Source organism: Klebsiella sp. AqSCr (assembly GCF_008452795.1).
GTDB lineage: Bacteria > Pseudomonadota > Gammaproteobacteria > Enterobacterales > Enterobacteriaceae > Klebsiella > Klebsiella pneumoniae.
In genome coordinates this window covers 1,997,801-2,088,561 of record NZ_MJDM01000005.1, presented here as the reverse complement: position 1 = coordinate 2,088,561, position 90,761 = coordinate 1,997,801, and the positions used below count along the sequence as shown (strand labels likewise).

Genomic DNA, 90,761 nt, shown 5'->3' with positions numbered 1-90,761 from the left:
TCACTGGAAGCTGGTGCCCCAGCGGGTGGTGGCGGGGATCGGCTGTCGGCGCGACACCCCCTGCGCGCTGCTCAGTACGTTGCTGGATCGCCAGCTTGCCGCTCAGCGTCTTGACCCGCTGGCGCTGAAAGCGATCGGCAGCGTGAGCCTGAAGGCAAACGAGCCGGGGTTGCGCCAGCTGGCTCACCGCTGCCGGGTGCCGTTCGAAACCTTTAGCGCCGAGGCGCTGCGCGAGCACGAGCACCGCTTTCCGGCCTCGTCTTTTGTCCGGGAGACGGTCGGCGTCGGCAGCGTCTCCGGCCCGGTGGCCTGGCTGCTGAGTCAGGGAAACCTGTCAGGCGAAACCCTGCGTGAGCAGGGCGTGACCATTACTTTGGGAGTAACACACTGATGTTAAGCGTAATCGGAATTGGCCCTGGCTCGCAGGCGATGATGACCATGGAAGCCGTGGAGGCCCTGCAGGCGGCAGAGATCGTGGTGGGCTACAAGACCTACACCCACCTGGTGAAAGCCTTTACCGGCGACAAGCAGGTGATCAAAACCGGCATGTGCAAAGAGATTGAGCGCTGCCAGGCGGCCATCGAGCTGGCGCAGGCCGGGCACAACGTTGCGCTGATCAGCAGCGGCGACGCCGGCATCTACGGCATGGCGGGGCTGGTGCTGGAGCTGGTTAATAAGCAGCAGCTGGACATTGAGGTCCGTCTGATCCCAGGGATGACGGCCAGTATCGCCGCCGCCTCGCTGCTCGGCGCGCCGCTGATGCATGATTTCTGCCATATCAGCCTTAGCGATCTGCTGACGCCCTGGCCGGTGATTGAAAAACGCATAGTCGCCGCCGGGGAAGCGGACTTCGTTATCTGTTTCTACAACCCTCGCAGCCGCGGCCGCGAAGGACATCTGGCGCGCGCCTTTGCGCTGCTGGCGGCCAGTAAAAGCGCAGATACGCCGGTCGGCGTAGTCAAATCCGCCGGACGCAAAAAGCAGGAGAAATGGCTGACCACCCTCGGGGAGATGGATTTTGCCCCAGTGGATATGACCAGTCTGGTGATCGTTGGCAACAAAGCGACTTACATCGACAACGGCCTGATGATCACCCCGCGAGGCTACGCGCTGTGAATCACGGCGACGTGCTGGTTATCGGGGGCACCAGCGATGCGCGGGCGATCTGCCAGCAGCTGGACGCCGCCGACGTGCGCTACACCCTGTCGGTGGCAACCCCTACCGGCGAGCGGCTGGCCGGCGATATCCGCGGGCAGATACGCTGCGGGCGTATGGAGTGGCAGCAGATGGCGGAGTGGCTCAGAGCGCAGCGCACCCGCTGGGTGATCGATGCCTCTCACCCCTACGCCGAGGTGGTCAGCCAAAATATTGTGCGCGCCTGCGCCAGCGTCGGGGTTCTGCTCAGCCGCTATCAAAGGCCGGAGCAGCTGAGCGATCTGCGCCATCCGTTACTTCACGTGGTCGGCGATCTGAACGAGGCCTGCGCGGTGGCTCGTCGCCTCGGCGAGCGGATCCTGCTGACCACCGGCAGCAAAGATCTGGCGGCCTGGCGGGCGGGACTGGCGGAGAAAACGCTGCTCGCCCGGGTGCTGCCGGTGCCGGAGGTGGTTCAGCACTGTAGCGATCTGGGGTTTGGCGTCGGGGAGATCTTCGCCCTCTGCGGGCCGTTCAGCGCCGAATTTAACGCCGCCTTTTATCGCCAGTGCCGGGCCGATGTTGTGGTGACGAAAGCCTCGGGGGCGGAAGGAGGCTATCAGGAAAAAGTACAACCCTGTCTTGATGCGGGGATCCCCTGCATCGTCATTACCCGTCCGGCGCCGCTGGTGACGGGCGATGAACTACTGCAAAGCCAGGCCGATTTCACTGCGCGGCTGACGCGCTGGCTGTCGGCGACTTGAGGAAGAGGATATGAAAAAAGCACTTCTGGTGGTGAGCTTTGGCACCAGCTATCACGACACCCGCGAAAAGAACATCGCCGCCTGCGAGCGCGATCTGGCCGCCAGCTGCCCGGACCGCACGCTGTTCCGCGCCTTCACCTCGGGGATGATTATTCGCAAACTGCAGCAGCGCGATGGTATTCATATCGATACTCCGCTGCAGGCTCTGCAAAAGCTGGCCGAGCAGGGATACCAGGATGTGGCTATCCAGTCCCTGCACATTATCAACGGCGACGAGTACGAGAAGATCGTTCGCGAAGTGCAGAGTATGCGCCCGCGCTTTCAGCGTCTGACGCTGGGCGCGCCGCTGTTGAGCGGTCATGGCGATTATGTGCAGCTGATGCAGGCCCTGCGCCAGCAGATGCCGCCGCTGGCGGCGACGGAGCGAGTGGTGTTTATGGGGCACGGCGCCAGCCACCACGCCTTCGCGGCCTACGCCTGTCTGGATCATATGATGGCGGTGCAGGGTTTTCCGGCGCGGGTGGGGGCGGTGGAAAGCTATCCCGAAGTGGACATCGTCATTAACGAACTCTCCCGCCAGGGCGTGACCGGCGTGCATCTGATGCCGCTGATGCTGGTGGCCGGCGATCATGCCATTAATGATATGGCCTCCGACGAAGACGATTCGTGGAAAACCCGCTTCAATGCCGCCGGTATCCCCGCCACGCCGTGGCTTAACGGATTAGGGGAGAATCCGGCGGTGCGGGCGATGTTTGTCGCCCATCTGCAGCAGGCGCTGAACGACACGATGGAGAAAGCAGCATGAGCGGCAAACTATACGCCCTGAGCAGCGGGCCGGGGGCGGCCGATCTGATCACCGTGCGTGCGGCGCGGATCCTCGGCCAGCTGGATGTGCTGTATGCGCCAGCCGGCCGCAAAGGCGGCGACAGCCTGGCGCTCTCCATCGTACGCGAGTACCTGGGCGCACACACGGAGGTCCGCTGCTGCCATTTTCCGATGAGCGCCGACAGCGCGGAAAAAGAGGCGGTGTGGAACGACGTTGCCGCGGCGCTGGCCCAGGAGGTGGCGGCGGACAGGCAGGTCGGGTTTATCACCCTCGGCGACGCCATGTTGTTCAGCACCTGGGTCTTTCTGCTGCAGCGGATTGGCTGCCCGGACTGGCTGGAGATTGTCCCTGGCGTTACCTCCTTCGCCGCCATTGCCGCGCGGGCGAAAACCCCGCTGGCCATGGAGCAGCAGTCGCTGGCGGTGATCTCCTGCACCGCGCCGGAAGCGGACATTGCCGCGGCGCTGCGCCAGCATGACAGTCTGGTACTGATGAAAGTCTACGGCCGCTTCGCCCGCATTAAGGCGCTGCTGGCGCAGGCGGGGCTGCTGGATGCGGCGCTGATGATGTCAGAGGCCACCCTGCCGGGCGAGCAGTGCTGGCGCCGTCTGCGCGAGGTCAGCGATGACCAGCCGCTGCCCTATTTCTCGACCATTCTGGTTAACAAACAGTGGGAGGAGGCGTAATGAATCAGGTGAAATCGCTGAAGCAGCTTTCGTATGGGGGGCTGGCGGCCGCTGTTCTGCTGATCATCGTCCCGCAGGAGGCGTTCGCCATGCATATCATGGAGGGCTTTTTGCCGCCGATGTGGGCGCTGGCGTGGTGGCTGCTGTTTTTACCCTGCCTGTGGTACGGCCTGGTGCGCCTGCGGCGTATCGTCCAGGAAGAGAGCAATCAGAAGGTGCTGCTGGCCCTCTGCGGGGCGTTTATTTTTGTTCTTTCGGCGCTGAAGATCCCGTCGGTGACCGGCAGCTGCTCGCATCCGACCGGCGTCGGTCTGGCGGTGATCCTCTTCGGGCCGGGCGTGGTGGCGGTGCTGGGGGCGATCGTTCTGCTGTTCCAGGCGCTGCTGCTGGCGCATGGCGGCCTGACCACCCTTGGCGCCAACGGGATGTCGATGGCGGTGATCGGCCCGATGGTCGGCTATCTGGTGTGGAAGCTGGCCTGTCGGGCGGGGATCCGTCGCGATGTCGGGGTCTTTCTCTGCGCCATGCTGGCGGATCTGATGACCTACTTTGTCACCTCCGTCCAGCTCGGGGTGGCCTTTCCCGATCCGGCAACCGGGGCAGGCGGATCGATCGCCAAGTTTATGGGCATCTTCTGCCTGACGCAGATCCCGATCGCCATCGCGGAAGGCTTGCTCACCGTGATGATCTACGATCAGCTAACCAAACGGCGACTGATCGCCGCGGAGGGACATTAATATGAAAAAGACCCTGATCCTGTTGGCGATGGTGGCCGCCCTGATGATCCTGCCATTTTTTATTAACCACGGCGGCGAGTTTGGCGGCTCGGACGGCGAAGCGGAGAGCCAGATCCAGGTGGTGGCGCCGGATTATCAACCCTGGTTCCAGCCGCTATATGAACCGGCGAGCGGCGAGATTGAGAGCCTGCTGTTTACCCTGCAGGGCTCGCTGGGCGCGGCGGTGATTTTTTACATTCTCGGATATGCGAGGGGCAGACAGCGCCGTGATGACCGGGTTTGACCGACTCAGCTACCAGAGCCGCTGGTTGCAGGTGGCGCCAGAGCGTAAGTTTCTGCTCTGGCTACTGCTGATGGCGCTGGCCTTTACGCTGCCGGCGTGGGGCCAGGCGCTGACGCTGGCGCTGACCGCCGCGCTGACCTGCTGGCTGCTGCGGGTCTCATTCTGGCGCTGGTGCCGCTGGATGGCGCTACCCTTTGGCTTTTTGCTGGTCGGCGTGCTGACCATTGTGTTCAGCGTCAGCCGCGACCCGCAGATGCTGTTAGCCAGCATCCGACTGGGCGCTTTCTCGATAGGGATTTCCGCCCCGGGGCTGGCCGTGGCCGGGGAGACCTTCTGGCGCAGCCTGGCGGCGATGGCGGCCATGCTCTGGCTGGTGCTTAATCTGCCTTTCCCCCAGTTGATTATCTTGCTCAAGCGCGGTCGCGTACCGCGACTGTTGACGGAGCAGATCCTGCTGACCTGGCGCTTCATTTTTATTCTGTTAGACGAGGCGATGGCGATTCACCGCGCGCAAACTTTGCGTTTTGGCTATGGTAGCGTGCCGCAGGGCTATCGCTCGCTGGCGATGCTGGTGGGACTGCTGTTCACCCGCGTCCTCCTGCGCTATCAGCAGATGAGCACGGCGCTGGATATCAAATTGTACCAGGGTGATTTTCACCTCTAAGGATAAGTATGCTTGCCACAACCGATCTCTGGTTTCGCTATCAGGATGAGCCGGTACTTAAAGGGCTGACGCTGGATTTTTCCCGCCATGCGGTGACCGGCCTGGTGGGGGCCAACGGCTGCGGAAAGTCGACGCTGTTTATGAACCTGAGCGGCCTGCTGCGCCCGCAGCAGGGGGCGGTGCTGTGGCAGGGAGAGGCGCTGAATTACAGCAAGCGCGGTCTGCTGGCGCTGCGCCAGCAGGTGGCGACGGTATTTCAGGATCCGGACCAGCAAATATTCTATACCGATATCGACAGCGATATCGCTTTTAGTCTGCGTAACCTCGGGGTGGCGGAAGAGGAGATCGCCCGCCGGGTGGATGAGGCGTTGACCCTCGTCGATGCCCAGGGGTTTCGCCAGCAGCCGATCCAGTGCCTCAGCCATGGGCAGAAAAAACGGGTGGCAATCGCCGGGGCGCTGGTGCTGCAGGCGCGCTACCTGCTGCTTGACGAGCCCACCGCGGGCCTCGATCCACGCGGGCGGGCGCAGATGATCGCCATCATCCGCCGCATTGTCGGGCAGGGGCGGCGCGTGGTGATCTCCAGCCACGATATCGATCTGATCTATGAGGTGAGCGACGCCGTTTACGTGCTGCGTCACGGCGAAGTACTGGCCGCGGGGGATCCCGGCGAGGTATTTGCCTGCGCGGAGACGATGGACAGGGCGGGATTGACGCAGCCGTGGCTGGTGAAACTTCATAGCGAACTGGGGCTGCCGCTGTGTAAAACCGAGGCGGAGTTTTTTCAGCGGATGCACAACAACGCGATAGGCGCGATAAAGGAGGCGTCATGACGCTGGCAGTGATGTTGCAGGGCACGGCTTCCGACGTGGGGAAAAGCGTGCTGGTGGCGGGACTGTGCCGCATTTTTCATCAGGATGGGCTGCGTACCGCGCCGTTTAAATCACAGAATATGGCGCTGAACTCCGGCATTACGCCGGATGGCAAAGAGATGGGCCGGGCGCAGATTTTCCAGGCCGAAGCGGCCGGGATTGCGCCAGATGTCCGCATGAATCCGATTTTGCTCAAGCCCACCAGCGACCGTCAGGCGCAGGTGGTGCTGATGGGGCAGGTGGCGACCAGCATGGATGCGATGAGCTATCACCAGTACAAGCCGCGCCTGCGCGAGCAGATCCTCGCGGTCTACCAGAGCCTGGCCGGAGAGTATGAGGCGCTGGTGCTGGAAGGCGCCGGCAGTCCGGCGGAGATTAACCTGCGCGACCGCGATATCGTCAATATGGGCATGGCCGAGATGGCGCAATGCCCGGTGATCCTGGTGGCCGATATCGACCGCGGCGGGGTGTTTGCCGCGATTTACGGCACGCTGGCGCTGCTGCAGCCTCAGGAGCGGGCGCGGGTGAAAGGGGTGATCATCAATAAATTCCGCGGCGATGTGGCGCTCCTGCGCTCCGGGATAGAGCAAATCGAGGCGTTGACCGGGGTGCCGGTGCTGGGCGTTATGCCATGGCTTGACGTGGATCTCGAGGATGAGGACGGCGTCGCGCTGCAGGCCGGGAAATACCATCGCACCGACCGGCGCGATATCGACATCGCCGTGGTTCACCTGCCGCATATTGCCAATTTTACCGACTTTAACGCCCTGGCGGCACAGCCAGACGTCCGGGTGCGCTATGTCCGCGATCCGCAGGCGCTGGCCGACGCCGACCTGGTCATTCTTCCGGGCAGTAAAAATACCCTCGGCGATCTGTGCTGGCTGCGCGAGAGCGGCATGGCGCACGCGGTCGAGCAGGCCCGGCAGCGCAAGGTGCCGCTGCTGGGGATCTGCGGCGGCTATCAGATGCTGGGCGAAACCATTATCGATGAGGTGGAGTCTGGCCTTGGCGCCCAGCCCGGGCTGGGGGTGCTGAAGACCGTGACCCACTTCGCCCAGCACAAAACCACCACCCAGGTGCAGGCGACCCTGGGGTCTGCGCTCCCGGATTGGTTAGCCGACGCGGCGGGGCTGCGCGTCAGTGGCTATGAAATTCATATGGGCGAGACGCGCCGCGAGGCAGGCTGCCCGCCGCTGCTGCAGCTGCATAAAGCGGGGCAGGCAGTGGACGACGGGGCGATAAGCGACGACGGCCTGGCGTTCGGCACCTATCTCCATGGCCTGTTCGACAGCGATGCCTTTACCCGGGCGCTGCTCAACGGCCTGCGCCAGCGCAAAGGGCTGGCGCCGCTGGACAGCGCCCTGGAGTATGCCCGCTATAAAACCCGGCAGTTTGATCGGCTGGCCGAGGCCATGCGCGAACATATCGCCATCGATAAAATTTACGCCATCATGCGCCAACATCAGGAGCCCCTATGCTGACTCTGGTTACCGGCGGCGCGCGCAGCGGCAAAAGTCGCCATGCCGAGGCGCTGATTGCCGATGCGCCGCAGGTGTTATATATCGCCACCTCGCAAATCTTTGACGACGAGATGGCCGCAAGGATCCAGCATCATCGCGACGGCAGGCCCGCCCACTGGCGCACCGCCGAGCGCTGGCAGCAGCTTGATGAACTGATCACTCCGGCTATCGCCCCAGCGGAGGCGATTTTGCTGGAATGCATCACCACCATGGTCACCAACCTGCTGTTCGCGCTCGGCGGCGACAGCGACCCCGACGGCTGGGATTACGCCGCCATGGAACGGGCTATTGATGACGAAATTGGCGTGCTGATTGCCGCCTGTCAGCGCTGTCCGGCGCACGTCGTGCTGGTGACCAACGAGGTGGGGATGGGCATTGTGCCGGAGAACCGCCTGGCGCGGCATTTTCGCGATATTGCCGGGCGGGTTAATCAGCGCCTGGCGGCCGCGGCGGATGCGGTCTGGCTGGTGGTCTCCGGCATCGGCGTCAAAATCAAATAACTCAATCGCTGGCTGACCGGGCCAGCCCTGGCAGGGATTCTGTATGCAAAATTTAAACACGGTTCTGCGGGCGATCCCCGCGCCGGACACCGACGCCATGGCGCGGGCACAGCAACACATCGACGGCTTACTCAAGCCCCCCGGCAGCTTCGGGCGTCTGGAGGCGCTGGCGGTGCAGCTGGCGGGAATGCCCGGCCTGGGCGGCCAGCCGCAGGTGGCGAAAAAGGCCTTGCTGGTGATGTGCGCCGACCATGGAGTGTGGGACGAAGGGGTGGCGATTTCGCCGAAGGCGGTCACCGCCATCCAGGCGGCAAATATGACCCGCGGCACCACCGGCGTCTGCGTGCTCGCCGCCCAGGCCGGGGCGAAAGTGCATGTAATTGATGTCGGTATCGATAGCGAACCGCTCCCCGGCGTGGTGAATATGCGGGTGGCGCGGGGCTGCGGCAATATTGCCCGCGGTCCGGCGATGAGCCGTGAGCAGGGGCAGGAGCTGTTGCTGGAGGTGATGCGCTACACCCGCGCGCTGGCCCAGGAGGGCGTTACCCTGTTTGGCGTCGGCGAACTGGGGATGGCCAATACCACGCCGGCGGCAGCGATCGTCAGCGTTTTGACCGGCAGCGATGCGCAGGAGGTGGTCGGGATTGGCGCCAATCTGCCGCTGGCGAAGGTTGGCAACAAGGTGGAGGTGGTGCGGCGGGCTATCGCCGTCAATCAGCCCGACCCGAATGATGGCCTCGACGTACTGAGCAAAGTCGGTGGTTTCGATCTGCTGGGGATGACCGGTGTCATGCTGGGGGCGGCGTCCTGTGGGCTGCCGGTGGTGCTGGATGGCTTTCTCTCCTACGCGGCGGCGCTGGCGGCGTGTCAGATAGCGCCGGAGGTGAAACCGTATCTGATCCCGTCCCACTATTCGGCGGAGAAGGGGGCGCGTATCGCGTTGGCGCACCTGGGTCTCGAACCGTATCTCAATATGGGCATGCGTCTGGGAGAAGGCAGCGGCGCGGCGCTGGCGATGCCGATCGTCGAGGCGGCCTGCGCGATGTACCATCGCATGGGCATGCTGGCGGCAAGCAATATTGTGTTACCGAAGGGGTAAGCAGGAGATGGGGGCGGCAATGGCCGTTCCCGTTTTCGGCAGAGGTTTTGCTGGCGGCAGAAACAAAAAAACACCCTTGAGGGTGTTTGTAATGTTGGTTGCGGGGGCCGGATTTGAACCGACGACCTTCGGGTTATGAGCCCGACGAGCTACCAGGCTGCTCCACCCCGCGTCCGTGGAAGCGCACTATACTCCGCTAGCGAGATGATGCAACCTTTTTTCGACCAAATCGACATTTTTGTAAGAATTGGCTTATAAAACGCCACGTTGTGGTGTTTTTTTACACAAATCTGTGCCATCGATGAGATCGCGCATTTCAATAGCTCCGGCGCTTTGTTATCTTCAACACGCACTAAGGCTTCGCAGCAAAAGATGAGACACCATGAAAGGACGTTGGGCAAAATATGTAGCGACGGGGGCAATGCTGGCCATGCTCGCCGCCTGTTCCTCAAAACCGACCGACCGCGGTCAGCAATATAGCGATGGCAAGTTCACCCAGCCGTTTTCACTGGTAAACCAGCCGGATGCCGTCGGGGCGCCGATCAACGCCGGCGACTTCTCCGAGCAGGTTAATCAAATTCGTAACGCCTCGCCACGCCTCTATAATAGCCAGAGCAACGTCTATAACGCGCTGCAGGAGTGGCTGCGCGCCGGCGGCGACACCCGTACGCTGCGCCAGTTTGGCATCGACGCCTGGCAGATGCAGGGCGTCGACAACTATGGCAACGTCCAGTTTACCGGCTACTACACGCCGGTGGTGCAGGCGCGCCACACCCGTCAGGGCGAATTCCAGTACCCCATTTACCGTATGCCGCCAAAGCGCGGTAAGCTGCCTTCCCGCGCCAGCATCTATGCCGGCGCGCTGAGCGATAACTATGTGCTGGCGTACAGCAACTCGTTGATGGATAACTTCATCATGGACGTGCAGGGCAGCGGCTATATCGACTTTGGCGATGGTTCGCCGCTCAACTTCTTTAGCTATGCCGGGAAAAACGGCTGGCCCTATCGCAGCATCGGCAAAGTGCTAATCGACCGCGGGGAAGTGAAGAAAGAAGATATGTCGATGCAGGCGATCCGCGAGTGGGGTGAAAAGCACAGCGAAGCGGAAGTGCGCGAGCTGCTGGAGCAGAACCCGTCGTTCGTGTTCTTTAAACCGCAGTCTTTCGCGCCGGTGAAAGGGGCCAGCGCTGTGCCGCTGATCGGCCGCGCCTCGGTGGCCTCCGACCGGTCGATTATTCCGCCAGGAACCACCTTGCTGGCCGAGGTGCCTCTGCTGGATAATAACGGCAAGTTTAACGGCCAGTACGAACTGCGCCTGATGGTCGCCCTCGACGTCGGCGGGGCCATCAAAGGTCAGCATTTCGACATCTATCAGGGCATTGGGCCTGACGCGGGCCACCGTGCCGGCTGGTATAACCACTACGGCCGCGTATGGGTGCTGAAAAACGCCCCGGGCGCGGGGAATGTTTTTAGCGGCTAACCCCCCTGGCCGTGCCTGTTGACCAGGGCGCCCGGATGACGCCGCTTGCGGCGGCCTCCGGGCGCTGTCATTTTGTTCTGAGGTTCTATGTCTGTTGTAATCAGCGATGCCTGGCGCCAGCGTTTTGGCGGTACGGCACGTTTATATGGTGAAAAAGCGCTGCAATGTTTTGCCGACGCCCACGTCTGCGTGGTCGGGATCGGCGGGGTCGGCTCCTGGGCGGCGGAAGCGCTGGCGCGGACCGGCATCGGGGCGATCACCCTTATCGATATGGACGATGTCTGCGTCACCAACACCAATCGTCAGATCCACGCCCTCAGCGGCAACGTCGGGCTGGCGAAAGCGGAGGTGATGGCGGAGCGTATTCGTCTCATCAACCCGGAGTGTCGGGTGACGGTGGTGGATGATTTCGTGACCCCGGAAAACGTGGCGGAATATCTTGGCGTCGGCTTTAGCTATGTTATCGACGCGATCGATAGCGTCCGGCCGAAAGCGGCGCTTATCGCCTGGTGTCGCCGCTACAAGGTGCCGCTGGTGACTACCGGCGGGGCGGGTGGTCAGATTGACCCAACGCAGATCCAGGTCGCTGACCTGGCGAAGACCATCCAGGATCCGCTGGCGGCCAAACTGCGCGAGCGGCTGAAAAGCCAGTTTGGGGTGGTGAAAAACAGCAAAGGTAAGCTCGGTGTAGACTGCGTCTTCTCTACGGAAGCGCTGGTCTACCCGCAGGCGGACGGCAGCGTCTGCGCAATGAAGAGCACGGCGGAAGGGCCGAAGCGGATGGACTGCGCTTCCGGCTTTGGCGCGGCGACGATGGTGACCGCGACCTTCGGCTTCGTCGCGGTGTCGCATGCCCTGAAGAAGATGCTGGCGAAAGCGCAGCGTGACGCTGCGGCTGCCGGAAAGTAGTTTGCCCACCGGGCGCGGCGGCGGGAAAGCGAAATCGGGAGATTACCTTTCGCGGGCGGCGGCGAGCACCGCCTCGCTCAGGGCGCTGAGGCCCTGGCTGCGCGAGGCGCTGAGCTGGCCGCGCAGCCCCAGCTCGTCGAACAGCGCCAGCGGATCCTGCGCCAGGATCCCGGCGCGGGTTTTTCCTTCCACGGCGGTTAAAAGTACCGCCAGCAGACCGCGCACAATCCTTCCTTCGCTGTCGCCAAAGAAGTGCAGCCTGCCCTCGGCGTCCTCCTCATAGCCCAGCCAGACGCGGTTCTCACAGCCGGCAATCTCATGGGCCTGCGCTTTGCGCTCGTCGGTCAGCGTCGGCAGCTTTTTGCCCAATAAAATCAGCTGACGGTATTTATCCTCCCACTGGTTCAGCGGGGCGAAGATCTGGCGCAGCGTAGCGTCGGTAATGGTTGTGCCGAAGGGGTGCAGAGTTGTCATTAATCCACCAGAATTTCCAGGGCGCGATCCACCGCGTGGACCAGCGCCGCAACATCGTCTTGGGTATTGTAGGGGGCGAAAGAGGCCCGCAGGGTGCCGCTGACCCCTAAGGCCGCCAGCAGCGGCTGGGCGCAGTGTTGTCCGGCGCGCAGGGCAATGCCGGACTCCGCCAGCAGCGTCACCAGATCGCTGTGATGAATACCCTCAAATTCAAAGGCCAGCAGGCTTGACTGCTGGCAGCGGAAAGAGCGGAAGCCCGGCCGTTTCGCCAGTTCCTCTTCCGCCAGGCTCGCCAGACTGCGGCTCCAGTTTTCCGCCTGGCCGATATCGCTCTGCGCCAGCCACTCCAGCGCGGCGCTGAGGCCGATAACCCCGGCGACATTCGGCGTACCGGCCTCGAGGCCATAGGGGGCCGGCTGCGGCGTAAAGCCGTCAAAGCTGACCTCGGCGATCATTTTCCCGCCGCCGAGCCAGGGCGACATCGCTGCCAGCAGCTCGCTTTTGCCGTACAGGGCGCCGATCCCGGTCGGGCCATACAGCTTATGGCCGGAAAAGGCGTAAAAATCGATATCCAGCGCCTGCACGTCAGCGGGGAAATGCACCGCCCCCTGGGCGCCATCGACCATCACCACCATCCCGGCGGCGTGGGCAAGGCGGATAGCCTGGGCCAGGTCCGGGCAGCCGCCGGTGACGTTGGACATCTGGCCGATGGCCAGCACCCGGCTGCGCGGGGTAATCAGCGCGCTGAGGCTGGCGATATCCGGCAGACGGTCGGCGCCAAGCGGCAGTTTGACCACTCTGGCGCCGGTCTGCCCGGCCACCATCAGCCAGGGCACGAGGTTGGCATGATGCTCGGCTTCGCTAACGATAATTTCATCGCCAGGCTGCAGGCGCGGCCGGACGTAGCTCTGCGCCACCATATTGATGGCCTCGGTGGTCCCCCGCGTCCAGACGATATCTTTGCCGGACGGGGCGTTAAGCCACGCCGCCACGCGATCGCGGGCCGCCTCGTAGCGCTCGGTCAGCCGCTGGGCGGCGGCGAACTGGCTGCGATGGACATTGCCGGCGCTCAGGCGATAAAACTGGTCGCTGGCGTCGATCACCGCCAGCGGTTTGAGCGCTGTCGCCGCGCTGTCGAGATAGACGCCGGCATCGGCCAGAGCCGGAAACTGCGCGCGAAAGTGCGCCGGGTTGAATGCGTTCATGGAATTCCTCGTATCAATACCGCGATCGTCGCGCAATTTGCCGGGCGTGACAAGGTCTCTGCGTCCTGTGGAATTGTCCGAATGTGACTCCACGTCGGTCAAAGAGGGTTATGCTGAAAAGTGTTGGGTTTGTGTTTTAACCTATTACTTAACGAGTTACGAATAGTATAAATAGCCGTAAGGAGAGAAGAATGAAAATGACTAAGGCCGCTGCGATTATCTCTGCCTGTATGCTGACTTTAGGCCTGAGCGCCTGTTCCTCTAACTATGTGATGCATACCAACGATGGGCGGACCATCGTTACCGACGGGAAACCGCAAACCGATAATGACACTGGCATGATCTCGTATAAAGACGCGTGGGGCAACAAACAGCAGATCAATCGCTCTGACGTGAAACAACTGGGTGAACTGGACGAGTAAGGCAGTAAAAAGGCAAAAAAAAGCACCGCGCGTTGCGGTGCTACATTAAATCACTATGGACAGACAGGGTAAATGTACAGGAAGTGAAAAGGGGTAGCTTTGCTACCAGGGTCTGCAAAAACAGACCAATTGCAAACACAACAACACAACATCACAACCGTAAGCCAAAAGCTTGATGGAACACGCATTCCAAAAAAAGCTTCTCGTTCCGGCTCAGGAAGTGCCGCCACTATAGGTATTTGCTGGTAGAACCTCAACGGACAATTTATAATGGCTCAGATAAAAAAAACTAATAGGTTAATCATTGTTTCCTATTTGTTAAATTGAGTTAACATCTAAGCCAGAATAACCATGTCGAAGCGATTACCACCTCTGAATGCATTACGTGTTTTTGATGCAGCCGCACGTCATCTCAGCTTCACTCGGGCAGCCGATGAGCTTTTTGTGACGCAGGCCGCAGTCAGCCATCAAATCAAGTCTCTCGAGGATTTTCTGGGCCTTAAGCTGTTCCGTCGGCGCAATCGTTCGCTGCTGTTAACGGAAGAAGGGCAGAGCTATTTTCAGGATATTAAAGAGATTTTTTCGCAACTGACGGAAGCGACGCGTAAACTGCAGGCGCGCAGCGCCAAAGGGGCATTAACGGTCAGTTTATTGCCAAGTTTCGCCATTCAGTGGCTGGTGCCAAGACTCACAAGCTTTAACTCAGCTTATCCGGGAATCGACGTCAGGATCCAGGCGGTGGACCGTCAGGAGGATAAGCTGGCGGACGATGTCGATGTGGCGATTTTTTATGGTCGCGGCAACTGGCCGGGCCTGCGTGTGGAAAAATTGTACGCCGAGTATCTGCTGCCGGTCTGTTCCCCGCTCTTGCTCACCGGCGACAAAGCATTGAAAACGCCTGCCGATCTGGCGCAACATACCCTGCTTCACGATGCGTCCCGCCGCGACTGGCAAACTTATACCCGTCAGCTTGGTCTAAGCCATATTAATGTGCAGCAGGGGCCGATTTTCAGCCATAGCGCGATGGTGCTGCAGGCGGCCATTCACGGGCAGGGCGTGGCGCTGGCCAACAACGTCATGGCGCAGTCCGAAATTGAAGCCGGTCGTCTGGTGTGTCCGTTTAATGATGTTCTGGTCAGTAAGAATGCGTTTTACCTTGTTTGCCATGACAGTCAGGCAGAACTGGGTAAAATAGCCGCTTTCCGGCAGTGGATCCTGGCGAAAGCGGCAAGTGAACAAGAAAAATTCCGCTTTCGTTATGAACAATAATTACTTGTAGGGTAACAACATGACCAGCCGTTTTATGCTGATATTCGCCGCGATTAGCGGCTTTATCTTTGTGGCTCTGGGCGCCTTTGGCGCGCATGTCTTAAGTCAATCGCTCGGTGCGGCGGAGATGGCCTGGATCCATACCGGCCTGGAGTATCAGGCCTTCCATACCCTGGCGATTTTTGGTCTGGCGGTGGCGATGCAGCGTCGGATCAGTATCTGGTTCTACTGGAGCAGCGTATTTCTGGCGTTAGGGACCGTGCTGTTCAGCGGCAGCCTCTATTGTCTGGCGCTCTCTCATTTACGTCTGTGGGCGTTCGTGACCCCGGTGGGCGGCGTAAGCTTCCTCGCCGGTTGGGTTTTAATGTTAATTGGTGCAATTCGTCTGAAACGTAAGGGCGTTGTTCATGAATAAGGTTGTCCTCTATTGTCGCCCTGGTTTTGAGAAAGAGTGCGCAGCAGAAATTACCGATAAGGCAGCCCGCCTTGAGGTGTTTGGTTTTGCCCGGGTCAAAGAAGACTCTGGCTATGTAATTTTTGAAGGTTATCAGCAGGACGACGGCGAGAAGCTGGTGCGCGATCTGCCGTTCAGCTCGCTGATTTTCGCCCGTCAGATGTTTGTGGTCGGCGAACTGCTGCGCGACCTGCCGCCGGAGGATCGCATAACCCCGATCGTCGGCATGCTGCAGGGCGTGGTGGAGAAGGGTGGCGAGCTGCGTGTGGAAGTGGCGGATACCAACGAAAGCAAAGAGCTGATGAAGTTCTGCCGCAAGTTTACGGTGCCGTTACGCGCGGCGCTGCGCGAGGCGGGCGTGCTGACCAACTATGAAACGCCAAAGCGACCGGTGGTGCATGTGTTCTTTATCGCACCCGGCTGCTGCTATACCGGCTACTCATACAGCAACAACAACTCACCGTTCTATATGGGCATTCCGCGGCTGAAGTTTCCCTCCGACGCCCCGAGCCGTTCCACCCTCAAGCTGGAAGAGGCGTTCCACGTCTTTATTCCGGCGGACGAGTGGGACGAGCGTCTGGCGAACGGCATGTATGCCGTCGATCTCGGCGCCTGCCCGGGCGGCTGGACCTATCAGCTGGTGAAGCGCAACATGTGGGTCTCTTCGGTCGATAACGGCCCGATGGCCCAGAGCCTGATGGATACCGGCCAGGTGACCTGGCTGCGCGAAGACGGTTTCCGCTATCGTCCGAACCGCAACAACATCTCGTGGATGGTCTGCGATATGGTGGAGAAACCGGCGAAGGTGGCGGCGCTGATGGCGCAGTGGCTGGTCAACGGCTGGTGCCGGGAGACCATCTTCAACCTCAAGCTGCCGATGAAAAAGCGCTATGAAGAGGTGTCGCAGAATCTGGCCTATATTCAGGCCCAGCTGGACGAGCACGGCGTTAACGCCCAGATCCAGGCGCGTCAGCTGTATCACGATCGTGAAGAGGTGACCGTTCACGTGCGCCGCCTGTGGGCCGCCGTCGGCGGACGTCGCGACGAGCGTTAATCCTTCCCCCTCAGGCCGGAGACGCGTGCGCATCCTCCGGCCTTCCCCTTAAGGCTGCGGCGCATCCGACACAATATGCGTCACGTCATCCAGATGACCAATCCTCGCCTCGCCGGAGCGGTTGAACTTGCTTTTGTCGATCAGCAGCAGCGACTGCGCCGCCCGCTTAAGCAGGATCGATTTGAAGTCGGCATTGAACGCATTGGAGTCCCACAGCGCGCCCTGCGGGTCGATGCCTTCGCAGGAAAAAATAAACAGATCGATCTCCAGCGATTTCAGCTGGGAAATCAGCGCCGGGTTCACGTAGCAGCCATATTTCCGCTGCAGAGTGCCGCCGGAGCAGGTGAGCGTGATCTGGTCGCGTTTGGCCAGCTCCTGGCAGATGGGCTGGCTGTTGGTAAAGACGTGCAGCGGGCGGTCCGGCAGCTGGCGGGCGAGATACCAGCAGGTGGAGCTGGCATCGAGGGCGATCACCATCCCTTCGTCAATCCAGGCCAGCGCTTCGCGGGCGATGTCGGCTTTATGCGCGTAATGGCTTTTCAGGCGCATGTGGAAAGGATCGCCGCTGTCCTGGCTGCGCTGGTGGATCACTTTGGCCCGGCCGTGGTTACGCAGCACTTTGCCCTGCGCCTGCAGCTCGCTCAGATCGCGGCGAATAGTTTCCCTGCTGACGTTGAGCTGTTTTGACAACGTTTCGGTGGTCAGGCTGCTGTGGGTGATCAGGAGATCGACGATCGCCTGCTGGCGGGCTGCTTTCATTTATTCTCATCCCATCATTGATTGAGCGTCTGCATCAGGCAGACGCTCCGGCATGAGATTACGGCGTGACTCCTTTTTTTAAAAGGATATTTCCGTACTTAGCGCACTCTCCTGTGATAACGATCGCAAAGGCTTTTTGCGCCCGGTCGTAGAAGGCAAAGCGGTCAATCCGCACGATATCCGGGCAGGGGGCCTGCGCTGAGAGCGCCTGCCGATAGCGTTGTTCCACCGTCGGGTCGAGCGCATCGCCTTCGACGGCGGCCATCATCACCACCGGCGGCGCATAGCTGTCTAATTCGAACAGCGGGATAATCGCCTGCAGCAGATCGCTGACTCGCAGGCCATCGGCGCGGATCACCTGCGGCCCCATGCTGTGCGCCGGGAAATGGGCATCGGAAAAAATGATTTCATCCCCATGGCCCATTTCGGCCAGCACTTTCAGCAGTTCCGGCGATATCAGCGGGGAAATGGTTTTGAGCATCTCAGGCTTCCTCTATCAGTTCAGGTTCAGTTTGCGGCCAGAAATAGCGGTAGCGGTACGCGACCTGCGCTCTGGCCTGTTCTGGCGAAGAGAACTCGCCCACGCCATACCAGCCAAACATCGCCGCGCCGGCCACGGTGGTTTCGGCATCGTCGAGGACTTTGATCGGTATCCCGAGTCGGTTGGCCTTGATCTGGTTCCATAGCGCGTTGCGGCTGCCGCCGCCCACCAGCAGCAGCTCTTTCGCCCTGAAGCCGCCGATTTTTTCCAGGGTTTGCAGATGCTGCGCCAGCTGATCGCTTAACCCCTCCAGCGCGGCGCGGTAAAAATGGCCGCGGGTGGTGTTGAGCGTGACGCCCTGCCAGCCGGCGTGCTGGCTGGCGAGCAGGTCGCACTGCATCCTGACGCCCTGGGCGCCGGGCGGGATCCCCTGCGCTTCGTCAATCAGCGTCTGCCATGGGGTGTCAGCGCTCCACAGCAGTTTGCGCACCCACTCGAGCACGCCGGAGGCCAGCCACTGCATCCCCGGGTTATAGCGGCCCGGCTGGCTGTCCAGCTCGCAGGTGGAGCCGCTGTAGTCACAGAGCAGCGAGGTGTCGACCTGCGCGCTGCGTACCATCAGGATCTCCCAGGTCCCGGAGGAGAGCACCGGCTCATCCTGCCCGGCGCCGGCGCCAAACAGAGCGAACTGGGTGTCATGCCCGGCCGAGATAACCGGGATCCCGACGGGAAGGCCCAGCAGCGCAGCGGCCTCCGGCAGCAGGGCGCCGATCGGCTGGCCTGCTTCAACCAGCCGCGGGAACAGGCGGCGCGGCAGGCCGGTCGCCTGCAGGATCGGCGCGCTGAAATCGCGCTGCCGGAGATCGAGCATCTGGCTGGTGCCCGCCATGGTGAGGTCGGTGGTGAACTCCCCGGTCAGCCGATGGTTGATCAGCGATGAAATAAACAGCCAGGCATGGGCCTGCGCCAGCAGCTGCGGGTGGTTCTCTTTCAGCCACACCAGCTTATACAGGGTGTTGAATGCAAACGCGCCGACGCCGGCTATCTGCTGCAGCTGGCGCGCGGGCATATACTGGCTGATTTTCTCCATCACCGCCGCGGTGCGCGGGCATTTCCAGCTGATGATCGGATACAGCAGGGCACCCTTCTCATCTACCAGCGCGCCATCGACGCCAAAGGTCGTGACGGTAATGCCGCGCACCGTGCAGGAGGCCAGCTGGTCATGGATCTGCCGACAGCAGTCGGCAAAGCGCTGCATAATGGCCTCCAGCGACCACTGGTGCCAGTCGCTTTTTTCCGCCGCGATGTCGCTGGCGTTCGCCGTTGCGGCGCGGGCGATAATGTTCCCTTGTCGATCCACGGCCATCGCCCGCACGTTCGTGGCGCCGCAGTCGAGGACCAGGATAACGTCTTGCTTCATAGTGACTCCCGAAACAACATTGCCGGATGGCGCAGCGCTTATCCGGCCTACAGACCGCGCGCGTCTGTAGGCCAGGTAAGCCTGCGCCTCCGGGCGAAACCAACCTGTTAACGCTTATACAGCGGCCCGTAGTTCTGGCAGGCGCGGTAGTCCTGGCCCTCGATATCCATGCCGTGCGCGGCCCAGGCGGAAGGGCGATAGATTTTCGCCGCTTCCACGTTGTGCATGCAGACCGGAATGCGCAGCATGGCGGCGAGGGTAATGAAATCTGCGCCAACGTGGCCGATGGTCAGCACGCCGTGGTTGGCGCCCCAGTTGGCCATCACCGAGTACACATCGCTGAACGGGCCCTTGCCGGTCAGGCGTGGGGCAAACCAGGTGGTGGGCCAGGTGGAGTTGGTGCGGGCGTCGAGCTGGTCGTGCATCGCTTTGGGCAGCGCTACGCTCCAGCCTTCGGCAATTTGCAGCACCGGCCCCAGACCTTTGATGATGTTCACCCGGGTCATGGTGAACGGCACGCCGCCTTCGGTCAGGAAGCGGGAAGAGAAGCCGCCGCCGCGGAAGTATTCGTGGATCGCCGGGCACCATTCGGTCGCCGCGAGGCAGGCATCCGCCTCGCTCTGCTCAATCTCCCAGTGGGGTTTCATCGTCGGATTGCCCTGCGCGTCGCGCTGCTGGCAGGAGCCGTCCAGCGCCGCAGAGCCGGAGTTAATCAGGTGAATGATGCCGTGCTCCGCCCGCCCGGTGAGCGGCTGCCCGGTGACCCGTTCAACGGCATCCGGCGACCAGTAGGTGCGTACGTCGGCAAACACCTGGGCGGTGCCGGTGAGCTGATGGCCCATCAGCATGGCCACGCCGTTGAGGCTGTCGTTTTCGGTAGCGACGACAAACGGTTCGCGCACCCCGTTCCAGTCAAAAGAGCTGTTGAGCAGCGCTTCGGCGGTATCGCCATTGGGGTATTGATCGGTCCAGTGGCGCTGACCCTGGAAACCGGCGGCGATGGCGTTGTAGCCCAGCGACTCCTCCACCAGCCCTTTTTCTGCGAGCTTCGGGTTGCCCTGCATCATGTCGCGGATGCACATCGCCATCAGCAGGCTCTCTTTCAGCACCGCGCGGCTCTGCGTTTCATTGCGCTTATACTGCTCAGCGTTCTGATCTTCGCCGTAGCGGAAGTGTTTATCCGCCCACGCCAGCGCCATCTCCAGCTCGGTTTCATCATAGATTTTTTGATCGATTCGCCGGCGCAGCTCCGTCATGTCGACAGCCTGCACCTTCATGCCGAGCCAGGACTCAAAAAAGTTGTGGTCGACGATAGATCCGGCGATGCCCATTGAGACGCCGCCCAGCGACAGATAGCTTTTCCCTTTCATACTGGCGACAGCCAGGCCGGCGCGAGCGAAGCGCAACAGCTTTTCTTCGACATCCGCTGGGATCGACGTGTCATCGGCATCCTGCACGTCATGTCCGTAGATGGAGAACGCCGGGATCCCTTTCTGGCTATGGGCCGCCAGCGCCGCGGCCAGATAGACCGCCCCCGGACGCTCGGTGCCGTTAAAGCCCCAGATGGCCTTCGGGCGCAGCGGATCCATGTCGATGGTTTCGCTGCCGTAGCACCAGCAGGGGGTGACGGTGATGGTGACGCCGACGTTCTGGCTGCTGAATTTCTCTTCACAGGCGGCCGACTCGGCCATACCGGCGATGCAGGTATCGGCAATCACGCACTCCACCCGGGCGCCGCAGGCGTGGCGCAGTTTCTCGCTGATAAGCGCGGCGGTGGCTTTCGCCATGTTCATGGTTTGCGCTTCCAGCGACTCGCGGACCCCCATGCGACGACCATCGATTACCGGACGAATACCGATCTTCGGTAAGCTGATTTTTTTCATTACAGATCCCTCAGGTTATGCGGATAACAGGTTTAGTTCGTCGCCGCTTGTGAACGGAAACGGGCAAAAATAAAGATGATGGCGAAGCACAGCGCCGGGACCAGTTCGGCGGTCGGGATATTGCCGGCGGCGTCGCTGACAAAGCCCATCACCGGGGTAACTATCCCGCCGCCGATAATGGTCATGACGATAAATGACGAGCCATATTTGGTGTCCTGGCCCAGATGCTTAATCCCCAGCGAGAAGATGGTCGGGTACTGAATGGACATAAAGGCGCTGCACAGGGTCAGGGCCAGCAGACCGACGTGGCCGCCGCTGAAGGCGGAGAGCAAACAGAGCAGCATGGCGATAAACGCATAGATAGCGAGCACGTTGTGCGGCGCGAAGCGGCGGATAAGCCAGGTGCCGGTAAAACGGCCGATAAAGAAGCAGACCATGGTGGCGGTCAGGTAGTTGGCGGCGAAACCGGCCGTCATGCCCGGGATCTCTTCGATAGCGTAGCGAATCAGGTAGCTCCAGCAGGCGGTTTGCGCGCCGACGTAGCAGAACTGGGCCAGTACCGCCCAGCGCCAGTGGCGGATGCGCATCAGGCGCGTCAGCGAGGCGAAAAAAGTGCTCTGCGCGCTGTCGCTGTGGTCATCGCTTTGCAGGGAGGGGAAGCGGGTGCAGACGATCAGCAGGGCGACCAGCAGGACAATGGCCACGATAATCATATAGGGGGTTTGTACCGACAGGACCAGACTGTGCTTCCAGGCGCTGAGCTGTTCCGGCGTCATTTTATCCAGCACCTCCTGCGGCTGATGCGGGACGTTAGACAAAATAAGACTCTGGCCAAATACCACGGCAATAATGGCGCCGAATGAGTTAAAGGTCTGGGCCAGATTAAGGCGGAAGTGACCGCCGCTTTCCGGACCGAGGACGGTGACAAACGGGTTGGCCGCGGTTTCCAGACAGCCAAGCCCGGCAGCGATAATAAATAATCCAATGAGAAATAAGGTGTAATTCATCACTTCGGCGGCAGGCCAGAACAGCGCGGCGCCGCAGGCATATAAAAACAGACCCGTAAGGATGCCGGCTTTGTAGCTGAATTTTTTCATCAACATCCCGGCGGGGATGGGAATAATAAAATAGCCAAAGTAAAAGGCCGATTGAATTAATCCGGCCTGGAAGTTAGTCAGGGTAAAGGCCTGTTGAAATTGCGGCAATAAAATATCATTCAGATTATTAGCCACCGCCCACAGAAAAAAGAGGGAGCACAGCAGAGCGAAAGGAATAATGTAGCTCTTACTCTGCCCGCTCTCCATGGCGCGGTAACTTTGCGTTGGTATCGTTGTGTTTCCCATAGCGTCCTCATCAGTTCAGAAGCATTTACAACAGCATTCAGGGCGCAGTCTGGTGCTGCAGCAGACTGCAAAATTAAGTGAGCTCAGGTGACGCGCCGGTGAGTGAGATGAAAGTCACGGCGGAACTCATGGCTTCATTTTCAAATAAAAACCGTCTGTTAATATGATGATGGTCACACTTAACGTACTGTGGGCCATTTTATGTGATTATTGTCACTTTAATTTTTCAAAAACGCTGACCGTTTGAGAAAATAAATTCACAAAACCACAACGCTAATGACCGAATGAATATATATCGTGGAAAACGGGCAAATGTTACAAAGAAATAAAATGCCCGCTTGATGAAATATTATTAAGAACGGGCATTTTAATCTCTCTCGTAATGGGTATGGTTGCTTTATTCATGGCGGAATAATTGACGCGGCTCACAAAAAATAATCATGAAAATTCCCCTTTGAATATTCAGGTTGATGATGAAGACCATTATTCACCCTATCCCACGGTAGCCGACGATATTTCTGTTGCCCTGCCGTTGATGGATGATGAGTCACCAAAAGAGGAACGCAATGGAAAGAAACAGACTGGCCCGGCAGATTATCGATACCTGCCTGGAAATGACCCGCCTGGGGTTAAATCAGGGGACCGCCGGCAATGTCAGCGTGCGCTATCAGGGAGGAATGCTGATCACCCCTACCGGTATCCCATATGAAAAGCTGACGGAAGACAAGATCGTCTTTATTGATGCCGACGGCCAGCATGAGCAGGGAAAACTGCCCTCCAGCGAATGGCGTTTTCATCAGGCGGCCTACCAGACGCGACCCGATGCCCAGGCGGTGGTCCACAATCACGCTGTCCATTGTACGGCGGTGTCGATCCTCAACCGGCCCATCCCGGCCATCCACTATATGATCGCCGCGGCCGGCGGGAATTCGATCCCCTGCGCGCCCTATGCCACCTTCGGCACCCGCGAACTGTCTGAGCATGTCGCGGTGGCGCTGAAGCACCGCAAAGCCACGCTGCTGCAGCATCACGGCCTGATCGCCTGCGAGGCCAGCCTGGAGAAAGCGCTCTGGCTGGCGCATGAAGTGGAGGTCCTGGCCCAGCTCTACCTCAGTACGCTGGCGATTACCGACCCGGTCCCGGTGCTGGATGACGAGGCGATCGCCATCGTGCTGGAGAAGTTCAAAACCTACGGATTACGCATTGAAGAGTGATGCCGCAACGCTAACAGGAGAGCCACGATGGCAAACAGAATGATCCTCAATGAAACGGCATGGTTTGGCCGGGGGGCGATAAACGCATTAACCGATGAAGCGGTGCGGCGCGGCTATCGTAAAGCATTGATCGTCACCGACAGCACTCTCGCCCGCTGCGGCGTGGCGGCGAAAGTCACCGACAAACTGGATGCCGCCGGGCTGGCATGGGATATGTTCAGCGACGTGATCCCTAACCCGACCATCGCCGTGGTCCAGCAGGGGCTGCAGGCCTTTCAACGCAGCGGGGCGGATTACCTGATCGCCATCGGCGGCGGTTCGCCGCAGGATACCTGTAAGGCGATCGGTATTATTCAGCGTAACCCGGAATTCGCCGATGTCCGTAGCCTCGAGGGGCTGTCGCCCACCCGTCAGCCCAGCGTGCCGATCTTCGCGGTGCCGACCACCGCGGGTACCGCGGCGGAGGTGACGATTAACTATGTCATCACCGATGAAGAACAGCGGCGCAAATTCGTCTGTGTCGACCCGCACGATATTCCGCAGGTGGCCTTTATCGATGCCGATATGATGGACGCTATGCCGCCGGCGCTGAAGGCGGCTACCGGCGTGGACGCCCTGACGCATGCTATCGAAGGGTACCTCACTCGCGGCGCCTGGGCTTTGACCGATGCTCTGCACCTCAAGGCCATCGAGATCATCGCCGGCGCGCTGCGCGGCTCGGTTGCCGGCGACGCCGGCGCGGGGGAAGCTATGGCGCTCGGCCAGTATGTGGCGGGGATGGGATTTTCCAACGTTGGGCTTGGCCTGGTACACGGTATGGCGCATCCGCTCGGCGCTTTTTACAACACGCCGCACGGCGTGGCGAATGCCATCCTGCTGCCGCACGTGATGCGCTTTAATGCTGAGGCGACCGGGGAAAAATATCGCGACATCGCCCGGGCGATGGGCGTCAGGGTGGAAGCGTTAAGCCTGACCGCCGCGCGCGAGGCGGCAGTAGAGGCGGTCTGCCAGCTTAACCGCGATGTCGGTATTCCCGGCCATCTGCGCGAGGTGGGCGTCAGGAAAGAGGATATTCCGGCGCTGGCCCAGGCGGCGCTGGCGGATGTGTGTACCGGCGGCAACCCGCGCGAGGCGAGCCTGGCGGATATCGTCGGGTTATATCAGGCGGCCTGGTGATTGCCTGGCCCGGGTAAAGCAGGCAGTGCCGGAGGCAGTCACCCTGCACCGGCGCACCTCTTAACGATGGTCAGCGCGTCAGCCGCAGCTGTTGCAGATTGCCGTCCAGCTGGAGGTCGGTCTGCAGGCGGGCCACCTCCCGGCAGGTGAAGGCCATCTCCTGATGCGCGGCCAGCTTTTTACGCCACTTCTCCGGGACCTCGGCCAGGCGGGCGTACAGCCCCTCCAGGTCCTGAAACTCGTTCAGCAGCTGGGCGGCGCTTTTGGGTCCAATGCCCGCCACGCCCGGCACCTTCGAGCTGCTGATCCCCGCCAGCCCCCAGTAATCCGCCAGCTGCTCCGGGGTGACGCCGAACTCGCTGGCGATGAAGGGGGCGTCCAGCCAGCGCTTCTGAAAGTAGTCGCGGATGCGGATGGTGGGCGACAGCAGCTGGCAATAGCCTTTGTCGGTGGAGACGATGGTGGCCTGATGGCCCGCCTGGGCCACCTTTACCGCCAGGGTGGCGGCGAGATCGTCCGCTTCGCTGCCCGGCGAGGCCCAGCAGCGGATCCCCCGCTGTTCGAAGGCGGCCCGCAGCGCCGGCATCTCGGCTACCAGCGTCTCCGGCATCGGCGCGCGGCCGGCTTTGTACTCCGGCAGGCGCTGGTGGCGCCAGCCGTGGGCGCGATCCTCATCATCGAACACCGCCACCGCGTGGGTGGGCTGACTGTGGACAATCAGCTGCTCCAGGGCATGCAGGCAGGTATCGACGCAGGGTGAACCCTGCACCGCGTGGATGCGGCGGATCAGATTTAACGCGTCGACGATTAACAGATGAACAGCCACAGATACCCCCTTATTCTCAGCGTCTTTAGGGTAACATCGCCATCAGATCGAGGCTATCTGCGCCTGAACAATCAGGAAGATAACGCGCAAATTTCGCTAACTGACCGCCATCAGCGGTCTGATGACGTCCGGCGCGGGTTCGCCGTACCACACCGCTTCGCGCACCGGGACCGGTTTGGCGATAAGCCCGAGGGCGTAAAAGCGATCGGCGATGGTCTGCTGGGCGCGGATCACCGACAGATCCATCGGCCGCGGGCGATGGCTGCGGCGGGCGAGGGCCATGCTCAGCGACCGGGCGTCGATCCCCAGCTCTGCCGAGAGTAAGCGGGCCGCTTCGCCGCGATGCGAGTCGATAAACTGCCCGGTGTGGGTCAGCTCCGTCAGCAGGCGGCGCATGATATCGCCATGCTGAGCGAGGTAGTCCCGTCGCGAAAGATAAAACTGATGGTTGTTGACCCGGCCTTCGCCGCTGGCGACCACCCGCAGCTCGCCGGTGTGTTCGGCGTCGCTGAGCAGCGGATCCCACATCATCCAGGCGTCAACCGCCAGATAGTCGCTGGCGGTCAGCGGATATTTCGGCGGGGTATAGACCACCCGCACATCGTTCAGACCCAGGCCGGCGTCCTCGAGGATCTGCAGCAGCAGCCAGTGGACATTCGACCCTTTATTGAGGGCGATGCGTTTACCGCGCAGATCGCTGAGCTGGCGAATGTCGCTCTCCTGCGGGACGACCATCGCCACGCTGCGCGGCGCCGGCGGCTCCCACGCCACGTACATCAGTTCGCTATTGCTGGCCTGGGCAAACACCGGCGGCGCTTCTCCGGTGGTGCCGAAGTCGATCTCGTTGCAGGCGAGGGCGTGGAGGAGCTGCGGTCCGGCAGGAAACTCACTCCACAGCACGTTGACGCCGAGGCTGGCGAAGGCGGTTTCCAGGCTCTGACGGGCTTTCAGGATCCCGAGGCTGCCGAAGCGCTGGTAGCCAATGCGCAGTTCGCGATCGGCCCCGGCTGCGTTGGCGAACGCCCGCGGCGGCGCAGGCGGGCGGCGGCGGCTTTTGATCAGCCCGAGGTTAGCGAGCTGGGTGCGCAAGGTATGCCGGCTGATCCCCAACAGCGCGGCCGCCTGGCTCTGGTTATCGTCGCAATGTGCCATGGCGTGGCGAATCAGGGCGCTGGTCACTCGCTGCCACAGCGGCTCGCCGGGAAGCGCCAGCTGGTGGCGAATAAAGTCGTCCAGTTCATGATCGCTCGCCGGCCCCGGGGCGTCGTTGAGCGTCGCCAGGCGCAGCTGGGCAGGACTGATCTCCTCTTCTTTACTGAGCAGCACCGCGTTGTGCAGGGTGTTTTCCAGCTCGCGAATATTGCCCGGCCACGAATAGTCCATCAGCCGGGCCAGTGATTCCGGCGCCAGACGCAGGGTTGGCCGCCCGAGGCGCCGGGCGTAGAGTGATAAAAAGTGGTGCGCCAGCAGCGGGATATCCTGCCGACGCTGGCGCAGCGGCGGCAGCGGCACCACCGCGATATTCAGTCGATAGTAGAGATCCTCGCGAAAGCGGCGCTCGCGGATCGCCTGGGCCAGGTCAACGTGGGTGGCGGCAATCACCCGGACATTCACTTTAATCGCTTTGCGTGAGCCGACGCGGGTAATTTCACGCTCCTGCAGCACTCGCAGCAGCTTGACCTGCAGCGGCAGGCTTAATTCGCCGATCTCGTCCAGCAGCAGCGTCCCCCCTTCCGCGGCTTCAAACCAGCCGGGCTGTCCCTGCTGCGCGCCGGTGAAGGCGCCTTTCTCATGGCCGAACAGTTCAGCTTCGGCGAGGCTCTCGGTCAGCGCGCCGCAGTTAACGGCCAGAAACGGCTGCTGGCGACGGGCGCTGTGATGATGGAGATAGCGGGCCACCACCTCCTTGCCGGTGCCGGTTTCGCCCACGATCAGCACGGTCGCCTCCGTTGGCGCGAGTTTGTCCAGCAGGCTCTGGAAGGCCTTCGACGCCGGGTCGATCAGCGCGGGAGCGGTGGAAGGGGATTCTGGGTTCAGCATAGCGGGCCTCCGATCGTTGACGCTCTGAACTTATCCTGCGGCGGCCGCAGAAACCAGAGGGGGAAGGCCCGCGGCTGTTGCAAATGCGCCAGCGGATGCGCGGCGGCTGCGCGATTTGCAACAGCGCGGCGCGGCGAAGCCGTTTTCAGTGCATTGATTTTAAAAGATTAATTTTTTATTCACCATTGGCATGATTATCGCTAACACTCATATAACCAAATTAAAACATCTCTTCGATAAATATCGGATATGGTTATATAGGAAATAGATAATGACGCAGCAAGCTCCCGACAAGATCAATGTCTTCTGGTTCTTACCTACCCATGGCGATGGCCGTTATCTGGGTACCACCGAGGGTGGACGCCCGGTCGATTTACCTTATCTGCAGCAGGTGGCGCTGGCAGCCGACAGCCTGGGCTACTACGGCGTGCTGATCCCCACCGGTAAAAGCTGTGAAGATTCGTGGCTGGTGGCCTCGGCGCTGGCGCCGTTGACCCGCCGTCTGCGCTATCTGGTGGCGGTCAGGCCGGGCCTGCAGCCGCCAACCCTGGCGGCGCGGATGGCGGCCACCCTCGACCGTTTATCGGAAGGTCGGCTGCTGATCAACGTCGTTACCGGCGGCGACCCGGTGGAAAACAAAGGCGACGGTATCTTCCTCAGCCACAGCGAGCGCTATCAGGTGACCCGCGAATTTCTTGAGGTTTACACCCGCCTGCTGCGCGGGGAAAAAGTGGATTATCACGGCGAGCATATTCACGTGGAAGGCGCTGAGGTGTTGTTCCCGCCGGTGCAGGAGAATGGCCCGCCGCTCTATTTCGGCGGCTCTTCTGATGCGGCCATTGATGTGGCGGCCGAGCAGATCGACAGCTATCTGACGTGGGGCGAACCCCCGGAACTGGTGGCGGAGAAGCTGGCGGTGGTGCGCGAGCGCGCCGCGGCCCGCGGACGCACCCTGCAGTACGGCATTCGTCTGCACGTCATTGTGCGCGAAACGGAAGAAGAGGCATGGGCCGCCGCCGACCGGCTGATCGCCCATCTTGACGACGATACCATTGCCCAGGCGCAAAAGATCTTCGCCCGCATGGACTCGGCCGGCCAGGCGCGGATGAGCGCCCTGCATCAGGGATCGCGCGATAATCTGCGCATTGCGCCTAATCTGTGGGCCGGCGTCGGACTGGTGCGCGGCGGCGCGGGTACCGCGCTGGTAGGTAATCCGCAGCAGGTAGCGGAACGCATCCGCGAATATCAGGCGCTCGGCATCAGCAACTTTATCTTCTCCGGCTACCCACATCTGGAAGAAGCGCACCGCTTTGCTGAGCTGGTGATGCCTCTGCTGCCGCTGGAAAACGCGGCCTCGTCGAAGGCGCGCAGCGTGAACACCGGTCCGTTTGGCGAAACCATCGGCGGCGATAAGCGCCCGGTGCGCCAGGCCAGCGCCAGCTGATGGCCAGGAGCGCGACCATGAGACAGCATACCGGAGGAGGGCAGCGATGAGTGCAGAACCGCATATCGTGATTATCGGCGGCGGCTTTAGCGGCGCGGCGGTGGCGATTGAGCTGCTGCGCCTGGCGCCGAACGGGGTGCGCGTGACGCTGCTGGAGCCGCGCCAGTCCCCCGGGGCCGGGGTGGCCTACTCCACCGCGGAGCCGACGCACCGGATTAACGTTCCGGCCGCTCGCATGCAGCTGGCCGGCGACGAAGAGGGCGCCTTCGATCATTGGTACCGCCATCAGCCTGCCTTTACCGTCGATGTGCAGGCGCTGCGCCCGGACGGTTCCGTCTACCCTCAGCGCGGCCAGTTTGGTCGCTATGTGGCGCAGCGTTTTGCCGACGCCGCGGCGTCCAGCGGCGGACGGCTTCGCCACCTGCGCGATCGGGCGCTCGCTTTTCATCAGGGGATGGTGACCACCGACGGCGGCCTGCAGCTTAAGGCCGATCTGCTGGTGCTGGCGATCAGTCATCCACCGCCTGCGCTGCCGGCACAGGCCGAAGCCTGGCGTCATCATCCGGCGCTGATTGCCAACCCGTGGCAGCCAGGCGCGCTCGATGCCATCGCCCCGCACGCCCGGGTGGCGGTGATGGGCACCGGATTAACCATGGCCGATACGGTCGCGACGCTGGACCGGCTGGGCCACCGCGGCAGTATCGTCGCCTTTTCGCGCCATGGCCTGCTGTCGCGCGGCAACCTTAGCGGCGCAGGGGCAACCTGGCCTGGCGACTATCAGCAGGGCAGCCTGCGCCAGCGCCTGCGCCAGATCCGCCTCGACGTCGCGTATGCGGCGCAGCAGGGCCTGAGCTGGCAGGGGGTGCTGGATGCGGTTCGTCAGCAGGGGCAACGGATCTGGCAGGCGCTCAGCGTCGCCGATCGCCAGCGTTTTCTGCGCCATCTGCGCCATTACTGGGATGTCCACCGCTACCGCGTGGCGCCGCAGGTCGCCGAGGTGCTGGAGGCGCGCCAGCGCACGGGCAGTCTGCAGGTGCAGGCGGCCAGGCTACTGTCGATAAGCGGTGAAGGCGAAACGCTGCGTCTGACGCTGGCGCGGCGCGGCGGCGGCGTGCAGACGCTGAGCGTCGATCACCTGATCCTGACCACCGGACCCGCACACCGCGCCCTGACCGACAGCCAGCCATTTTTACAGGACCTCGCCCGCCGCGGCCTGATTCGCGCCGATGCCCTCGGCATGGGCCTGGAGGTGGACAGCCGTTCCCGGGCAGTGGCTGAGCCGCACGTTGAGGCGCTGCCGGTGCTGGTGGCCGGTCCGGCCGCCCGCGGGCGTTTTGGCGAACTGATGGGCCTGCCGCAGGTAGCCGACCATGCCGCTGACGTGGCGGCGCAAGCGTTACTCACGCTCGGGATCCCGCAGGACTCCCGATGTCCTGCGTACTGAATACCTCTCTTTCTTTTCCCTGATTCATTTTGCCGCGTGCGCCCCGGCGACGGGCCGCGCTATGGAGATTGCTATGTCATCACAACGTGAAATTCGTCTTAACGCTTTCGATATGAACTGCGTCGGCCATCAGTCGCCGGGCCTGTGGGCGCATCCCCGGGATCGCTCCTGGCAGTATAAAGATCTGGAGTACTGGGTGGATCTGGCGCGGCTGCTGGAGCGCGGCAAGTTCGACGGGCTGTTTATCGCCGACGTGCTGGGGATCTATGACGTGCTGAACGGCAGCGGCGATGCGGCGATCCGCCAGGCGACGCAGGTTCCGGTCAACGATCCGCTGGCTCTGATCACCCCAATGGCGCTGGTGACGGAGCATCTGGGCTTCGGCCTGACCGCCTCGCTGTCGTTTGAGCATCCTTACCCCTTCGCTCGTCGTCTGTCGACGCTCGATCATCTGACCAAAGGGCGGGTGGGCTGGAATATCGTCACCTCCTATCTGGAGAGCGGGGCGCGCAATATCGGCCAGCAGACCCAGACCGACCATGACACCCGCTATGACTATGCCGATGAGTATTTGCAGGTGATCTACAAACTGCTGGAGGGAAGCTGGGAGGATGGGGCGGTGCTGCGCGACAGAGAGCGGAAGATCTTCAGCGATCCGCGGAAAATCCATCCCATTAACCATCAGGGACAGTTCTTTTCCGTGCCGGGGATCCACCTCTGCGAGCCATCCCCGCAGCGCACGCCGGTGCTGTATCAGGCGGGGGCGTCCAGCCGCGGCAAACAGTTCGCCGCCGGCCATGCCGAATGCGTCTTCGTCGCAGCGCCGTCGAAGGTGCTGCTGAAGAAGACGGTGGCGGATATTCGCCGCCGGGCAGCTGAGGCGGGGCGCGATCCGCACAGCATCCTGATCTTCAACCTGCAGACGGTGATTGTCGGCGACACCGACCGCGAGGCACAGGCGAAGTGGCAGGAATATAAGCAGTACGTCAGCTATGAAGGCGCGCTGGCGCTGCTCTCCGGCTGGACGGGGATCGATTTCGGCCAGTATCAGCCGGATCAGGTGCTGAAGTATCTGCACACCAACGCTATTCAGTCGGCGGTGGAGGCCTTTTCGACCGCTGATCCGAACCGCCAGTGGACGGTGCAGGCCCTGGCCGATTGGGCGGGGATCGGCGGCTTCGGTCCGCTGGTGGTTGGCAGCGCGCAAACCGTGGCGGACGAACTGCAGTCCTGGGTCGAAGAGACGGACGTCGATGGCTTTAACCTCGCCTATGCCGTCACTCACGAAACCTTCCGCGACGTCGTCGAGCTGCTGGTGCCTGAGCTGCAAAAGCGCGGCGTCTTTAAGCAGGAGTACCGCGAGGGGACCCTGCGCGAAAAACTGTTCGGCGCCGGCCCGCGTCTGGCCGCGCCTCACCCGGGCGCCAGCTACCGCCGCGATGCGCGCACGGCGGCATCGGTAGAGGAGAAGGTGACATGATCGCTATTGATGACCTGCATAAAAGTTACCGCACGGCGGATGGCCGGCTCAGCGCGGTGCTGAAAGGGCTGTCGCTGCAGGTGCCTGAGCGCTCCATCACCGCGGTGGTGGGGCCGAGCGGCGCCGGTAAATCAACCCTGGCGCGCTGCATCAGCCTGCTGGAGCAACCGGACAGCGGCAGCATTCGTATCAATGGCCAGGATCTGTCGGCGCTGTCCGGCGAGGCGCTGCGCCGGGAACGGCGGGCGATTGGCACCGTTTTCCAGTCTTCGGCGCTGTTGAGCCGCAGGACCGCCTGGGAGAATGTCGCCCTGCCGCTGGCGTGGCTTGGTGTGGTGGAGCGCGATATCAAGGCGCGGGTTGGCGAGCTGCTGGAGAGCGTCGGCCTGAGCCACAAAGCGGATGCCTGGCCGGCCCAGCTCTCAGGCGGCCAGCGCCAGCGGATCGGCATTGCCCGCGCGCTGGCGCTGCGCCCGTCCGTTCTGCTGGCGGATGAAGCCACCTCCGGCCTCGATCCTCAGGCCACGGCCTCGGTGCTGGCTCTGCTCAAGCGGCTGCGTGATGAGTACCAGCTGGCGATCGTCCTGATTACCCATGAAATGGACGCGGTGCGCACGGCGGCGGATGCGGTGGCGGAGATCCGCGACGGGACGATCGTCCAGTACGGGCGGATCGAAGATCTGCTGGCGCGTCCCGATTCTCTGCTCGGCCAGCAGCTGTTGCCGCTGACGCCGGCGGCAGCTACCCACAGCGATCTGCTGCTGCGTCTGAGCTACCGCTGGGATGTGCCGGTGGCCACCGACTGGATCAGCCGCCTGAGCCAGCAGTGGGCGCTGCAGATCGATCTCCTTGGCGGTCACGTCGAGGTGATTAATGGTCGGCTGGCCGGTCGCCTGCAGGCCGGAGTGCGCTTTCAGGGCGAAAGCCTGTCGCCCGCGCGACTGCAGGGCCTGCTGGCGCAGCTCGGCATAACGGCGGAGATCCTCGACAGCGCGCCGTTGCTCAGGGAGGCGGTATGAAACCGACAGTCATCAGTCAGGATACCCCCTGGGGCGAAATCCCTTCGCTGCTGCTCCCCGCCTATGGCGAAACCTGGCTGATGGTGGCCATTGTGATGCTGTTTGTCGTCACGCTGGGAGGGCTGGTGGGGGTGGTGTTGTTTAATGCCTCGCCGCGGGGCTTATTTCCGCACGCACTGCTGTACCGGCTGCTGAACTGGGTGGTCAATATGGGACGTTCGCTGCCGTTTCTGGTGCTGATGGCCGCCATTATCCCGTTCACTTACTGGCTGACCGGCACCACGATTGGCATCCCCGCCGCGGTAGTGCCGATGATCGCCGCCGGCGTCCCGTTCTTTGGCCGTCTGGTGGAGAACGCGCTGCGCGAGTTGCCGGCGGAGGTCACCGCGGTGGGGGTCGTCTGCGGCGGGTCGCGCTGGCAAATCATTTCCAGCGCGCAGCTCAGTGAAGCCATGCCCGCGCTGGTGGCGGCGGTGACGCTAAACCTGGTCTCGATGATCGAGTATTCGGCTATCGCCGGGACCATCGGCGCCGGCGGCATCGGCTACCTGGCCGTGGTGTACGGCTATCAGCGCTTCGACAACCACATCATGATCGCGACGATCGTTGCCCTGATCGCCACGATCCAGTTGATTCAATTTTTGGGTGACCGTCTGGTCAACCGTTTACGCCACACGCAGGGGAACCTTGTATGACAACAGAGCAATTTGAGTTACGTAAAGCGCGGCGCTGGCCCTGGCTGGCGGCGCTGGCGGTGATTATCCTGCTCGCCATCGCCTTCTGGTGGTGGCGGGGACATACCCAAAGCCAGCAGGTGGTCTTCGGCAGCACGTTAAAAATTCACTACGAGCCGGCGATGGCCGGCGAGCAGCGGATCATTGAGTATATTAATCAGCATATTGCGCCCGATTACGGTCTGAAACTGGAGGCGGTGGGGGTGCAGGATCCGGTCCAGGCTGACCGCGCGGTAGCGGAAGGTCAGTATGCCGGGACGATCTATCAGCATCAGTGGTGGCTTAAACAGGTGGTGGACGCTAACGGCTTTGCGCTGTCGACCACGGTGCCGGTGTTCCAGTGGGCGTTTGGCATCTATTCCGACCGCTACTCGTCGGTACAGGCGTTGCCCAACGGCGCGACCATTGTCGTGCCTGACGATGGCGCCAATCAGGGGCAGGCCCTGTGGCTGCTCCAGCGCATTGGGTTGATCTCGCTCGACCCGGCGGTGGAGCCGCGCACGGCGAAGCTGAAAAATATTGTCGGTAACCCGCATCAGTTTGTCTTTAAAGAGCTGGATCTGCTGACCATGCCGCGGGCGTTAAATTCGGTGGATGCCGCCATCGGCTATGTCTCGCAATTTGACGCCGGGAAAGTGCCGCGTGAGAAAGGCATATTATTCCCGCCGGCGCCGCGCACCTTTGCTTCGCAATTAGTGATTGGTACACCGTATTTATCGCAGGAAAATATCGTCAAATTAAAACAGGCTTTTTCTGATCCGCGGATCCAGACGTGGTTAAAAACCACCGATGACCCGCTGGTAAAAGACGTATTAGTTCCAGTGTCCGCGGAATAAGCGTCCTGCACGACGTCTATTTTCGTTGTTATTTATTTCCCTTGAGGATGCGTGAAAGCGCGTCCTTTTTGTGCTGGTGATATTTATTAACTTATTGATTATATTGATTTTTATAGAATGATTTGTTGTTTTGATTCTCGTCGCGCGCGGTCTATAACCGCTGATGACCTGCACAAAATAATAAGGTGAAAAAATGAGTACATTACCAGTGGATAATCCCGGTATCGCTTCGGTACCGGTCAGTAGCGTCGGGGATGTGGCGCGGCTAATTAATTCCGGCAAGGAACAAGCGAAATATGCGCGGATGATTGTCTTCCTCGCGCTGGGGGGCGTTTTTCTCGACGCATATGACTTAACCACGCTCTCCTACGGTATTGATGACGTTGTACGTGAATTTCAGCTCTCACCGCTGCTGACCGGCCTGGTGACTTCGTCCATTATGGTCGGGACTATCGTCGGCAATATTATCGGCGGCTGGCTGACCGATAAATATGGTCGCTATTCGGTTTTTATGGCCGATATGTTCTTTTTCGTGATTTCGGCTATCGCCGCCGGGCTGGCGCCGAACGTCTGGGTGTTGATTGGCGCCCGTTTCCTGATGGGCATCGGCGTTGGCATCGACCTGCCGGTAGCGATGTCCTATCTGGCCGAGTTTTCCCGCTTTGCCGGCAAAGGCAACAAAGCGGCTCGCCTCGCGGCGTGGTGCCCGATGTGGTACGCCGCCTCAACCGTCTGCTTTCTCATTATCTTCGGCCTCTATTTCCTGCTGCCGCAGGAGCATCTTGACTGGCTGTGGCGCGCCTCCCTGCTGTTCGGCGCCGTGCCGGCACTGCTGATTATTGCCGTCCGCAGTCGATTTATGAATGAATCCCCGCTGTGGGCGGCGAACCAGGGCGATCTGACCTCTGCAGTGCGTATTTTACGCGACTCCTGGGGGATCCATGCCCATGAGGTCCCGGCGGCGAAGCCCGCGCCAGCGCCGAAAGTGAGCTTCCGCGTGCTGTTCGAAAAACCCTACCGCGAGCGGACTATCGTCGCCGGGGTGATGAATATCTGTATCTCCTTCGAGTACACGGCGATTGCCTTTTTCCTGCCGTCAATTCTTGCCCAGTTCCTCGGGGCTGGCGTCTTCGAAACTATTTCGGCATCGCTGGGGCTGAACGCCCTGTTTGCTTTTACCGGTGGGCTGCTCGGTATGCATCTGGCGTGGAAATATCCTTCGCGTCATGTGGCGATAGCCGGCTTCGCCCTGCAGTTTGTGGCGCTGATTGTGCTGGCGCTGGTGGGGCAACCGCACGCGACGGCAGGTATCGTGCTGGCTATCGCGATGCTGGGGCTGTGGCTGTTCGCCGAAGGGTTTGGCCCGGGGGCGCAGCTGATGATCTACCCGGCGCTCTCCTATCCTACTGCCATTCGCGCCACCGGGGTCGGTTTCAGCCGGGCACTCTCCGGGATCGGCAGCGCGCTGGCGTTGTTTATTCTGCCGCTGCTGCAGGCCTCCCTCGGCACGCAGATGTTCTGGGTGGTCTCGCTTGCCGCCATTATTCCCATTTTCTTCCTGCTGGCGGTCCGTCATGAACCGACGCGAGAAGATATCGACGCACTTCATGAATAAGGAACTGACAATGACCCTGCTCTCCACTGGCACCGATTATGACGCGCTGGCGGCCGCCTTCCGCCCGATATTCACCCGTATCGCCCAGGGCGCTGCGGAGCGCGAACAGCAGCGCATTCTGCCCGATGAGCCGATCCGCTGGCTGAAAGAAGCGGGCTTCGGCACGCTGCGTATCCCGCGCGAGAAGGGCGGCTGGGGCGCTTCGCTGCCGCAGCTCAGCGCGCTGCTGATCGAGCTGGCGCAAGCGGACTCTAACCTGCCGCAGGCCCTGCGCGCGCACTTTGCCTTTGTGGAAGATCAGCTGAATCAGCCGGATTCCGCCGGGCGCGACCGCTGGTTTCGTCGCTTCCTCGACGGTGAGCTGGTGGGCAGCGGCTGGACGGAGATCGGCGCGGTTAAGCTGGGAGAGGTGAACACCAGAGTGACGCCGACAGAGGGCGGCTGGCGACTCGACGGCGAGAAGTTTTACAGCACCGGCGCGCTGTACGCCGACTGGATCGATGTGTTTGCCCGGCGCAGTGATACCGCCAGCGATGTGATAGCCCTGGTCAGCACCCAGCAGACCGGTGTGGTGCGGGAAGATGACTGGGATGGCTTTGGCCAGCGGTTGACCGGCAGCGGGACCACCCGCTTTACCGGCGCTCGGGTGGAAACCGAACATGTCTATGATTTTGCCCAGCGCTTTCGCTATCAGACCGCCTTCTACCAGCATGTGCTGCTGGCGACCCTCGCGGGCATTGGCCTGGCGGTTGAGCGGGATGCCGCGCAGGGCGTCAAACATCGCTCCCGGATGTACAGCCACGGCAACGCCGCCGTGCCGCGCGATGACGCCCAGGTTCTGCAGGTCGTTGGGCAGATCAGCAGCTGGGCATGGGCGACCCGGGCCGCGGTCCTGCAGGCCGCGGAATCGCTGCAGCAGGCCTATGTGGCGCACGTCAGCGACGACGAAGCATTGATTGCCCGGCGTAACCAGCTGGCGGAAGTGGAAGCGGCGCAGGCGCAGGTGATCGCCAGCGACTGGATCCCGCGGGCGGCGACGGAGCTGTTTAATGCCCTCGGGGCGTCGGATACGCGAACTCGCCTTGCGCTGGATCGCCACTGGCGCAATGCGCGGACGGTTGCCTCGCATAATCCGGTGATTTATAAGGCACGTAATATCGGTAACTGGCTGGTGAACGGTGAAGCGCCCACCTTTATCTGGCAGATAGGCAATGGTGAGAAAACGGCGGGGTAAGCCTGTCGGCGACGGGAGGCGCAGTGCTTCCCGTCGTCAGGAAAATCAAGGTTTATCCAGCGACCAGGTGGCGCTGCGCACGTCGACTTTCACCGGCAGCAGGCCGATGCGCGTAAAGGTATCCGCCAGCGCCTGCTGTTCGTTATACACCGCCGGGGTCATGCGTTCGGCACCGTAGGGCAGGCGGGCCAGGGTCTTCAGCCAGATGGCTTTATCCAGTCCGGTTGAGGTCGACAGCAGCCCGGCGGCCTCGTCCTGATGGCTGTTCGCCCACGCGCTGAGTTTACCCAGCTCATCCACCACCTGCTTTGCTGTCTCCGGGTAGGTATCTGCAAACTTGCGGCTGGCGAGATAGAAGGTGTAGTGCGGCACCAGCCCCTCGGCATTGCGGATCTGTCGGGCTTTCGCGTTGGTTTCCACTTCTGCGAGGAACGGATCCCAGATCACCCACGCATCAATCGCCCCGCGCTGGAAAGCGGCGCGGGCGTCCGCCGGCGGCAGATAGACCGGGGTGATGTCTTTATAGCTGAGGCCCGCTTTTTCCAGTGCGGCAACCAGCAGGTAGTTGACGTCAGACCCCTTGTTCAACCCCACGCGCTTGCCCTTCAGGTCGGCCACGCTGTGGATTGCCGACTGTTCAGGCACCACAATCGCTTCCGTTTTCGGGTTAGCGGGGGAGTGGGCAAGGTAGACCAGATCGGCTTGCGCCGCCTGGGCAAAGGCCGGAGGCGCATCGCCGGTCGCGGCCAGATCGATACTACCGACGTTCAGCCCCTCCAGCATTTGCGGCCCGGCGGGGAATTCGACCCAGCGTACGGCAATGCCCTGTTTTTTCAGGCTCTCATCCAGCGTGCCGCGGTACTTCAGCAGCGCGAAGATATTCGCCTTTTGATAGCCGATGTTGACGGTTTCCGGCGCTTTGGCCAGCGCGGAGGTAGAGAGGGCGGCGAGGACCAGCAGCCAGGCGGGGCGGAATCGGTTGGACATTGTCTGTTCTCCTTAGCGGTTTTGCGTAAGGTAACAAACAGCGCTTATAACCATTAAATAACTAAAATTTTATTGATATAACAAAAAGAGTTATGCAGGACGATGGCCCGACACGCCGACGCGTGGCGGGCCAGCAGGTTAATCGCAGGCAACAATCTTCATCGCCAGACCACCGCGGGAGGTTTCCCGGTACTTGGCGTTCATGTCTTTGCCGGTTTCGTACATGGTCTCGATCACTTTATCGAGACACACGCGCGGCTCGCTGGTCCGGCGCAGCGCCATTCGCGCGGCGTTGACCGCTTTCACGGCAGCGATAGCGTTGCGTTCGATGCACGGCACCTGCACCTGGCCGGCGACCGGGTCGCAGGTCAGGCCGAGGTTATGCTCCATAGCGATCTCTGCCGCGATGCACACCTGACCCGGGCTGCCGCCCAGCAGTTCCGCCAGACCGGCCGCCGCCATCGAGCAGGCGACCCCCACTTCACCCTGGCAGCCGACTTCGGCGCCGGAGATGGAGGCGTTCATCTTATACAGCGAACCAATCGCGCTGGCGACCAGCATATAGCGGGCCAGGGAGTTGCTGTTCACCTTGCGGATAAACTTGTCGTAGTAGGCCAGCACCGCCGGCACGATACCGCAGGCGCCGTTGGTTGGCGCGGTCACCACCCGGCCGCCGGCGGCGTTCTCTTCGTTCACCGCCAGGGCGAACATATTGATCCAGTCGACCACCGCCATCGGATCGCTGTTGGTGGTGTCCTGGCTCACCAGCATGCGGCGCAGCGCGGCGGCGCGGCGCGGGACGCGCAGTTTGCCCGGCAGGACGCCTTCGGTGGTGATGCCGCGCTCGATACCGGCGCTCATCACTTCCCACACCGCGGCGAAGTGTTGCTCAAGGGCTTCTTTGCTGTGCAGCGCCAGTTCGTTCTGCATCATCAGGCCGGAGAGCGACAGCCCGGTTTCACGGCAGTGACGCTGCAGGTCGGCGGCGTTTTTGTAAGGGTAAGGAACGGCAACCGGCGCCTCGGTAGTCTGGCCGAAGTGCTCCTCATCAACGATAAAGCCGCCGCCGATAGAGTAATACGTCTGGCTGTAGAGCACCTTGTCGCCGGCCAGGGCTGTGATGCGCATGCCGTTCTCATGCAGCGACAGGTTGTCGGCATGGAAATTCATGCACTGATCCACCGGGAAGTCCACTTCGTGCTGACCGTTGGCCAGCATCAGGCGGCCATGGGTATTAACATCCTGAATAAAGCCCGGAATGGCGTCGATGTCGACGGTGTCCGGCAGGTTGCCGGCGAGTCCCATGATAATCGCGATATCGGTATGGTGGCCTTTACCGGTCAGGGAGAGGGAGCCGTAGACGTCGACGACGACTTTGCTCACCTCGGCCAGCAGGCCGCGCGCGATCAGGTCGTCAGTGAATTGTTTGCCCGCTTTCATCGGTCCAACGGTATGGGAGCTGGAAGGGCCAATGCCGATTTTAAAGATATCGAATACGCTGATCATATGTATTCCCGTGCTGTCGGAAAGCGCGCCGCCGTAAAGCGGCGCGGGGGGAGGCGTTGAATGAATTAGCTGAACAGAGAGTAGAAGATCGCGGAGATGGCAATCAGGCCCATAATCACCACGAAGACGTTGCTGATATGGCCGCTGTATTTACGCATCGCCGGGACTTTCTGAATCGCGTACATCGGCATCAGGAACAGGATCATCGCGATAATCGGGCCGCCAAGGGTCTCGATCATACCGAGGATGCTCGGGTTCAGGGTTGCCACAATCCAGGTGGTGATCAGCATGAACAGCGCGGTCAGCTTGTTCAGTTTGTTGATTTCAATCGATTTGCCTTTACTGCGCAGGGATTTAATCACCATGCCGTTAAAGCCTTCGCGAGCGCCCAGATAGTGGCCAAGGAAGGATTTGGTGATAGCGATCATCGCGATGATCGGCGCCATCCAGGCAATGATTGGCGCGTTAAAGTGGTTCGCCAGGTAAGACAGAATCGAGATGTTCTGCTCTTTCGCCGCCGCCAGGTCTGCCGGAGAGAGGCTCAGAACGCAGCTGAAGACGAAGAACATCACGGTCAGCACCATCATGATGTGGGCGCGCGCGAGGATACTGGAGCATTTCTTCTCAGCGCCTTCGCCGTACTCTTCACGTTTGGCTACCGCGAAGGAAGAGATGATCGGCGAGTGGTTGAAGGAGAAGACCATCACCGGGATCGCCAGCCACAGGGTCATCAGCAGGCCGTTGCCGGTAACGGAAGCGCCGCTCAGGGAGAGCGTCTCCAGCGCCGCGCCGTTCCACTGCGGGATCAGATACAGAGCCAGCACCATCAGCGCGATAACGAACGGGAACACCAGCACACTCATTGCCTTAACGATCATCTGCTCGCCGAAACGCACAATGGTCATCATGCCGACAATCAGGATCAGCGACAGAATGGCGCGCGGCGGCGGCGTCATGTGCAGCTGGTGCGCCATGAAGGTTTCGACGGTGTTAGTGATCGCCACGCTGTAAACCAGCAGGATCGGGTAGATAGCGAAGAAATAAAGCAGGGTAATCAGCTTACCTGCGCCTACGCCGAAGTGTTCTTCCACTACTTCGGTGATGTCTTCGCCCGGGTTTTTCCCGGAGAGCACGAAGCGGGTCATGCCGCGGTGGGCGAAGAAAGTCATCGGGAAGGCCAGAATCGCCATGATGATCAGGGGGATCATGCCGCCAACGCCGGCGTTGATCGGCAGGAACAAGACGCCCGCGCCAATCGCTGTACCGTACAGGCCCAGCATCCACATGGTGTCGGTTTTACGCCATCCGCTGCGGGTTTCGCCCGAAACGATGGTGCTGGTTTGAGTGGTTTCCATCTGTATCTCCTGGAGGAATCAACAAAATCTAATGAATAAATACAATTGCGTAACATGAAATTCGTTTAATTACGGTTTTTTTAGAAATTTTCTCCGTAATAATTGGGCCGGAAAGATACATTTATATGGTTTATGCATCAGTGATCGCGATCTCAAATGCAATAATCCACTTTCAATGTGCGTATTTTTAGTCCAACAGCCTGTTTCTGGTGATCAGCCAGCGATTTGTGGCGCGAAGGCTACCATTTGCAGCATATGAGATAAAAGCGGAGCGGCGTAATAACGAGGGATTTACTGTAAAAAAGAGAACTAGTCGACGTTTTTGCGCTTAAAACCATTTTTTGCAGTGATAATTGTCGCAGTTTTTACCAACGCAAACGTTTGGCTATGTAGAAATAATTCAGGTGATTGATTAGTAACAGAAAGGTTTTTAGCGCGTTCTGGAAGTCAGAGGAAGAGAGCCCGCCGGGGGCAGGCGTCAGGCGATGCCCCGGCGGGAGAGTGGGAAATCAGGCGATGATTTCGTAGCAAGGAATATAGGCGGTGCCGCCCGGAAGCTTCATGCGGTGCTGGGCGACGAAGCCCTGCAGCAGATCGTCCATACGGCGCATCATCTCCGGATCGCCGTGCAGTTTGTAAGGACCGTACTGCTCAATGGCCTGGATGCCCACCTCTTTGACGTTCCCCGCGACAATCCCGGAGAAGGCGCGACGCAGGTCGGCGGCCAGCACTTCCACCGGCTGATCCGGGGAGAGTTTGAGGTTGGCCATGTTCTCGTGGGTCGGATCAAACGGCATCTGCAGGTCCGGCGAGATGCGAATCGACCAGTTAAAGCTATAGGCGTCATCGGTCTCGCGACGGCTCTCTTTCACCAGCGGCATCGCTTTTTTCATCTGCCGCGCCACTTCCGCGGGGTCGTCAATGATGATCCGGTAGTGGCGACGGGCCGATTCGCCCAGGGTATGGGTGATAAACTCGTCCAGTACGCGGAAGTAGTCGGCGCTCTCCTTCGGCCCGGTGAGGATCAGCGGCAGCACCTGCGCTTTGTTGTCGGGGTGCATCAGAATACCCAGCAGGTAGAGCAGCTCTTCGGCAGTGCCGACGCCGCCCGGGAAAATAATGATCCCGTGGGCGATACGTACGAAGGCCTCCAGACGCTTTTCGATATCCGGCATGATGATCAGTTCATTGACCAGCGGGTTCGGTGGTTCCGCAGCGATAATGGATGGTTCGGTCATGCCGATAAAGCGGCTGTCTTTGTAGCGCTGCTGCGCATGGCCGACGGCGGCGCCTTTCATCGGCGCCTCCATTGCGCCAGGCCCGCAGCCGGTGCAGATATTCAGTTCCCGCAGGCCCAGCTGCGTACCGACGCGGCGGGCGTAGAGATATTCGTTTTCGTTGATGGAGTGGCCGCCCCAGCAGACGATCATGTTCGGCGCCTCGCCGACGTGCAGCGCGCGGGCGTTGCGCAGGATCGAGAACACCAGGTTAGTGATATGAACCGAACTTTCGAGATCGAGGTTCGGGAAGCGAACGGTATTGTGGATCTGGCCGTAAACGAACAGGATATCGCGCAGCACGGCGAACAGGTTGGCCTGCAGGGAGCGGATAATCCGCCCGTCAACGAAGGCGTCTTCCGGCGGGTTGATCAGTTCCAGCTTCACGCCGCGTTCGCGCCGCAGCACGTTAATCTCGAAATTTTCGAAACGGGACAGGAGCTCCTTGCTGTTATCGGTCAGGCTCCCCGAATTGAGCACAGCAAGCGAGCAGTTGCGAAAGAGTTGGTACAGGTCGCTGCTGGCGGTGCGCTTAAGCATATCCACTTCCAGCTGCGACAGCATATCCATTGAACCAAGCGGGCTAACATGTGTAATCAAGTGAACTCCTTACAGGACGCTTATGGTCTTCCTGTGATTACAATAGCCCTGCGAACGGCGTTTCCACAACCTTGCGCGCGCCTAAACGCACGCAAATTGTGAAATTGTTTATTATTGACGGGCGAGGCGGCCGGTGGCGGGGGAAAAGTCGCCATTGCTGCGCCAGGGGTTGATATCCAGACCGCCGCGTCGCGTATAGCGGGCGTAAACGGAAAGCGATTCCGGCTGGCAGAAACGGAGAATATCGTTAAAGATACGTTCGACGCACTGCTCATGGAATTCGTTATGGTGGCGGAACGAAACCAGATAGCGCAGGAGCTGCTCGCGGTCGATTTTCGCCCCCCGATACTGGATCTGCACCGAGCCCCAGTCCGGCTGATGAGTGATAAGGCAATTGGACTTCAGCAGGTGGCTGACCAGCGTCTCCTCCACGATTTTGCCGCTGGCGGCGCCCTGCAGGTAATCGGCGCTGAACTGATAGTTATCGATCTCGATATCCTGATCGTCGATGCAGGTGCCGTGCAGGCGGGCAATCGGCTGGCCTTCCAGTTCATCCAGGCGGTAGAGCGATACCTTAACCTTCCCCTGCGCGCAGGCGCTGAGATCGCGAGTCAGCGTCTCTGCAACGTCCTGCCAGCTAGCGAAACGGGTCTGGTTAAAGCTGTTGAGATAGAGCTTAAAGCTTTTCGACTCCACCAGATTGAGGCTGGTATCGGGCAGCTCGACGTGGCCGACAGCCACCTGCGGCAGACCTTTGCCGTTCAGCCAGGAGAGTTCGTACAGCGTCCAGATATCGGCGCCGTGAAACGGCAGATTATCGGCATGCAGGCCCAGCGGGTCGCGGTTTAAACTGCGCGGCACGCCCTGCAGCAGCGAGGCGTCATAGGTATCGCGGTAATCGGTTGATTTACCGAGCGTCAGGCCGGCCAGCGCCTGATGATTATCGTAAGAAGACATGTTTCACCATAGTAAAGCGGGTACACTATTGCTCCAGTGTATCCTGTCTAACGTGAAGAGAGAAACCGGTGGACCATCAGACAGCAGAAGCGCTACGCGCTTTTACCCAACGATATTGCGCCGTCTGGCAGCAGCAGCGCCACAGCCTGCCGCGCAGTGAAGAGCTTTACGGCGTCCCGTCGCCTTGCGTTGTCGACACCCAGGGCGAGGCCGTTTTCTGGCAGCCGCAGCCGTTTTCGCTGGCGCAAAATATCAGCGCGGTTGAACGCGCCCTCGACATTGTGGTACAACAGCCGCTTCATTCTTATTATACCACTCAGTTTGCCGGCGATATGTCCGGCCGGTTTGCCGGCGAAACCTTGACGCTGCTGCAGACCTGGAGTGAAGAGGATTTCCAGCGGGTGCAGGAAAATTTAATCGGGCACCTGGTGGTGCAGAAGCGGTTGAAGCTGTCGCCGACGCTGTTTATCGCCACCCTCGAGAGTGAACTGGATGTGATTTCCGTCTGTAATCTCAGCGGCGAGGTAGTCAAAGAGACCCTCGGCACCGCCAAACGCATTACGCTTTCTCCCTCACTTGCGGGTTTCCTCAACCACCTTGAGCCAGTTCTGTAATCCAGTCTGCCAGATCGTTTGTGAGAGATCTCTTACAAAACCTGTAAGAGATCGTCATCATTTAAGGTAAATTTAATCCATACTTTTTTATATAAGCTGTTGGTATTAAATAAGATCTTAATTTTTTCGTCCTTTTGAGTGGGGACTAATCTTAAGAGATTGTCTCAAGAAGGGTTGTAAGAAGGGGCAGAATCAGTGATCCTATGTCTGTCGACAGGACGTCGCGAAATGAAGCGAACATCAGGATGATGGCGCTTCTGCAGGACCCGCCAGGACGGCGTTGCAGGGACAGGCTTCAGGATGAAGCAAGGATAACGCAGGATCGCGTAATGGACACCTCCAGGATGGAGAACGAGAGCCGCTCAGAATGAACGGTGGATCAGGAAGATCGGGACAAACTTATGGATAAGTCATTTCGCATCGGGGTGGTGTGAAAGCAGGATGCACGTGTTTATGGATGAACATGGTCAGGAGACCTCAGGAAAAGTTTTCAAGGACGAGCAGGGAGCACCAATGTAGCGGGACTGCTGCAAAACGAACCGGGAGCACTGTTTATACAGTGCTCCCTTTTTTTATTTCTCCTGCGGATTTGCTATCCTGCGCCCGGTTTTTAACTCATCGAGGTTTCCCCATGACTCTTCACGATAGCGTGCGCGATCTCCTGCGCGCCATTGAAGCCCTGCTGCGCGAAACGGAGCACTGGCAGGAGACGGCGCCGGACAGCAGCGCCTTCGCCAGCGATAAGCCGTTTTGCCTGGATACCCTGGAGCCGCTGGAGTGGCTGCAGTGGGTCCTGATCCCGCGTATGCACCAGCTGCTGGAGAGCGGCCAGCCGCTGCCGCAAAATTTTGCCGTTGCGCCTTATTACGAGATGGCTCTGGATCAGGCCCACCCGGTCCGCGAATCCATGCTGGCGGAACTTCTGCTGTTAGACGCGCTGTTTGCCGGTGAGCAGGCCTGATGCTGGAGATTATCTACCAGGACGACTGGCTGGTGGCGGTCAACAAACCCTCGGGCTGGCTGGTGCATCGCAGCTGGCTCGATCGCGACGAGAAAGTGGTGGTGATGCAGACCGTGCGCGACCAGATCGGTCAGCACGTTTTTACCGCTCATCGTCTCGACCGGCCCACCTCCGGCGTGCTGCTGATGGGATTGTCGAGCGAGGCGGGCCGGCTGCTGGCGCAACAGTTCGAGCAGCACCAGATCCGGAAGCGCTACCATGCGATCGTCCGCGGCTGGCTGATGGAAGAGGCGCTGCTGGATTACCCGCTGGTGGAGGAGCTGGATAGAATCGCCGATAAGTTCGCCCGCGAAGATAAAGGGCCGCAGCCAGCGGTAACCCACTACCGCGGTCTGGCGACAGTGGAGATGCCAGTGGCGACTGGGCGCTATCCCACCTCGCGCTATGGGCTGGTGGAACTGGAGCCGAAAACCGGCCGCAAGCACCAGCTGCGCCGTCATCTGGCCCACCTCCGTCATCCGATCCTCGGCGACAGCAAGCACGGCGATCTGCGGCAAAACCGCAGCGCCGCGGAACATTTCGGCTGTCACCGCTTGATGCTGCACGCCAGCGAGCTGTCGTTAACCCATCCTTTTACCGGCGAGCCGCTGACCCTGCGCGCCGGTTTTGACGACGTCTGGATGCGCGCGCTGTCGCAGTTTGGCTGGCGCGGGCTTCTCCCGCTAAATGAAAGGGTTGAGTTTGCCGACGACAGCGGTCAGGATGAAGAGAATAAGGTCAATCCAGGGAGATAATAGCATGGCGGAAGTCGGAATTTTTGTCGGCACCATGTACGGCAACTCGCTGCTGGTCGCGGAAGAAGCGGAAGCGATCCTCAGCGGACTGGGACACAAGGCTACCGTGTATGAGGATCCGCAGGTCAACGACTGGGAATCCTACACGGGTAAGTATGTGCTGGTGGTCACCTCCACCACCGGGCAGGGCGATCTGCCGGACAGCATCGTCCCGCTGTATGAGGGCATCAAAGATATGTATCAGCCTCACCTGCGGTACGGCATTATCGCGCTCGGCGACAGCACCTATGCCAACTTTTGCGGCGGCGGCCTGAAGTTCGATCAGCTGCTGCAGGAGCAGGGCGCGAAGCGCATCGGCGAGATGCTGAAGATTGACGCCAGCGAAGACCCGGAGCCGGAGAGCGTCTCCAATCCGTGGGTTGAGCAGTGGGCCACCCTGCTCGCATAAAAGCGCTGCCCTCTCCCTACGCAGAGGGCGCTCTTTCAATACGTCGCGGCCAGATACGCGGACGTCAAAATAGTAGCGCTTTCCAGGCGCCACGCCTTTAGGCAAACGCCACAATATCCTTAGCAATATCATGGCTTAAGCCAGCCAGTTTCACCGGGTCAAGTGAGGTATTTCACACTCCGGCCCTTTTTGCTGCGCTATGCGGCGCCAGCGGCGCTGGCTTTTCATTTCCGTGAACTTCCCCCCATTCTTTCAGGCATTCGCCACAAACCACCTGCAATAGCGGCGTAAAAGCTGTGTGGATGCACGGTGAGCCGCGGTGTGCCTCTTCATATACTGCTCCAGCCAGTGATAAATGCAGTGCCAGATATAACGACAACTATCAAAACACGACCACGTCATTCTGATTACCCTACAGGTTGTGCTGTTCAGAATGAACGTAGCTAAACGCTATGATTCAGGAGTACAACAATGAGTTCATTAAGTCAGGCGGCGACGGCGGCTGAAAAGCGTACCAACGCCCGCTACTGGATAGTGGTGATGCTGTTTATCGTCACCTCTTTTAACTATGGCGACCGGGCGACGCTGTCGATCGCCGGTTCGGAAATGGCCAGGGATATCGGCCTTGATCCGGTGGGGATGGGGTATGTGTTCTCCGCCTTCTCATGGGCTTATGTCATCGGCCAGATCCCGGGCGGCTGGCTGCTCGACCGCTTCGGCTCGAAGCGCGTCTATTTCTGGTCGATCTTCATCTGGTCGATGTTTACCCTGCTGCAGGGCTTCGTCGATATCTTCAGCGGCTTTGGCATTATCGTTGCGCTGTTTACCCTGCGCTTCCTCGTCGGCCTTGCCGAGTCGCCGTCATTCCCCGGCAACAGCCGGATCGTCGCCGCCTGGTTCCCGGCGCAGGAGAGGGGGACAGCGGTATCGATTTTTAACTCCGCCCAGTACTTTGCCACCGTTATTTTCGCGCCGATCATGGGCTGGCTGACGCATGAGGTGGGTTGGTCGCATGTGTTCTTCTTTATGGGCGGGCTGGGGATTGTGATCAGCTTTGTGTGGCTGAAAGTGATCCACGATCCGAACAACCACCCGGGCGTGAACCAGAAAGAGCTGGACTATATCGCCGAAGGCGGGGCGCTGATCAACATGGATCAGAAGAGCAGCGCGCAGAAAGTGCCGTTTAGCGTCAAAATGGGGCAGATCAAGCAACTGATCGGCTCGCGGATGATGATCGGCATCTATATCGGTCAGTACTGCATCAACGCCTTAACCTACTTCTTTATCACCTGGTTCCCGGTTTATCTGGTGCAGGCGCGCGGCATGTCGATCCTCAAAGCCGGCTTTGTCGCCTCGATTCCGGCGGTGTGCGGCTTTGTCGGCGGGGTGCTGGGCGGGGTGATCTCCGACTGGTTAATGCGCCGCACCGGCTCGCTGAACATTGCGCGCAAAACGCCGATTGTGCTGGGGATGCTGCTCTCCATGACCATGCTGATGTGTAACTATGTCAACGTGGAGTGGATGGTGATCGGCTTTATGGCAATGGCCTTCTTCGGCAAAGGGATCGGCGCCCTGGGCTGGGCGGTGATGGCGGATACCGCGCCGAAAGAGATTAGCGGTCTCTCCGGCGGTCTGTTCAATATGTTCGGCAATATCTCCGGCATCGTCACCCCGATCGCCATCGGCTATATCGTCGGCACCACCGGCTCGTTCAACGGCGCGCTGATCTACGTCGGTATCCATGCCCTGGTGGCAGTGCTGAGCTATCTGGTGCTGGTGGGCGATATCAAACGTATCGAACTGAAACCTGTAGCGGGACGTTAATCATGACTACTCAATCCAGCCCGATTATCACAGAGATGAAGGTCATTCCGGTGGCCGGGCACGACAGCATGCTGCTGAACATCGGCGGAGCGCATAACGCCTGGTTTACCCGCAATATCGTGGTGTTAACCGATAACGCCGGCCATACCGGCGTCGGCGAAGCGCCAGGCGGAGAGGTCATCTACCAGACGCTGCTGGCGGCGATCCCGCAGGTGGTGGGCCAGGAGGTCGCCCGACTCAATCGCGTGGTGCAGCAGGTGCACAAAGGCAATCAGGCGGCGGATTTCGACACCTTCGGCAAAGGGGCGTGGACCTTCGAACTGAAGGTTAACGCGGTGGCGGCGCTGGAAGCGGCGCTGCTCGACCTGCTCGGCCAGGTGCTTAATGTGCCGGTCTGCGAGCTGCTGGGCCCGGGTAAGCAGCGTGATGCCGTCACCGTGCTGGGCTACCTGTTCTATATCGGCGATCGGCAGAAAACCGACCTTGGTTATCTGGACCATACGCCGGGCGATCACGAATGGTACCGCCTGCGCCACCAGCAGGCGTTGAGCAGCGAGGCGATAGTGCGTCTGGCGGAAGCCGCCCAGGATCGCTACGGTTTCAAAGACTTTAAGCTCAAAGGCGGCGTTCTGCCCGGCGAGCAGGAGATCGACACCGCGCGGGCGCTGAAAAAGCGTTTCCCGGATGCGCGCATCACCGTCGACCCTAATGGCGCCTGGCTGCTGGATGAGGCCATCGCGCTGTGTAAAGGGCTGCAGGATGTTCTGACCTACGCCGAAGATCCGTGCGGCGCCGAACAGGGTTTCTCCGGCCGGGAGGTGATGGCCGAGTTCCGCCGCGCCACCGGGCTGCCGGTCGCCACCAATATGATAGCCACTAACTGGCGCGAAATGGGCCATGCGGTGATGCTCAACGCCGTCGATATCCCGCTGGCGGACCCGCACTTCTGGACGCTCTCCGGCGCGGTGCGGGTGGCGCAGCTGTGCGACGACTGGGGGCTCACCTGGGGCTGCCATTCCAACAACCACTTTGATATTTCCCTGGCGATGTTTACCCACGTCGGCGCCGCCGCGCCGGGCAACCCCACCGCCATCGATACCCACTGGATCTGGCAGGAGGGCGACGCGCGCCTGACCAAAAATCCGCTGCAGATTATTAACGGCAGCATTGCCGTGCCAGACGCGCCGGGACTCGGCGTGGAACTTGACTGGGAGCAGGTGCGCAGAGCCCATGAGGCCTATAAAGCGCTGCCGGGCGGCGCGCGCAACGACGCGGGCCCGATGCAGTACCTGATCCCCGGCTGGACATTCGACCGCAAACGTCCCGTTTTCGGCCGCCACTAATTAAAAAGGATGATGCTATGACGACTTTCTCTTCAACGCCCGTTGTCACCACCATGCAGGTGATCCCGGTTGCCGGCCATGACAGCATGCTGATGAACCTGAGCGGCGCGCACGCCCCGTACTTCACCCGCAATATCGTAATTATCAAAGATAACGCCGGCCATACCGGCGTCGGTGAAATCCCGGGCGGTGAAAAAATTCGCCAGACCCTGGAGGATGCCATTCCGCTGGTGGTGGGCAAAACGCTGGGCGAGTATAAAAACGTGCTGGGCGCGGTGCGCAATCAGTTTGCCGACCGCGACGCCGGGGGCCGCGGCCTGCAGACCTTTGACCTGCGCACCACCATTCACGTGGTGACCGGCATCGAAGCGGCACTGCTGGATCTGCTGGGCCAGCACCTTGGGGTCAACGTCGCCTCGCTGCTAGGCGATGGCCAGCAGCGCAGCGAAGTCGAAATGCTGGGCTATCTGTTCTTTGTCGGTAATCGCCATGCGACGCCGCTGGCCTATCAGAGCCAGCCGGATGAGCAGTGCGAGTGGTATCGCCTGCGCCATGAAGAGGCGATGACGCCGGATGCGGTGGTCCGCCTGGCGGAAGCGGCGTATGAAAAATATGGTTTCAACGACTTTAAGCTGAAGGGCGGCGTGCTGGCCGGTTTTGAAGAAGCCGAAGCGATCAGCGCCCTGGCGAAGCGCTTCCCGAATGCTCGCGTCACTCTCGACCCGAATGGCGCCTGGCTGCTTGAGGAGGCCATTCAGATTGGTAAACAGCTGAAGGGCGTGCTGGCCTATGCGGAAGATCCGTGCGGCGCCGAACAGGGCTTCTCCGGCCGCGAAGTGATGGCCGAGTTCCGCCGCGCGACGGGCCTGCCGACCGCCACCAATATGATCGCCACCGACTGGCGGCAGATGGGCCATACGCTGTCGCTACAATCGGTGGATATCCCGCTGGCGGACCCGCACTTCTGGACCATGCAGGGGTCGGTGCGCGTAGCGCAGATGTGCCATGAGTTCGGTCTGACCTGGGGTTCGCACTCTAATAATCACTTCGACGTGTCGCTGGCGATGTTCACCCACGTCGCGGCAGCGGCGCCGGGCAAGATCACCGCTATCGATACCCACTGGATCTGGCAGGAGGGCAACCAGCGTCTGACCAAACAACCTTTTGAAATCAAAGGCGGCATGGTGCAGGTACCGAGTACCCCGGGCCTGGGGGTTGAGCTGGATATGGACCGCGTGATGCAGGCAAATGAGCTATATAAGAAACATGGTCTTGGCGCCCGCGACGATGCGATGGCGATGCAGTATCTGATCCCGGGCTGGACCTTTGACAACAAGCGTCCATGCATGGTGCGCTAAAAGTCCGCCGGCCTCTGCGGGGGGCCGGCATTGCGCGACAGCGCCAGGGGTTGGCTCAGAGTAAGGACAGCAGATGAAAATAGTGATCGCACCGGATTCCTGGAAGGAGAGCCTGAGCGCGCTGGAAGTGGCCAGTGCGATAGAGCAAGGCTTTCGCGAGATTTATCCTGACGCCGAGTACGTCAAGCTGCCGGTTGCCGATGGTGGGGAAGGGACGGTGGAAGCCATGGTGGCGGCGACCGGCGGGCTTCTGGTTCCGCTGACGGTCACCGGGCCGCTGGGCGAGCCGGTTGAGGCATTTTACGGGCTGTCCGGCGATCGCCAGTGCGCCTTTATCGAAATGGCGGCGGCCAGCGGCCTGGAGAGCGTCCCGCCGGCGCAGCGTAACCCGCTGCTGACCACTTCCTGGGGTACCGGGGAGCTTATCCGCCATGCGCTGGACGCCGGGGTAAGACAGATCATTATTGGTATTGGCGGCAGTGCGACCAATGACGGCGGCGCCGGGATGGCGCAGGCGCTGGGGGCGAAACTGCTGACCGCCGAGGGCCAGCAAATTGCCTCCGGGGGCGGCGCGCTGGAGACGCTGGCGCGAATCGATCTCAGCGAACTCGATTCGCGGCTGGCAGATTGCCGGATTGACGTTGCCTGCGACGTCACCAACCCGTTGACCGGCCCGCAGGGCGCCAGCGCGGTGTTCGGCCCGCAAAAAGGGGCGACGGCGCAGATGATCGACCGGCTCGACAGCGGCCTGCGGCACTATGCCCGGATTATCGCCCGCGATTTAGATATCGACGTGCTGAGCCTTGAGGGCGGCGGCGCGGCGGGCGGCATGGGTGCGGCGCTGTATGCGTTCTGTGGTGCTCAGTTGCGTCCGGGCATTGAGATTGTCACCGATGCGCTACAGCTGGCTGAGCGGGTGGCGGATGCCGATTTAGTGATCACCGGCGAAGGGCGTATCGATAGCCAGACGATCCACGGCAAAGTGCCGGTGGGGGTGGCGAGGGTGGCGAAGCGTTTTAACGTCCCGGTGATCGGGATTGCCGGCAGTCTTACCGCCGATGTTGGCGTCGTGCATCAGCACGGGCTGGATGCGGTATTCAGCGTGTTGTATACCATCTGTACCCTTGATGAAGCGTTGGCCAATGCCGCCGCCAACCTGCGAATGACGGCGCGTAACGTAGCCGCGGTTTTGCAGATGGGCGACAGGCGGTAACCCGGCTGGCGCAGTGGTATTTGTAGTCCGGATAAGGTGCGTAGCACCGCGATCCGGGAACCATCCCCGGTGGCGCTTACGCTTACCGGGGCTACCAACCGAATACCGGACTGTAGGGCGTAGGCCGGATGAGGCGCGTAGCGCCGCTATCCGGGGTTTACACCCCCATCCGGCACGCTTCGCGGGCCACATTATCCATCTCATCTAACAGCTCAAGCAGCTCCGGCTCCAGATCCTCGGCGGCGGTGCCTGCCCGCAGCTGACTTTCCAGGGTATGGCACAGCTTTTTCAGCCGCGGCACGCCGCTATAGCTGCAGCTGCCGTGCAGTTTATGGATCAGATCCACCAGCCCTTCCGGCTGCTCGCCCACCAGCTGCTCCTCAACTTTGTTACGCACCTCCGGCATAAAGGCGATCAGCATTTGCAGCATCTCCCGCGCCAGGTCCGGCTTCATGGCCGCCTGGCGCAGCGCCAGCTGCCAGTCGAGCGTTTGATTATGATCGACGATCGGCTCTGCGGGCGGTAGCGACGCCGGAACGACGCTGTGCAGGCCGGGCTGATAGCGCAACAGCAGTGCGTGCAGTTTCTCTTCTTCGATTGGCTTCGCCAGATAGTCGTTCATGCCGGCGCTCAGTAATTTCTCACGCTGGCCCTCCAGGGCGTGCGCGGTGACCGCAATAACCGGGGTTTGCTGATGATGAGACAGGTGATGGATAAGCTCACAGGCGCGGATGCCGTCCATATCCGGCATCTGAATATCCATCAGGATCAGATCCATCTGCAGCTGCTTGGCCTTGTCCACCGCCTGCTGGCCGCTGTCGCAGAGGATCACCTGCTGCACAAGATCATCCAGCAGGGCGCCAATCAGCTTCAGGTTAGCCGGGTTGTCGTCGACGGCCATTACCGTCATTGGCAACTTATGACTGTCGATCTGCATCAGCGGCGCGGAGGCAAGCGCGTGGCTGGTAGCCACCAGCGCCGGTAGCAGACGGGTGGTGGTGAGCGGCTTTAACAGGCAGGCGGCAACGCCGTCGCGCTTCAGGGCTTCGGCGCTGACCTGGGCATGGCACGGCAGGGCCAGCAGTACGTTATCGGACATCGCGCAGGCTTTGGCTAATTTTTCCCGATGCGGCGACAAATCGCGCATTGAAACCGGGATACCGACCAGCAGAATGTCATACTGCGCTTCCGCCAGCGAGGAGAAGGTAGGGCTGTAGATAACCTCCAGCGGCGTAGCGGCCAGCATCTCCAGGGTACACTGCGCCGCCGTCGCGTTGGCTTCCACATAGGCCAGACGTTTGCCGACAAGCCCGTCGGTGTTCAGCGTATCCGGAATGGCGTTCGGGTTGAGATCGAGGCTGATATGGAACCAGAAGGTGGAGCCGCGGTTCGGCTGGCTGTGGAACGAAATATCCCCGCCCATCTCTTTGACCAGACGCTGAGTGATCACCAGCCCGAGCCCGGTGCCGCCGTGGCGGCGTGAAATACTGGCATCGGCCTGACGGAAGGCCTGGAATAGCCGGGACTGGTCGCGCTCGGGGATGCCGATGCCGGTATCGTGGATCTGAATTTCGATCTGTACCCGGGAATTACTGATGGCCCGCTGCTCCACCAGTACGTCGATATTGCCGTGCTCGGTAAATTTGATGGCGTTGCCCACGAGGTTGGTCACAATCTGCTGCAGACGCAGCGGGTCGCCGATAACGTTGTCCGGTACATTGTTCTTAATATTCAGCGTCAGCTCCAGCCCTTTATCGTGCGCGGAATGCGCCAGCAGGGTGACCACTTCATCAAGCGAAGTGCGCAGCAGGAACGGAATACTCTCCAGGATCAGCTTCCCGGCTTCCAGTTTGGAAAAGTCGAGCACGTCATTGATGATCGCCAGCAGATTGTTGGCCGAACGTTCGATGGTGGTCAGGTGGTCGCGCTGCGTAGCGTTGAGATCGGTTTTCAGCGTCAGGCGGGTAAAGCCGATCACCCCATTGAGCGGGGTGCGCAGCTCGTGAGACATATTGGCCAGGAACTCAGACTTAATGCGCGCCGCCTCCTGGGCGCGCTTTTTCGCCAGGTCCAGCTCGACGTTCTGGATCTCCATCTGCTCAAGCGTTTCCCGTAGATCGGAGGTCGCCTGGTCGACGTTGTGTTGCATCTCTTCGTGGTATGCCGCCAGCGACATGGCCATCGAGTTAATGCCATTTTTCAGCATATCCAGTTCGCCGAGCATAAAGCCTTCGACCCGGCTGTCCAGCTGTCCGCGGCGGATGCGGTCGACAGTGTTAACCATATTGCGGATTGGCCCAGTGACGTCGCGCATCAGTCTCCAGCCGAAGATTAACGCGATGCCGATACAGAACAGCATCATTACGCTGGAGATAAAAATCTCTTTGTACTGCTGGAGGCGAACCGATTTTAGATCCAGCTCCAGGGCGACGTAGCCCAGCATATTGCCCGGCATTTTAGCGTCAGATTCGGGTGATTCATCCGGAGAATAGCTTTCCGAGACAATAGGCGTGCGCAGGATCATCATGTCGCCATCGCGGATGACGCTGAGGTGACGGGGGAATGCCTCGCCTTTCGGGATCTGCAGTTCGCTGGGATTGAGCTGGTAATTGGAGGTGACAAATAAGCGGTTATGCGAATCGTACACCGAGATGGCCCGCACGATCTCCGAGTGGCGACGATGCAGAACGCTGATCAGCTGGCCGATGGATTCGCGGTTTTGCAAGTTCATGCCATATTCGCTGGAGACCGCCAGCGGTTCGATAATACTGGCGCCAGCGTCCTCCAGCTGGCGTTGCAGGTCGTTATAACGATGAGCGACAAAGAAAATACTGAGCAACAGTCCTATCAGGACGGTTGGCGCCAGAATCAGAATCATCATGCGAGCACGCAGGCTGTAGTTGGTCATGCGGTTCCATTATGGGAGAATATAGACATCATCGTTCTGTGCAGCGTCGCTGCGCCTCGCGGCGCTGCCGCTCTGAACGAGCTCGTTTTATTTGATTGAGACAACTCTCTACGATGGCGCAATTCTACTCTGCAAAACGGCGTGTGACGACGCGCCAGATCATAACCGTTACAGTCAACGACCTCGATCCCTTTGGTCAGGGTGTTGCCCGCCATCAGGGGAAGGCGCTGTTCGTGAGCGGCGTGCTGCCCCACGAGCAGGCCGAGGTGGTGCTGGTGGAAGATAAAAAACAGTACGCCCGCGCCGAGGTGAAACGCCGACTGACCGACAGCCCGCAGCGCCAGGCGCCGCGCTGCCCCCATTTTGGCGTCTGCGGCGGATGCCAACAACAACATGCCAGCGTTCCGCTTCAGCAGCAAAGTAAACGCGCCGCGCTGGGGCGACTGATGAAGCGCGAGGTAGATGACGTCATCGCCGGCGCGCCGTGGGGCTACCGCCGTCGCGCACGCTTGAGCTTGAATTATCAGCCGAAGACCCAACAATTGCAGATGGGTTTTCGCCAGGCCAACGCCAAAGCGATCGTCGATGTGGTGCAGTGCCCTGTTTTGGTGCCCCAACTTGAGGCATTGCTGCCCGCCGTGCGCGAGTGCTTAAGCGCGCTGAGCGCATTACGCCATCTCGGCCACGTCGAGCTGGTGCAGGCGGACAACGGTCCGCTGATGGTGCTGCGCCATACCGCAACCCTGCCGGCGACAGACAGGGAAAAACTGGAACGCTTTTCGCAAACTCACGGTCTTTCCCTGTACCTCGCGCCACAAAGCGAGATACTGGAGCATATTCATGGCGAAGCGCCATGGTATACCTCAGACGGACTACGCTTAGTGTTCAGCCCGCGGGATTTTATCCAGGTCAACGACGGCGTAAATCAGCAGATGGTGCGTACCGCACTGGAGTGGCTGGATCTGCGGCCAGAGGACCGGGTGCTGGATCTATTCTGCGGGATGGGCAACTTTACCCTGCCGCTGGCGACACGCGCCGCCCATGTGGTGGGCGTGGAAGGGGTGCCGGCGCTGGTGGAGAAGGGGCGGGAAAACGCCGCCCGCAATGGTTTATCAAATGTCACTTTCTTCCATGAAAATCTGGAAGAAGACGTCACCCGTCAGGCCTGGGCGAAGCACGGCTTTGATAAAGTGCTGCTGGACCCGGCCCGCGCCGGCGCGCCGGGCGTGATGCCGCATATAATAAAACTGGCACCGCGGCGGGTGGTGTATGTTTCCTGCAACCCGGCGACGCTGGCGCGAGACAGCGAAACCCTGTTGCAGGCTGGATATCAGATTCAACGCCTGGCGATGCTGGATATGTTCCCGCATACCGGCCATCTGGAATCAATGGTGTTGTTTGAGCGCAGGCTTACATAAGGTCATTCACAACGTCGCAGAAGAGCCACCCTGGCCATGAATGCTGACGCGACCTGCAGGATGACATGTAGAAAGTTGAGGCTTGCCGACTTCGGCAGGCCGGTCCCTTAAGGAGAGGACAATGGTTGCGGTAAGAAGTGCACATCTTAATAAAGCTGGTGAATTTGACCCGAAGAAATGGATCGCGAGTCTGGGAATTTCCAGCCAGCAGTCGTGTGAGCGCTTAGCCGAAACCTGGGATTATTGTCGCGAAAAAACGCAAGGACACCCGCAGGCGGACCTGCTGCTGTGGCGGGGCGTCGAAATGGTGGAGATCCTCTCCACCCTAAGTATGGACATCGATACGCTGCGCGCGGCGCTGCTGTTCCCGCTGGCCGACGGCGAAGTTGTCAGCGAAGAGGTGATGCAGGAGAGCGTAGGTAAATCGGTCGTGACCCTGATTCACGGGGTGCGGGACATGGCCGCTATCCGCCAGCTGAAAGCTACCCATACCGACTCGGTCTCTTCCGAGCAGGTGGATAACATTCGCCGTATGCTGCTGGCGATGGTTGACGATTTCCGCTGCGTGGTCATCAAACTTGCTGAGCGGATCGCGCATCTGCGCGAGGTCAAGGACGCGCCGGAAGATGAGCGCGTTCTTGCGGCGAAAGAGTGCACCAATATCTATGCTCCCCTGGCGAACCGCTTAGGTATCGGCCAGCTGAAGTGGGAGCTGGAAGATTACTGCTTCCGCTATCTGCACCCGGCGGAATACAAGCGCATTGCCAAACTGCTCCACGAGCGCCGTATCGACCGCGAGCATTACATCGAAGAGTTCGTCGGCCACCTGCGCTCGGAGATGAAAGCCGAAGGCGTCAAGGCGGAAGTCTATGGCCGGCCGAAGCATATCTACAGTATCTGGCGCAAAATGCAGAAAAAACACCTCGCTTTCGACGAGCTGTTTGACGTTCGCGCGGTGCGTATTGTGGCTGAGCGTTTGCAGGATTGCTATGCCGCGCTGGGGATCGTCCATACTCACTACCGCCATCTGCCGGATGAATTCGACGACTACGTGGCCAACCCGAAACCCAACGGTTACCAGTCTATCCATACCGTGGTGCTGGGGCCGAGCGGCAAGACGGTGGAGATTCAGATCCGCACCCGGCAGATGCATGAAGATGCCGAGCTGGGCGTGGCCGCACACTGGAAGTACAAAGAGGGCGCGGGAGCCGGCACCAGCGGCGGCCGCGGCTATGAAGACCGTATCGCCTGGCTGCGTAAGCTGATTGCCTGGCAGGAAGAGATGGCCGACTCCGGCGAGATGCTCGACGAAGTGCGCAGCCAGGTCTTCGACGACCGGGTGTATGTCTTTACGCCGAAAGGCGACGTGGTGGACCTGCCTGCGGGGTCGACGCCGCTCGACTTTGCCTATCATATTCACAGCGATGTCGGCCATCGCTGCATCGGCGCCAAAATTGGCGGCCGCATTGTGCCGTTCACCTATCAGCTGCAGATGGGCGATCAGATTGAGATAATCACCCAGAAGCAGCCGAACCCAAGCCGCGACTGGCTGAACCCGAACCTTGGCTACGTGACCACCAGCCGTGGACGCTCCAAAATTCACGCCTGGTTCCGTAAACAGGATCGCGATAAAAACATTCTCGCCGGGCGGCAGATCCTTGACGATGAGCTCGAGCATCTGGGCATCAGCCTGAAGGATGCCGAGAAACATCTGCTGCCGCGCTACAACTTTAATGAACTGGATGAACTGCTGGCGGCTATCGGCGGCGGCGATATTCGCCTTAACCAGATGGTCAACTTCCTGCAGGCGCAGTTCAATAAACCTAGCGCCGCCGAGCAGGATGCGGCCGCGCTGAAGCAACTGCAGCAGAAAACCTACACGCCGCAAAATCGCACCAAGGACAATGGCCGGGTAGTGGTGGAAGGGGTAGGCAACCTGATGCACCATATTGCCCGCTGCTGCCAGCCAATCCCGGGCGACGAGATCGTCGGCTTTATCACCCAGGGGCGCGGGATCTCCGTGCATCGCGCGGACTGCGATCAGCTGGCTGAACTGCAGTCGCATGCTCCGGAGCGCATCGTCGATGCGGTATGGGGCGAAAGCTACTCGGCGGGCTACTCGCTGGTGGTCAGGGTGGAGGCGAACGATCGCAGCGGTTTACTGCGCGATATCACTACCATCCTCGCCAATGAGAAGGTGAACGTGCTGGGCGTCGCCAGCCGCAGCGATACCCGTCAGCAGCTGGCAACCATCGATATGACCATCGAGATTTACAACCTGCAGGTGCTGGGCCGGGTGCTCGGTAAGCTCAACCAGGTGCCGGATGTGATCGACGCGCGCCGTCTGCACGGCGGTTAATTCGTCTGTAGGCCGGATAAGGCGAAGCCGCCATCCGGCAATTTCGCAACGTCGGATAAGGTCTAAACGCCTTATCCGGCCGACTATTTTTAAAATTTCCAGGATTGTCACATGACTCAAATTGACCGCTTGCTCGGCATCATGCGCCGCCTGCGCGACCCGGAAAACGGCTGCCCATGGGATAAAGAGCAGACCTTTGCCACCATCGCCCCTTACACCCTTGAGGAGACCTACGAGGTCCTCGATGCTATCCAGCGGGAAGATTTTGACGATCTGCGCGGTGAGCTGGGCGATCTGCTGTTCCAGGTGGTGTTCTATGCGCAAATGGCGCAGGAAGAGGGACGCTTTAACTTTGACGATATCTGCGCCGCCATCAGCGACAAGCTGGAGCGTCGCCACCCGCATATCTTCGGCGAGGCATCGGCGGGCAATAGCACGGAAGTCCTGGCCCGCTGGGAGCAAATCAAAAGCGCGGAGCGAGCGGAAAAAGCCCAGCATTCGGCCCTGGACGATATTCCCCATAGCCTGCCGGCGCTGATGCGCGCGCATAAAATCCAGCGCCGCTGCTCGGCAGTGGGTTTCGACTGGACCTCGCTGGGCCCGGTGCTCGACAAAGTGCATGAAGAAATTGATGAAGTGATGCATGAAGCGCAGCAGGCGGTGGTGGATGAAGCAAAACTGGAAGAGGAAGTGGGCGATCTGCTGTTTGCCACGGTGAATTTATCCCGTCATTTGGGCGTCAAAGCCGAGGTGGCGCTGCAGAAAGCAAACCTCAAATTTGAGCGTCGTTTCCGCGAGGTCGAGCGTATTGTCGCCGCCCGCGGCCTGGAAATGACCGGCGTCGACCTCGATACCATGGAAGAAGTGTGGCAGGAAGTAAAACGCCAGGAAACTGATCTCTAACGGATTTTCGTGATCAAGCGCGATTTGTGTGATTTTATAAATAACAAGCGCTTGATTTACGTCAAAAACATTTCGCCAAAAGCGTCTATTTTCTCTTTCCGTTATGTCGTTGAAACACCATGTAGCCTGCCTCTTCGAGTTGTTCGAGTCGCAACACAGGTGCAACTTGAAGAACGAAGGGGAGGGGAAGAATGAAAGTTTGTGGCGTCACGCATGTTCGGGTATACTACTTTCCCGTCCTGGTTATTCCATCGTTTTACCCTAACTTCTCAGGTTCAGCATGACAACGAACTATATTTTTGTGACCGGCGGGGTCGTATCCTCTCTGGGTAAAGGCATTGCCGCAGCCTCCCTGGCAGCCATTCTTGAAGCCCGTGGTCTCAACGTGACCATCATGAAACTGGATCCGTATATCAACGTCGATCCGGGCACCATGAGCCCAATCCAGCATGGGGAAGTGTTCGTTACTGAAGACGGCGCAGAAACCGATCTGGACCTGGGCCACTATGAGCGTTTTATCCGCACCAAGATGACGCGCCGCAATAACTTCACCACCGGCCGTATCTACTCCGACGTGCTGCGCAAAGAGCGCCGTGGCGACTACCTGGGCGCGACCGTTCAGGTTATCCCGCACATCACCAACGCTATCAAAGAGCGCGTACTGGCGGGCGGCGAAGGCCATGACGTCGTGCTGGTGGAAATCGGCGGTACCGTAGGCGATATCGAATCCCTGCCGTTCCTCGAAGCGATTCGTCAGATGGCGGTAGAGATCGGCCGCGAGCATACCCTGTTCATGCACCTGACTCTGGTGCCGTACATGGCCGCCGCGGGCGAAGTCAAAACCAAGCCGACCCAGCACTCCGTAAAAGAGCTGCTCTCCATCGGTATTCAGCCTGATATTCTGATCTGCCGCTCCGATCGCGCGGTTCCGGCCAACGAACGAGCCAAAATTGCTTTGTTCTGTAACGTTCCGGAAAAGGCTGTGATTTCTCTGAAAGACGTCGATTCCATTTATAAAATTCCGGGCCTGTTGAAATCTCAGGGGCTGGACGATTATATTTGTAAACGATTCAGCTTAACTTGTCCGGAAGCAAACCTGGCCGAATGGGAACAGGTAATCTATGAAGAAGCTAATCCGGCAGGCGAAGTCACCATCGGTATGGTCGGTAAGTACATTGAACTGCCGGATGCCTACAAGTCGGTGATTGAAGCGCTGAAACACGGCGGTCTGAAAAATCGCGTTACCGTCAACATCAAGCTGATCGATTCGCAGGATGTGGAAACGCGCGGCGTCGAAATCCTCAAGGATTTAGACGCTATCCTGATCCCGGGCGGCTTCGGCTACCGCGGCGTTGAAGGCAAGATCGCCACCGCGCGCTATGCGCGTGAAAACAATATTCCTTATCTGGGCATCTGCCTGGGTATGCAGGTTGCGCTGATTGAGTTCGCGCGTAACGTAGCGGGTATGGAAAACGCCAACTCGACGGAATTTGTGCCAGACTGTAAATACCCGGTCGTGGCCCTGATTACCGAATGGCGTGACGAAGATGGCAACGTTGAAGTCCGCTCTGAGAAGAGCGATCTGGGCGGCACCATGCGCCTGGGCGCGCAGCAGTGCCAGCTGAGTGATGATTCTCTGGTACGCCAGCTTTACGGCGAGCCGACCATCACCGAGCGTCATCGTCACCGCTACGAAGTCAACAACATGTTGTTGAAACCGATTGAAGCTGCCGGTCTGCGCGTTGCGGGCCGTTCCGGGGATGATCAGTTGGTCGAGATCATCGAAGTGCCGAACCATCCGTGGTTTGTGGCCTGCCAGTTCCACCCGGAGTTTACTTCGACGCCGCGTGATGGACACCCGCTGTTTGCCGGCTTTGTGAAAGCCGCGAGCGAGTACCAGAAACGCCAGGCGAAGTAAAAAGAGTTTGAACGGCAATGCACCCATCCGGGTGCATTGTTTGTCTGGAGTTTTAGTTTAACTTGTACTGAGGAAAACCTAATGTCCAAAATCGTTAAAGTCATCGGTCGTGAAATCATCGACTCCCGTGGTAACCCGACTGTTGAAGCCGAAGTACACCTGGAAGGTGGTTTCGTCGGTATGGCAGCTGCTCCGTCAGGTGCTTCTACTGGTTCCCGCGAAGCGCTGGAACTGCGCGATGGCGACAAATCCCGTTTCCTGGGTAAAGGCGTAACCAAAGCTGTTGCTGCGGTAAACGGCCCGATCGCTCAGGCAATCCTGGGCAAAGATGCTAAAGATCAGGCTGGCATCGACAAGATCATGATCGACCTGGACGGTACTGAAAACAAATCTAACTTCGGTGCGAACGCTATCCTGGCCGTTTCTCTGGCGAACGCCAAAGCAGCTGCTGCGTCCAAAGGCCTGCCGCTGTACGCGCACATCGCTGAACTGAACGGCACTCCGGGCAAATACTCCATGCCGGTTCCGATGATGAACATCATCAACGGCGGTGAGCACGCTGACAACAACGTCGACATCCAGGAATTCATGATTCAGCCGGTTGGCGCGCCGACCCTGAAAGAAGCAGTACGCATGGGTTCTGAAGTGTTCCATCACCTGGCGAAAGTGCTGAAGTCCAAAGGCATGAACACTGCCGTTGGTGACGAAGGCGGCTACGCGCCGAACCTGGGTTCCAACGCCGAAGCGCTGGCTGTTATCGCTGAAGCGGTTAAAGCTGCAGGCTACGAGCTGGGCAAAGACATCACCCTGGCGATGGACTGCGCGGCGTCTGAATTCTACAAAGATGGTAAATACGTTCTGGCTGGCGAAGGCAACAAAGCGTTCACCTCTGAAGAGTTCACTCACTTCCTGGAAGAGCTGACCAAACAGTACCCGATCGTCTCCATCGAAGATGGTCTGGACGAATCTGACTGGGAAGGTTTCGCTTACCAGACCAAAGTACTGGGCGACAAAATCCAGCTGGTTGGTGACGACCTGTTCGTAACCAACACCAAGATCCTGAAAGAAGGCATCGAAAAAGGCATCGCTAACTCCATCCTGATCAAGTTCAACCAGATCGGTTCTCTGACCGAAACTCTGGCTGCTATCAAGATGGCGAAAGACGCTGGCTACACCGCTGTTATCTCTCACCGTTCTGGCGAAACTGAAGACGCTACCATTGCCGACCTGGCTGTTGGTACCGCTGCAGGCCAGATCAAAACTGGTTCTATGAGCCGTTCTGACCGCGTTGCTAAATACAACCAGCTGATTCGTATCGAAGAAGCGCTGGGTGAGCAAGCGCCGTTCAACGGTCGTAAAGAGATCAAAGGTCAGGCTTAATCCTGTCCTTGTGAAATAATCATGCCAGCCTTCGGGCTGGCATTTTTTTTACGCCTGCGGCCATTATTTAAAGTCGACGGCCATTTGCTGAGGGATCGACAACCCGCGGGTGGTTTCCACGCAGCGGTCGATGTAATCGGTAAAGCGCGGCGGTTTTGGCATCCCCATGCTCAGCAGCTTGTCGTTACTAAAGCGCACGTTCAGGGTGGCGAATGCGCCGTATAAGCGCATGGCTTTCAGCATCAGCCGCTCATTGCATGGCCCAAATATCCCTTTCAGTTCGCGTCTCATTTTGACCAGCGTGTCATAGCTGACCTGGGCGTACTTATCCCCCACCGGCGCCTGCTCCAGGGCCTGAGCCATCGCCCGGTCGATTTCGGCAAACTTCACGCTGTTCTCTTCGCCAGCAGAGATATGCACCACCTCGCCGTGAGCCAGAGGCTGGTTAAGCAGCATTAGCAGGGCGTCGGCGCAGTAGTCCACCGGGATAACGTCAATTCGGTCCTCCATGGAGCACATGAATTTCTGCAGCATCAGCCCCATGCTGAACACCCAGAAAATACTGCTGGAAGGCCGGCAGCCGTGATGGGTATGACCCACCACGATAGAGGGGCGGGCAATTACCAGCGGTAGCGTAGGGCACTGCTGCTGCATCAGCTGCTCGATGGTCGACTTCGAGTGGGTATATTCCACCAGGTGCTCAGCGCGTTCCCGAAACTCCGCGCTTTCGGCGACCAGTGAATCCGGTTCAGGCGAACATGACATCGCCGTACCGACGTGCAGAAAGCGCTGCAGACCCGTCACCTGCGCCATACGTTGCGCCAGGCGCAGCGTGCCCTCAACGTTAACCTTCCAGATAAGCGGGTTGCTGCCAAATGAGGCGACAGCGGCGCAGTTGAGGACATGGGTGACCTGCTCAAGGCGCGGATCGTTAAGAAAATGCTCCGGAGAGGCGAGATCGCCCAGCAGGATATGCTGCTGGCGCAACATCGCCAGCTTCTCCTCGGCGATGTTGAACTTACGCATGTTCTCTTTAACCCGTTCGAGGCCAGCCTCGGGGCTATCAGCACGTACCAGCAGCAGCAGATCTAACCGGGTTTCCTGATGGAGTATTTTCTCTAACGCGGCACCGCCCAGAAACCCCGTAACGCCGGTAATTAATAATGTGGTCATAAACGCTATCTCATTATGGTTGGTCTGCGGGATTCTAGGCGGGCAAAAGTAAACGACAATTAAATAAAAAAGGGGCCCGATCAGGGCTTTATTAAGACCAGTTTAAGGTTATTATTACCGGGGGATAGAATTGGACTCGCAGATCGGCCAGATAATTCACTCTTTCATGTATCAGTTTGTACATTACTGTATTTTAAGGTTTTTTATTTTGGTTCTTGGACCTTTTATTTTATCCTGAATGACAGGAATAACATTTTTTGTTACATATTTCCCCCCGCGCGTCAGAATGCTATTTATTTTAATTCTTATCATGCTAATAAACTAAGCCAAAAGAAAAGATTGCCTTTTTAATCAATAATATTATTCCCGACACGGATATTGACGGAGGGGTAAAAAAGCGATCGCAGCGCAGGACAAGACCTGGGCAGCGAAATCTGCGATAATGAACGTTTATCACCCTAAACAGAGATGACTATGCAGTACCCGATTAACGAGATGTTCCAGACCCTGCAAGGCGAGGGTTACTTCACCGGCGTGCCTGCCATCTTTATTCGTCTGCAGGGATGCCCGGTAGGATGCGCGTGGTGTGACACCAAGCATACCTGGGACAAGCTGGCCGATCGGGAAGTGTCGTTGTTCAGCATCCTGGCGAAAACCAAAGAGAGCGACAAGTGGGGCCCGGCAAGCAGCGAGGATCTGCTGGCGATTATTGGGCGGCAGGGGTGGACTGCCCGCCACGTGGTCATTACCGGCGGTGAGCCCTGCATTCATGATTTAACGCAGTTAACCTCGCTTCTGGAACAAAACGGCTTTAGCTGTCAGATTGAAACCAGCGGCACCCATGAAGTACGCTGCAGCCCCAATACCTGGGTGACGGTTTCCCCGAAGGTCAACATGCGCGGTGGCTATGACGTGCTGTCTCAGGCCCTGCAGCGGGCGGATGAGATCAAGCATCCGGTAGGGCGCGTCCGCGACATAGAAGCGCTGGACGAACTGCTGGAAACGCTGAGCGATGACAAACCGCGGATCATCGCCCTGCAGCCGATCAGTCAGAAAGAAGATGCGACGCGCCTGTGTATCGACACCTGCATCGCCCGCAACTGGCGCCTGTCCATGCAGACGCACAAGTATCTGAATATTGCCTGATAAAAAAGCCCGGCAGCGTACTGACCGGGCTTTTTATCGCTTACTCGCCGCGATAGACGCAGCCGGCGGTGCAGGTCTCTTTGACCATCACGGCGCTCAGCAGCGGCACCCGCGGTTTCATCTCATCCCAGATCCATTTGGCCAGCACTTCGCTGGTGGGGTTTTCCAGACCAGGAATATCGTTCAGATAATAGTGGTCGAGGCGATCGTATGTCGGCTTAAAGGCGGCCTTCAGCTCGGCAAAATCCATGATCCACCCGGTATGGGGATCGACTTCACCGGTGATCTCCAGACGCACCATAAAGGAGTGGCCATGCAGGCGACCGCATTTGTGTCCTTCCGGGACGTGCGGCAGGTGGTGGGCGGCTTCGAAGGTGAAATCTTTAAACAGCGTGGTGGACATCATTGACTCTCAACAGGACGAAAAAAACCGCCGTAGGGTACCGGAAAGTACATTTTTTCGCATTAACTAAAACGGCCGTGAACAGAAAATGGACATGTTTATCTGCTTTATTTGATTTAATCTCTTATATTTCAATCTCTTATTTAATCGATTTTGTTGTTAATAACTACAACTAAAACAGGTTAGTCCATTTGGTTATTTATTATTTCCATCCCTTCTTTAATTGTTACTATGCCCGCCGTTAACCTTCTATTCTCTTCTGTTTTTGTCGCGCTGACAGGGTGCGAATAACAGCTTTGCTTACTGGAACAAACGACGCATGACGACACAGGCCCCACCTTCCAACTTGCTGCCGCTCAACCCGGAGCAACTGGCGCGCCTTCAGGCGGCCACCACTGACTTCACGCCCACTCAGCTCGCCTGGGTATCTGGCTATTTCTGGGGCGTGCTGAATCAGCAGTCCGGCACGGCGGTAGCCGCCCCCGCCCCGGCCGCCGAGGTACCGACGATCACGCTGATTTCCGCCTCGCAAACCGGCAACGCCCGCCGCGTCGCCGAAGCGCTGCGTGACGATCTGCTGGCGGCGAAGCTGAACGTGAAGCTGGTGAATGCAGGCGATTATAAATTCAAACAAATTGCTGCGGAAAAACTGCTGGTGGTTGTAACGTCCACCCAGGGGGAAGGAGAGCCGCCGGAAGAAGCGGTCGCATTGCATAAGTTCCTGTTCTCTAAGAAAGCGCCGAAGCTGGACGGGACCGCGTTCGCCGTCTTTGGTCTCGGCGATACCTCTTATGAATTTTTCTGCCAGTCCGGCAAAGATTTCGACAACAAGCTGGCCGAGCTCGGCGCGGAACGTCTGCTCGATCGCGTCGACGCCGACGTTGAATATCAGGCCGCGGCCGCTGAATGGCGCGCGCGAGTGGTTGAGGCGCTGAAGGCCCGTGCGCCGGTCGCTGCGCCCGCTCAGCTGGCCACCAGCGGCGCGGTGAACGATATTCACACCAGCCCATATACCAAAGAAGCGCCCCTGACGGCGACCCTGTCGGTCAATCAGAAAATCACCGGCCGCAATTCAGAAAAAGATGTGCGCCATATCGAAATAGACCTCGGTGATTCCGGTCTGCGCTATCAGCCGGGCGACGCCCTGGGCGTCTGGTACCAGAACGATCCTCAGCTGGTGAAAGAGCTGGTGGAGCTGCTGTGGCTGAAAGGCGACGAGCCGGTGACCGTTGAGGGTAAAACTCTGCCGTTGTCGGAAGCCCTGCAGTGGCACTTTGAGCTGACGGTTAACACCGCGACTATCGTTGAAAACTACGCCACCCTGACGCGCAGCGAATCGCTGCTGCCGCTGGTGGGCGATAAAGCTCAGTTGCAGCAGTATGCCGCCGCGACGCCGATCGTCGATATGGTCCGTTTCTCTCCGGCGCAGCTGGACGCTGAGGCGTTAATCGGTCTGCTGCGTCCGCTGACGCCGCGCCTGTATTCTATTGCTTCCTCACAGGCGGAAGTGGAGAGCGAGGTGCATGTCACCGTGGGCGTGGTGCGCTATGAAATTGAAGGCCGCGCCCGGGCTGGCGGCGCCTCCAGCTTCCTCGCCGACCGCGTGGAAGAGGATGGCGAAGTCCGTGTCTTTATCGAACACAACGACAACTTCCGTCTGCCAGCCAACCCGGAGACCCCGGTGATCATGATTGGCCCGGGCACCGGTATTGCGCCGTTCCGCGCCTTTATGCAGCAGCGCGCTGCGGACGGAGCGCAAGGCAAGAACTGGTTGTTCTTCGGCAACCCGCACTTCACCGAAGATTTCCTCTATCAGGTGGAGTGGCAGAGCTATGTGAAGGAAGGTCTGCTGACCCGTATCGATCTGGCCTGGTCCCGCGATCAACAACAAAAAATCTATGTGCAGGACAAACTGCGCGAGCAGGGGGCCGAGCTGTGGCGCTGGATCAATGACGGCGCCCACATTTATGTCTGCGGCGACGCCAATCGTATGGCGAAGGACGTGGAAAACACCTTACTGGAAGTGATTGCCGAATACGGCGCGATGGACGCCGAAGCGGCGGACGAATTTTTAAGTGAGCTGCGCGTTGAGCGCCGTTATCAGCGAGATGTCTACTAATGAGCGAAAAACATCCGGGGCCTTTAGTGGTCGAAGGTAAACTGAGCGATGCCGAGCGCATGAAGCTTGAGAGCAATTACCTGCGCGGCACCATTGCGGAAGATTTAAACGACGGTCTGACCGGCGGTTTTAAAGGCGATAACTTCCTGCTGATCCGTTTCCACGGCATGTACCAGCAGGACGATCGCGATATCCGCGCGGAACGCGCCGCCCAGAAGCTGGAGCCGCGCCATGCGATGCTGCTCCGCTGCCGTCTGCCGGGCGGAGTGATCACCACCACCCAGTGGAAGGCGATCGATAAGTTTGCCGCGGACAACACCATTTACGGCAGTATTCGCCTGACCAACCGGCAGACCTTTCAGTTCCACGGCATTCTGAAAAAGAACGTCAAGCCGGTGCATCAGATGCTGCACTCGGTGGGGCTGGACGCGCTGGCCACCGCCAACGATATGAACCGTAACGTGCTGTGCACCTCCAACCCCTACGAGTCGCAGCTGCACGCTGAGGCCTACGAGTGGGCGAAAAAGATCTCCGAGCATCTGCTGCCGCGTACCCGCGCTTATGCCGAGATCTGGCTGGATCAGAAAAAGGTCGCCACTACCGACGAAGAGCCGATCCTCGGCCAGACCTATCTGCCGCGTAAGTTTAAAACCACGGTGGTGATCCCGCCGCAGAACGATATCGATCTGCACGCCAACGACATGAACTTCGTGGCGATCGCCGAAAACGGCAAGCTGGTGGGCTTTAACCTGCTGGTGGGCGGCGGTCTCTCTATCGAACATGGTAACAAAAAAACCTACGCCCGCACGGCGAGCGAATTCGGTTATCTGCCGCTGGAGCATACTCTGGCGGTGGCGGAAGCGGTTGTGACCACCCAGCGCGACTGGGGCAACCGTACCGACCGTAAGAATGCGAAAACCAAGTACACCCTTGAGCGCGTCGGTGTCGAAACCTTCAAAGCGGAAGTGGAGCGCCGGGCAGGCATTAAGTTTGAGCCGATCCGCCCGTACGAATTTACCGGCCGCGGCGATCGCATCGGCTGGGTGAAGGGGATTGATGATAAGTGGCACCTGACGCTGTTTATTGAAAACGGCCGCATTCTCGATTATCCGGGTCGTCCGCTGAAGACTGGCCTGCTGGAGATTGCTAAGGTCCATCAAGGCGAATTCCGCATCACCGCTAACCAGAACCTGATTGTCGCCAGCGTACCGGAAGATCAGAAGGCGCGGATCGAGAAGCTCGCGCGGGATCATGGCCTGATGAATGCCGTCACCCCGCAGCGCGAAAACTCGATGGCCTGCGTCTCCTTCCCGACCTGTCCGCTGGCGATGGCGGAAGCCGAGCGTTTCCTGCCGTCGTTTATCGACAAGGTGGAAGGGGTGATGAGCAAGCACGGCGTGAGCGATGAGCATATCGTCACCCGCGTCACCGGCTGCCCGAACGGCTGCGGCCGCGCGATGCTGGCGGAAGTGGGACTGGTGGGCAAAGCGCCGGGCCGCTATAACCTGCACATCGGCGGTAACCGCAACGGCACCCGCATCCCGCGGATGTATCGGGAGAATATTACCGAGTCGGAAATTCTCGACTCGCTAGACGAACTGGTAGGGCGCTGGGCGAAAGAGCGCGAAGCGGGTGAAGGCTTCGGCGATTTTACGGTGCGTGCGGGCATCATTCGCCCGGTGCTCGACCCAGCCCGCGATTTCTGGGAATAACATCCTGGTGCCCGGTGGCGCGTAGCGATCCGGGCCAGCGAAACCCGTAGGCCGGACGAACGCAGTGTCGTCCGGCAAAACAGGCAAACGAGGTTCATATGTCCGTACTCGATCTAAACGCGCTTAATGCATTGCCGAAAGTGGAACGCATTCTGGCACTCGCGGAAACCAACGCCCAACTGGAAAAGCTTGACGCCGAAGGGCGTGTGGCGTGGGCGCTGGAAAATCTGCCGGGAAACTATGTGCTGTCGTCGAGCTTTGGCATTCAGGCGGCAGTCAGTTTGCATCTGGTGAATCAGATCCGCCCGGATATTCCGGTGATCCTCACCGATACCGGCTACCTGTTCCCGGAAACCTATCAGTTTATTGACGAGCTGACGGACAAGCTCAAGCTGAACCTGAAGGTGTACCGCGCGGCTGAAAGCGCAGCCTGGCAGGAGGCGCGCTACGGCAAGCTGTGGGAGCAGGGCGTTGAGGGCATTGAGAAATACAATGAGATCAACAAGGTTGAGCCGATGAACCGGGCGCTGAAAGAGCTCAACGCGCAGACGTGGTTTGCCGGTCTGCGCCGCGAGCAGTCGGGCAGCCGGGCTACGCTTCCGGTGCTGGCGGTCCAGCGCGGGGTGTTCAAGGTGCTACCGATTATCGACTGGGATAACCGCACGGTGTATCAGTACCTGCAAAAGCACGGGCTGAAGTACCACCCGCTGTGGGATCAGGGCTATCTCTCGGTAGGCGATACCCACACCACCCGCAAATGGGAGCCGGGCATGGCAGAAGAAGAGACCCGGTTCTTCGGGCTTAAACGCGAGTGCGGATTGCACGAGGGTTAAGCTGTTAGCTCTTCCTCTGAGTGATAATTCAAAAAGAACACGCGGGCGATACCGCGCGTTCTTTTGTGCGTATTAGCTTTTCTTCTCCACCTTCGCCAGCTCTTTCACCAGCGGCAGCATGACTTTCACTACCTCGCGTCCGCGGTGTTCGATGCGCCCCGGCAGCGCGTGGTCGATATACTGCTGATTATCCAGCTGGACGTCATGCCAACTGGTTCCCTGCGGGAAACTGGCCGATTTGCTCCGCTGCTGATAGCCATCTTTTTTGCCGAGTGACCAGTTAGTCGCCTCGACCGACAGCACCGGGATCCCGGCGTTGTCGAAGACGCTGGCGTCATTGCAGCAGCTGGTGCCTTTCGGATAAGCCGGGTTGAGTCCCGGGTTGGTGTAGGCGGCGATGCCCTTGCTGCGAGCGATAGCCAGCGCGCGGTCGCGGGTCAGCTTGCGCACCGAGGCCGGCGTGCTGCGGCCGCTGTTGAAATAAAGCTTATCGCCCACCACCAGATTATCGAGATTGATCACCAGCAGGGTATTTTTCTTTTCCGCTTCGCTCATCCGCTGCAGCAGGTTTTGCGCGCCGAGACGGCCTTCCTCTTCACCGCTGGTGGCGATAAAGCGGATGCCATAGCGGGTAGGGACGTTCTTTAAATGCTCCGCCAGCTCCAGCAATACGCCAAGTCCCATCGCGTTGTCGTCGATGCCCTGCAGCGTCAGGCCGCCGAGGTTGTTCTCCACGTCTTTATCGCTCTGCGGCGCATAGGTGTCGAGGTGTGCCATGATAATAATCTGCTGGCGCACTTTACCTTCATGGGCGGCGATCACCGTACTGCCGGTGGCGTTATGCCAGTTCTTGCGCTGATTGCTGTCGGTATAGATATAGCGGGTATTGAAGCTTCGCACGTCGCTCTGATATCCCATCAGGGCGAACTGCTGGCGCAGATAGTCAGCTGAGAGCATTTCCGGCGGCGTTCCGGTCATTCGTCCCGGGAAGACGGTGGCGATATGGCGGGCCTGGCTACTGGCGGTGTCGCCCAGCGCGCTGAATGCGGGGGCGGCGGCAAAAACAAAACCGGTGCCGAGCGCCAGCGGAAGCAGACGGCGGCACAACGCGGAAAACATAAGGGGTCCTTACACGAACAAGACAATTTGACGCGTACAGTATGAAACTGTGACCGCGGTTAAACAATTTCAATTGCTCTTAAATAGCGGAAAAATAGCGCGTTAAGCACTTTTTGATATTTGTATTTCCGCCGCGTTATTCCTTTGTGTCACAACTCATTCCATTTCGTAATTTCATTTGCTCTAAGGCGCACCCTATAGTCGCAGTATCGCTGAATGTAAGAGAGTTGTTGCACCGTGGATTACTTGCCCCTTTTTGCCGAACTGAAACAAAGGCCCGTGCTGGTGATCGGCGGCGGCGAGATTGCTGAACGTAAGATCAAGTTCCTGCTGCGCGCCCAGGCGCAGGTGCAGGTGGTCGCTGAAACGCTGTCACCGGCGCTGGCCGATCTGGCTGCGCGCCAGGCACTCAGCTGGCGGGCGACGGAATTCAGCGACTCGCTGGTGGATGATGTCTTTCTGGTGATTGCGGCCACCGAGGATGAGGCGCTTAACCAGCGGGTATTTGCGGCAGCTAACGCGCGCTACCGGTTGGTCAACGTGGTGGATAACCAGGCGCTGTGCTCGTTTGTTTTCCCTTCTATCGTCGACCGTTCGCCGCTGCTGGTGGCGATCTCCTCCAGCGGTAAAGCGCCGGTGCTGTCGCGCATTCTGCGTGAAAAAATCGAAGCGCTGCTGCCGACGAATCTCGGTCGGCTGGCGGAATCAGCAAGCTACTGGCGCAACCATCTGAAAACCCGCCTGACGACTACCGAAGCGCGTCGCCGCTTCTGGGAGCGCGTCTTTACCGGCCGCTTCGCCAGCCTGATGGTGGCGGGCAACTCTGCGGAGGCGGAAAAGGCGCTGCAGGATGAGCTGGATAAGCCCGAACGAGAGACGGGAGAAATTATTCTGGTCGGCGCCGGGCCGGGCGATGCCGGGCTGCTGACCCTTCGCGGTCTGCAGGCGATCCAGCAGGCGGACGTGGTTTTCCACGACCATCTGGTGACTCAGCCGGTTCTCGAGCTGGTGCGCCGCGATGCCGAGCTGATCTGCGTTGGCAAACGCGCCGGCGAGCACTCGGTGCCGCAGCATGAAACCAATCAGCTGCTGGTGGAGGCGGCGAAGGCGGGGAAAACCGTCGTGCGCCTGAAGGGCGGCGATCCGTTTATTTTTGGCCGCGGCGCAGAAGAGCTGCAGGCTGCCGCCGAGGCGGGGATCCCGTTCCAGGTGGTGCCGGGCGTCACCGCAGCCGCCGGGGCGACGGCCTACGCCGGTATTCCGCTGACCCATCGCGATTATGCGCAAAGCGCCGTCTTTGTCACCGGCCACTATAAGCCGGACAGCGCCCCCTTCGACTGGTCGCTGCTGGCGAAGAGCCAACAGACGTTGGCGATCTACATGGGCACCATGAAGGCAGCGGAAATCAGCGCGCAGCTGATCGCCCACGGTCGCGACAGCGACACGCCGGTGGCGGTAATTTCCCGCGGCACCCGTGACGATCAGCAGACGATAACCGGCACATTGCAACAACTCGAACACCTGGCGAAAGACGCCCCGATGCCCGCCCTGCTGGTGGTAGGCGAAGTGGTGCAGCTGCATCAGCAGCTCGCCTGGTTTCAACATACATCATCCGCCGAGGGGTTTAACGCTTCGGTGGTCAATCTGGCTTAAGGAACGGTTATGGACCAAAAACGACTCACTCACCTGCGGCAACTGGAGGCGGAAAGCATCCATATTATTCGTGAGGTGGCCGCCGAATTTTCTAACCCGGTAATGATGTACTCCATCGGGAAAGATTCCAGCGTAATGCTGCATCTGGCGCGCAAAGCGTTTTATCCGGGAACCCTGCCGTTCCCGCTGCTGCACGTCGATACCGGCTGGAAATTCCGTGAGATGTATGAGTTCCGCGACCGGACCGCTAAAGCCTACGGCTGTGAACTGCTGGTGCATAAAAACCCGGAAGGGGTGGCGATGGGCATCAACCCGTTTGTCCACGGCAGCGCCAAGCATACCGATATCATGAAAACCGAAGGGCTGAAGCAGGCGCTGAACAAATACGGCTTTGACGCCGCGTTCGGCGGCGCGCGTCGCGACGAAGAGAAATCCCGCGCGAAAGAGCGCATCTACTCCTTCCGCGACCGCTTCCACCGCTGGGACCCGAAAAATCAGCGTCCGGAGCTGTGGCACAACTACAACGGCCAGATTAACAAAGGCGAAAGCATCCGCGTCTTCCCGCTCTCCAACTGGACCGAGCTGGATATCTGGCAGTACATCTATCTGGAAAATATTGAAATCGTGCCGCTGTATCTGGCCGCTGAGCGTCCGGTGCTGGAGCGCGACGGTATGCTGATGATGATCGATGACGACCGTATCGATCTGCAGCCGGGCGAGGTGATTGAAAAACGGATGGTGCGTTTCCGTACCCTCGGCTGCTGGCCGCTGACCGGCGCGGTGGAGTCTGAAGCGCAGACGCTACCCGAAATTATTGAAGAGATGCTGGTATCGACCACCAGCGAACGTCAGGGGCGCGTCATTGACCGCGACCAGGCCGGCTCGATGGAGCTGAAGAAACGTCAGGGGTATTTCTAAGGAGCCGCCATGAACACGACCATTGCCCAACAAATTGCCAACGAAGGCGGCGTAGAAGCTTACCTGCACGCGCAACAGCACAAGAGCCTGCTGCGTTTTTTGACCTGCGGCAGCGTCGATGACGGCAAAAGCACCTTAATTGGCCGCCTGCTGCACGATACGCGCCAGATCTATGAAGACCAGCTCTCTTCGCTGCACAACGACAGCAAGCGTCACGGCACCCAGGGCGAAAAGCTGGACCTGGCGCTGCTGGTGGACGGCCTGCAGGCCGAGCGCGAGCAGGGCATCACCATCGACGTGGCCTATCGCTACTTCTCAACCGAAAAACGCAAATTTATCATCGCCGACACCCCGGGGCACGAGCAGTACACGCGCAATATGGCCACCGGCGCGTCCACCTGCGACCTGGCGATCCTGCTGATCGATGCGCGCAAGGGCGTGCTCGACCAGACCCGCCGTCACAGCTTCATCTCGACGCTGCTGGGCATTAAACACCTGGTAGTGGCGGTCAACAAAATGGATCTCGTCGAGTTTAGCGAAGCGCGCTTCAACGAGATCCGGGAAGATTATCTGACCTTTGCCGAGCAGCTGCCGGGCAACCTTGATATCCGCTTTGTGCCGTTGTCAGCGCTGGAAGGCGATAATGTCGCCAGCCAGAGCGCGAATATGCCGTGGTACAGTGGCCCGACGCTGCTGGAAGTCCTCGAAACCGTGGAGATCCAGCGGGTGGTCGAGAGCCAGCCGCTGCGCTTCCCGGTGCAGTATGTTAACCGTCCGAACCTTGATTTCCGCGGCTTCTCCGGCACGGTCGCCTCCGGTACCGTGCAGGTTGGCCAGCGTCTGAAGGTGCTGCCGTCGGGCGTCGAATCGAGCGTAGCGCGTATCGTCACCTTCGACGGAGACCTGCAGGAAGCCGCCGCCGGCGAAGCCATTACCCTTGTGCTGAAAGATGAAATCGACATCAGTCGCGGCGACCTGCTGGTTGACGCGCAAGCCTCGCTGCCGGCGGTACAGAGCGCCAGCATCGACGTGGTGTGGATGGCCGAACAGCCGCTGACCCCGGGCCAGAGCTACGACATCAAAATCGCCGGCAAGAAGACCCGCGCTCGCGTCGACGCTATCCGCTACCAGGTCGATATTAACAACCTGACCCAGCGTGAAGTCGAGTCTCTGCCGCTGAACGGCATCGGCCTGGTGGAGCTGACCTTTGACGAACCTTTAGTGCTGGATCCGTATCAGCAAAACCCGGTGACCGGCGGGCTTATCTTTATCGATCGCCTGACCAACGTCACCGTCGGCGCCGGGATGGTCAACGAGCCGCACCTGCAGGCATCGACGTCGGCATCACAGTACAGCGCCTTCGAGCTGGAGCTGAACCAGCTGATCCGTAAACATTTCCCGCACTGGGACGCCCGCGACCTGCTGGGAGGCAAATAATGGCCCAGCATGACGAAAACGTCGTCTGGCATGCCCACCCTGTGACCCAACAGCAGCGGGAACAGCATCACGGCCATCGCGGCGTGGTGCTGTGGTTTACCGGCCTTTCGGGGTCGGGTAAATCCACCGTCGCCGGGGCGCTGGAGGAGGCCCTGCATGAGCGCGGCGTCAGCACCTATCTGCTGGACGGCGATAACGTGCGCCATGGCCTGTGCAGCGACCTGGGATTCAGCGATGAGGATCGCAAAGAGAACATTCGCCGCGTCGGGGAAGTGGCCAGGCTGATGGTCGATGCCGGGCTGGTGGTATTGACGGCATTTATATCTCCGCACCGTGCGGAACGGCAGATGGTGCGCGAGCGCCTCGGGGAAGGACGCTTTATCGAAGTGTTCGTCGATACCCCGCTGGCCATCTGCGAGGCGCGGGATCCGAAAGGATTGTATAAGAAAGCGCGGGCAGGGGAATTACGCAATTTCACCGGTATAGACTCGGTCTATGAGGCACCGGAAAAGGCGGAAATTCATCTGGATGGTGAACAATTGGTAACAAATTTGGTGCACCAACTATTAGACCTGCTGCAACAGAGCGATATTATCAGATCCTGAAACGGCAGCGGCATCGAGGGGTGCCGGTTGCCCGGTCTACAGGATTCGATATGCGCAATACCCAGAACCTCAGTATTATTCGTTCAGAACCGCCTCCGGCGATCGGCGACGAGACCACCTGGTCTTTGTCGGGCGCTGCCGTGGGCTTTATTTCGTGGCTGCTGGCGCTGGGTATTCCCTTCCTTCTCTATGGCAGTAATACACTCTTCTTTCTCCTCTACACCTGGCCATTCTTCCTTGCGTTGATGCCGGTGGCGGTGGTGGTCGGTATTGCGCTGCACTCTCTGCTCAATGGCAAACTGCTCTATAGCGTCAGCGCGACCATCCTGACCGTTGGGCTGATGTTTGCGCTACTCTTCCTCTGGCTGTTGGGATAACCCGTTGCTGGTATGAATCAAGCATGGGTATCGACAGCAAAAATATGGTACAGTCCCCGCGTTACGCGGCATCGTCCGCGCGCCCCGGTAGCGTACCCGGGCGAGTTTTGGGATGATGATGCCGTTTTTCAGGGGGCAGGATGGGTAAACTAACGCTGCTATTATTAGCTTTGCTGGTCTGGCTACAGTATTCGCTGTGGTTCGGTAAAAACGGCCTGCACGACTACACGCGGGTTAACGACGACGTCACCGCCCAGCAGGCGACTAACGCCAAATTAAAAGCACGCAACGATCAGCTGTTTGCCGAAATTGACGACCTCAACGGCGGGCAGGAAGCGATTGAGGAGCGTGCGCGCAATGAACTCAGCATGACCCGCCCGGGCGAAACCTTCTATCGTCTGGTACCGGATGCGTCTAAACGCAATCAGGCATCGGGGCAACAGCAGAACAATCGATAACCAGGCCCAGGATTACAACATGGCAGCCACTTTTCCGGGCGTTTGCGCCGTGGTGCCGGCAGCCGGTTTCGGCCGCCGCATGCAAACGGAATGCCCGAAACAATATCTCTCAATCGGTAACAAAACGATTCTCGAACACGCGGTCGCCGCGCTGCTGGCGGATGCGCGCGTCCAGCGGGTGGTGATTGCCGTCAGCCCCGGCGATCGCCGCTTCAGCCAGCTGCCGCTGGCGCAGCATCCGCAAATTACCGTGGTGGATGGCGGCGCCGAGCGCGCCGATTCGGTACTCGCCGGCCTGCAGGCGTTGCCGGAGGCACAGTGGGTGCTGGTGCATGACGCCGCGCGCCCCTGCCTGCATCAGGACGACCTCAGCCGCCTGCTGTCGCTGTGCGAAACCAGCCGCGTCGGCGGGATCCTTGCGGCGCCAGTGCGCGACACCATGAAGCGCGCCGAGCCGGGCAAAACCGCTATCGCCCATACCGTCGACCGCAATGACCTGTGGCATGCGCTCACCCCGCAATTTTTCCCTCGCGAGCTGCTGGTGGATTGCCTCACTCGCGCGCTAAACGAGGGAGCCACTATCACCGATGAAGCTTCGGCGCTGGAGTACTGCGGCTTCCATCCGCAGCTGGTCGCCGGACGCGCGGATAATATTAAAGTGACGCGCCCGGAAGACCTGGCGCTGGCTGAATTTTACCTCACCCGTTCCCGACACCAGGAGAAAGCTTAATGCGAATTGGACATGGTTTTGACGTACACGCTTTTGGCGGTGAAGGCCCAATCATCATTGGCGGGGTACGCATTCCTTATGAAAAAGGGCTGCTGGCCCACTCCGACGGCGACGTCGCGCTGCATGCGCTGACCGACGCGCTGCTTGGCGCCGCGGCGCTGGGCGATATCGGCAAGCTGTTCCCCGATACCGATCCGGCGTTTAAAGGCGCCGATAGCCGCGAACTGCTGCGCGAAGCATGGCGCCGCATTCAGGCCAAGGGCTATACGCTCGGCAACGTCGACGTCACGATTATTGCCCAGGCGCCGAAAATGCTGCCGCATATTCCGCAGATGCGCGTCTTTATCGCTGAGGATCTCGGCTGCCATATGGACGACGTCAACGTGAAAGCGACCACCACCGAGAAGCTCGGCTTCACCGGCCGCGGGGAAGGGATCGCCTGCGAAGCGGTTGCGCTGCTGCGTAAGGCCGACAAATGATCGCCTTTGACCAACTGACCTGGCTGCACGGCAAGCCGCAGAGCAGTGGGCTGCTGAAAGCCAATCCGGAAGATTTTCTGGTGGTGGAAGATCTGGGCTTTGCCCCGGACGGCGACGGCGAACACGTGCTGGTGCGGATCCTGAAAAACGGCTGCAATACGCGCTTTGTCGCCGACGCGCTGGCAAAATTCCTTAAGATCCACGCCCGTGAAGTGAGCTTCGCCGGGCAAAAGGATAAGCACGCGGTCACCGAGCAGTGGCTGTGCGCCCGGGTGCCCGGCAAAGAGATGCCGGACCTGAGCAAATTTCAGCTCGAGGGCTGCCAGGTACTGGAATATGCTCGCCATAAGCGTAAGCTGCGTTTAGGCGCGCTGAAAGGCAACCAGTTTACCGTGATCCTGCGCGAGATTAGCGATCGCCAGGACGTGGAGACGCGTCTGCAGGCCATCGCTGAACGGGGAGTGCCGAACTATTTCGGCGCGCAGCGCTTTGGCATTGGCGGCAGTAACCTGCAGGGCGCCCTGCGCTGGGCGGAGAGCGGCGCGCCAGTGCGCGATCGCAATAAGCGCAGTTTTTGGTTGTCGGCAGCCCGCAGCGCGTTGTTTAATCAGCAAGTGAGTATTAGATTAAAAAAAACGGAATTTAATCAGGTCGTTGATGGCGATGCGCTACAATTAGCGGGGCGCGGGAGCTGGTTTGTCGTCACACCGGAAGAACTCGAGGTTTCGCAGGCGCGGGTGCATAACCGCGAACTGATGATTACGGCCACGCTGCCGGGCAGCGGCGACTGGGGAAGCCAGCGCGACGCCCTGGCTTTCGAGCAGGCCGCGATCGCCGAGGAAACCGCGTTGCAGGCGCTGCTGGTACGGGAGAAAGTCGAGGCGGCGCGCCGGGCGATGCTTCTCTATCCACAGCAGCTCAGCTGGAACTGGTGGGATGACGTAACCGTTGAACTGCGTTTCTGGCTGCCGGCGGGCAGCTTCGCCACCAGCGTGGTCAGGGAGCTTATCAATACAACGGGTGACTATGCGAATATTGCTGAGTAACGATGACGGGATCCATGCGCCGGGGATACAGACCCTGGCGAAGGCCTTAAGGGAGTTTGCCGAGGTCCAGGTGGTTGCACCCGATCGTAACCGCAGCGGGGCCTCAAATTCGCTGACGCTGGAATCGTCCCTGCGTACGTTTACCTTTGAAAATGGCGACATCGCCGTCCAGATGGGCACCCCGACCGACTGTGTCTATCTCGGCGTGAACGCGCTGATGCGCCCGCGTCCGGACATCGTGGTTTCCGGTATTAATGCCGGCCCCAACCTGGGCGACGACGTCATCTATTCCGGCACCGTGGCCGCGGCGATGGAAGGCCGTCATCTGGGGTTCCCCGCGCTGGCCGTGTCGCTGAACGGCTATCAGCATTACGATACCGCCGCGGCGGTAACCTGCACCATTCTGCGCGCCCTAAGCCGCGAGCCGCTGCGTACCGGGCGGATCCTTAACATCAACGTGCCGGATCTCCCGCTCGATCAAATCAAGGGTATTCGCGTGACCCGCTGCGGCAACCGCCATCCGGCCGACCAGGTGATCCCGCAAAAAGATCCGCGCGGCAACACCCTGTACTGGATTGGTCCGCCGGGCGATAAGCGCGATGCCGGGCCGGGCACCGATTTTGCGGCAGTGGATGAAGGCTATGTTTCCGTGACGCCATTGCACGTCGATTTAACCGCCCATCAGGCGCATGAGGTGGTCACCGATTGGCTGGAACGTGTCGGGGTTGACAGGCAATGGTAAGTAAACGTGTTGAAAGTTTGTTGAATCAACTGCGCACGCAGGGCATCGTCGATGAACGTGTCCTCGAGGCGATCGCGCTGGTCCCGCGCGAAAAGTTTGTTGATGAAGCCTTTGAACATAAAGCGTGGGAAAACACCGCGCTGCCGATTGGCCAGGGGCAGACCATCTCCCAGCCGTATATGGTGGCGCGGATGACCGAGCTGCTGACGCTGACGCCGGAGTCGCGGGTGCTGGAGATCGGCACCGGTTCCGGCTACCAGACGGCCATCCTGGCGCATCTGGTGCATCACGTATGCTCGGTAGAGCGAATTAAGAGTTTACAGTGGCAGGCGCGTCGTCGCCTGAAACAACTTGATTTACATAATGTTTCAACCCGTCATGGCGATGGGTGGCAAGGTTGGCAGGCGCGGGCGCCGTTTGATGCCATTATTGTGACGGCGGCGCCACCGGAAATACCGACCGCGCTGCTGGCGCAGCTGGATGATGACGGCGTGCTGGTGCTGCCGGTCGGCGAAGAGCATCAGTTTCTCAAACGGATCCGTCGTCGGGGCAACGAATTTATCATTGATACCGTCGAGGCCGTTCGCTTTGTTCCCCTGGTGAAGGGGGAGCTGGCCTGAGACCCGGATTATTCCAGGTTTTTTTTGCCTGACTTTAGGCGTAGGGTGGACACATTTTTCAGTGTCCTGGCCGGGCGCCGCCCGGTAAGCAAGATATTGGCAGTTAACATATTCCTGGGGGATAAATGAGCGCGGGAAGCACCAAATTTACCGTCAGCCGTATTGCGGCTCTTTCACTGGTTTCACTCTGGCTGGCCGGGTGTACCAACACCAATAATCCGCCTGCGCCGGTTAGCTCTGCCGGCGGCGCCGCCTCTTCCAGCACCAACTCCGGCATGCTGATTACGCCGCCACCCTCCGGCGTCAAGTCCGCTCCTCAGGCGCAGCCGATTCAGCCGATGCAGACCCAGACCATTCAGCCGCAGCCGGCGCCGGTGGCGCAGGAGCCGGTACAGACGGTAAATGGCCGGATCGTTTACAACCGCAAATATGGCGATATTCCGAAAGGTAGCTATACCGGCGGCAGTACCTATACGGTAAAACGCGGCGACACGCTATTCTATATCGCCTGGGTCACCGGCAACGATTTCCGCGACCTGGCGCAACGCAACAACATCCCGGCCCCGTACGCGCTGAACGTGGGGCAGGTACTGCAGGTCGGTAACGCCTCAGGCCAGCCGATCACCGGCGAAAACGCCGTTTCTCAGGCCAGCGCAAGAGCGAGCGGCGGTGCGACGACCAGCACAACTTCTGCACAAAAATCGACCGCGGTGGTTGCTTCACAACCGACTATTACGTATTCTGAATCTTCAGGTGAACAGAGTGCTACCAAGATGTTGCCTAATAATAAACCAGCGACCACAACCACAACGGTTGTCGCGCCGGTGACGGCACCAACAACGGTGAGCACAACCCAGCCGACTGCAAGCAGTACGTCAACCAGTTCGCCGATCTCAGCATGGCGCTGGCCGACTGATGGCAAGGTTATCGAGAACTTTAGCGGCGCGGAAGGCGGCAATAAAGGTATCGATATTGCAGGCAGTAAGGGACAGGCTATTGTCGCGACCGCCGATGGGCGCGTCGTCTATGCCGGTAACGCACTGCGCGGCTACGGTAATCTTATTATCATCAAACACAACGATGATTACCTGAGTGCCTACGCTCATAACGATACCATGCTGGTTCGGGAGCAACAGGAAGTCAAAGCGGGGCAGAAAATCGCTACCATGGGTAGCACCGGAACCAGCTCAACAAGATTACATTTTGAAATTCGTTACAAGGGGAAATCCGTCAACCCGCTGCAGTACTTACCGCAGCGATAATTTGGCAAAGTACGGATAAGCGAAGCATCAGCTAACAGGCGCCAGGGCGGTGTCTACGTTCCTCTCGCAGAGAGGGCAGGGGAAATCGTCCAGGCGTCGTTTGTTGATGTGCCGTGGAAGGTGCTTTGCTCAGGGATCACGGGTAGGAGCCACCTTTATGAGTCAGAATACGCTGAAAGTTCATGATTTAAATGAAGACGCGGAATTTGATGAGAACGGAATTGAGGTTTTCGACGAGAAAGCCTTAGTAGAAGAGGAACCCAGTGATAGCGATCTGGCTGAGGAAGAGCTGCTGTCGCAAGGCGCAACCCAGCGCGTACTTGACGCCACTCAGCTTTATCTTGGAGAGATTGGTTATTCCCCACTGCTGACCGCGGAAGAGGAAGTCTATTTCGCGCGTCGCGCACTGCGTGGTGATGTCGCTTCACGCCGTCGCATGATTGAAAGTAACTTGCGTCTGGTGGTGAAGATTGCCCGTCGTTACAGCAATCGTGGTCTGGCGCTGCTGGATCTGATTGAAGAAGGTAACCTCGGCCTGATCCGCGCCGTTGAGAAGTTTGACCCGGAACGTGGGTTCCGTTTTTCGACCTACGCGACCTGGTGGATCCGCCAGACTATTGAACGGGCGATCATGAACCAAACCCGTACGATCCGTTTGCCGATCCATATTGTTAAAGAGCTGAACGTCTATCTGCGTACCGCGCGCGAGTTGTCCCATAAGCTGGACCACGAGCCTAGCGCGGAAGAGATCGCCGAACAGCTGGACAAACCGGTCGATGACGTCAGCCGTATGCTGCGTCTGAACGAGCGCATCACCTCCGTGGATACCCCGCTGGGTGGCGATTCAGAAAAAGCGCTGCTGGATATTCTGGCCGATGAGAAAGAGAACGGCCCGGAAGACACCACGCAGGACGATGATATGAAGCAAAGTATCGTCAAATGGCTGTTCGAACTGAACGCCAAGCAGCGTGAAGTTCTGGCACGTCGTTTTGGTCTGCTGGGTTATGAAGCTGCCACGCTGGAGGATGTGGGCCGTGAAATTGGCCTGACCCGCGAACGCGTGCGGCAGATCCAGGTGGAAGGTCTGCGTCGCCTGCGGGAAATTCTGCAGGGACAGGGGCTGAATATCGAAGCGCTCTTCCGCGAATAAGACGTTTTCTGTCAAAAAGGCCCCCTCGAAAGTCGGGGCCTTTTTCTTTGGGCTAGCCGAGGCGGGTTTCCTGTAGATGGCGCCAGACAATTTTCCCTTCCGCTTGCTGAAAAATCGCCGTCGACCAGCGAACGTTCTGGCTGCTATCCGCCAGCGTTTGGCTTTCACGATATAGCACTGCGGCGCCGTCGTGCCACTCGCTGATGATTTCCATCTGATCCACTACGATATCTAACCCCGGACGGCTGCCGCCGGCGTGGTGGAAAAAACGGCTCACCGTTGGGTAGTCCATCTTCTCACCGCTCAAGGGGATCATGGTAAAATCGGCGGCAAAACGCTTCATCAGCGCCTCAGCGCTTCCTTCGCCATGGCTTAACCAGCGTTCGATAAGGACATGGGCATCGAGGACTTCCTGCAGATAAGGATTCATGACTTCTCCAGAGTGGTGTGCAGGCGATGGATAATCGCCCGATTATTCAGCCGCAGGCAAAACAGCAGCGGCAACAGGGTAATGACGGCGGCGCTAATAAATACCCCCTGCCAGGCGTAGGCCGGCGGGAATACCCTCAGCAGCAGGGCGAGCAGGGCGCTGCCGGCAAAGAAGCTGAGCTGGCGGTTAAGATTCCATAGCGCGCTGGCGTCAGGCATCTCTTCGGCAGGCGTATGCAGGAAAGCGCTGCTTTGCGCGGTGCTGCTGCATAAGCTGCCTCCGCCGCCCATCAGCGTAAAGGCCAGAATCAACAGCGCCAGCGGGCTGTCCGCATCGATCTTCAGCAGCAGCATGATCCCCATCGCCTGAAGCAGGCAGCCGATGACGACCAGCGGCCGGGGCCCGAAGCGGTTGAAATATCTGCCGGTAAAGGTGATGGCGGCAAACGAGGCCAGCGACCAGGGCACCATCAGGGCACCGATTGCCCCCGGCGCCAACCCGGTGACGCGTTGCAGGTAGTACATCCCCACCACGTTGACGCCAATAAACATCCCCGGCACGCAGAGGTAGATCAGCATCGCGAAGCGCAGCAGGGGATCGGCCAGCAGCGACAGTGGAAGAAAGCGAGTCGGGCGAACCGGACCGGGGGTGTCGTTCAGCCATCGCACCGCCAGCACAAAGGTTAGCAGAGCGACAGGCAGGCTGGCGAAAAAGACCCAGCGCCAGCTGAACGCCTCGACTAACAGGCCGCCGATCGCCGGCGAGCAGGCGGGGGCCAGCAGGCCGACCAGCATCACCGCCGCCGACAGCTTCGCCCGCTCATGCGGCTGAAACAGCGGCCACGTCAGCGCCTGGCCGAGGGGGATTAACAGCCCGCCGCCCATCCCCTGCAGCGTCCGCCATAAAATCAGTTCGCTCAGGCTGTTGGCAAGCCCTGCCGCCAGCGCGCCGAGGCTGAACAGCCCCAGCGAGAGTAAAAACAGCCGTTTCGCCCCCCAGCGCTCGCTGAGCCAGGCGCTGAACGGCACAACGACCGTCAGACCGAGAATATAGGCATTACTGACCCACGCCAGCTGCGAGACGGAAACCGCCAGCGCGCGGCTGATTGCCGGAAAGGCGATGCTGGCGATAAACATATTGATCAAATCGAGAAAAAAACCGAACAGAAAAACGGTGGCAACGCGGTGGCGGTAGGTCATGGTTCACTCCCTCAGACAGGCGGCTACTGTAAACCTGCCGCAGCGAGGGATAAACGGGACTAATCGGGATATACTGTCTGAATATTTTTGACAATCATCCGGACGACGATGCTTAATCTTCAGCGCGTGACCATGTTTATCGCCGTGGTAGATGCCGGCAGTTTCACCCTGGCCGCAGCGGCGCTGGGGCAGACCAAGGCGGTGGTCAGCTTTAACGTACGGCAGCTGGAAAATGAGCTGGGGGTGACGCTGCTGCTGCGTTCGACGCGGCGTTTGCGGCTCACTGACGCCGGGGTGCTGTTCTATCAGCGCGGGGTAGCGCTCCTGAACGCGGCGGAAAATCTCCAGGATGAGGTGCGGGCCAGCCATAGCGGCTTAAGCGGGGAGCTACGGATCACCACCACGCCGGAGTATGGCGAGCAGGTTATCATTCCAGCGCTGGCCGCGTTCGCCCGTCGTCATCCGGCGCTGCGGGTGCGCCACGTCTCCTCCTCCCATCATGCCGACCTCATTTCAGAACGATTTGACGTGGCGATACGCCTCGGTACGCTGGCCGATTCCCGCTATCGGGCGACGCGGATAGCCAGTTTCGCGATCCTGCCCGTCGCCTCTCCGGCCTGGCTGGCGAGCCATCCGGTGCAGACGCTGTCCGATCTGGCGCAAGCTGAGTGGATTATTCACGAGCGCCTGCCGACGCCACTGCGCTGGCAGCTGCGCACGGATCACCAGACAGAGGTGGATTTCGCGATAGCCAGCGCGCCGCGGTTTTCTGCTGATAGCGCTACGGCGCTGATGAGCTTTGCTCTGGCGGGATGCGGCGTCGCCTTGCTGCCCGCATGGCTGGTAGCCAAAAAGGTGGCGCAGCGGGAGCTGGTGCCGCTCCTGCCGGAATACCATTTCCCACAGCAGGGCGTGTATGCCCTTTATCCCGACTCGCAGCATTTGCCGACCCGGGTGCGGGCATTTATTGACTTCCTGCGCGAGAAGGTCGGTTAAGCGCCCGTTCAGGGCGCCATCATTTTGTGCACCAGCCGGGAGAACTGCTCGCGCTCGTCATCGCTCAGGCGGCCGAGAAACTCGTCATCGACCTCATTGCCCTGCGGAATGGAACGGTTAAGCAACGCCTCGCCTTCGTCGGTCAGATAGACAAAACGGCGGCGTTTATCGGCCGGATCGTGCTCCCGGCGCACCAGGCCGCGCGCTTCCATTCGGCTGAGCATCTCCGCCAGCGTAGCCTTGGTGCTGACCGCCGCTTCAATCAGCGCCACCTGTTCGATCCCGGGGTGCTCCGCTACCGAGCGCATCACCGCATACTGAGGTTTAGTCAGGTCCGGCAACGCCTGCTGCCAGCGGGCGGTATGCTGTTGAAAAAGCTGGCGCAGCAGGTGGAATGCTTCGTTTCGTAACTCCATGAATACTCCGTAACAAAACTGTCACCTCTATGATAGCCGTTCGTACGCCTTTTTATACCCTTTCTGCGTTTTGATTAAAAATGCGCACGTATACGAACGATCTTGCCAATAAGGGCTGGAGGGGGTAGTTTAAATATAAAGTTCGTACACGAACAAAAGTAATGAGGTCTGGAATGAAACTGATTATTGGGATGACGGGGGCCACCGGGGCACCGCTTGGGGTGGCATTGCTGCAGGCGCTGCGCGATATGCCGGAGGTGGAAACCCATCTGGTGATGTCGAAATGGGCCAAAACCACCATCGAGCTGGAAACGCCCTGGACGGCGCGCGAAGTGGCCGCGCTGGCGGACTTTTCCCACAGCCCGGCAGACCAGGCCGCCACCATCTCATCCGGTTCATTTCGTACCGACGGCATGATCGTTATTCCCTGCAGTATGAAAACGCTTGCAGGCATTCGCGCGGGTTATGCCGAAGGGCTGGTGGGCCGCGCGGCGGACGTGGTGCTCAAAGAGGGGCGCAAGCTGGTGTTGGTCCCGCGGGAAATGCCGCTCAGCACGATCCATCTGGAGAACATGCTGGCGCTGTCCCGCATGGGCGTGGCGATGGTCCCGCCCATGCCAGCTTACTACAACCACCCGGAGACGGTTGACGATATCACCAATCATATCGTCACCCGGGTGCTGGATCAGTTTGGCCTCGACTATCACAAAGCGCGCCGCTGGAACGGCTTGCGCACGGCAGAACAATTTGCACAGGAGATCGAATAATGGCTTTTGATGATTTGCGCAGCTTTTTGCAGGCGCTGGATGACCAGGGACAACTGCTGAAAATCAGTGAAGAGGTGAACGCTGAGCCCGATCTGGCGGCGGCCGCCAATGCGACCGGACGCATCGGCGACGGTGCCCCGGCGCTGTGGTTCGATAATATTCGCGGCTTTAACGACGCTCGCGTGACGATGAACACCATCGGCTCGTGGCAGAACCATGCCATCTCGCTGGGCCTGCCGCCTAACACGCCGGTGAAAAAGCAGATTGATGAGTTCATTCGCCGCTGGGATAACTTCCCGGTGACGCCAGAGCGCCGCGCCAACCCGGCGTGGGCAGAAAATACTGTTGATGGCGATGATATCAACCTGTTCGATATTCTGCCGCTGTTCCGCCTCAACGATGGTGACGGCGGTTTCTACCTCGATAAAGCCTGTGTCGTTTCACGCGATCCGCTGGATAAAGATAACTTCGGTAAGCAAAACGTCGGTATCTACCGCATGGAAGTGAAAGGCAAGCGCAAGCTCGGCCTGCAGCCGGTACCGATGCACGATATCGCGCTGCATTTGCACAAAGCGGAAGAGCGTGGGGAAGATCTGCCAATCGCCATTACCCTCGGTAATGACCCGATTATTACCCTGATGGGCGCCACGCCGCTGAAATACGATCAGTCTGAATATGAGATGGCTGGCGCGCTGCGCGAGAGCCCGTATCCCATCGCTACCGCGCCGCTGACCGGCTTTGACGTGCCCTGGGGTTCGGAAGTGATCCTCGAAGGGGTCATTGAAGGGCGTAAGCGTGAGATCGAGGGGCCGTTCGGTGAATTTACCGGTCACTACTCCGGCGGTCGTAACATGACGGTAGTGCGTATCGACAAAGTCTCTTATCGCAGCAAACCGATTTTTGAATCGCTCTACCTCGGTATGCCGTGGACCGAGATTGACTATCTGATGGGCCCGGCGACCTGCGTACCGCTGTATCAGCAGCTGAAGGCCGAATTTCCGGAAGTGCAGGCGGTCAACGCCATGTACACCCATGGTCTGCTGGCGATCATCTCCACCAAAAAACGCTACGGCGGTTTTGCCCGCGCGGTGGGCCTGCGGGCGATGACCACTCCCCACGGCCTCGGCTATGTGAAGATGGTGATCATGGTTGATGAAGACGTCGACCCGTTCAACCTGCCGCAGGTGATGTGGGCGCTCTCCTCGAAGGTTAACCCGGCGGGAGACCTGGTGCAGTTGCCGAACATGTCGGTCCTTGAACTTGACCCAGGCTCCAGCCCGGCAGGCATTACCGACAAACTGATTATCGACGCCACCACCCCGGTTGCGCCGGACCTTCGCGGTCACTACAGCCAGCCGGTGCAGGATCTGCCGGAAACCAAAGCCTGGGCTGAAAAACTGACCGCTATGCTGGCCAACCGTAAATAAGGAGAAGAAGATGATTTGTCCACGTTGCGCCGATGAAAAGATTGAAGTCATGGCGACCTCGCCGGTGAAAGGGGTCTGGACCGTGTATCAGTGCCAGCACTGTCTTTACACCTGGCGAGATACCGAGCCGCTGCGCCGCACCAGCCGCGAACACTATCCGGAAGCGTTCCGCATGACGCAGAAAGATATCGATGAGGCGCCGCAGGTGCCGCACGTACCGCCGCTATTGCCGGAAGATAAGCGTTAATGAAAGGGGCCCGCTAAGTCGGGCCTTTTTTATATTTAGTACAATTATGGAAATTATTTTTTCATTAAATTAAAAAATTACGTGAAGGGTTAATATACCGGGATGACTTTGCGAGCCTGCATCCAGATTAATATAAAATTCGTCTGATTAATTCCTTGCAGATAAATTTCACGCCCTGACGAGTGTAGAATTGCGGCGGGTGCTTGAGGCTGTCTGGCCTTGAGCATTACCAGGACCCCAGACAGACGAAAGCCCCAGGAGATATTTCTATCAACTGAGGCTAGCGAATGAACATAGACAATTCAGATGTTAGTCTCTTCTTTGCAGGGAGGCAAGATATGCTGACAAAATATGCCCTTGTGGCAATCATCGTACTCTGTATTACGGTACTGGGATTTACGCTGTTGGTGCACAGCTCACTATGCGAGCTGAGTATTAAAGAGCGTAATATTGAGTTTAAAGCTGTTCTCGCTTACGAATCGAAGAAGTAGCATCCGCGCGGGGGCAACCCCGCGTATGGGTTGTCAGGACGCATCCTCTAGCACCCATTTTTTTGTTTACTAAAACGGCAGCGCTTCACAGCGCTGCCGTTTTTCACCTTAATGGGTGGCTAGACCAGTCTTTTCAGACGGTAGATCCACTCCAGCGCCTGACGCGGGGTCAGGGAGTCCGGATCAAGATTCTCCAGCGCCTCAACCGCAGGCGAGGTCTCTTCCGGGGCGGCGAGTAGCGACATCTGCGTGCCGTCGACCTGGGTCGCCGCCGCGTTGGGCGAGATACTCTCCAGCTCGCGCAGTTTCTGCCGCGCGCGCTTGATCACCTCTTTCGGCACCCCCGCCAGCGCGGCGACCGCCAGGCCATAGCTCTTGCTGGCCGCGCCGTCCTGCACGCTGTGCATAAAGGCGATGGTATCGCCGTGCTCCAGCGCGTCGAGGTGGACGTTGGCAACGCCTTCCATTTTCTCCGGCAGCTGAGTGAGCTCGAAGTAGTGGGTGGCGAACAGCGTCAGCGCCTTGATTTTGTTGGCCAGATTTTCCGCACAGGCCCACGCCAGCGATAGCCCGTCGTAGGTGGACGTGCCGCGGCCAATCTCATCCATCAGCACCAGGCTGTGTTCGGTAGCGTTGTGCAGGATATTGGCGGTTTCAGTCATCTCCACCATAAAGGTCGAGCGGCCGCTGGCCAGGTCATCCGCCGCGCCGACGCGGGTAAAGATGCGATCGATGGGCCCGATCTCCACCTTCTGCGCCGGGACGTAACTGCCGATATAGGCCAGCAGCGCAATCAGCGCGGTCTGGCGCATATAGGTACTTTTACCGCCCATATTCGGCCCGGTGATAATCAGCATCCGCCGCTGCGGCGCCAGCTGCAGCGGGTTGGCGATAAACGGCTCTTTCAGCACCTGCTCGACCACCGGATGGCGGCCTTCGCTGATGCGAATGCCCGGCTTATCGCTAAAGGTCGGGCAGCAGTAGTTCAGGGTTTCCGCGCGTTCCGCCAGGTTGACCAGCACGTCCAGCTCGGCCAGCGCGCTGGCGCTGGTTTGCAGGTCGGCGAGATGCGGCAGCAGCAGGTCGAACAGTTCGTCATAAAGCTGTTTTTCCAGCGCCAGCGCTTTGCCCTTGGAGGTCAGCACCTTATCTTCGTATTCCTTCAGCTCAGGAATAATGTAGCGTTCGGCGTTCTTCAGCGTCTGGCGGCGCACGTAGTGGATCGGCGCGAGGTGGCTCTGGCCGCGGCTGATCTGGATGTAGTAGCCGTGGACGGCGTTGTAGCCGACTTTCAGGGTATCGAGGCCCAGCCGCTCGCGCTCGCGGATCTCCAGTTTATCGAGATAATCGGTGGCGCCATCGGCCAGCGCCCGCCACTCGTCC

General features: G+C 59.6%; 86 protein-coding genes and 1 tRNA gene. 64 read left to right on the top strand and 23 right to left on the bottom strand.

All coding sequences use genetic code 11. The features are described 5' to 3' along the window. The 12 genes from BHE81_RS28770 to cobT form a co-directional block, all read left to right on the top strand. The coding region (locus tag BHE81_RS28770) for a cobalamin biosynthesis protein (protein WP_187439157.1) at window positions 1–391 on the top strand (391 nt) is incomplete at its 5' end. Beyond that, a complete protein-coding gene (locus tag BHE81_RS14145) occupies window positions 391–1,116 on the top strand; it encodes a precorrin-3B C(17)-methyltransferase (protein ID WP_004143930.1) in 726 nt (241 codons plus the stop codon). The genes BHE81_RS28770 and BHE81_RS14145, both read left to right, overlap by 1 nt. Beyond that, window positions 1,113–1,898 carry a cobalt-precorrin-6A reductase gene (locus BHE81_RS14140; RefSeq protein WP_002915627.1) on the top strand — a complete coding sequence of 262 codons (786 nt, stop codon included), beginning with the start codon at window positions 1,113–1,115 and terminating at the stop codon, window positions 1,896–1,898. Before BHE81_RS14145 ends, BHE81_RS14140 begins: the two co-directional genes overlap by 4 nt. Window positions 1,899–1,908: 10 nt before the next feature. Beyond that, the gene (gene cbiK / locus BHE81_RS14135) at window positions 1,909–2,703 is read left to right on the top strand and encodes a sirohydrochlorin cobaltochelatase (RefSeq protein ID WP_004174588.1); all 795 of its coding nucleotides are present in this window, start codon (window positions 1,909–1,911) and stop codon (window positions 2,701–2,703) included. Next, window positions 2,700–3,410, top strand: coding sequence for a cobalt-factor II C(20)-methyltransferase (locus BHE81_RS14130; RefSeq protein ID WP_023286833.1), 711 nt, complete (start codon window positions 2,700–2,702; stop codon window positions 3,408–3,410). Before cbiK ends, BHE81_RS14130 begins: the two co-directional genes overlap by 4 nt. After that, complete coding sequence (cbiM, locus tag BHE81_RS14125) at window positions 3,410–4,147, top strand: cobalt ECF transporter S component CbiM (RefSeq protein WP_004143926.1); 738 nt, start codon at window positions 3,410–3,412, stop codon at window positions 4,145–4,147. Before BHE81_RS14130 ends, cbiM begins: the two co-directional genes overlap by 1 nt. A 1-nt stretch (window position 4,148) precedes the next feature. Next, window positions 4,149–4,430 carry an energy-coupling factor ABC transporter substrate-binding protein gene (locus tag BHE81_RS14120; RefSeq protein WP_002915619.1) on the top strand — a complete coding sequence of 94 codons (282 nt, stop codon included), beginning with the start codon at window positions 4,149–4,151 and terminating at the stop codon, window positions 4,428–4,430. Beyond that, on the top strand, window positions 4,417–5,094 hold the full coding sequence (locus tag BHE81_RS14115) for an energy-coupling factor ABC transporter transmembrane protein (protein ID WP_023286832.1): 678 nt from the start codon (window positions 4,417–4,419) through the stop codon (window positions 5,092–5,094). Before BHE81_RS14120 ends, BHE81_RS14115 begins: the two co-directional genes overlap by 14 nt. 8 nt (window positions 5,095–5,102) lie before the next feature. Continuing rightward, the gene (locus BHE81_RS14110; protein ID WP_002915614.1) at window positions 5,103–5,927 is read left to right on the top strand and encodes an energy-coupling factor ABC transporter ATP-binding protein; all 825 of its coding nucleotides are present in this window, start codon (window positions 5,103–5,105) and stop codon (window positions 5,925–5,927) included. Further along, complete coding sequence (locus BHE81_RS14105; protein ID WP_023159325.1) at window positions 5,924–7,447, top strand: cobyric acid synthase; 1,524 nt, start codon at window positions 5,924–5,926, stop codon at window positions 7,445–7,447. Before BHE81_RS14110 ends, BHE81_RS14105 begins: the two co-directional genes overlap by 4 nt. Beyond that, entirely contained in the window at window positions 7,441–7,986 is a 546-nt protein-coding gene (gene cobU, locus BHE81_RS14100; protein WP_002915611.1) for a bifunctional adenosylcobinamide kinase/adenosylcobinamide-phosphate guanylyltransferase, read from the top strand. The genes BHE81_RS14105 and cobU overlap by 7 nt, the downstream gene beginning before the upstream one ends. 43 nt (window positions 7,987–8,029) lie before the next feature. After that, entirely contained in the window at window positions 8,030–9,085 is a 1,056-nt protein-coding gene (cobT, locus tag BHE81_RS14095) for a nicotinate-nucleotide--dimethylbenzimidazole phosphoribosyltransferase (RefSeq protein WP_020802369.1), read from the top strand. A gap of 95 nt (window positions 9,086–9,180) precedes the next feature. On the opposite strand, the gene BHE81_RS14090 is transcribed toward cobT, so the two are convergent. Further along, window positions 9,181–9,257, bottom strand: a tRNA-Met gene (locus BHE81_RS14090). Between the two features lie 210 nt (window positions 9,258–9,467). Between BHE81_RS14090 and mltA the strand changes: the two genes are divergently transcribed. After that, the gene (gene mltA, locus BHE81_RS14085; RefSeq protein WP_002915579.1) at window positions 9,468–10,565 is read left to right on the top strand and encodes a murein transglycosylase A; all 1,098 of its coding nucleotides are present in this window, start codon (window positions 9,468–9,470) and stop codon (window positions 10,563–10,565) included. Between the two features lie 87 nt (window positions 10,566–10,652). Next, entirely contained in the window at window positions 10,653–11,474 is an 822-nt protein-coding gene (gene tcdA / locus BHE81_RS14080) for a tRNA cyclic N6-threonylcarbamoyladenosine(37) synthase TcdA (RefSeq protein WP_004174602.1), read from the top strand. A 42-nt stretch (window positions 11,475–11,516) separates the two neighbouring features. On the opposite strand, the gene csdE is transcribed toward tcdA, so the two are convergent. Both csdE and csdA read right to left on the bottom strand, forming a co-directional pair. Beyond that, window positions 11,517–11,948, bottom strand: a complete 432-nt coding sequence (csdE, locus tag BHE81_RS14075; RefSeq protein ID WP_004142894.1) for a cysteine desulfurase sulfur acceptor subunit CsdE — start codon at window positions 11,946–11,948, stop codon at window positions 11,517–11,519. Beyond that, window positions 11,948–13,153: a cysteine desulfurase CsdA gene (gene csdA, locus BHE81_RS14070; RefSeq protein ID WP_004174604.1), complete on the bottom strand. Its 1,206-nt coding sequence runs from the start codon at window positions 13,151–13,153 to the stop codon at window positions 11,948–11,950. The genes csdE and csdA overlap by 1 nt, the downstream gene beginning before the upstream one ends. A gap of 197 nt (window positions 13,154–13,350) precedes the next feature. Here csdA and BHE81_RS14065 point away from each other — a divergent pair, with 197 nt between their 5' ends. From BHE81_RS14065 to rlmM, 4 genes are all read left to right on the top strand, one after another. After that, a complete protein-coding gene (locus tag BHE81_RS14065; protein ID WP_002915549.1) occupies window positions 13,351–13,575 on the top strand; it encodes a YgdI/YgdR family lipoprotein in 225 nt (74 codons plus the stop codon). 351 nt (window positions 13,576–13,926) lie between these two features. Continuing rightward, window positions 13,927–14,844 carry a glycine cleavage system transcriptional regulator GcvA gene (gene gcvA / locus BHE81_RS14060; protein WP_002915545.1) on the top strand — a complete coding sequence of 306 codons (918 nt, stop codon included), beginning with the start codon at window positions 13,927–13,929 and terminating at the stop codon, window positions 14,842–14,844. A 19-nt stretch (window positions 14,845–14,863) separates the two neighbouring features. Beyond that, on the top strand, window positions 14,864–15,259 hold the full coding sequence (locus tag BHE81_RS14055) for a DUF423 domain-containing protein (RefSeq protein WP_002915543.1): 396 nt from the start codon (window positions 14,864–14,866) through the stop codon (window positions 15,257–15,259). Continuing rightward, a complete protein-coding gene (rlmM, locus tag BHE81_RS14050; protein WP_002915541.1) occupies window positions 15,252–16,352 on the top strand; it encodes a 23S rRNA (cytidine(2498)-2'-O)-methyltransferase RlmM in 1,101 nt (366 codons plus the stop codon). Before BHE81_RS14055 ends, rlmM begins: the two co-directional genes overlap by 8 nt. A 48-nt stretch (window positions 16,353–16,400) precedes the next feature. Here rlmM and fucR read toward each other — a convergent pair whose 3' ends face one another. The 5 genes from fucR to fucP form a co-directional block, all read right to left on the bottom strand. Beyond that, window positions 16,401–17,111, bottom strand: a complete 711-nt coding sequence (gene fucR, locus BHE81_RS14045; RefSeq protein WP_004142883.1) for an L-fucose operon activator — start codon at window positions 17,109–17,111, stop codon at window positions 16,401–16,403. 58 nt (window positions 17,112–17,169) lie between these two features. Further along, the gene (gene fucU / locus BHE81_RS14040; protein WP_002915538.1) at window positions 17,170–17,592 is read right to left on the bottom strand and encodes an L-fucose mutarotase; all 423 of its coding nucleotides are present in this window, start codon (window positions 17,590–17,592) and stop codon (window positions 17,170–17,172) included. A 1-nt stretch (window position 17,593) separates the two neighbouring features. Beyond that, a complete protein-coding gene (fucK, locus tag BHE81_RS14035) occupies window positions 17,594–19,012 on the bottom strand; it encodes an L-fuculokinase (protein ID WP_023342619.1) in 1,419 nt (472 codons plus the stop codon). A 107-nt stretch (window positions 19,013–19,119) separates the two neighbouring features. After that, the gene (fucI, locus tag BHE81_RS14030) at window positions 19,120–20,895 is read right to left on the bottom strand and encodes an L-fucose isomerase (protein ID WP_023301522.1); all 1,776 of its coding nucleotides are present in this window, start codon (window positions 20,893–20,895) and stop codon (window positions 19,120–19,122) included. A 32-nt stretch (window positions 20,896–20,927) separates the two neighbouring features. Continuing rightward, the gene (gene fucP / locus BHE81_RS14025; RefSeq protein WP_004151076.1) at window positions 20,928–22,238 is read right to left on the bottom strand and encodes an L-fucose:H+ symporter permease; all 1,311 of its coding nucleotides are present in this window, start codon (window positions 22,236–22,238) and stop codon (window positions 20,928–20,930) included. Between the two features lie 566 nt (window positions 22,239–22,804). On the opposite strand from fucP, the gene fucA reads away from it, so the two are divergent. Together fucA and fucO are read left to right on the top strand one after the other, a co-directional pair. After that, window positions 22,805–23,452: an L-fuculose-phosphate aldolase gene (gene fucA / locus BHE81_RS14020; RefSeq protein ID WP_002915470.1), complete on the top strand. Its 648-nt coding sequence runs from the start codon at window positions 22,805–22,807 to the stop codon at window positions 23,450–23,452. A gap of 27 nt (window positions 23,453–23,479) precedes the next feature. Further along, window positions 23,480–24,628 carry a lactaldehyde reductase gene (fucO, locus tag BHE81_RS14015; RefSeq protein WP_004149581.1) on the top strand — a complete coding sequence of 383 codons (1,149 nt, stop codon included), beginning with the start codon at window positions 23,480–23,482 and terminating at the stop codon, window positions 24,626–24,628. Between the two features lie 70 nt (window positions 24,629–24,698). Here the strand turns inward: fucO and xni are convergent, their stop codons facing one another. Together xni and BHE81_RS14005 are read right to left on the bottom strand one after the other, a co-directional pair. Beyond that, on the bottom strand, window positions 24,699–25,454 hold the full coding sequence (xni, locus tag BHE81_RS14010) for a flap endonuclease Xni (RefSeq protein WP_004142871.1): 756 nt from the start codon (window positions 25,452–25,454) through the stop codon (window positions 24,699–24,701). Between the two features lie 96 nt (window positions 25,455–25,550). Then, on the bottom strand, window positions 25,551–27,494 hold the full coding sequence (locus BHE81_RS14005; RefSeq protein WP_004142865.1) for a sigma-54-dependent Fis family transcriptional regulator: 1,944 nt from the start codon (window positions 27,492–27,494) through the stop codon (window positions 25,551–25,553). A gap of 77 nt (window positions 27,495–27,571) precedes the next feature. On the opposite strand from BHE81_RS14005, the gene BHE81_RS28230 reads away from it, so the two are divergent. From BHE81_RS28230 to BHE81_RS13960, 9 genes are all read left to right on the top strand, one after another. After that, complete coding sequence (locus BHE81_RS28230) at window positions 27,572–27,688, top strand: hypothetical protein (RefSeq protein WP_004219275.1); 117 nt, start codon at window positions 27,572–27,574, stop codon at window positions 27,686–27,688. Between the two features lie 77 nt (window positions 27,689–27,765). Beyond that, complete coding sequence (ssuD, locus tag BHE81_RS14000) at window positions 27,766–28,938, top strand: FMNH2-dependent alkanesulfonate monooxygenase (protein ID WP_023301524.1); 1,173 nt, start codon at window positions 27,766–27,768, stop codon at window positions 28,936–28,938. Window positions 28,939–28,984: 46 nt separating this feature from the next. Continuing rightward, entirely contained in the window at window positions 28,985–30,382 is a 1,398-nt protein-coding gene (locus tag BHE81_RS13995) for an FAD/NAD(P)-binding protein (protein ID WP_023285507.1), read from the top strand. A 73-nt stretch (window positions 30,383–30,455) separates the two neighbouring features. Continuing rightward, on the top strand, window positions 30,456–31,862 hold the full coding sequence (locus tag BHE81_RS13990) for an LLM class flavin-dependent oxidoreductase (protein WP_004890067.1): 1,407 nt from the start codon (window positions 30,456–30,458) through the stop codon (window positions 31,860–31,862). Beyond that, on the top strand, window positions 31,859–32,881 hold the full coding sequence (locus BHE81_RS13985; protein WP_023285506.1) for a methionine ABC transporter ATP-binding protein: 1,023 nt from the start codon (window positions 31,859–31,861) through the stop codon (window positions 32,879–32,881). Before BHE81_RS13990 ends, BHE81_RS13985 begins: the two co-directional genes overlap by 4 nt. After that, window positions 32,878–33,576 carry a methionine ABC transporter permease gene (locus BHE81_RS13980; RefSeq protein WP_023285505.1) on the top strand — a complete coding sequence of 233 codons (699 nt, stop codon included), beginning with the start codon at window positions 32,878–32,880 and terminating at the stop codon, window positions 33,574–33,576. The genes BHE81_RS13985 and BHE81_RS13980 overlap by 4 nt, the downstream gene beginning before the upstream one ends. Then, window positions 33,573–34,451 carry a MetQ/NlpA family ABC transporter substrate-binding protein gene (locus tag BHE81_RS13975; protein ID WP_002915265.1) on the top strand — a complete coding sequence of 293 codons (879 nt, stop codon included), beginning with the start codon at window positions 33,573–33,575 and terminating at the stop codon, window positions 34,449–34,451. The genes BHE81_RS13980 and BHE81_RS13975 overlap by 4 nt, the downstream gene beginning before the upstream one ends. 193 nt (window positions 34,452–34,644) lie before the next feature. Beyond that, complete coding sequence (locus BHE81_RS13965; protein WP_004151071.1) at window positions 34,645–36,066, top strand: MFS transporter; 1,422 nt, start codon at window positions 34,645–34,647, stop codon at window positions 36,064–36,066. Between the two features lie 10 nt (window positions 36,067–36,076). Further along, window positions 36,077–37,300, top strand: coding sequence for an acyl-CoA dehydrogenase family protein (locus BHE81_RS13960; RefSeq protein ID WP_002915263.1), 1,224 nt, complete (start codon window positions 36,077–36,079; stop codon window positions 37,298–37,300). A 45-nt stretch (window positions 37,301–37,345) separates the two neighbouring features. Here the strand turns inward: BHE81_RS13960 and BHE81_RS13955 are convergent, their stop codons facing one another. The 5 genes from BHE81_RS13955 to queF form a co-directional block, all read right to left on the bottom strand. Beyond that, window positions 37,346–38,287: an aliphatic sulfonate ABC transporter substrate-binding protein gene (locus tag BHE81_RS13955; protein ID WP_002915261.1), complete on the bottom strand. Its 942-nt coding sequence runs from the start codon at window positions 38,285–38,287 to the stop codon at window positions 37,346–37,348. 138 nt (window positions 38,288–38,425) lie between these two features. Further along, a complete protein-coding gene (locus tag BHE81_RS13950) occupies window positions 38,426–39,793 on the bottom strand; it encodes an L-serine ammonia-lyase (RefSeq protein ID WP_002915259.1) in 1,368 nt (455 codons plus the stop codon). A gap of 65 nt (window positions 39,794–39,858) precedes the next feature. Beyond that, window positions 39,859–41,148 (bottom strand): HAAAP family serine/threonine permease, encoded by a 1,290-nt coding sequence (locus BHE81_RS13945; RefSeq protein ID WP_004151070.1) that lies wholly within the window; start codon window positions 41,146–41,148, stop codon window positions 39,859–39,861. A gap of 509 nt (window positions 41,149–41,657) precedes the next feature. Beyond that, window positions 41,658–43,025: a nucleotide 5'-monophosphate nucleosidase PpnN gene (ppnN, locus tag BHE81_RS13940; protein ID WP_002915258.1), complete on the bottom strand. Its 1,368-nt coding sequence runs from the start codon at window positions 43,023–43,025 to the stop codon at window positions 41,658–41,660. A gap of 111 nt (window positions 43,026–43,136) precedes the next feature. Beyond that, complete coding sequence (gene queF, locus BHE81_RS13935) at window positions 43,137–43,982, bottom strand: NADPH-dependent 7-cyano-7-deazaguanine reductase QueF (RefSeq protein ID WP_004174633.1); 846 nt, start codon at window positions 43,980–43,982, stop codon at window positions 43,137–43,139. Between the two features lie 68 nt (window positions 43,983–44,050). On the opposite strand from queF, the gene syd reads away from it, so the two are divergent. The 8 genes from syd to BHE81_RS13895 all read left to right on the top strand — a co-directional run bounded on the left by syd (window position 44,051) and on the right by BHE81_RS13895 (window position 52,537). Then, window positions 44,051–44,596: a SecY-interacting protein gene (gene syd / locus BHE81_RS13930; protein ID WP_002915253.1), complete on the top strand. Its 546-nt coding sequence runs from the start codon at window positions 44,051–44,053 to the stop codon at window positions 44,594–44,596. A gap of 631 nt (window positions 44,597–45,227) precedes the next feature. Further along, a complete protein-coding gene (locus BHE81_RS13925; RefSeq protein WP_110246446.1) occupies window positions 45,228–45,557 on the top strand; it encodes a YqcC family protein in 330 nt (109 codons plus the stop codon). After that, entirely contained in the window at window positions 45,557–46,351 is a 795-nt protein-coding gene (gene truC / locus BHE81_RS13920) for a tRNA pseudouridine(65) synthase TruC (protein ID WP_002915236.1), read from the top strand. Before BHE81_RS13925 ends, truC begins: the two co-directional genes overlap by 1 nt. A 4-nt stretch (window positions 46,352–46,355) precedes the next feature. Further along, window positions 46,356–46,799, top strand: coding sequence for a flavodoxin (locus BHE81_RS13915; protein WP_002915235.1), 444 nt, complete (start codon window positions 46,356–46,358; stop codon window positions 46,797–46,799). A gap of 471 nt (window positions 46,800–47,270) precedes the next feature. Continuing rightward, window positions 47,271–48,623 (top strand): MFS transporter, encoded by a 1,353-nt coding sequence (locus tag BHE81_RS13910; protein WP_002915225.1) that lies wholly within the window; start codon window positions 47,271–47,273, stop codon window positions 48,621–48,623. Window positions 48,624–48,625: 2 nt separating this feature from the next. Next, on the top strand, window positions 48,626–49,966 hold the full coding sequence (locus tag BHE81_RS13905; RefSeq protein ID WP_002915224.1) for an enolase C-terminal domain-like protein: 1,341 nt from the start codon (window positions 48,626–48,628) through the stop codon (window positions 49,964–49,966). 17 nt (window positions 49,967–49,983) lie between these two features. Further along, window positions 49,984–51,324, top strand: a complete 1,341-nt coding sequence (gene gudD, locus BHE81_RS13900) for a glucarate dehydratase (RefSeq protein WP_002915223.1) — start codon at window positions 49,984–49,986, stop codon at window positions 51,322–51,324. 73 nt (window positions 51,325–51,397) lie between these two features. Beyond that, window positions 51,398–52,537: a glycerate kinase gene (locus BHE81_RS13895; RefSeq protein ID WP_002915222.1), complete on the top strand. Its 1,140-nt coding sequence runs from the start codon at window positions 51,398–51,400 to the stop codon at window positions 52,535–52,537. 157 nt (window positions 52,538–52,694) lie between these two features. On the opposite strand, the gene barA is transcribed toward BHE81_RS13895, so the two are convergent. Beyond that, window positions 52,695–55,445 (bottom strand): two-component sensor histidine kinase BarA, encoded by a 2,751-nt coding sequence (gene barA, locus BHE81_RS13885; RefSeq protein ID WP_004151066.1) that lies wholly within the window; start codon window positions 55,443–55,445, stop codon window positions 52,695–52,697. Between the two features lie 113 nt (window positions 55,446–55,558). On the opposite strand from barA, the gene rlmD reads away from it, so the two are divergent. The 5 genes from rlmD (at window position 55,559) to eno (ending at window position 63,423) form a co-directional block, all read left to right on the top strand. Next, a complete protein-coding gene (rlmD, locus tag BHE81_RS13880) occupies window positions 55,559–56,863 on the top strand; it encodes a 23S rRNA (uracil(1939)-C(5))-methyltransferase RlmD (protein ID WP_023301525.1) in 1,305 nt (434 codons plus the stop codon). Between the two features lie 121 nt (window positions 56,864–56,984). Then, window positions 56,985–59,222 carry a GTP diphosphokinase gene (gene relA, locus BHE81_RS13875; RefSeq protein ID WP_002915217.1) on the top strand — a complete coding sequence of 746 codons (2,238 nt, stop codon included), beginning with the start codon at window positions 56,985–56,987 and terminating at the stop codon, window positions 59,220–59,222. Between the two features lie 111 nt (window positions 59,223–59,333). Further along, window positions 59,334–60,125 carry a nucleoside triphosphate pyrophosphohydrolase gene (mazG, locus tag BHE81_RS13870; RefSeq protein WP_002915215.1) on the top strand — a complete coding sequence of 264 codons (792 nt, stop codon included), beginning with the start codon at window positions 59,334–59,336 and terminating at the stop codon, window positions 60,123–60,125. A 280-nt stretch (window positions 60,126–60,405) separates the two neighbouring features. Beyond that, window positions 60,406–62,043 carry a glutamine hydrolyzing CTP synthase gene (gene pyrG / locus BHE81_RS13865; protein WP_004142808.1) on the top strand — a complete coding sequence of 546 codons (1,638 nt, stop codon included), beginning with the start codon at window positions 60,406–60,408 and terminating at the stop codon, window positions 62,041–62,043. 81 nt (window positions 62,044–62,124) lie between these two features. Continuing rightward, window positions 62,125–63,423, top strand: coding sequence for a phosphopyruvate hydratase (gene eno, locus BHE81_RS13860; RefSeq protein WP_002915213.1), 1,299 nt, complete (start codon window positions 62,125–62,127; stop codon window positions 63,421–63,423). Window positions 63,424–63,486: 63 nt separating this feature from the next. Here eno and BHE81_RS13855 read toward each other — a convergent pair whose 3' ends face one another. After that, entirely contained in the window at window positions 63,487–64,596 is a 1,110-nt protein-coding gene (locus BHE81_RS13855; RefSeq protein WP_021440642.1) for an SDR family oxidoreductase, read from the bottom strand. Between the two features lie 474 nt (window positions 64,597–65,070). Between BHE81_RS13855 and queE the strand changes: the two genes are divergently transcribed. Continuing rightward, window positions 65,071–65,742 carry a 7-carboxy-7-deazaguanine synthase QueE gene (gene queE, locus BHE81_RS13850; RefSeq protein ID WP_021440641.1) on the top strand — a complete coding sequence of 224 codons (672 nt, stop codon included), beginning with the start codon at window positions 65,071–65,073 and terminating at the stop codon, window positions 65,740–65,742. Between the two features lie 40 nt (window positions 65,743–65,782). Here the strand turns inward: queE and queD are convergent, their stop codons facing one another. Continuing rightward, window positions 65,783–66,148: a 6-carboxytetrahydropterin synthase QueD gene (gene queD, locus BHE81_RS13845; protein ID WP_004174641.1), complete on the bottom strand. Its 366-nt coding sequence runs from the start codon at window positions 66,146–66,148 to the stop codon at window positions 65,783–65,785. Between the two features lie 316 nt (window positions 66,149–66,464). On the opposite strand from queD, the gene cysJ reads away from it, so the two are divergent. The 3 genes from cysJ to cysH all read left to right on the top strand — a co-directional run bounded on the left by cysJ (window position 66,465) and on the right by cysH (window position 70,809). Then, window positions 66,465–68,264 (top strand): NADPH-dependent assimilatory sulfite reductase flavoprotein subunit, encoded by a 1,800-nt coding sequence (cysJ, locus tag BHE81_RS13840; RefSeq protein WP_004174642.1) that lies wholly within the window; start codon window positions 66,465–66,467, stop codon window positions 68,262–68,264. Then, window positions 68,264–69,976 carry an assimilatory sulfite reductase (NADPH) hemoprotein subunit gene (gene cysI, locus BHE81_RS13835; RefSeq protein ID WP_021440639.1) on the top strand — a complete coding sequence of 571 codons (1,713 nt, stop codon included), beginning with the start codon at window positions 68,264–68,266 and terminating at the stop codon, window positions 69,974–69,976. Before cysJ ends, cysI begins: the two co-directional genes overlap by 1 nt. Before the next feature lie 98 nt (window positions 69,977–70,074). Then, window positions 70,075–70,809, top strand: a complete 735-nt coding sequence (cysH, locus tag BHE81_RS13830) for a phosphoadenosine phosphosulfate reductase (protein WP_002915177.1) — start codon at window positions 70,075–70,077, stop codon at window positions 70,807–70,809. A 72-nt stretch (window positions 70,810–70,881) separates the two neighbouring features. Here cysH and BHE81_RS13825 read toward each other — a convergent pair whose 3' ends face one another. Beyond that, window positions 70,882–71,928 carry an aminopeptidase gene (locus BHE81_RS13825; RefSeq protein WP_004174643.1) on the bottom strand — a complete coding sequence of 349 codons (1,047 nt, stop codon included), beginning with the start codon at window positions 71,926–71,928 and terminating at the stop codon, window positions 70,882–70,884. Between the two features lie 246 nt (window positions 71,929–72,174). Here BHE81_RS13825 and cysG point away from each other — a divergent pair, with 246 nt between their 5' ends. The 13 genes from cysG to rpoS all read left to right on the top strand — a co-directional run bounded on the left by cysG (window position 72,175) and on the right by rpoS (window position 83,405). After that, complete coding sequence (cysG, locus tag BHE81_RS13820; RefSeq protein ID WP_004217556.1) at window positions 72,175–73,581, top strand: siroheme synthase CysG; 1,407 nt, start codon at window positions 72,175–72,177, stop codon at window positions 73,579–73,581. A 9-nt stretch (window positions 73,582–73,590) separates the two neighbouring features. After that, the gene (gene cysD / locus BHE81_RS13815) at window positions 73,591–74,499 is read left to right on the top strand and encodes a sulfate adenylyltransferase subunit CysD (RefSeq protein ID WP_002915160.1); all 909 of its coding nucleotides are present in this window, start codon (window positions 73,591–73,593) and stop codon (window positions 74,497–74,499) included. A gap of 9 nt (window positions 74,500–74,508) precedes the next feature. Continuing rightward, window positions 74,509–75,936 carry a sulfate adenylyltransferase subunit CysN gene (gene cysN / locus BHE81_RS13810; RefSeq protein ID WP_004181094.1) on the top strand — a complete coding sequence of 476 codons (1,428 nt, stop codon included), beginning with the start codon at window positions 74,509–74,511 and terminating at the stop codon, window positions 75,934–75,936. Next, window positions 75,936–76,541 carry an adenylyl-sulfate kinase gene (gene cysC / locus BHE81_RS13805; RefSeq protein WP_002915158.1) on the top strand — a complete coding sequence of 202 codons (606 nt, stop codon included), beginning with the start codon at window positions 75,936–75,938 and terminating at the stop codon, window positions 76,539–76,541. Before cysN ends, cysC begins: the two co-directional genes overlap by 1 nt. A gap of 50 nt (window positions 76,542–76,591) precedes the next feature. After that, entirely contained in the window at window positions 76,592–76,918 is a 327-nt protein-coding gene (locus BHE81_RS13800) for a DUF3561 family protein (RefSeq protein ID WP_002915157.1), read from the top strand. A gap of 140 nt (window positions 76,919–77,058) precedes the next feature. Continuing rightward, a complete protein-coding gene (ftsB, locus tag BHE81_RS13795) occupies window positions 77,059–77,376 on the top strand; it encodes a cell division protein FtsB (protein ID WP_002915156.1) in 318 nt (105 codons plus the stop codon). A gap of 19 nt (window positions 77,377–77,395) precedes the next feature. Then, entirely contained in the window at window positions 77,396–78,106 is a 711-nt protein-coding gene (gene ispD, locus BHE81_RS13790; RefSeq protein ID WP_009485534.1) for a 2-C-methyl-D-erythritol 4-phosphate cytidylyltransferase, read from the top strand. Beyond that, complete coding sequence (ispF, locus tag BHE81_RS13785) at window positions 78,106–78,585, top strand: 2-C-methyl-D-erythritol 2,4-cyclodiphosphate synthase (protein WP_004181093.1); 480 nt, start codon at window positions 78,106–78,108, stop codon at window positions 78,583–78,585. Before ispD ends, ispF begins: the two co-directional genes overlap by 1 nt. Beyond that, complete coding sequence (truD, locus tag BHE81_RS13780) at window positions 78,582–79,631, top strand: tRNA pseudouridine(13) synthase TruD (RefSeq protein ID WP_009485533.1); 1,050 nt, start codon at window positions 78,582–78,584, stop codon at window positions 79,629–79,631. The genes ispF and truD overlap by 4 nt, the downstream gene beginning before the upstream one ends. Beyond that, window positions 79,612–80,373, top strand: coding sequence for a 5'/3'-nucleotidase SurE (surE, locus tag BHE81_RS13775; RefSeq protein ID WP_004142750.1), 762 nt, complete (start codon window positions 79,612–79,614; stop codon window positions 80,371–80,373). Before truD ends, surE begins: the two co-directional genes overlap by 20 nt. Continuing rightward, window positions 80,367–80,993: a protein-L-isoaspartate(D-aspartate) O-methyltransferase gene (locus tag BHE81_RS13770; RefSeq protein ID WP_002915108.1), complete on the top strand. Its 627-nt coding sequence runs from the start codon at window positions 80,367–80,369 to the stop codon at window positions 80,991–80,993. The genes surE and BHE81_RS13770 overlap by 7 nt, the downstream gene beginning before the upstream one ends. A gap of 125 nt (window positions 80,994–81,118) precedes the next feature. Continuing rightward, a complete protein-coding gene (gene nlpD / locus BHE81_RS13765; RefSeq protein WP_004149542.1) occupies window positions 81,119–82,255 on the top strand; it encodes a murein hydrolase activator NlpD in 1,137 nt (378 codons plus the stop codon). A gap of 157 nt (window positions 82,256–82,412) precedes the next feature. Next, window positions 82,413–83,405: an RNA polymerase sigma factor RpoS gene (rpoS, locus tag BHE81_RS13760; protein WP_002915106.1), complete on the top strand. Its 993-nt coding sequence runs from the start codon at window positions 82,413–82,415 to the stop codon at window positions 83,403–83,405. Between the two features lie 52 nt (window positions 83,406–83,457). Here the strand turns inward: rpoS and BHE81_RS13755 are convergent, their stop codons facing one another. Beyond that, window positions 83,458–83,835 carry a hypothetical protein gene (locus tag BHE81_RS13755; protein WP_002915104.1) on the bottom strand — a complete coding sequence of 126 codons (378 nt, stop codon included), beginning with the start codon at window positions 83,833–83,835 and terminating at the stop codon, window positions 83,458–83,460. After that, complete coding sequence (locus BHE81_RS13750) at window positions 83,832–85,034, bottom strand: MFS transporter (RefSeq protein WP_004174649.1); 1,203 nt, start codon at window positions 85,032–85,034, stop codon at window positions 83,832–83,834. Before BHE81_RS13750 ends, BHE81_RS13755 begins: the two co-directional genes overlap by 4 nt. 108 nt (window positions 85,035–85,142) lie before the next feature. Between BHE81_RS13750 and BHE81_RS13745 the strand changes: the two genes are divergently transcribed. Next, window positions 85,143–86,030: a LysR family transcriptional regulator gene (locus BHE81_RS13745; protein ID WP_004142744.1), complete on the top strand. Its 888-nt coding sequence runs from the start codon at window positions 85,143–85,145 to the stop codon at window positions 86,028–86,030. An 8-nt stretch (window positions 86,031–86,038) separates the two neighbouring features. Here BHE81_RS13745 and BHE81_RS13740 read toward each other — a convergent pair whose 3' ends face one another. Further along, window positions 86,039–86,446 (bottom strand): MarR family winged helix-turn-helix transcriptional regulator, encoded by a 408-nt coding sequence (locus BHE81_RS13740; protein WP_002915102.1) that lies wholly within the window; start codon window positions 86,444–86,446, stop codon window positions 86,039–86,041. Between the two features lie 173 nt (window positions 86,447–86,619). Between BHE81_RS13740 and BHE81_RS13735 the strand changes: the two genes are divergently transcribed. The 4 genes from BHE81_RS13735 to BHE81_RS13715 all read left to right on the top strand — a co-directional run bounded on the left by BHE81_RS13735 (window position 86,620) and on the right by BHE81_RS13715 (window position 89,378). Continuing rightward, on the top strand, window positions 86,620–87,213 hold the full coding sequence (locus tag BHE81_RS13735) for a non-oxidative hydroxyarylic acid decarboxylases subunit B (RefSeq protein WP_002915099.1): 594 nt from the start codon (window positions 86,620–86,622) through the stop codon (window positions 87,211–87,213). Then, window positions 87,213–88,640 carry a non-oxidative hydroxyarylic acid decarboxylases subunit C gene (locus BHE81_RS13730; protein ID WP_004151060.1) on the top strand — a complete coding sequence of 476 codons (1,428 nt, stop codon included), beginning with the start codon at window positions 87,213–87,215 and terminating at the stop codon, window positions 88,638–88,640. The genes BHE81_RS13735 and BHE81_RS13730 overlap by 1 nt, the downstream gene beginning before the upstream one ends. Before the next feature lie 10 nt (window positions 88,641–88,650). Continuing rightward, window positions 88,651–88,887, top strand: a complete 237-nt coding sequence (locus tag BHE81_RS13725; RefSeq protein ID WP_002915098.1) for a non-oxidative hydroxyarylic acid decarboxylases subunit D — start codon at window positions 88,651–88,653, stop codon at window positions 88,885–88,887. 338 nt (window positions 88,888–89,225) lie between these two features. Beyond that, window positions 89,226–89,378 (top strand): Hok/Gef family protein, encoded by a 153-nt coding sequence (locus tag BHE81_RS13715; protein ID WP_002915097.1) that lies wholly within the window; start codon window positions 89,226–89,228, stop codon window positions 89,376–89,378. A 119-nt stretch (window positions 89,379–89,497) separates the two neighbouring features. On the opposite strand, the gene mutS is transcribed toward BHE81_RS13715, so the two are convergent. After that, window positions 89,498–90,761: DNA mismatch repair protein MutS (gene mutS / locus BHE81_RS28765; RefSeq protein ID WP_228268718.1), on the bottom strand; the 1,264-nt coding region annotated here is incomplete at its 5' end.

Coding starts and splice junctions, on each gene's coding strand:
- BHE81_RS14145 (WP_004143930.1), top strand. CDS start 391: ATGTTAAGCGTAATCGGAATTGGCCCTGGCTCGCAGGCGATGATGACC.
- cbiK (WP_004174588.1), top strand. CDS start 1,909: ATGAAAAAAGCACTTCTGGTGGTGAGCTTTGGCACCAGCTATCACGAC.
- BHE81_RS14130 (WP_023286833.1), top strand. CDS start 2,700: ATGAGCGGCAAACTATACGCCCTGAGCAGCGGGCCGGGGGCGGCCGAT.
- cbiM (WP_004143926.1), top strand. CDS start 3,410: ATGAATCAGGTGAAATCGCTGAAGCAGCTTTCGTATGGGGGGCTGGCG.
- BHE81_RS14120 (WP_002915619.1), top strand. CDS start 4,149: ATGAAAAAGACCCTGATCCTGTTGGCGATGGTGGCCGCCCTGATGATC.
- BHE81_RS14115 (WP_023286832.1), top strand. CDS start 4,417: ATGACCGGGTTTGACCGACTCAGCTACCAGAGCCGCTGGTTGCAGGTG.
- BHE81_RS14110 (WP_002915614.1), top strand. CDS start 5,103: ATGCTTGCCACAACCGATCTCTGGTTTCGCTATCAGGATGAGCCGGTA.
- BHE81_RS14105 (WP_023159325.1), top strand. CDS start 5,924: ATGACGCTGGCAGTGATGTTGCAGGGCACGGCTTCCGACGTGGGGAAA.
- cobU (WP_002915611.1), top strand. CDS start 7,441: ATGCTGACTCTGGTTACCGGCGGCGCGCGCAGCGGCAAAAGTCGCCAT.
- cobT (WP_020802369.1), top strand. CDS start 8,030: ATGCAAAATTTAAACACGGTTCTGCGGGCGATCCCCGCGCCGGACACC.
- mltA (WP_002915579.1), top strand. CDS start 9,468: ATGAAAGGACGTTGGGCAAAATATGTAGCGACGGGGGCAATGCTGGCC.
- tcdA (WP_004174602.1), top strand. CDS start 10,653: ATGTCTGTTGTAATCAGCGATGCCTGGCGCCAGCGTTTTGGCGGTACG.
- csdE (WP_004142894.1), bottom strand. CDS start 11,948: ATGACAACTCTGCACCCCTTCGGCACAACCATTACCGACGCTACGCTG.
- csdA (WP_004174604.1), bottom strand. CDS start 13,153: ATGAACGCATTCAACCCGGCGCACTTTCGCGCGCAGTTTCCGGCTCTG.
- BHE81_RS14065 (WP_002915549.1), top strand. CDS start 13,351: ATGACTAAGGCCGCTGCGATTATCTCTGCCTGTATGCTGACTTTAGGC.
- gcvA (WP_002915545.1), top strand. CDS start 13,927: ATGTCGAAGCGATTACCACCTCTGAATGCATTACGTGTTTTTGATGCA.
- BHE81_RS14055 (WP_002915543.1), top strand. CDS start 14,864: ATGACCAGCCGTTTTATGCTGATATTCGCCGCGATTAGCGGCTTTATC.
- rlmM (WP_002915541.1), top strand. CDS start 15,252: ATGAATAAGGTTGTCCTCTATTGTCGCCCTGGTTTTGAGAAAGAGTGC.
- fucR (WP_004142883.1), bottom strand. CDS start 17,111: ATGAAAGCAGCCCGCCAGCAGGCGATCGTCGATCTCCTGATCACCCAC.
- fucU (WP_002915538.1), bottom strand. CDS start 17,592: ATGCTCAAAACCATTTCCCCGCTGATATCGCCGGAACTGCTGAAAGTG.
- fucK (WP_023342619.1), bottom strand. CDS start 19,012: ATGAAGCAAGACGTTATCCTGGTCCTCGACTGCGGCGCCACGAACGTG.
- fucI (WP_023301522.1), bottom strand. CDS start 20,895: ATGAAAAAAATCAGCTTACCGAAGATCGGTATTCGTCCGGTAATCGAT.
- fucP (WP_004151076.1), bottom strand. CDS start 22,238: ATGGGAAACACAACGATACCAACGCAAAGTTACCGCGCCATGGAGAGC.
- fucA (WP_002915470.1), top strand. CDS start 22,805: ATGGAAAGAAACAGACTGGCCCGGCAGATTATCGATACCTGCCTGGAA.
- fucO (WP_004149581.1), top strand. CDS start 23,480: ATGGCAAACAGAATGATCCTCAATGAAACGGCATGGTTTGGCCGGGGG.
- BHE81_RS14005 (WP_004142865.1), bottom strand. CDS start 27,494: ATGCTGAACCCAGAATCCCCTTCCACCGCTCCCGCGCTGATCGACCCG.
- ssuD (WP_023301524.1), top strand. CDS start 27,766: ATGACGCAGCAAGCTCCCGACAAGATCAATGTCTTCTGGTTCTTACCT.
- BHE81_RS13995 (WP_023285507.1), top strand. CDS start 28,985: ATGAGTGCAGAACCGCATATCGTGATTATCGGCGGCGGCTTTAGCGGC.
- BHE81_RS13990 (WP_004890067.1), top strand. CDS start 30,456: ATGTCATCACAACGTGAAATTCGTCTTAACGCTTTCGATATGAACTGC.
- BHE81_RS13985 (WP_023285506.1), top strand. CDS start 31,859: ATGATCGCTATTGATGACCTGCATAAAAGTTACCGCACGGCGGATGGC.
- BHE81_RS13980 (WP_023285505.1), top strand. CDS start 32,878: ATGAAACCGACAGTCATCAGTCAGGATACCCCCTGGGGCGAAATCCCT.
- BHE81_RS13975 (WP_002915265.1), top strand. CDS start 33,573: ATGACAACAGAGCAATTTGAGTTACGTAAAGCGCGGCGCTGGCCCTGG.
- BHE81_RS13965 (WP_004151071.1), top strand. CDS start 34,645: ATGAGTACATTACCAGTGGATAATCCCGGTATCGCTTCGGTACCGGTC.
- BHE81_RS13960 (WP_002915263.1), top strand. CDS start 36,077: ATGACCCTGCTCTCCACTGGCACCGATTATGACGCGCTGGCGGCCGCC.
- BHE81_RS13955 (WP_002915261.1), bottom strand. CDS start 38,287: ATGTCCAACCGATTCCGCCCCGCCTGGCTGCTGGTCCTCGCCGCCCTC.
- BHE81_RS13950 (WP_002915259.1), bottom strand. CDS start 39,793: ATGATCAGCGTATTCGATATCTTTAAAATCGGCATTGGCCCTTCCAGC.
- BHE81_RS13945 (WP_004151070.1), bottom strand. CDS start 41,148: ATGGAAACCACTCAAACCAGCACCATCGTTTCGGGCGAAACCCGCAGC.
- queF (WP_004174633.1), bottom strand. CDS start 43,982: ATGTCTTCTTACGATAATCATCAGGCGCTGGCCGGCCTGACGCTCGGT.
- BHE81_RS13925 (WP_110246446.1), top strand. CDS start 45,228: ATGACTCTTCACGATAGCGTGCGCGATCTCCTGCGCGCCATTGAAGCC.
- truC (WP_002915236.1), top strand. CDS start 45,557: ATGCTGGAGATTATCTACCAGGACGACTGGCTGGTGGCGGTCAACAAA.
- BHE81_RS13915 (WP_002915235.1), top strand. CDS start 46,356: ATGGCGGAAGTCGGAATTTTTGTCGGCACCATGTACGGCAACTCGCTG.
- BHE81_RS13910 (WP_002915225.1), top strand. CDS start 47,271: ATGAGTTCATTAAGTCAGGCGGCGACGGCGGCTGAAAAGCGTACCAAC.
- BHE81_RS13905 (WP_002915224.1), top strand. CDS start 48,626: ATGACTACTCAATCCAGCCCGATTATCACAGAGATGAAGGTCATTCCG.
- gudD (WP_002915223.1), top strand. CDS start 49,984: ATGACGACTTTCTCTTCAACGCCCGTTGTCACCACCATGCAGGTGATC.
- BHE81_RS13895 (WP_002915222.1), top strand. CDS start 51,398: ATGAAAATAGTGATCGCACCGGATTCCTGGAAGGAGAGCCTGAGCGCG.
- barA (WP_004151066.1), bottom strand. CDS start 55,445: ATGACCAACTACAGCCTGCGTGCTCGCATGATGATTCTGATTCTGGCG.
- rlmD (WP_023301525.1), top strand. CDS start 55,559: ATGGCGCAATTCTACTCTGCAAAACGGCGTGTGACGACGCGCCAGATC.
- relA (WP_002915217.1), top strand. CDS start 56,985: ATGGTTGCGGTAAGAAGTGCACATCTTAATAAAGCTGGTGAATTTGAC.
- mazG (WP_002915215.1), top strand. CDS start 59,334: ATGACTCAAATTGACCGCTTGCTCGGCATCATGCGCCGCCTGCGCGAC.
- pyrG (WP_004142808.1), top strand. CDS start 60,406: ATGACAACGAACTATATTTTTGTGACCGGCGGGGTCGTATCCTCTCTG.
- eno (WP_002915213.1), top strand. CDS start 62,125: ATGTCCAAAATCGTTAAAGTCATCGGTCGTGAAATCATCGACTCCCGT.
- BHE81_RS13855 (WP_021440642.1), bottom strand. CDS start 64,596: ATGACCACATTATTAATTACCGGCGTTACGGGGTTTCTGGGCGGTGCC.
- queE (WP_021440641.1), top strand. CDS start 65,071: ATGCAGTACCCGATTAACGAGATGTTCCAGACCCTGCAAGGCGAGGGT.
- queD (WP_004174641.1), bottom strand. CDS start 66,148: ATGATGTCCACCACGCTGTTTAAAGATTTCACCTTCGAAGCCGCCCAC.
- cysJ (WP_004174642.1), top strand. CDS start 66,465: ATGACGACACAGGCCCCACCTTCCAACTTGCTGCCGCTCAACCCGGAG.
- cysI (WP_021440639.1), top strand. CDS start 68,264: ATGAGCGAAAAACATCCGGGGCCTTTAGTGGTCGAAGGTAAACTGAGC.
- cysH (WP_002915177.1), top strand. CDS start 70,075: ATGTCCGTACTCGATCTAAACGCGCTTAATGCATTGCCGAAAGTGGAA.
- BHE81_RS13825 (WP_004174643.1), bottom strand. CDS start 71,928: ATGTTTTCCGCGTTGTGCCGCCGTCTGCTTCCGCTGGCGCTCGGCACC.
- cysD (WP_002915160.1), top strand. CDS start 73,591: ATGGACCAAAAACGACTCACTCACCTGCGGCAACTGGAGGCGGAAAGC.
- cysN (WP_004181094.1), top strand. CDS start 74,509: ATGAACACGACCATTGCCCAACAAATTGCCAACGAAGGCGGCGTAGAA.
- cysC (WP_002915158.1), top strand. CDS start 75,936: ATGGCCCAGCATGACGAAAACGTCGTCTGGCATGCCCACCCTGTGACC.
- BHE81_RS13800 (WP_002915157.1), top strand. CDS start 76,592: ATGCGCAATACCCAGAACCTCAGTATTATTCGTTCAGAACCGCCTCCG.
- ftsB (WP_002915156.1), top strand. CDS start 77,059: ATGGGTAAACTAACGCTGCTATTATTAGCTTTGCTGGTCTGGCTACAG.
- ispD (WP_009485534.1), top strand. CDS start 77,396: ATGGCAGCCACTTTTCCGGGCGTTTGCGCCGTGGTGCCGGCAGCCGGT.
- ispF (WP_004181093.1), top strand. CDS start 78,106: ATGCGAATTGGACATGGTTTTGACGTACACGCTTTTGGCGGTGAAGGC.
- truD (WP_009485533.1), top strand. CDS start 78,582: ATGATCGCCTTTGACCAACTGACCTGGCTGCACGGCAAGCCGCAGAGC.
- surE (WP_004142750.1), top strand. CDS start 79,612: ATGCGAATATTGCTGAGTAACGATGACGGGATCCATGCGCCGGGGATA.
- BHE81_RS13770 (WP_002915108.1), top strand. CDS start 80,367: ATGGTAAGTAAACGTGTTGAAAGTTTGTTGAATCAACTGCGCACGCAG.
- nlpD (WP_004149542.1), top strand. CDS start 81,119: ATGAGCGCGGGAAGCACCAAATTTACCGTCAGCCGTATTGCGGCTCTT.
- rpoS (WP_002915106.1), top strand. CDS start 82,413: ATGAGTCAGAATACGCTGAAAGTTCATGATTTAAATGAAGACGCGGAA.
- BHE81_RS13755 (WP_002915104.1), bottom strand. CDS start 83,835: ATGAATCCTTATCTGCAGGAAGTCCTCGATGCCCATGTCCTTATCGAA.
- BHE81_RS13750 (WP_004174649.1), bottom strand. CDS start 85,034: ATGACCTACCGCCACCGCGTTGCCACCGTTTTTCTGTTCGGTTTTTTT.
- BHE81_RS13745 (WP_004142744.1), top strand. CDS start 85,143: ATGCTTAATCTTCAGCGCGTGACCATGTTTATCGCCGTGGTAGATGCC.
- BHE81_RS13740 (WP_002915102.1), bottom strand. CDS start 86,446: ATGGAGTTACGAAACGAAGCATTCCACCTGCTGCGCCAGCTTTTTCAA.
- BHE81_RS13735 (WP_002915099.1), top strand. CDS start 86,620: ATGAAACTGATTATTGGGATGACGGGGGCCACCGGGGCACCGCTTGGG.
- BHE81_RS13730 (WP_004151060.1), top strand. CDS start 87,213: ATGGCTTTTGATGATTTGCGCAGCTTTTTGCAGGCGCTGGATGACCAG.
- BHE81_RS13725 (WP_002915098.1), top strand. CDS start 88,651: ATGATTTGTCCACGTTGCGCCGATGAAAAGATTGAAGTCATGGCGACC.
- BHE81_RS13715 (WP_002915097.1), top strand. CDS start 89,226: ATGCTGACAAAATATGCCCTTGTGGCAATCATCGTACTCTGTATTACG.